This window comes from Corynebacterium sp. HMSC076G08 (genome assembly GCF_001811515.1).
Lineage (GTDB): Bacteria > Actinomycetota > Actinomycetes > Mycobacteriales > Mycobacteriaceae > Corynebacterium > Corynebacterium hiratae.
Genome location: NZ_KV805064.1, coordinates 1,393 through 109,182, shown reverse-complemented (window position 1 = coordinate 109,182; position 107,790 = coordinate 1,393). Strand labels below are relative to the sequence as shown.

The window sequence follows — 107,790 nt, the reverse complement described above, 5'->3', positions numbered from 1 at the left end:
ACCAACACCGGCAACGCCATCCGCACCGCCGCCGTCACGGGCGCGAGCCTGCACCTCATCGAGCCGCTCGGCTTCAACTTCGAGGACAAACACCTCAAGCGCGCGGGCTTGGACTACCACGACTTAGCGGACCTCACGATCCACAAGGATTTCGACGCCTGCATGGACAGCTTGCCCGGCGCGCGCGTTTTCGCTTTCACCACCCACACGGACAAGTGGTTCACCGACGTGGAATACCAGGAGGGCGATGTCCTGCTTTTCGGCACCGAACCCACGGGCCTGCCGGAGGAACACGCCTTTCACCCGCGGGTAACGGAGCGCGTACGCATCCCCATGATGCCGGCGCGACGCTCGATGAATTTATCTAACGCGGCGTCGACAGCCGTGTATGAGGCCTGGCGGCAGCTCGGCTTCCGTGGCGCGGTCTAACAAGTCGCGGCACAATGTGGGTGAACTTTCACACCGAAGGAGACACCTTGCCTAGCCTGCGCCCACTGCTTGATTCCCTCATCACCCGCGTCGAAGCTTCGTCTGCCGCCCACGCCACGCAGATCGCGCGCGTGGATCCCATCCACCGCCCCGGCGCGGTCAACCTCGTGCGCTACATGGAATTGCGCTCCCAGGACGCCGTCGAACTCCAGGAAGGCCTCACGGCGTTGGGCGCCACGAGCCTCAGCCACCCGGAGCCCGCGGTGCTGGAGCGCCTCCACGCCGCGCGCAACGTGCTCGACGCCTTCGATGGCCACGCGCCAACCTATCCTGTGCAGCCCATCGCCACGGCTTATGCTGACGCGGACGATATCCTCGACGCCAACACCGAAGCCCTCCTCGGCCCTACCCAGGAGGACACGCACGCGCGCATCATGGTGACTCTTCCTGCTGAGGCTGCGGAGGATTATGAACTGGTCCTCGGTTTCGCCCGCGCGGGCATGGAGTTAGCCCGCATCAACTGTGCGCATGATGACCAGGCGGCGTGGACAAAGATGGTGGAGCACGTCCACCGCGCCGCTGAAGAGGTGGGGCGCGAGATTCTGATTTCCTGCGATATTGCTGGCCCCAAGGTCCGCACCGGCAGCATCGAGCCGGGTCCGCAGGTCATTCGCGTGCGCGGCGAGCGCAGCGCTGCGGGCGAGCTGCTGAGCCCAGCAACGCTCGTGCTTCACGACGCCCCCTCCTCTACCCGCGCCCACGGGGTGGCGGGGGAGGCGTCGCCAAGCGCGGCCCGCCCGGCGGTAGCGCTGGAGGTGGATGACGAGTGGTTGGCGCGCCTGCACCCCGGCAGCGAAGTGCGCTTCACGGAAGCGCGCGGGCGCTCGCGTGTGTTCACCGTGGAGAGCGCGGAAGCAGGCGTGGCGGTGCTGCACGGTGATCGCAACTGCTACCTCGCCGAGGAAACGGTGTTGAGCCACGGCGGGGACACCACGCAGGTGCATGGGGTTCCGGCACTGGAGCAGAAGATTCGCCTGCACCGCGGCGAGGAGTTGGTGCTGAGCACTTCGCAGGAGCCGGCGCGCATCGTCGAGGGCGAGGTGACCACGATTGGGTGCACGCTGCCGGAGGTGGTTGGCGCGCTCAAAGTGGGGCACCGGGTGATTTTCGATGATGGCGCCATCGCCGGCCGCGTCCGCGAGGTGCGGGAGAATGGTGCGGCGCACGAGGCCGTCGTCACCGTGGAGCATGCGGGACCGACCGGCACCAACCTGGCCGCCTATAAGGGAATCAACCTGCCGGATACCGACGTCCCGCTGCCCAGCCTCACCGAGGAAGACATCGAAGCACTTCGTTTTGTGGCCACGCACTGCGATATCGCGGCGGTCTCCTTCATCCGCACGCCGGCTGATGTGGCTTTCCTCTATGACACGCTCGAGGCGATTGCCGCCGAGCAGGAGTCCGAGGAGATGGCGCAGCGCGTGCGTGACCTGGGCATCGTGCTCAAGATTGAAACGGTTCCCGCCTATGAACAGCTGGGAAGCGTGCTGCTGGAGGGCATGCGGCACGCCAAGTTCGGCATCATGATCGCGCGCGGTGACCTAGCCGTAGAGCTGGGTTTCGACCAGATGGTCCAAGTGCCGGGGCGCATCATGAAGGTCGCGGAGGCGGCCCACATCCCGGTCATCATGGCCACGCAGGTTCTGGAGACCCTGGCCAAGACCGGGCTTCCCTCCCGCGCGGAAATCACGGACGCTGGCTATGCGCTGCGCGCGGAGTGCGTGATGCTCAACAAGGGGCCGCACATCACGGAGGCCATCCAGATTCTGGACCGCATGTCCCGCAAGCTAGGCCAATCGCGGCTGAAGAATCGCCAGAGGCTGCGCCAGGTGAGCAGCTGGACCAATCCACTTGCTTAGTACGCGGCGTACCTGCGCCGCGTGGTGAGGATCACCTAAGAGATAGCCCTCAAAACCTAGACGGACCTATGTTTACTAAGGGTAACCTATAAAGGTAATGCTTATTCGGTAGTGCTTATTTAAGGAAGAGGGCTCACCGTGAAGTTATCTGAGCGCCCACGACAAACCGCCGACGCTATCCCCACGGGGTGCACCATCACCCTGAGAGACGAGTGCATCTCCTGCACCTGCGACGCCGCACTGGCGGTGCGCCTCGGCGAGCTGGGAATCCGCCCCGGCGCCACGCTAATCATGGGCCCGCGCGTGGCCGGTGGCGCGCGTGTTGTCTCGGTGGGCAGCTGCCGCTACGCCATCGATAAGGCGACACTGCAGGCCATCGAGGTCTAAGCCATGTCCACCACGAAACCCAGCTGTCACGGCGATCCGGGCGGCGCGGTAGCCCCTGCTGGCGCGCCCATCATCGCGCTCGTTGGCTCCCCCAACTCTGGCAAGTCCACTCTCTTTAACGCCCTGACCGGCGCGAAGGCGCAGACCGGCAACTGGCCGGGAACCACGGTTGAGGTCAGCCGCGGTGCGTGGAAGATCGGTGACGCAACCGCCGATCTCATCGATTTTCCCGGCACCTACTCACTCGACCCGCTCAGCCCCGATGAGGCGCTGACCCGCGCCATGCTCATCGATTGCCCAGATGATGAGCGCCCCGACGCCGTCGTCGTGGTCGTCGATGCCAGCGCCGTGGCGCGCGGCCTCAACGTCGCGCTCCAGTTAGCGGAGCAGCCCTACCGCCTCATCATCGCGCTGACGAAGACCGACGTGGCCCTCAACCAGGGCCAAACAGTGGATCCCGTTGCGCTCGCTGAATCCACCTCCATCCCGGTGGTGGTGGTTGATGGGCGTAAGCGGGAGGGCGTCGAGAAGCTGCGAGAGGTTGTTGTTGATTCTCTGGCGGCTGAGCCCGTGCAGCTGCGCGAGGACGCAGGTTTGGAGGCCCGCTTCGCGGAGTTGGATGCGGCGGCGAAGGCCTCGGTGAGCGAGGTCGAGCACGCCACGCCCCTCTCCCACCGCCTCGATGCGGTGGCCCTTCACCCGGTAGTGGGGCCGCTGCTGTTTCTGGCCGTGATGTGGGTGGTCTTCCAGATCACCACCACGGTGGCCGCTCCCCTCCAGGATGGCCTGGAGGCACTGGTCTCGGGCCCCTTGAGTGACTGGGCGCGGGCGGGGCTAGAAGCCATCGGCTTAGGCCACCCTCTCATCACGGGCCTGCTTGTCGACGGCCTCATCGGCGGCGTCGGCATGGTCCTCACCTTCGCCCCGCTCATGGCGCTGATGTTCTTGTGCTTGGCGGTGTTGGAGGATTCCGGCTACATGGCGCGTGCCGCGGTGGTCACGGATCGTCTTATGCGGGCCATTGGCCTGCCGGGCAAGGCTTTCATCCCCATCGTCGTGGGCTTTGGCTGCAACGTTCCGGCGATTTCCGCCACCCGCGTGCTGGGCAGCCCGCGGCATCGCATCATGACCGCGCTGCTCATTCCGTTTACCTCGTGCTCGGCGCGCTTGGTGGTCTTCGTCATGCTTTCGGCCACGTTTTTCCCGGGGCACGCCGGCAGCGTGGTGTTCATCATGTACGTCATTTCCATCGCGCTGCTCGTGCTGGTGGGTTTGGCGCTGCGAAAGACGCTGTGGCGCGCGGTGCCTGAGGAAGCGCTGGTTATTGACTTGCCGACGTACCAGCTGCCCACCGTGCGCCTGGCACTGAGCGTGATGTGGACGCGCTTGAAGGGCTTCTTGCAGACGGCCGGCGGCATCATCGTGAGCACCGTGGTCGTGGTGTGGCTGCTCATGGCCATCCCGGTTGGGGATGCGGCGCAGGATTCTTCGTGGGGTGAGCCGCCGGCGCCGGAGGATTCCGCCTATGGGGCGGTCGCGCACGCCATCGCTCCAGCCTTTGCCCCGGCTGGCTTCGACTCGTGGTCCCTGGCGGGTCCGCTGGTGACCGGCTTCGTGGCCAAGGAGGCGCTGATTTCGACGTGGGCGCAGACCTACGCCGTCGACGACGTCACCGACGCCTCCGCGGAGGAACAATCCCATAGCGCGCTCAGCGATCACGTGCGCGCGGACTTCGAGCAGGCTTCTGACGGTCATCCCCTCGCCGCGGTGTGGGCCTACATGCTCTTCCTGCTGGCCTACACGCCCTGCGTGGCCACGATTGCCGCGCAGCGGCGAGAGATTGGCTGGCGCTGGACGCTCTTCGGCTTCGGCGTCCAGCTGGCCACAGCGTGGGTGCTGGCTGTAGCGGCCTTCCAGATTCTGAAGGTGTTTATCTAATGCCCGCCTCCCCCATCCAGGCCGTGCAGGAAGCCATCGAATCCGGCGTGCGCTCGCGGGCGGCCATCGCGGCACAGACCGGGCTGGAGCCCGGCACAGTCGATGTGATTCTGGATCACCTCACTGCGAGCGGGGTGCTCGATATGGAGCCACTCGGCTCCTGCCCCGCGGGCGGATGCGGGTCCTGTTCGGCGGCCTCGGCGTGTGCCGGCCCCAGCAGCACGCGTGGGCCGGTTCTGCTTAAGCTTCGTCGCTGCCCCTAACCGCGCTGTCACGGGAGTCTTCACGTGGGTTCTGCCGCGGGTCAACCTGTGAGATGTTGACGGATGAGTCCATGGGACTTAGCGCTGACTCCAAGGCAGGCAGGCGGCGGGAGCGCAGGCGGGTGAGGAGCTCGGAGGCGTCGGCAGGCGTGAGATCCTGGCCAGCCATCTTCACGGGGCCAGCCACGAGGTCGAAGCGCACGGTCCGCACGCCCGCAAGGTGCCCCAACGGCCCCACTTTCAGCGTGAGCTCCTGGATGTGCGGGGTTCCAATCACCATGACGCGGCGGTTAATGCGGCCGCGGTGCACGATGGTCACGGGAAGCGGGGAATCCACGAACGTCACCGACTGCTGCTTGCGGTCGATGGGGCTGATCCACGTAGCCCGGCGCGGGGAGGTATAAGTGGGCTGGGTGTGCCCTTCGGGGCGCGCGAAATCCTCAATCTGCGCACGATCCAGATCGGAGATGAGCTCTAAAAGCTCCAGCGCCTGCTCGCGGGTACCCACCGGCAGGATGCGAGTGGAACCGGACTGCTTACCGCTGCCCTTCGCGCCATAACCAGCTACAGAGACGTGCACCTCGTACCAGCCGAAGCGCCGCCATAAGAAGGGCTGGCTTACCCGCATGCCGTGGATGCGGCTAATGCGGATGGTTTGGCGGCGGCGGTCGGCAAGACCGTAAGAGACGTTGAGGGCGTTGGTGGGGGCGTGGTGAAGCGCGGTGAATTTCCAGGAAGAGTCCACCAAGCCCCAGACGCTTCCAACAAAGCCCACGATGATGGGCAGCAGCGCGGTCCACATACCCGGGATGAAGAGCAAGCCCCCAATAACGAGGGCCGCGAGGAGCGTGGGCAGGCGCAGCGCCTCAGCGGCAATCGTGCGCAGTATGGGAATCTCCGGGATCAGCGCGGCGGCTTCCTCCGCTTCCGGCGCCGGCTCACTGGCAGGGTTCTTATTCGTGCGCCGCAGCAACTCCGCGCGCAGCTCTTCTGCTTTCGCTTTGGGCAGGTACTCAATCTTGATCACCGACGAGGTACCGCCGGCGGTCTCCACCCGAACCGTGGCCAAACCCAACAAGCGCGCGATGATGGATTCCACGACGTCCACCGCCTGGATGCGCTCATAGCGCGCGGAGCGGAAGGACGTGGAGATGACGCCGTGGCGCAGCGCGATTTCATCCTCGGTGAGCTTGTAGCCCAGCTTGCGCCACCAGATTCCGGAGACCAGCCAAATCACTGCGCACACCAGCACGAAGGCGCCGATACCCAGCAGGGTACCGCGGCCGACCTCGCCGAGGTTGCCGCTCTGCAGGTAAGACACCACGTCCGAAATCATGGCGGCGTTGATGTTCACCGCAAAAATGGCCACCAGCGCTAAAATCAGCGACCAAAAGCGCAGCAGCGGGGTGAGGCGGTGGACGCGAATGTAGCCGTCGGCGTCGATAAGCGCGTGGTCCTTCACAGCCCACTCATCCTCTCGCGAGCCTTGACGGCGAGGCGCTCGCGCAGGGCATCGGCGTCCGCGGCAGGCAGGCCGGGGATGGTGGCGTCGCTGCTGGGCGACGCCGTGTGCAACTTCACCTTCTTCAGCCCCATCGCGCGCTCGATGGGGCCGGCCGTAACGTCGACGAATTGGATGCGGCCATAGGGCACGACGGTGAAAGTGTGCCAGATTTTGCCGCGGGTGACGAGCAATTCGTCGGCGGTTTCCTGCCAACCTAGGTTTTTGACCTGCGCGGGGATGAGCCAGAGCTGATAGAGCGCCCACGCAACGAGCGCTCCGGCGACCCAATAGAGCCAATCCCACCAGAAATACGCCGCCGCGGCCGCCAGGGCGGCGAGGATGACGTCCCAGCTCAAGCGCGAAATGTAGCGGGCTTTAGTGAGTGACGGGGATACGGTATTCATGCCGCCACTTTAACACGAACCCTTGACAAGTCGTTGGGTTTATACAACACTGTGGTGCATGTCCCCAAAGAAAAAGCCAACCCGCCCACTATTTAACCGGGTCCGCGTGCTCCGCGTTGAACGGGACATGACGCGCGCACAGCTTGCCGACGCCATCGGGGTCAACCCCCAAACCATCGGCGCTCTCGAGCGCGGCGACCACTCCCCCAGCTTGGACCTCGCCTTCAACATCTGCGAAGTTTTCAATCTACCCGTGGAAGCCGTGTTCTCCCGGACCGAATTCACCCCCATGTCCTCCGAAATCTACCGAAAGGACTAAACCACACATGTCCGCCTCTATTCCCGATTCCGTTAAGACCCGCAAGCGCTACATCACCCTGACCGACCTGTCCACCGCCCTCATCATTGCATCCATCCCCCTGCAGTTCTGGAGCGCCTTTACCTCACTCATGGTGGCCGCCCTTGGAACTTTGCTGTGCGCGTTGATGACCGCTCGCCTCCGCACAACGATTGGTGCCGCAGACCTGCCCAGGACAGAACTGGATGAGTATCAGATGCAGCAGCACCTTGAAGCCCGCGACGACGGCCTCAAATTCTCCCTCGCAGCACTCGTCATCCTGCTTCCGGTGACTGGCCTTATCGCCTGGGGTGCCCGAACCATGCCCATCATGGACGGCGTATTCGTCTCCCAGCTCTACCTCAAAATCATCCTGCTACTCATGGTGTGGGTGCCCTTCTCCGTGGCACGTTCCCTGGCCGGAAAGATGAACCGCGACGAGCTCATCTCTAAGGAATAAGCCGCTTAGCGGAAATCCCGCGAGCCGCGCGAGAGCGCCTCACCGAAGGCCAGCGGCTCCAGCTGGTCCGCGGCAACGGTGACCGCGCCGGAGGCGTTCTGCACGATGCCGCGCACGATGAGCGCGGGCGCTGTTCGCGCGGTGACTTTATCCCGGGCCCACAGGCCTGGCGTGACCATCACGTTCATCAACCCGGTCTCATCCTCCAAACCAAAAAAGACCACCCCGCCCGCTGTCTGCGGGCGCTGGCGGTGCGTGACCACCCCGGCGATGCGCACGCGGGTGCCATCCTCCACTGCCGGCAAATCCGCCGCGGATAGGATGCCGCGGGCCTGCAATTCCCCGCGGACCTGCTCCATCGGCTGCTGGTTGTGAGTCACGCCGGTGCTCGCCACATCCGCCGCCATGAGCTCAAAGGCGCTCATCCCCGGCAAAGACGGCGCTTCAATCGCCGAAAGCCCTGGCAACATCCCCGCCCGTTCTGTTGCGGCCACGCCCGCCTGCCACAGCGCCTGGCGGCGATCCACCCCAAAGACGTCCAAGGCCCCCGCCACGGCGAGGGCCTCCACGTGATCGACGGTGAGGTCGGCGCGGCGGGAGAGATCGGGGACGTCGCCAAACGGCGCGGCCGCTTCAATGCGATCGGCGGCCTTATCACCCAACCCCTTGATGAGGTTAAGCCCCAAGCGGATACGCGCCTGACCGTCCGAGCCCACCACCACGCGCGCCTCGCGGCCCGACTCGTTGACGCTGACCGGCAGCACCTCCACCCCGTGGCGGCGGGCATCCTGAATAAGCGACTGCGGCGAGTAGAAACCCATCGGCTGCGCGCGCAGCAGGCCCACGCAAAACTGCGCCGGGTAATAGCGCTTAAACCACGCCGAAAAGTACACCAAGGAAGCAAAAGACTGCGAGTGGGACTCCGGGAAGCCATAAGCAGCGAAGGCCACAATCTTGGCCCACAACTTATCCGCCACCTCCCCGACAATCCCGTTGGTTTCCTCCAAACCCTCATAAAAGCGCTGCTTGAGCGCCGCCATCTTGGACGGCGAGCGCTTCGAGCCCATCGCGCGCCGCAGGTCATCCGCCTCAGCACCACTGAATCCGGCGGCATCGACCGCAATCTGCATGAGCTGCTCCTGAAAGAGCGGAATCCCCAGTGTCTTGCCCAAGGACTTTTCTAACACCGGGTGGTCATAGGACACCGGTTCCTTGCCATCGCGGCGGCGCAGGTAGGGGTGCACCGAGCCGCCCTGGATGGGGCCCGGCCGGATGAGCGCGACCTCCACCACGAGGTCGAAGAAGACCCGCGGCTTGAGCCTCGGCAGCGTGCTCAGCTGCGCGCGCGATTCCACCTGGAACACGCCCACCGCGTCCGCGCGGCAGAGCATGTCATAGACTTCCGGGTCAGCCAGGTCCAGCTCCCACAGGTTGACCACCCGGCCGGTGCTCTCCTCCACCAAGTCCATCATGTGATGCAGGGCTTCGAGCATGCCCAGGCCCAACAGGTCGAACTTCACCAGCCCGGCGGCCGCACAATCATCCTTATCCCATTGCAGCACCGAACGATTCTCCATGCGCGCCCACTCCACGGGCACGACATCCGCAATTGGCCGGTCACACAGCACCATGCCGCCGGAGTGGATACTCAGGTGGCGCGGCTGGCCTAGGAACTGCTCGGCCAAGGATTCAACGTCCGAAGGCGCAGACGCAATCCCCTTCGACCAGGCATCGGCCGAACCCTGCGGGTAGCCCAGCGCGCGGGCGGCATCCCGCAACGCGCCTTTGCGGCGGTACGTAATCACGTTGGCCACCTGCGCCGCCTTCTCGCGGCCGTGCTTGGCGTAGACGTACTGGATGACCTCCTCGCGCCGCCCGGATTCAATATCGATGTCGATATCCGGCGGGCCATCGCGGTCCGGGGAGAGGAAGCGCTCAAAAAGCAGTCCCGCGGAAATCGGCTCCGCATTCGTAATCCCTAGCGCGAAGCACACCGCCGAATTCGCCGCCGACCCGCGCCCCTGGCACAGGATGTTCTCCCGTTTACAAAAGTCCACGAGATCACACACGATAAGGAAGTAGCCGGGAAAGCCCAGCTGCTTGACCACACCCAGCTCATACCGCATCTGCTCCCACGCCCGCTCCCGAATCTCCTTAGGCCGCGTGGCATAGCGCGCTGCCGCGCGCTCGAAGGTGAGGTGCTCCAGCCAGGACATCTCGGTATAGCCTTCCGGCACGTCGAAATCAGGCAGGTTCGGGGCCAGTGCCTCCCAGGTGAAGCTGCAGTCCTCGAGGACGCGAACGGTTTCGGCGATGAGCTCGGGGCGCTCAGGCAGCAGGCGCGCCATCTGTTCCCCGGAGCGCAGCCAGGACGAGCCCATGGGGTGGGAGCTGGGGGAGGCGTCGGCAAGCGCGAGGCGTCTGGACAGGGCCTGTTTGGCGCCGGCCAACCGCGCGTGTTCCCGTGTGGCGGCAGCCGGGCGCGCAGTGGCAATGGCGCGCGAAACCGGCAAGGAATCCAACAGTAGGTGGTGGTCCGCGTCCTCCGGGAGCTGGGTACATGCATACTCCAGAACCATGCTGTCTATTTTTATTCCCTCGACCAAAAGATCGAAATGCCCTACCCATTCCCAGCCCACCAGGAAGAGGCACTCATCCTGCAACTGCGCACCAATCTCCGCCAAAGAAGGATAGGACACGACCCCCTTCTCCCCCGCCTCCATGTGAGCGCGGGAGATAAGCCGAGATAGACGCCGATAGCCCTCCGGGGTGCGCGCCAGGACGGTCAGCGGAGCTGGGTCGAGACTGAGCTCCGCCCCGAAGACCGCAGGCAGGCCAACTTTGGCGGCGGCCTCCGCAAACTTCATAAGACCATAGAATCCATCCCGATCTACCAGCGCAATCCCCCGCAGGCCCAGTTCGACGGCGCGCGCCACGAGCCCCTCCGGCTCGGAAGCGCCACACAGAAAGCTATAGGAGCTCACCGCATGCAGCTCGGCGAAAGGCACGGCGGAATGCCCCAACTTCGGCGCGTCCGTGGCCTGCGGTAGGTGGTCCACCGAGACCGGGACGGGCCCCGGGCGACCAGAGAGAATCCTCTCCACCCGGGACCACGGCAGCGCCTCACCCCCATTGAATCTCATAGCCCCACACACTATATTCGAACACAGGTTCCAGTCAAGGTTTTCGTTGAACAATTCTCCGAATAGACAAAGCGGTTCAATCGTTGCTAGTTTTTCGTGCAGCGCACAAATCCTGCGGTGACACGACTTGCCGCACAAACCAAGAAGGGACACTAGGAACCCACCATGAGCATCCGTCGCGTACTTGCTGCCACCTCGGCAGCCGTCATCGCCGCAACCGGCCTGGTTGCTTGCTCCTCGGACTCCGCTGAGTCCAAGGATTCCGGCGAGGCCATCACCAAGGACTCCACCATCACCATCGGCACCACTGACGCCAACATGGAAGAGTGGGCCGTCTTCCAGGACCTGGCCAAGGAAGCCGGCTACGACGTCAAGCTGGAGAACTTCGCCGACTACAACACTCCGAACCAGGCTCTGGACCAGGGCCAGCTGAGCACCAACAAGTTCCAGCACCTGAAGTTCCTGGCTGAGTACAACAAGGGCAACGGCACCGATCTGGTCCCGCTGGCCTCCACCGAGATCTACCCGCTGGCCATCTACTGGAAGGACCACAAGGATCTCGCTGGCATCGAGGGCCAGGAAGTCGCCATCCCGAACGACTCCACTAACCAGGGCCGCGCCATCGGCCTGCTGGTTCAGGAAGGCCTGGTCACTCTCAAGGAGAACAGCCCGCTGACCCCCACCCCGCTAGACATCGATGAGGACAAGTCCAAGGTTAAGGTCACCCCGGTAGATGCTGCCCAGACCCCGGCCGCCTACGGCGAGGGCAAGCCGGCTGTCATCAACAACTCCTTCCTCGAGCGCGCCGGCATTGACCCGAAGTCCGCCGTCGCTCAGGACGACCCAGACTCCGCCGAGGCTGAGCCCTACATCAACGTCTGGGCCGTGCGCGCCGACGACGCCGACAACGAGGCCCTTCACGAGCTGGCCAAGCTGTGGAAGGACCCGAAGGTCACCGAGGCCGTCCTGAAGTCCTCCGGCGACACCGCCGTGGCCGTCGACCGCTCCCAGGAAGAGCTCCAGGAAATCCTGGACCGCCTCGAAGAGCAGGTCTAAGCCCCGCGTAATCCACATGTCCCCCGCGCTCACGCTTGATTGCGTGACCCGGGGGATTTTGCCCGTTACTCCCTCCTCACTCACTACACGGACACGTACAAAGGAAACCCACGTGACTGAACAACAAGGCGCCCACCGGGGCACCCGGATTGAATTCCGCAACATCACCAAAGTCTTTAAAAACAAGAAAACCACCACCACCGCACTCGATAATGTCTCCCTGACCGTCGAGCCCGGCGAAATCATCGGCATCATCGGTTTCTCCGGCGCGGGTAAGTCCACGCTGGTGCGCATGATCAACGGTCTGGATAAGCCGACCTCGGGGCAGCTGCTTCTCGACGGCACCGATGTCGTCCCCCTCCCCGAATCCAAGCTGCGCGGCATCCGCCGCAACATCGGCATGATCTTCCAGCAGTTCAACCTCATGTCCTCGCGCACCGCGGCGGGCAATATTGAGTACCCGCTGAAGCTGCAGGGCGTCGACAAGCAGGAGCGTAAAAAGCGCGTCCAGGAACTGCTGGAATTCGTCGGCTTGGCGGACAAGGGCGATAACTACCCGGAGCAGCTCTCCGGCGGCCAGAAGCAGCGCGTCGGCATCGCCCGCGCCCTGGCCAACAACCCTTCCCTGCTGCTGGCGGATGAGGCCACCTCGGCGCTGGACCCCACCACTACCCACGAGGTGCTCGACCTGCTGCGCAAGGTCAACCGCGATCTCGGCATCACCATCGTGGTCATTACCCACGAGATGGACGTCGTGCGCTCCATCGCCGACAAGGTGGCCGTTATGGAAAACGGCCGCGTCATTGAGGCCGGCAGCGTCTACGAGGTCTTTTCCAATCCGCAGACCAAGGTGGCGGAGAAGTTCGTGGCCACCTCGCTGCGCAACACCCCGGACGTCGTGGAGGCCGATGACCTGCTGGCCCACGAAGGACGTTTGTTCACCATCAACCTGACGGAAAAGTCGGGCTTCTTCGGCGCCGCCGGCAAGCTCGCGGACGAGGGAGTGTCCATCGCCGTGGTCCACGGCGGCATCACCACCCTGCAGAAGCATTCCTTCGGCAAGATCACCGTGCGCCTCAACGGCCCGGATGCCGCCATCGAAGACTTCTACGCACATATGCAACGCACCACCGACATTGAGGAGATCCAACGATGAACGTCACCTACCTCGCGCAGGCCAATTGGGATCGACTGGGCGGCACGCTTGTCGACGCCATCAAGGACACCCTCATCATGGTCGCCACCACCCTGGTGATCGCCGGCATCATCGGCTTGGTTCTCGGCATCCTGCTCTACACCACCCGCCCGGGCGGCATCCTGCAGAACAAGCCCATCTACTTCATCATCAACATCCTGGTGAACTTTGTTCGCCCGATTCCCTTCATCATCTTGCTGGCCTTTGTCCAGCCGCTGACGGTGGCGGTGCTGGGCAGCTCTATCGGCCGTGAACCGGCCACGTTCGTCATGGTTATTGCGGCCACGTTCGCGGTGGCGCGCATCGTGGAGCAGAATCTCGTGGCGCTGGACCCGGGCGTGATTGAAGCAGCCCGCGCGATGGGCGCTTCGCCGTGGAAGATCATCACCACGGTCATCATTCCGGAGGCGCTGGGCCCGCTGGTGCTGGGCTACACCTTCCTGTTCATCGGCATCGTCGACATGTCCGCGATGGCCGGCTACGTCGGCGGCGGTGGCTTGGGTGACTTCGCCATCGTCTACGGCTACCGCGCCTTCGAGTGGGAGGTCACCGTGGTGGCTACGCTTATCATCATCGTGCTGGTGCAGGCAGCGCAGTTCTTCGGCAACTGGCTCTCAGCCAAGATTATGCGCCGCTAACCGCGCGCCGCGTCCTGCGACGCGGCGCGTAGGATACGGACGCGGCGCGCGGCATAGAAACGAGAGGTCTTCGGCTCGTCTCCACAAGAAGAGACGACGCCGGAGGCCTCTTTTTCTTCGAGTTCTACGTCCCATGCACGGCCATCACGGTGGCGCACAACGACGCCATTTCGCGCGGCGGGGTTTTCCGTTGCGGTGTTTTCCGCTGCGTCGACGGTGAGGTCGCCGTAGTGGAGGGGCTCGGAGGCGTCGAGAAGCTGGCGTGCCACCGCAAGCTCCGCCACTTGCCCTTGGGGCGTGGTGAGGCCGGAACCGCGGTTGGCGGGGTAGAAATACTCGCCGTGCAGCGCCTTGCCCACGAGCTCGCGGCCAGCTTCCACGTTGAGGCGGCCAAAGGAATAGCCCCACGGCATCAGCAGCACCGACGGCGCGAAGCGGTGCCCCTTGGTGTGGGAGGTTTCCCACACGGTCTCCTCAAATTCGCATGCCAGGGAGGCAGCAAGCGGGCGGCCCTTGATTGCGCAGCAGGCATCGCGCTTGGCGTGGGTGCACACGAGCACCAGCGGCAGGCACGTGCCGGTGGGGTGCTCCAGATCCAGATCGAGGATGTCCTCCGGGCCGTTCAGGACGTAATCCTGCACTAACCCCTCGCGCGCCCACACAACGAAACAACGGAAGTGCCCCGTCCCCCGCTCATGCCCGGCGCGCCCCGGGCGGCGAATGAGCTGCAGGCCCGCCACGCCTTTGAGCTTGGCCTTGAGCTTCGCAGTCAAGCCGGGGTCAAAGGTACGTCCGTCAAGCACGTCGCGAGACCACGCCGTGGGCCACTCAAAAAGGACGTACACAGATTCTTGTTTTGCGGTACCGGCCAGGGGCTCGACCTGGACGTCGGAGCAGAAGGTCATGGCGCCATCTTAACTGGCATCACTTTCTTCACAACAATGTGGTTACGATGCCTAGCTCGATGCATATAATTCCCCGTAGTGCCACTACGCTCGAAACCATGCCGAAACACAGTCTCTTGCGCACAGCCGCCCCAGTGGCCGCACTCGTTGTCTCGGGTGCGCTCGCGCTTCAGGGATGCGCTCCGTCTTCCTCCCCGGACGGCAGCCCCGACGGCCCCACGAAGACTCTCGACGCCACCCTGTCCGGCGCCTCCACCTCCACGGCTACCGTTACTCCCACTGCCCCCTCCCCCGCCGCACCGGCTGGGCTGACCCCGCTGGGCGACGCCAACCTGGAGATGAAAACCCTCCGCCCACCGGCCCCCTCGGAGCTGGTGGTGACCGATGTCCGCGTGGGTAAGCACGAGGGATTTGACCGCGTGGTCTTCGAGTTTGTCGGGGATGGTTCGCCGGGCTGGTTCATCGATTACACCGATTCCCCCGCCCAGCAAGGCTCCGGCAACCCGATTGCTTATGAAGGCTCCACTGCGCTCGACGTCAGCATCGACGGCACCGCCTACCCCTTCCAGCTCAACATGGAAGATCCGAATATCGGCACCGTAAACGGCGCCGGCGGCCTAGTTACCCAGGTAGTCAGCGGCGGTACCTTCGAGGCTCGCTCGCAGTTCGTTATCGGGCTTAATGAACGCCACCCGTACTCGGTCCAGGTGCTCAGGGGGCCGACGCGCCTGGTCATCGACATCTTGAATTAAGCCGTTCAGGCATAGGTTGCCTCCACAGACCAGCGCCCGCCTGCCCACACGAGGAGCCAGGCGCGCTGGCCTTTCTCGTTTTCTCCGACGACTTGCAGGCGCGCGCAGCGCTGCGCCGCACCCGCCTCCCACCACCCGGTGTCTACGGGCCACGGGCCGGCCCAACCGGTCACCCGGTAGCGGTGGCGCCCCCATCCCAGACCCGCCGGCTCCCCGGAAAGGAGGGCCTCGGCGGTGACGATGACCTCCTTCGAGGAGACGTCGATAAGCCGAATCCGCGCGGCCGGGTGCGCCAGGCTCGCCGGGAGCGGCGCCGGGATGCGCCCCGGCCAGGTGCCCTCCGGCTGCGGATCGCGCTGCTCGCCATAGGGGACGTACTCGATGCGCTCGGCCACCCCACGCCCGCCCGCCGGGCGAGGCTGCAGCACGCGGTCCACCCCCAGCTGGGATTGCACCCGCGCGATGACACGCTTGGCCTGCTCCGCGGATTCGCCTGCGCCCCACAGGAGTCCATCCCCCGGCGGGGCGACCTCCACCGGCTCCAACGCCAGCTTGACGACGCCTCCTCCCTCACCCGGCGCACTCCCCGCCCACGCAGCACTCAGCCAGCCATCGAGCTGCCAGCGCACGCGGTCCGCCGTGGCGGCCTCGCTGAGCGCTTCCTGGGTACGCCAGATCCGCTCCAAACGCTCGCCGCCCTCGAACTCCGCGGCAACGCGCAGCCGCAGACACACCACGCCGGCCTCATCGAGCACCACATGCAGGCGCGCCGCGAGCTGGCGCGCGGCAAAGGCCGCGGCGTCTACGCGCTCTAAGGGTTCTTCGAAGCCCTGCTCCACGCCCAGGTCCGGGCGTGCAAGCTCCGGCGCCACGCGCCGATCCGGTGCGGCCGCGGCCACCGCGTGGCACCGCCGTCCAGCCTCGCCGAAACGGGTGGTGACTTGGCGCAGCGGCAAACTCGCCAGCTCCCCTAACGTGCGCACGCCCAGCTGCTCCAAGGCATGCACCACGTCCGCCGCACACCCCAGCGCCACTTCCGCGGCCAATACTCCCACCGGCTGCTGAGCCAGAAAGTCGCGCGAGCCGCCTGCCGGGACTACCGCGCCCAGGTTGTGGTGGCGCGCGGCAATCAGCGCGGTGGCGATCTCATCGGCGACGCCGACGGTGGCGTCGAGGCGGGATCTGGAGGTGGCGTCGACAAGCATCTCTACCGCCTTCGCCTCACTGCCGTGGAAACGCCCGGCCGCGCCCGCATCCACAATGACCAAGCCCGGACGCAGCACCTCCACCGAGGAGGCCACCGCATCCAGCCCCGCGGCGATCTCCGCGAAGACCACGCCGTCTCGGTCCGGGTTGGCCTCCTCCACGCGCAGCTCCGGTAGGAGAGCTTGGGCTTGGCGCACCCGCATCCCGCGGCGCACCCCTGCCCGGCGCGCTGCTGCGTTGCAGACCGCCACGCGGTGCTGAGCAGCAATAACGCACGCTGCCCTGTCAGCGTCCTGCAGCGCCTGGATAGGCCAATCCGGGAACCACAGCGCCGCGACCCTCACACGACCTCCAGGCGTGGGCGCGCGTCCAGACGCTGCCCACACGTGAGCACTCCACGGCGCGGGCGCATGCTTGCCGACGCCACCCGCACCCCTATATCAACTCCCCAAATACGCCCGCTGCCCCGGCCCAAGCCATGCACCGCGACGACCTCCGCACCTATCTCCATCGCCGTTCCTGGCAGCCGGGTTCCCACGGTGAGCAGGGCCGCCTGCCCTGCCCGCACTTTCGCCAGCACGGGGCGCGCCCGCGTGGGGCTCAGCTCGCCTGTGCCTTTGTACACCACCAGGTCCAGCCCCTCACACAGCACGCTAGTTACCGCCCAGGGTTCCGCGCCCGGTTCGGGCACCGCGATGACCCGGGAGATATCTCCATCCTCAACCACCTGTGCGAGTGAGAGATCGGGCCAGCCCACCACCGCAACGTGTCCGCCCGCCGCGCTAACATGGGATATCAGCTCCACCACGAGAGCGGCACATTCCGCACAGACGGTTGCCCGCTTGCGGGGAAGGCCACCGCCCGGGAGCAGCTCAGATAGCCCTTCGGGGACGCCGAGAAGCTCCACCTCCGGCTGCACCTGCGCGGCAACATCCGGGGTTTCCAGGCGTTGAATCTGGGCGCGCAGGATCGCAATTTGCTCGGCCTGCGGCCCTCCCACCACACGAACACCTGTTTGATTCATGGCTCCTATTATGAACCTCTCTCCGGACGCGCGCAATTGCGCTGGTAGCGTTAGGCGCCATGAATCCCCTCCGCGCGCACACCACCCCAATCCCCACCCCGCTGTGGGTGCGACTCGGCGGATCTGCCTTGGCCGGCGCCGCCGTGGCGGTGGGTACCAGCCGCATCCACTTCGGCCTCGCCATGGGGCTTAGCCTGCTCTTCCTCCTCGCCGCCTGCGCGCTCGTACTCCTACACCCCTACCGCGCGGACCTGCGTGATTATGCCCAGCGCCACAACGTCACCATGCTGCCCAACGCGGCACAGCTCATCCCGCTTATGGCGCTGTGGTTGATGGTCATGTTCTCCCCACTCCTCGCGCTGCCTGCCTGGGGCAGCGCACTGGTGTGGGTACTCGTTTCAGGCGCGGCCTTCCTCCTCTTCCCCCACGTCGACGGCTCCCGCAAGCTCGCCTACGCACCCCCTGCCTAAACCCAACCCGCCTAGGCCAGGCTGTTTAAGCCAGGTCGCGCGAGGTGGCCCAGCGCGTGAGCTGATGGCGGTTGGACTGCTGGGTCTTGCGCAAAATATTGGAGGCGTGTGTTTCCACCGTCTTCACCGAAATGAACAGCTGCTTGCCAATCTCGCGGTATGTGTAGCCGCGCGCAAGCAACCGCAAGACCTCTAGCTCGCGCCGCGTGAGCGCATCCACCGCTGGGTCCTGCCCCTCCTCCGGCTCCGGCGCGGGCGAACCGGAGGCAAAAGCGTCGAGGACAAAACCCGCCAGGCGCGGCGAGAAATACGCATCCCCGCTATTGACCTGCACCACCGCCTCGGCCAGATCCGGGCCGGAAATATTCTTCGTCACATACCCGCGCGCGCCCGCCCGAATCAGCGCAATCACGTCCTCCGCCGCATCTGACACGCTCAGCGCCAAAAACACCGGCCGCGACGGCTGATTAGCCGTCGCGTTAATAACGGCGAGGCCACCGCCGTCGGGCATGTGGACGTCGAGAAGCACCACGTCCGGGGAGGTACGCGCAATGCCCTCCAGCGCCTCCGCAACGGTCCCGGCATCGCCCACGATCTCAATCTCCGAGGACGCCGCCAGCTCCGCGCGAACGCCCGCGCGAAAGACGGAGTGATCATCAACCAAAAAGACCTTCACCATGCTCATAACGCTACCGCGAGCTCCACCTCGGTGCCCTCCCCCGGGGTCGAGGAAATCCGCACGCGCCCACCAGATCCTTCTACGCGCGCGCGAATACTGTCACGAATCCCGTGCCTATCAGCGGGAATATCCTCCACGTCGAAACCCACCCCGCGGTCGCGCACAAAGATACTCAGCTCGCCCGCCAACAACTCCGCATAAACATCCACCACGTCCACACCCGCATGCTTGCCGGCATTCACCATGGCCTCACGCGCGGCCTGGATAAGCAGCTTCGCGGACTCCGTCAGCTCCGTGTCCTCACCCACCGTCACAGCAGATACCCGCATGTCGAAGAGATCTTCCACCTCCCCGCACGCCGATTCGAGGGCACCGAAACAGGTGGTGGGGGCGGCGGAGGGGGCATCGAAAAGCCAGGCGCGCAGCTCGCGTTCTTGGGCGCGCGCCAAACGCGTCACCTCGCGCGAATCCCCCGCCCGCTTCTGAATCAGCGCCAGCGTCTGCAGCACCGAATCGTGCAGGCGGGCGGCAATCTCGGCGCGCTCCTCCGAAACCGCCTTCGCCGCCTGTTCCTGAGATAGCGAGCGCCAGAGCTTCAGCACCAGCGGCACCACCAGCGCGCCAAAGCCCACCAGCGTCAGCGCCGTGGCCAGGATCGCCGAACCCGATCCGCTCTCCCACGTCACCGCCGCCACCACGACGCCACCGATGACCAGGACGGCACCGGCCGCCACAGCAACCAGGCCCACCGGCGTGTTCAGCCCGCGGTCATACGCCAACCACGCCAGCACCGCGCCGATGGCCACCACCGCCAACGGCACCGCCACGCTTAGCGACGCCCCCGAAACCCCCAACACACCCACCGCACTACCCGCCAGCGCCAGGAACACCAGCACGAGGGAGAGGGGGCTGCGGCGGGTGGAGGGGGCGTCGTCAAGCGCGGGCGTGAAAATCCACAGCCCGGCATAGGCCATCGCCCCCACCCCACCCAGCAGGGTCAACGCGGTCAAGGCGATGCGCACGGAGAGCGCCGAAACCCCCAGATTCTGCGCCAGCCCCGCCGCCACGCCGGCGACCACGCGGCCAGATTGGGGACGCGACATCACGGGATAGGGCGCCGCGTTTTCTGCGGGCACATAGGGCGAAGTCATACTAGCCATAGTCCCACGCGCCACCCCTCGGGCACATCAGGGACAACCCTGAGGTCAAAAAATCAGGGCGATTACCGATACCGCCGCGAGGCCCCACGCGGCACCATAAAAGCATGACGAAGAACAGCACACTCAACCAGATGTGGACGACCCGCCCCGTCCGCCTTCCCAAGAAACAGGGCGGTGACGCGCACATCGCTGGTGTCTGCGAAGGCATCGCGGTGCGCTACCAGCTTGACCCCACGATCGTGCGCGTGGCCTTCGTGGTCGCAGCACTCGCCTTCGGCGGTGGCATCGCAGCCTACCTCGCCGCGTGGGCGCTCATGCCGCGCTTCGGTTCGCCCTACTGCCCGCTCGATGCGGCCATGGGCAAGGATGGCGTCAAGGAGGAACAAGAGCTCGGCTGGGTGCTGATTATCGGCGTCCTTCTGACGTTTGGCTCCGGCCCGCTGTTCCTCAGCGGACAATTCCTCGCCGGCCTTCCGCCCGCTGCGCTGACCTTCGGCCTGTTGGCGCTGGCGTGGTACGCCCTTCACCAACGCGAACCGCTACCGCCCAGCGGGCTGTTGGCTGCCGAACAGCCGGTGCGCGAGGAACCGGTCAACCTCAACCCTTATACCCCAGCAGACGGCCACCCCTTCCCACCGGGGCGTACGACCCCGCCGTCCTGGGATCCACTCGGCGTGGTGCCCGATGCCTGGGACCTGCCGGAGCCGGGCCCGCGGGAAGAACCGAAAAAGAAGCGCGGTTCGCAGTGGGCTGAGGCCGCGATTGCTCTCGGCGCTGTGGGGGCTGCCCTGGCGATTGCCTTCTTTGGAGTCACCTTCGTCATCGAGGCCGACGAAGAATCCGGCTTCAGCGCCCGCTTCAATGTCGGTTCTCAGCACATCGCGCCCACCCATGAAGATGAGCTCCAGGAATACTATGACCTAGGTATTGGCACCTCAACGGTGGACTTGAGCCAAATCGAAGACCTCAAGGAAAAGCACGATGTCACCATCGACGTCGGCATCGGCAGCGTCGAGGTCATCCTCCCGAAGGACGTCCCTGTATCACTCACCTGTGACAGCGGCTTAGGAGAAAGCAACTGCACCAACCGCCATGACGATGATGCGCTGCTAGATATCCGCATCGACCAAGGCATCGGCGAGCTCACCGTCACCGGCTAAACTGGCCACCCATGATTCACTTCGGCAACGATTACCACCGCTCAGCCCACCCCCGCGTCCTTGATGCCATCGCGGGGGCGGGCGGGGCTTATGCCGGCTATGGCGCCGACGAGCTGTGTGCCACGGCCGCTGAGCGCATCCGCACTGCCTGCCAGGCGTCGAACGCTGAGGTGCATTTCATGGTCGGTGGCACGCAGGCCAACGCCACCATCATCGCCCACCGCCTGCGCCCCTGGGAAGGCGTTATCGCGGCGGATAGCGGGCACATCGCCACCCATGAGACGGGCGCCATCGAGCACACCGGGCACAAGGTCATCACGTTGCCGAACCAGCTGGGAAAAATCACCGCCGCGCAGGTTCGCGCCTGCATGGATGAGTACCGCGCCTCCGGGGTGGAAGAGCACATGCCGGAGCCCGCACTGGTCTACATCACGCAGCCCACCGAGTTCGGCACCGCCTATTCCCGCGACGAACTCGTGGCCCTGCGCGAGGTCTGCGACGAGTACGATCTGGGCCTGTTTGTCGACGGCGCCCGCCTCGGCTACGGCCTGTCCGCCTCGGATATCACCCTGCCGGACCTGGCCGCGCTTGTCGACGTCTTCACCATCGGCGGCACCAAATGCGGCGCCCTCTTCGGCGAGGCCATCGTCTTCCCCGCGGGCGCGCCGCGCTTTCGCAATGCCATGAAGCAAAACGGTGGCCTGCTGGCCAAGGGCTGGTTGCTCGGTGCGCAATTCGCCGCCCTCTTCAGCGCCCCTCCTACTGCCTCCGCCGACGCAGCAACGACCCTCTACGAGCAGATCTGCGCCCGCGCCAATGCCCAAGCCCAGCGCATAGCCGAGGCATTCCGCACCACAGGCATCGACATGCTCTTTGACTCCCCTACCAACCAGCAATTCGCGCTGTTGACACGCGAGCAGGAAGAGAAGCTCGCGCAGGACTTCGTGTGCCAGTTCTTCGAAGAACACGAGGGGCTACGCGTGGTGCGTTTTTGTACGGCGTGGTCGACGGAAGAGGGGGACGTCGATAAGCTCTGCGCTGCGATTTCTGCGCTCAAGTAGCGAGGTTGCCCAACCTGGTTTAGGCTGTGGGCTATGCAACTGGGGGGTTACATTCAAGCACTAGCGCGCGGGCTCGACGTGGTCGAGCAATGCGCCGGTGTCACGCGCGCTCAGCTGGTTGAGATGGGTGCGCGGCCGGATTTCGCGGAGAAGCTCCTAGGACTGCACGCGGTGTATTTCGGGGACACAATGTTCCGCTCCCGGCAGCGCAAGGCCCGCCGCACGGGCCACGACGTGTTCACGCTCCTCGATATCGAGCGCTACTGCTCCAAGCTCAAGGCCCGCAGGGCGTGGGAGCTGCGCCAGCTACTAGCTGCCACCCCGCGGGAGAAAATCCCCATGGTGGCGAAGGCAAAGCTCAAAGAATGGCGCCCGCCCAAGGACCCCGCCCCAGGCGTGCGAGTGACGCGGCGCGCGGGCCGCAACCACACGCTGAGCATTACGGATTCCTCGCTCAATATTTCCAAATTGCTGGCCGTGCTTAAGACCACCGACAAGGACTTGCTCACCGCGGCGCATACCGTGTTCCGCGGCGGGGGTGGCTCCGGCCAGAAGCTGCAGTCCAACGTCATCGTGCGATTGGATGAGCTCGACCGCATCGTCGATGGTGATGGCGAGGAGATTGAGTTGCAGCTGACTAATGGGGCCACGATGACGGGTGCGGAGTTCGTGCGCGAAAAGCTTGCCGACGTCGGCCTCATCACCCTCGTCCATCCCCACCACGGCCCCGTGAACCTGTACATGGCGAGCCGTTTCGCCAACACCAAGCAGCGCCTCGCGCTGTCTGCGGAGCACCCGACGTGCGCGTGGCCGGGTTGCAACGCGCCCGCGGAGGATTCGCAAATTCATCACCTCACCCGTTTCCAGGACGGCGGGCCGACAAACATGGCCAACTTGGTGCCACTGTGTGCGTATCACAACGCGGTCAATGACGATGATCCGGAAAAGCCCACCGACCGCGGGCACCTCGACCGCATCGATGGCCGCGTGCACTACCTTCCGCCGTGGGCGGGGCCGCCAATTCCCATCGAAAGCCCGGCCCACCCGCCGCGCTCCGCTCCGGGGCCAGCTCGCGCATCCACGGATCCGCCGGCATCCGGCCCGCCCGACCCACGCTCCACGCCGCGTGGGACACCAGCCCCTGTCTCCGGCGCGCCACCGCATAACTCCGGCGAACCTCCGGACCCGCCACCGAGTTCATGAGTGCTTTTAGTCCGTAGACTTCGCCCTGTTCTCACGGTGGAAGCGCCACCCCGCCGGCTCAATGGTTCAGCGGCTCGCGGGTCACCGCTCCGCCGAACCAACCGGTCGCAAGCTGCCGCTCCGCAGCCCCACCAGCCGGAGACGCCCTAAGGCACACAGCCGCTTTAACCAGCCGCTCGCTGAGAAAATTTGCTCGGCGTGCGGCTACTCGCGCGCGCGATATAGAGGTATGCGTCCTTGTGCCGTGCGTACTAACGCCGTCGATACTGGCAACGGGCACGCTAACGCCATCCAGACTGGCGCCTGTCGCGACCACCCCCTGGAGGGTACGCAGGAGCCTGGCACCGCGCCATCTGCCCCCATTCCGCGGAGCTGAGTGCCGGGGATCGAAAACGGGGAACGCGGCCGCGCCCTGTTAATTCAAGGCGCGGCCGCGCTACACAGCGTCTGGGAGTTTGCTTCGCTGCCCGCTTTCTACCACCGAGCTATCTCACTGAGATACTCCACTGCACTGCTACAGTGCGTGTCCCAGTGCCTTTCGGCTGCGCTTACTCCCACTCGATGGTTCCCGGCGGCTTCGACGTCACGTCGAGCACCACGCGGTTGACTTCCTTAACCTCGTTGGTGATGCGGGTGGAAATCTTCTCCAGCACGTCGTACGGCAGGCGCGTCCAGTCGGCGGTCATGGCGTCCTCGGAGGACACCGGGCGCAGGACGATCGGGTGGCCGTAGGTGCGGCCATCGCCTTGGACGCCGACGGAGCGGACGTCGGCAAGCAGCACCACCGGGCACTGCCAAATCTCGCCGTCCAGACCAGCGTTGGTCAGCTCGGTACGCGCGATGAGGTCCGCCTGGCGCAGCGTCTCGAGTCGCTCCTCGGTGACCTCGCCGATGATGCGGATACCCAGGCCCGGGCCCGGGAAGGGCTGGCGCGCCACGATCTCCTCCGGCAGGCCCAGTTCACGGCCAACCGCGCGCACCTCATCCTTGAAGAGCAGGCGGAGCGGCTCGACGAGCTCGAATTCGACGTCGTCAGGCAGGCCGCCCACGTTGTGGTGGGACTTAATGTTCGCGGTACCGTCACCGCCACCGGACTCCACCACGTCCGGGTACAGCGTGCCCTGCACCAGGAAGGCGGCATCCTGGCCGTCCAGGGCCTGGTCGACGGCGCGCTCGAAGGAGCGGATGAACTCCGCACCGATGGCCTTACGCTTGGCCTCCGGCTCGGTCACACCGGCCAGCTTGGAAAGGAAAGCCTCGCGCTCATCAGCGGTGATGAGCTTGGCGCCAGTCGACGCCACGAAGTCCTTCTCCACCTGTTCACGCTCACCTGCGCGAAGCAGACCGTGGTCGACGAAGACACAGGTCAAACGGTCACCGATTGCGCGCTGCACGAGGGCTGCGGCTACGGCGGAATCCACGCCGCCGGACAAGCCGCAGATTGCGCGGCCTTCCTCGCCGATCTGCTCGCGCACATCGTTGATGAGCTGCTCCGCGATGTTCTCCGTGGTCCAGTTCTGCTCCAAGCCTGCTACCTCAGTCAGGAAGCGCGTGAGCACCTCCTGGCCGTGCGGCGAGTGAAGAACTTCCGGGTGGTATTGCACGCCGGCCATCTGCTTGGACAGGCACTCGAAGGCTGCCACGGGAGCGCCTTCGGAGGAAGCGGTCACCTCAAAGCCCTCCGGGGCTTCCGTGACCGAATCGCCGTGAGACATCCACACCTTGTGGGTGTCCTCCAGACCCTTGTGCAGCACGCCGCCGGACACGGTCATGTCCGTGCGGCCGTACTCGCGGGCACCCGTGGAGGCCACGGTGCCGCCTAGGGCTTGGGTCATGGACTGGAAGCCGTAGCAGATACCAAAGACCGGGATGCCGAGCTCGAGCAGCTCCGGCTTCAGTGCAGGGGCGCCGTCCGCGTATACGGAAGACGGGCCACCGGAAAGGATCAGCGCGGCTGGGTTCTTGGCCTTGATGTCCTCCACGGAGGCGGAATTGGGGACAACCTCGGAGTAGATGTTGGCCTCACGCACGCGCCGGGCGATGAGCTGCGCGTACTGGGCGCCAAAGTCCACCACGAGGACAGGACGCGGGGTTGTATTTGGGTTAGTCACGGTCATCAGTTTAACGCAAGAACCCGCACCCTAGACCGCAGGGAGTGGCCCATAATCTTTCGCGGTGGCAGCTGCCTTGCTCAACGCCGCCCGAAACGCCCGCAGCGCAGGGTGTCCCTCGCGCCCAGCGCGAACCGCGGTGTAGAGCGTGCGGGTGGGATTACCAGGCAAGGCAACCACACGCACGCCTTCGATCTCTTCGAGAAAAAGGTCCGAGATCACCGCCACCGCGTGGCCCGTGCGCACGAGGTGAGCGTGCAGGAAGGGATCCGGGGTTTCATAGAGCACGCTGGGGCTAAAACCATGCCGGCGGCACAGACGGTGGACGAAGCGCCCCAATAAAAACTCCTCCGGGTCCATGGCAAAAGGGATTTCGCCATCGAACGCTGCAAAATCCTCTAAGCGCAGTGTGTTCCAGGGGCCGGTGAGTGGGGTGATGAGGCGTAGGGGGTCGTCGAGAAGCAGCTCCCGGTGGGTGTGCTCATCCGTGGCGGGCATGTCCGACTCATACTCTTCACCCAGGATGAGGTCCACCTCCCGGCGCGCCAGCAGCTCCATCGCGCCATCGGCTTCGCGCTGGATGATCTGCACGCGCAGGTCCGGGTACTCCCTGGCTAGCTCCGTCAGCGCCCGCGGCACCAGCGAGGACATGATCGTTTGAAACGTCGTGACCTTGATCGTGCCACGCACCGCGTTGGTTGATGCGATGACCTGTGACTCGGCCTCATCCGCCAAGGCGAGCATCCGCTCCGCGTAAGAGGCAAGGATTTCCCCCTGCTCCGTCAACCGCACTCGCCGGCCGACTTTCTCATAGAGCGCCACGCCGACGTCTTTTTCACACTGCGCCAACTGCTGCGAGATGGCCGAGTGCGTATAGCGCAGCGATTCCGCCACAGCGGTGACGGTGCCGAGGCGTTGCAGCTCGTAGAGAATGCGCAGACGGTGCAGATCCAACATGACAGAATCCCTAACAGGTACGTGTTAAAAACTGTAGATAGACTAACAGTTCTTCCCGCCCCACAATGGACTGCATGACCAATCCGTTTGCAGTTTTGTGCGTCATCGGCTCGTGCATTTCGCTCCAGTTGGGAGCGAGCCTCGCCATCCAGCTTTTCCCCATTGGCGGCCCGTGGGGCACTGCCTCGCTGCGTCTGCTTTTCGCCGCCGTGATTCTGCTCGCCATTGCGCGACCGCGCGTGCACACATGGAGCCGTGAGAAATGGATCTCCGCCACCATTTTCGGCCTCACGCTGGGCCTGATGAACGGCTTCTTCTACGCCGGCATCGAGCTCGTTGCGCTGGGCCCTGCGGTCACCATCGAGTTCCTCGGCCCGCTGCTGCTGGCGGCGTGCCTCTCCCGCTCGCTTCGCGACGCCACCTGCGTCGCCCTCGCCCTTCTCGGCATGGGCCTGATGGGGCTGGACTCCTTCAACGGAGACCCCCTCGACCTGCGTGGCGTGTTCTTCTTGCTGTGTGCCGGGGCGATGTGGGCTGCCTACATCCTGGCCAGCAAGAAGGCCGGCGCGCTCTTTAGCGACCAAGACGGTTTGGCCGTGGCCTTCCTCATCGGTGGCCTCGTGCTCCTGCCAGTGGGCGGGCGTGGGGCGGTAGCGTTGGCCAGCGATCCTTCGCTGCTGCTACTCGCTCTGGGCACGGGCATGCTGGCCTCGCTCATCCCCTATTCGTTGGAATTCATTGCGCTGCGCAGGCTCGCCCCCAACGTCTTTTCCATCCTGATCGCCCTGGAACCCGTCTTCGCCGCACTCTTTGGCTGGATCCTGCTCTCCCAGAACGTGTCTCAGCTCAAGCTGGCAGCTATCGGGCTGGTGGTGGTGGCCTCGGTGCTCCAAACCATGGCGCCGGCGCGCGGGCGCGTGGTTTTCCGCAAGGTGGCACTGCGCCCACGCCGCCTGAAGAAGCCCCGGCTACCGCGGTTTCACAAGCCACGCAATCGCAGCTCTGATCCAGCAGTGAGTCCAGTGCTCAGCACAAAGGACGCCGAGGCAGCGAAGTAAACTCCGTCCCGAGGCAGGCTGAGCGGCGCAGCGCCCCAACGGGGGAAGCTGCGCCTGCAGGACTAGCGAACGGCTAGCCCAACCTTCTGGAAAGACTTCAGATCCGTGTAGCCGCACTTTGCCATGGCGCGCTTCAGCCCGCCAACCAGGTTGAGCTCACCCAGCGGTTCGTTGGACGGGCCGTGGAGCACGACCTCCAACGAAGGCGCACCCGCTGAGGCATCCTCGGCGGTGCCAGAAGCTGCGTTGCCAGAAGCAGCGGCGTCAAAAGCATCGGCGCCAGAAGTGCCGGTGCCCAGGAGGGCATCGGCCACGCCAATCGGCTCGATGAGGCCGCGCGGGAAACGCGGGTGGCCGGCCGTGGACGGCCAGTACCAGCCCTTGCCGCCGGCCTCCGCCGCGCGGGCCAGGACTGGCCCTAGAACGACACCATCGGCGCCACAGGCAATGGCCTTGGCGATGTCGGCGGAGGTGAAGATGTCGCCGTCGGCAAGCACGTGCACGTAGCGGCCCCCAGTCTCATCCAGGTAGTCGCGGCGTGCGGCCGCAACATCCGCGATGGTCGTCGCCATGGGGATATCGATGCCGACGGTCTCCGGGTTGGTGTTCACGCCGGAGCCAACGATAATGCCCGCAGCACCCGCGCGCATCAGGTGCAGCGCCGTGGTGTAATCCGCCACGCCCCCGGCAATCACCGGGGTATCCAGCGAGCCGATGAACTCCTTCAAGTTGAGCGGCTCGCCACCAGTCTGCACGTGCTCGGCGGAAATCAAAGTGCCGTGGATGAACAGCAGCTCCGCGCCGGCCTTAATAACCACGGGCGCCAGCTCGCGGGCGTGCTGCGGGGAGACGCGCACGGCCACGGTCACGCCGGAATCGCGCACCTGCGCGATGCGCTCTGCCAGCAACTCCTCATTCAGGGGTGCTGCGTGCAGCTCCTGCAGCGTGGACAGGTCGCCGAAGTTCTCCGTCACGCGGGCAATCGCGCCTTCCAAATCCTCGTGACGGCCCCACAGGCCTTCGGCGTTAATAACACCCAAGCCGCCCTGCTTGCCCATCTCGATGACAAATTCGGGTGTGGCCAGCGCATCAGTCGGCGCCGAAACGAACGGAACGTCGAAGGTGTAGGCATCGATGTGCCATGAGGTGTCCACGTCCTTGGAGGAACGGGTGCGGCGAGTCGGCACCAGGGAAATCTGGTTCAAGTCATAGGTGCGGCGGGCCTCGCGGCCCACGCCGATTTCTACGTAATCGCGCATTCTTAGTCCTTAGCGGTAGTTCGGAGCTTCGACGATCTGCTGAAGGTGGTGCGGGTGAGACTCCTTGAGGCCCGCAGCGGTGATCTGGACAAACTGCTTGGTCTTGAGCTCAGCCAAGGTGGCGGAGCCGGTGTAGCCCATCGAGGCTCGCAGGCCGCCCACAATCTGGTGGACGATGGCATCGATATCACCGCGGAATGGCACGCGTCCCTCGACGCCCTCCGGCACTAGCTTGTCCTCGCTCTTGACGTCGGCCTGGAAGTAACGGTCCTTGGAGTAGGAGCGCTTCTCACCCGTCAGGCCGCGGCCCTGCATGGCACCCATAGAGCCCATTCCACGGTAACGCTTGTACTGCTTGCCTTGGACCACGACGATGTCACCCGGCGCCTCCGTGGTGCCGGCCAGCATGGAGCCCAGCATGACGGCATCGGCGCCGGCTGCCAAGGCCTTGGCGACGTCACCGGAGTACTGCATACCGCCATCGCCGATAACCGGCACACCTGCCGGGCCTGCCACGGCGGCGGCCTCCATGATGGCGGTGATCTGCGGGGCACCGACGCCCGCCACGACGCGCGTGGTGCAAATGGAGCCCGGTCCGATGCCGACCTTGATGGCGTCGGCGCCAGCCTCAATCATGTCGCGGGCTGCTTCACGGGTGGCCAGGTTGCCGCCGATGACGTCAATGCGGTCGCCGAAGTCCTTCTGCACGCGGGAGACCATCTCCAGCACGCGGTTGTTGTGGGCGTGGGCGGAGTCGACGACGAGGACGTCCACGCCGGCGTCGACAAGCTGGCCCGCGCGCTGGTAGGACTCCTCACCGGTACCGATGCCCGCCGCCACGAGCAGGCGCCCGGAAGAATCCTTGGAGGCGTTGGGGAACTGTTCAGTCTTGACAAAGTCCTTGACGGTGATGAGGCCGACGAGCTTGTTCTCATCGTTGACGATGGGCAGCTTCTCCACCTTGTTGGCGGACAGCAGCGCCAGCGCCTCCTCCTTGCTGACGCCTTCCTTGGCCACAACCAGCGGCATCGGGGTCATAATCTCGGAGACCTTGCGGGAGAAATCCGGCTCGAAGCGCATGTCACGGTTGGTGCAGATGCCCACGAGGGTGCCCTGCTTATCGACGACCGGCAGACCCGAAATCCGGAACCGCGCGCACAGCGTGTCCACCTCGTCGATAGTCATGTCCGGGGTGGCGGTGACCGGGTCGGTCACCATGCCGGACTCGGAGCGCTTCACAATTTCCACCTGCTGCGCCTGATCCTCAGCAGAGAGGTTGCGGTGCAGGACGCCAATGCCACCTTGACGGGCCATGCCGATGGCCATGCGGGCCTCGGTCACGGTGTCCATCGCGGCGGAAGCCAGCGGCACGCCGAGGCGAATGTTGCGGGTGAACTGCGCCGAGGTATCCACCTCGGAGGGAACGACGTTGGATTCTGCCGGCAACAGCAGGACATCATCAAAAGTAAGGCCGTAGAGTGCAATCTTGTCGGGGTTGTCTCCGCCGGTGTGGACGTGGCTCATGAGGGTGGGGCTCTCCTAAACTGACCAGATAGTTTTATGCGGTAGCCCTCACTGTAGTGCGTGGACGCCCCGTAGTGGTAGCCGTGGGTGGACGAATCGGTGTCGAGAGAGAATTGCTATGCGCGCACGGAGTCAATAGGCTCGCAGACGTGAACTTTTTCGCCAACATGCCCCGCGATCCTTTCGCGGACGATCCCAACGACCCAGCTTCCTTCCTCGAGGAGGAGGACCACGTCGAGCCGCTGTCCGAGGAGGACCGCCTCGCCGTCATCCACGATCTGGCCATGGTCCAAGAGTTCGCGCGCGTTCTCAGCCCGCGCGGCATCGACGGCATCTTCTTTTTCTGCGAGGACTGCGAGGAGAACCACTTCTACGAGTGGGACATCATGGCCTCCAACATGCAGGCCACACTGGCAGGGCAGCTCGCCCCCGTCCACGAGCCGGGCGCGGAGCCGGACCCCATGCGCTACGTCCCGTGGGATTATGCGGTGGGCTACCTTGACGGTATGGATTCGCGCTACTAACGCGCGGATTAAGTATCGCGCCTTACACAACGAAAGAACCTCTCCTCCCTGCTATGGGAAGGAGAGGTTCTGTGCGTTTTATTGCTGGAACTGCGGCGGCGGGAGTTGGCCGTTATCCCCAGTACCATCCCCGTCGGAGTTACCGCCCTGCGGAGGCGTTGGCTGCTCGCCACCACCCGGCTGGCTCGGCTCCGGGTAAGTAGGTGCTGGAGGGTTCAGCGGGTTACCGGCCGACACCGTCTGGGTGACCACAACGGTGGACACCGCAGTCTGCGTCTGCGTGACGGTTGCCGGCTCCTGCGGCGGCTGCTCCTCTTCCACCGGAACGGGCTTTTCCACGGTCTGCGTCTCCGTCACCGTGGCGCGGGTCTGCGGCTTCGTCGCACGTGGGGTGTCCGCCTCGCGTTCCCGCTTGGCCTGGTCCACCATCTTCCGGGCTTCTTCGAGCAACTGGCGGGTGCCGTCCATGTCTCCCTGTGCGGAACGCTTTTCCATTTCGTCGAGCGTTCCAGCCAGCTCCACTACGGACACATCCTCATTGTTCGTGCCGAAGAGCGACTGATTCACGCCATAAAGCGGCGATCCCGGGCCGGCGTTGACGACCACCGCTCCGCTACCTGCGATCAGGAGCGTAGCTGCGGCCGCGCCGATGAGGCCGTGAATGAATGGCTTGCCCCGACGACGGCGACGTGCCGCATCCAGGGAAATAACCTCCGGCTCTTCGTCCGCGCCTTCAATGAGCGGGGCCGGGGGCATCTGCTTTTCGACGTCCCCGCGCAACTCCAGCAGGAGCCCTGCCAGCTCATCACCGCCATCGGAGGGATCCGTTCCTTCGGAGAGAGTGGTGAGGAATGCATCATCATCAACCAAAGGCTGCAGCTGCTCAGCGACGCCCTGCTGAGGCTGGTCCTTCTTTGCCACGATGTCCTCCCTTCCTTGATAGAGAAATTCTTAACTTGTCGGTGCCAAGTGCCGATGGCTCACTGCTAGCTTGTGCTAGCCCCACTGCTGGTTCATAGCGTCTCGTGCGAGTCGAGGGATTTGCGCAATTGCGCCAGTGCACGATGCTGTGCCACGCGGACTGCGCCAGGGGTGGACTCCACAATTTCTGCGGTCTCCTCTGCCGACAGCCCCACGAACACACGCAAAATGATAATGTCCCGGGCCTTGTCACTTAACGTATCGAGCATGGCCCGCACTCTGTTACTACCGTCCATGACCAGAGCGGATTCTTCGGGGGTAGCGTCCTCAGCAGCGTCTTCCGGGACGTCGTCCGTGGGGTGGGTCTGATCGCGGCTGAGGGCGCGGTGGGCGTCGGTCACCTTGTGGGCAGCGATGCCATACACGTAGGCCATAAACGGGCGGCCCTTGTCCTTGTACGTGCCAATCGACGTCGCTACCGCCAAGCAGATTTCCTGCGCCACATCCTCTGCCGTGGGCTGGCGGTGGCCGCCGATGCGGGCGCGGCAATAGCGCAGGACCTGCGGGTGAATAATGCGCATGATGCGCTGAAGGGCGCGGCGGCTACCGTCGACAGCGAGCGGAACGAGGTCCGCTAGTTCCTTATCGCTGTCGCGCTTCGACGCCGCTGAGGAGCCGCTCGCGTCTGTAGCTTGAGTAGCCACTGTCATCCTTGCTTGTTCTGCTTGGTGTATTAGTTCATATTCTGCACGAATATCATGTCACAACCTTTGGTTGAAACCCGAAACGACGGGCCTATTCCCCACCCTTCGACGGCTATGAGAAAAGTTCATACACCGTTCATCTTAAGCGTAGGCGCAGGTCATTCAGGGTAAAAGTGAGAGGTTCCGACCTGCTACACCTACATGTCAGCATTGCGTAACGCGCCGTTTACCCAAGGGGGACACACTTCTATCTCGTCTCACCTCGCCCCGGTGCTCAGGGCATCACGCCCCGTGCGGAGGCTTGCCCACAGCACGATGCGCACCAGGGCGCTCTATCTTTGATTAAGGAGAATCGAACGTGTCTCAGTCCTTCCTGCTCCCCGGGCCGAATGCGGACTTTTGGGATTGGCAGCTCCACGGGGCATGCCGTGGAGAAAACTCTGACGTGTTCTACCACCCGGACGGCGAGCGCGGGCGCGCCCGCGCTCAGCGCGAAAGCCGCGCCAAGGCGATCTGCCACACCTGCCCAGTCATCGAAATGTGCCGCGAACATGCCTTGGCCTCCGGCGAGCCCTACGGCGTGTGGGGTGGCATGAGTGAATCTGAGCGCGTCGTAGCTCTGCGCTCGCGCGACGCTCACGCCACCGTCAGCGCCTAAGCCCCTCGCTTCACGCTTCGTAGCCGTAACGGGGCCAGACGCGTGGTTTCTTTAGGTAGCATCATTTCCCGCTCGTACCGACAGTCTTCGCGTCGAGGCAACCCCCGGATTCCGTGCCCACATCCCAGGGGATAGCACGGCTAGCTCCGTAGAACAGTTGCTCACCGGTGAGTCACCGGTGAATGCAGGACAAAGGCCCGCAGCCCCTTCCCCACGTACGGGGCTTGGGCGACGGGCCTTTTCTTGTAGCTCTTTGCTATTCCCGGAGAAACGTTGTTTCCCCGCGCTTTTAGTGGGCGTGCGCGTGGCCTGCCTGTGCCGGTTCCTCCTCGGCGGGCTTCTCCACCACGGAAGCCTCGGTGGTGAGCACCATGCGGGCCACGGAGGCGGCGTTGACCACGGCGGAGTGGGTGACCTTCACCGGGTCGATGATGCCCTGCTCGAGCAGGTTGCCGTACTCCAGGGTGGCGGCGTTGAAGCCCTCGCCGTTGGCCTTCTCGGCAACGTGGGCGACCACGACGGATCCGTCCAGGCCTGCGTTCTCGGCGATCCAGTAGGCCGGGCGGGTCAGCGCGCGGGCCACGGCCAGCACACCGATCTTGGCCTCGCCCTCGAAGCCCTCGGCGAAGGCCTCAAGCTCCTGGGAGATCTGGACCAGCGCGGAGCCGCCGCCAGCGATAACGCCCTCTTCAACGGCCGCGCGGGCGGCGTTGATGGCGTCCTCGACGCGCAGCTTGCGCTCGTTGACCTCGGTCTCGGTAGCGGCACCAACGCGGATGACGGCAACGCCACCGGAAAGCTTGGCCAAACGCTCCTCGAGCTTCTCCTTATCCCAGGTGGAGTCGGTGCGCTCGATCTCGCGACGCAGCTGCTCGCGGCGCTCCTCGACGGCCTCAGCAGTACCTGCACCATCCACGATCACGGTGTCCTCCTTGGACACGGTGACGCGACGTGCGGAGCCGAGAACCTCCGGGCCGACCTCCTTGAGGTTGATGCCAACCTCCGGGTCGACGACGGTAGCACCGGTGACAACAGCCAGGTCATCCATGAAGCCCTTGCGACGCTCGCCGAAGTACGGGGACTTCACGGCGGCGACCTTGAGGACCTTGCGGATGGAGTTCACCACGAGCGCCTGCAGCGGCTCGCCCTCGATGTCCTCAGCAATGATGAGCGTCGGGCGCGAGGACTCCGCGATCTTCTCCAACAGCGGCAGGAAGTCCGGCAGGGAGGAGATCTTGTTGCGGACGAGGAGAATGGCGGCGTCGTCAAGCACGGCGTTGTAGGTCTCCTCTTCCGTCGCGAAGTACGGGGAGAGGTAGCCCTTGTCGAAGGAAATGCCCTCGGTGACGTCCACGGTGGACTCAATGGTCTGGGACTCCTCGACGGTGACGACGCCGTCCTTGCCCACCTTGTCCATGGCGCCAGCAACCATCTCGCCGACCTCCGCATCGCGGGAGGACACGGTAGCAACCTGGGAGATCTCCGCAGAGGAGTTCACCGGGGTGGCGCGCTTCTTGAGCTCCTCGACGACCTTCTCGGCCGCCGCCTCGATGCCCTTGTTGAGCTCCACCGGGTTAGCGCCGGCAGCAACGTTGCGCAGCCCCTCGAAGACGAGTGCCTGGGCCAGCAAGGTGGCGGTGGTGGTGCCGTCACCAGCGATGTCGTTGGTCTTCACGGCCACGGACTTCACCAGCTGGGCGCCAAGGTTCTCAAAAGGATCGTCGAGGTCAATATCGCGGGCGATGGTGACGCCGTCGTTGGTGACGGTCGGGCCGCCGAAGGCCTTGGACAGTACGACGTTGCGGCCGCGGGGGCCGAGGGTGACCTTGACGGCGTCGGCCAGCGTGTCTACACCGCGCTGGATGCCCTCGCGGGCCTCCTGGTCAAATGCAATCAGCTTTGGCATAGGGTTAATCGCCTACTTCTCGATGACAGCGAGCAGGTCACGAGCGGACAGCAGGAGGTACTCCTGGCCGTCGTACTTCAGCTCGGTGCCGCCGTACTTAGAGAAGATGACGGTATCACCCTCGTTAACGCCAACCGGAACAACCTCGCCCTTGTCGTTGGTGCGGCCCGGGCCTACGGCTACGACGGTGGCCTCCTGCGGCTTCTCCTTTGCGGAGTCCGGGATGACCAGGCCGGATGCAGTGGTGGTCTCAGCTTCAACGATCTGGACGAGGACCTTGTCCTCCAGCGGCTTAATGTTTGCCATGATGATTTCCTCCAAAGTGTTCTCAATGCGCGCCCACATGAGCGCGCGTGTGCCGGTTGTGGGTAGCCCAGCACAGCCGTCGTCGCGGGTGAACAACTGTGGGTCAAAACAACCTGACTAGCACTCTACCCGCGCGACTGCTAGCCCTCAACAGCCCGGGCCGCCAACCCGTTCGCCCTCCGCGAACGCCGCCCTCGCGCGCGCGAGAGTTGTCATGATTCCCGCCGCAACCTCGGCCAATAGAACCGGAGAGCGTCTCGAAAACGGCCAAAGACGCTCGGACTCGATACGAGCCGTCGCGTCCTTGGGTTCCTGAGGGCTGCGCTAACGCACCCTAGGCCTACTTATGGGATTTACGAATTTAAACCTGCTTATCGGAGTTGATGACGGCCGCGCGCCACAGGTTGTATTCCTCCGGGTTATCCTCGCGGTAGTTCTTCACCGCGCGGATACCGTGCTCAACGGCCTCGACGACCTCGTCGATGTTCTTGTCGTCGCCGTCGGCAGTGACGAAGATGACTGGGCCGCAGATGGAGCGGATCGGGTCCTGCAGGAAAGCGGAGTTGCCGGTAGCGGCGGCGTTGCGGGCCAGGGAGGCCACCGGGTTCGGGTCGGCGTCGTCAGCCTTCGCGTTCGGGTTAAACAGCGCCGCGTAAGTCTGGCCATCATCCTGGAAGGCCACGGAAACGCGATCCTCGGTGGTACCACCGAGGAATTGGTTTGCCTGTTCGAGCTCAAACTCGATGATGCGACGGGACAGGTCAGGGTTAACGAGGAAACCAGTGGTCATAGCGGTGTGAGCTCCTTGTGTGTGAGCCGGACGATTATCGGTCATCACACTACCGGCACCCTGGAGGTTGCGCATCCGCTAGCGCGCAGCGGCCACGAGCGGAACCTCCACCTCAAGCTGCGTATCGGTCCCACACGCCAGACCGGAAGGTTCAGCGCCTTCGTGGATGAGCTGGGCAGCCACCGCGGCGATCATCACGCCATTGTCGGTGCACAGCTTGAAACGCGGCACGCGCAGCTCGATTCCTGCGGATTCGCAGCGCTTCGCCGCCAAGGCGCGCAGACGCGAATTCGCCGCCACGCCGCCGCCGAGCAGCAGTACCTTGGCGCCTGTGTCCTGGCAGGCGCGCACGGCCTTGGCGGTCAGCACATCTGCCACCGCCTCCTGGAAGGAGGCACACAGGTCCTCAACCTGGACCGTGGTGCCCTCGCGCTCGGCCTTTTCCACGTGGCGTGCTACCGCCGTCTTGAGTCCCGAGAAGGAGAAATTGTGGCGGTTGGGCCCGCGCAGGTCCTCGGCCTTGGACAAACCTCGCGGCAGGTCGATGGTGGGCTTTCCTTGGGCGGCCAGCTTATCGATGACCGGCCCTCCCGGATACCCCAACCCCAGGAGGCGGGAGACTTTGTCGTAGGCTTCGCCGGCGGCGTCGTCAAGCGTGGTTCCCAGCTCCTTCATGGGTTTGCCCACGGCCTCGACCTCAAGCAGCTGGGTGTGACCGCCGGAAACGAGCAGGGCCACCGAGTGCGGCAGCTCCTCGCCCTCCAGGTTGGCCACCGCGACGTGCCCGCCGAGGTGGTTGACGCCGTAGAAGGGCACGCCCCACGCGGAGGCGAAGGCCTTGGCTGCCGACGCCCCGACGAGGAGCGCGCCGGCCAGTCCCGGCCCCACGGTGGCGGCCACCGCATCGGGCTTCTCGACGCCCGCCTCCTCCAACGCCGCCTTCATCACCTGCGGCATGGCTTCGAGGTGAGCGCGGGAGGCAATCTCCGGCACCACGCCGCCGAAGCGGGCGTGCTGCTCCATGGAGGAGGCGACGACGTCGGCGCGGATCTCCATGTGGCCGTTATCAGACAGCTCGATGATGCCCACGCCGGTTTCGTCGCAGGAGGACTCGATGCCGAGGATTAACATCTCTCACTCTTTCGTGGTCGGTACATGGTGTGGGCGTCCGCGCCGGAGGGCTGGTAGTAATTGCGGCGCAGGCCGTTAATGACAAAATCATAAGCCTCATAGAGGCGAATGGCCGGATCGTTGCCCACGCGCACTTCGAGGAAGATGGGCGCATCGTGGGAATCTGCAAGCTCGACGATGGCGTCCATCATCAGCCGCGCGATGCCCTGCCGTTGGGCTGCGGGGTCGACGCCGATGGTGCGGATTTCGAACTCCGGCCAGGCAGCGGGTCCCATCCGCCCCACGCCGGCGTAACCGAGAACTTCCACGCGGTTGTCGTTATGGTCATCGCGGTTGTCGTTATGGTCATCGCGGTTGACATTCATGTCAACCGCCCAGTACGTGGTGTGCCCCGCCGCAATTTCCTGCTCGAAGGCTCGCGCCTGCCATGGGCTTTCGCCGGGGAAAAGGACCTTCTCTAACTCGGCACAGCGCGACGCGTCCGCAGACGTTAGTGGCCGCAGCCTCATGATGCCGGTGTCTCCTCGTTGCCGCCGACCAAGGCGGCCGAGCGCGGCTTGGCCTTCGGCTCCACGGCATCGGGGCGGCGTAGGTAGAGCGGGACGAGCGGCTCGGGTTCAGCGGACAAGTCAGCGCAGGCAACCAAACCCTCTGCGCGCGGGGTAGCCCACTCGCTGGGAAGGTCAGCGATGTCCTCCGGCAAACGTGGAGCAATAGATTCTGGGAAAACCAGAAGCGCACTCGCTGGGCTCGCGAGTCCGGCGGCGCTCAGATCAAGGGTTTCCGGCTTCGATACGTTGGGGCCGCTACGGCGCTCGCCGTCCACATAGGTGGCCCAGTAGACCTCTTTGCGGCGAGCGTCGATAGCCACCAGCCACTCCCCCGTGCGCCCGTGCGCGATGGCGTCCAAGGTGCACACACCATGTACCGGCAGGTGAAGGGCCACTCCCAGGGCGGAAGCGGTTGCCATGCCCACGCGCAGGCCGGTGAACGGTCCGGGCCCCGTGCCGACAACGATGGCGGAGAGGTCGGCATAGGTCAGAGAGGCGTCGGCAAGCAGCTCTTCGATGGTAGGGATGAGCTGCTCGTTGTGGGCGCGCGTACCGCTGATGACGCGGTCAATGCTCTCCCCGGTGTCGGTGTCAACGATGCCCGTGACCAGATCCGTGGTGGCGGTATCGAGTGCGAGGACCTTCATTAGCCCACGAACTGCCAGGCAGGAGCGTCCTCATTGTCAGCACCCTGCTGCAACATCTGGTCATCACCGCGCAGGAACTGCAGCGGCTCGCCAGGCTGAATGCCGCGCAGCGGCGGAGCGTCCTGGCCCTGGGCCTTGGCCATCTCTACCTGCTCGAGGACGCCGGAGCAGAGATCCACCTGGGAGCGGTTCAGCTTCTCCACCTGATACTCCTGATTGACGCTGACGGTGACAAAGTAGTTCTCATCCTCCGCCACCTTGCCGTCGACGAAGTCGATACCGGCGACATCCACGCCGCCTTCCCCAAGCTGCTGCTCCGTAGCACCCGGGCAGACGACGAGACCGGCAATCCAATCCTGGCCGTAGACGTCGGGGACCAAGAGCGCGGAGAAGCTCAGGTTCTTCGGATACGTGTCCAAGGCTTCACCCAACGTCGAGGAAGGCTCCTCCGGCGAACGGGTCATGGACAGCGCGATGAGCAAGCCAAGGACGATGGCAAAGCCGCCGATGACGACGGTCGTGATGAATTGGCCGATTTTATTCATGGGGATGTGCTCCTAATAATAGGGAGTTCCGTACGGGGATATCCTACGCGACCGCCCTACCGCGGCCCTGACTGGCCCTTCCGGCACCGAAAAGGGATCAAACGATCAGCAGTGCCAGGACCTGGCACATGAGGATCTTGCCGATCATCGCCGTGGGGTACACGGTGGCATAGCCGCGCTCTGCCAGCTGGGTTCCGGTCTGGGGGTTGAGGTAGGCCATGATCGCCGGGTTCGTGGTCATACCCGCGGCGATGCCCATCGACTCATCAAACTTCAGGCGCAGCACCAGCATCGATACCGCGACGATGCCGATGGCGGAAACCAGCGACAGCACAATGCCCACGCCCATGTACTTCAGGGAGGTCGGATCCGACAGCGCATCACGGAACTGGCCGCCTGCCGACGTACCCACGCCCGCCAAGAACAAGGTCAGGCCCAGCGTGGAGATTGTCTGCTTGGCGTGGAAAGGAAGCTGCCAGTTAATCGGGCCCGAGCGGCCCAGCGCACCCAGGATGAGGCCGACGACGATGGGGCCGCCGCCGAAGCCGAAGGAGAGCGTCGTGCCACCTGGCAGCGGAATCGGGATAGCGCCGAAGAGCAGACCAATGAAGAGGCCAAGAGCAAAGGGAAAGAGATCGACGTTGCCGAGTTTGGCTTCGGAGTCGCCGAGGAAACGGCGGACGTCGTCAAGCCTGCCCGGCGCGGTGATAACGCGCACGCGGTCCGAGTAATGCAGGACGGTTTCCTCGTTCGGCACGACATCCGAGTCACCGCGGCGCACGCGCGCGATGAGGAAGCCCTCCTTGACCGTGTCCAAGTCCTTGAGCTGGTAGCCCGCAACGCGTGGGCTGGACACGGTCAGGCGGCGGTAGACCAGGCCATCCTCCTCGTGGAGGTTGAGGTGGATCTCCTCACCGAGCTGGGAGATCGCGCTATCAAGCGCTGGTGCCGTGCCGTTGAGCAAGAGCTCCATGCCCGCGCGCAGCGGCAGCTCCGGATAGGCCAGGTTGTGGTTGTGCGGATTGTTGACGTGGCGGGTAGCGATGACGCGCTCGCCAGTCACCTCCTGCAGCTCCCCTACCGTTGCGTCGAAGTCGCGAGTCAGGCGCACTGCCCGCCACTCCAGCGGCTCCGCAATCATGCCCTCGGCGCGGGCGTCCTCAACGTGGTTCACGCGCAGCATCTTCGCGCCGATGGCGGCCACCAGAATGGTTCCGATGATGCAGCCAGGGTAAGCCAAGGAATAGCCCACCACCGGGGTGCTGTCGCCGCCCAGGGCTTCGACGACCGCTGCCATACCCGGCGTCGAGCTTAGCGATCCCGCGAGCGTGCCGACGCTAATCGCCGGGTCCAGGTCAAACATGCGCATCGCCAGGGTTGTCAGCCCCGCGAGAAGGAAGAAGAAGACGATGACCACCATGGACATCTTCCATCCTCGCCGGCGGAAATCTTCGAAGAAGCTGCGGCCGAAGTTCAGGCCGATGACGTAGACGAAGATGGCCAGGCCAAATTGATACACGAAGGCCGGGACCACGATGTCCGGGTTGGCAGCGGACAGTCCCAGGGCCACGAACATCGCGGCGGCGGCGCCGAGCGAGATGCCGAAGACATTGATCTTGCCCACGGCCAGTCCCACCGCCATGATCAGAAAGAGCGTCAGCAGGGGCTGTTCAGCAAGAAAAGCCAGCACGTTAATTCACCCATTTCCATGTAAATACGCGGACGTCATCATCCGAATCGCGGTTGATTCTCACAGCAAGATACGCGTCAGAAAGCCGCTCCATGAAGCCCCCGCCCCACTCGGCGACGACGACAGCATCCTCTATTTCGGTGTCCAAGTCTAGACTGTCCAGCTCCCCCAACGGATCCTCAGAATGATCAAGGAGGCGGTAGGCATCCACGTGCACCAACGTCGGCCCGCCTACGCGGGAAGGGTGCTCGCGGGCGATGACAAAGGTCGGCGACGTCACCCGCCCCTTCACCTGCATTCCCCGGGCAATGCCCTGCGTAAAGGTGGTTTTCCCGGCACCTAAAGGGCCGTCGAGGATAACCAGGTCCCCGGCCTCCAGAGCCGCACCTAACTCCTCGCCGAGGGCCTGGGCGTGCTCCGGTGTGGCTGCCTCGCGGCGTCCTTCGTGTGGAAAATCACTGCGCATCGCTAGCTCCTTCGCGGTATGTACGCTCGGTGCGCCCTGTGGGGCGGCACACCACTTCATAGTTGATGGTCCCGGTTGCCTCAGCCAATTCTGTGGCGCTCATACCGCCGCGCCCGAAGATAACGGCGGTGTCCCCGGCACGCACTCCGTGGGGGTTAGAGCCGAGGTCGACGACAATCTGGTCCATACAGACCCGTCCCACCTGCGGGTAGAGCTCACCACCAATGCCTACCTGGAGCGCCCCCTGAAAGGCACGCGGCAGGCCATCGGCATAACCCACGCTGACGGTGGCGAGCTCGCGCTCACTCTCCGCGGTCCAGGTCAGTCCGTAGCAGGTGGACTCCCCCGCCGAAATCGGCTTCACTGCGACGACGGACGCCTCCCACGTCATGGCAGGCTCCAGCCCATGGTCGAGCCCAGCGACTGGTTCAAGCCCATACAGGGCCAGTCCGACGCGCACCTGCTCAAAACGAGCCGAGGGGCGCGTCAACGCCGCGGGCGAGTTCGCCAGGTGGTTCAGCGGACACTCCAGCCCCACCTCACGGGCGAGTGCTAGGGCCTGGCGGAACTCCGATTCCTGATGATCATTGTGCGGGTGCTCCGGCTCGTCCGCACAAGCAAAGTGGGACATGAGGCCTAGGACGGTGATGTGGGGGGCGTCGGCAAGCAGGCGAAAGGTCTCCTCCCACGCATGCTTGTCGACGCCCGATCGGTGCATCCCCGTCTCCACCATCACGAAGACTTCGGTGGGGGTCTCGGCGGCGATGAGTGCTCGGGCGTGCGCCAGCGAAGGGATGCCGATCTGGATCTCAGCGGCAAGGGCTGGGGCGAGGTCCTCCGTCGGCTCCCACAGCCAGGCAGCGATGGGGAGAGTATCAATCACCTTCCGCAAGGCCACCGCCTCAGCCAAGGTGGCCACCCCGAAGGCATCCGCCCCAGCTTGCGCCATCACCGGGGCGCAGCGCTCGATGCCGTGGCCATAGGCATCCGCCTTGACCACGCACATGAGGCGGGCCGGGGCCACCGCCTCCTTCACGCGGGCAACATTGTGGGCAATAGCGTTGAGGTCAACGGTGGTTTTCAACATGCCCACTATTGTGCCACTTGGTGTTACCGCGCTATTCGACGGTCACCGACTTCGCCAGGTTGCGCGGCTGGTCCACGTCGTAGCCCTTGGCGGTGGCTACACCGCAGGCGAAAATCTGCAGCGGAACAGTAGCCAGCAGCGGCTGCATCAGGGTCGGCGCCTGCGGGATGCGGATGATGTGGTTGGCGTAGGCCTCGACGGCCTCGTCGCCCTCCTCCGCGATGACGATGGTGATGGCACCGCGGGCACGGATCTCCTGGATGTTGGAGACGACCTTGGCATGCAGGGAATCGCGGCCACGCGGGGAAGGCACGATGACGAAGACCGGCTGGCCTTCCTCAATCAGCGCGATGGGGCCGTGCTTGAGCTCACCGGCGGCGAAGCCCTCCGCGTGCAGGTAGGCAATCTCCTTGAGCTTGAGCGCGCCCTCCAGCGCAACCGGGAAGCCGACGTGGCGGCCCAGAAAGAGCACCGACTTGGCGTTCTCCATGGCAGTGGCCAGGTCATAGACCTGCTGCTCGTTGTCGATGACTGCCTGAACCTTATCGGGCATATCACGCAGATCCTCGAGGACGGAGTTGACCTCATCGGAGAACATGTTGCCGCGCAGACGTGCCAGGTAGAGGCCCAGCAGGTAGGTCGCGGTGATCTGCGCCAGGAAGGCCTTGGTGGAGGCCACAGCGATCTCCGGTCCGGCGTGGGTGTACAAGGCGGCGTCGGACTCGCGCGGGATGGAGGAACCCTGGGTGTTGCAGATGGCAATCACCTTGGCGCCCTGCTGGCGGGCGTGGCGCACTGCCATAAGCGTATCCATGGTCTCGCCCGACTGGGACAGGGCCACAACCAAGGTCTTTTCGTTAACGATCGGATCGCGGTAGCGGAATTCGTGGGCCAGCTCCACCTCACAGGGGATGCGGCACCAGTGCTCGATGGCGTAGCGTGCGACGTGTCCAGCGTAGGCGGCAGTGCCGCAGGCGATGACAATGATCTTATCGATGGACTTCAGCACCGACTCATCGATGCGGATCTCATCGAGGATCAGGTTGCCGGTCTCGTCGAGGCGGCCCAGCAGCGTATCGCGCACGGCTGCCGGCTGGTCGTGGATTTCCTTCTCCATGAAGGAGTTGAAGCCACCCTTTTCGGCAGCGGCGGCATCCCACTTGATCTCGAAAGGCTTGCCCTGGGCGGGGTTGCCCTCATAGTCGGTGATTTCGATGTCATCCGCGGTGATGGTCACGACCTGGTCGTTGTCCATCTCCACGGCGGACTTGGTGTAGTCGATGAAGCCGGAGACATCCGAGCCGAGGAAGTTCTCCCCCTCACCCAAGCCGATGACCAGCGGCGAATCGCGGCGCGCAGCCACGATGCGATCGGCCTGCTCGGCATGAATAGCCAAGAGGGTGAACGCGCCTTCCAGGCGCTTGCCGGTCAGCTGCATAGCCTTGGTGAGGTCGCCGCCGGCCTCATTGTGGAACACATCTGCCAGAAGGGTGGCGGCTACCTCGGTGTCGGTCTCGGACACGAAGTTATGGCCCTTGGCCTCCAGCTCGCTCTTAAGCTCGGCGAAGTTCTCGATGATGCCGTTGTGCACGACGGCGAGCTTGCCGCCGTCCACGACGTGCGGGTGGGCGTTCAGATCGGTTGGACCACCGTGGGTTGCCCAGCGGGTGTGCCCAATGCCCAAGACGGAATCCTTCAGCGGGCGCGCAGCGATTTCAGCTTCCAGCGCAGCGACCTTTCCAGCCTTTTTGCGCCAGGAGATCTCCCCATCGGCGTACATTGCGACGCCTGCTGAGTCATAGCCGCGATACTCCAATCGGCGCAGGCCCTCCAGCACAACGTCGAGGGCAAAGTACTCACGACCATCGGTGTTATGGCCAATGTATCCAACGATTCCACACATGGAACGGAATTTTACAGCATGATTTATCGTGCCGAACCGCAAGGATCGTGCTTAAAACCTTCCCCCACCTATCTGGTACATGTCCACCTCTTTGTCTACGCTTTCCTCTATTCTGTAAAGCGTGTCTGCGAATTTGAAGAAGCATCTCGGTACGTTGTCCAAGCGCGGCCCGCACCGCGTCCTCGTTGGGGACCTGTCTTATGCAGGGCTAGAAGGCAAGGTCTACACCCCTGCTGAAGGCAAGGGCCTGCCCGCCGTGGCGTTTGCTCACGACTGGACGAAGAACGTCAAGGACTACCACGCCACTCTGCGCCACCTAGCCAGCTGGGGCATCGTGGTGGTTGCTCCCGATACGGAGACTGGTGTGTTTGCCAAGCACCGTAACCTGGCTGCCGACCTCGAATCGGCTTTGCAGATTGCCGCCGGCGTTAGGCTGGGCGCTGGCAAGATTTCGGTGTCCGCTTCCAAGCTGGGCGTTTTCGGCCACGGCATGGGAGGCGGCGTAGCCACCTTGGCTGCCGTGGATAACCCGAAGGTCCGCGCCGTCGCAGCCCTCTACCCTGCTGATACCTCACCATCCGCCGTTCAAGCTGCCCGCTCCGTCAAGGCACGCGGCCTCGTTATCGGCGCGGGCCAGGATGACATCTTCCGCGCCGGCAACCCCGCAAAGCTGGCCAACGCGTGGGGCGGACCGGTGGCCTACCGGGAGATTGCCAAGGGCACGCAGTCCGGTTTCAGCGAGGATAAGTTCTTCAAGTTGGCGCTCGGTTCCGGCTTCTTCCAGGGCTCCGCAGTCGAGACCGCCCGCGGCCTTGTGACCGGCTTCTTCCTTTCCACCCTGGCTGGCGAATCCAAGTATGACGGCTTTGCGGATGCCGACGCCTCCGCGAAGGGCGTTGAGAGCTTCACCGGCGAGGACCTGGCTCAACGCGCCGGCTTTGAGTACAGCAAATAAAGCTCCAACGAAATAGCGCTTCACAGCGCGGCTTTTCCTAACTACAGCAGGACGATCAGTTGTCGTCCTGCTGTAGTTGTTTTAGCTTAGGGACTTCAAGAAAATACCAGGCAATAAGTGCAATGCCCGGCAGAAGCAACTGAGCGGCCGTCCACAGCTTTATGTGGGACATTTCTCTGTCGAATTTAATCTCAATGCCAAGCACAACAAAAGCCACCAAGAGGTACAGCATGGGAAGAACGCCCCACAGGACGTCATGAAGCCAAGGCACTGTTGTCATGCGGCATTCTCCTCACCCTGGTTGATACGTGCAGTAGGCAGTCACCTCACGGTATCACCTGTGGCTGCGAGGAACCAGACTTGTTTCTCGCTGCTGCTTCAGCTGCGCCTGAGCACCGACTGCACCTGACCGCGCGGACGGCCCCGGCCCTGCCCCTGCGCTTGACTATGCGGCACGCCCCTGGACTCTGGGTTTCGCCCCGGCGTATGTGTGTGCGGCGCATGTGTGTGCGCTTGGGCTTGGGCCGCGCGCTGAGCGGACTTCTCGAGCTCGTCCTGTGCCTTGGCCATCGCTTTCTCAAACTCCAGCAGCCGTGCGGCTGTGCGCTCACGGAATCCGCGTGCGAACTCATCGAAATCATTGTGCGGCATTACCACTGCCCTGCCTTTCGCGCCTGTACGGATGGGGAATCTGAGCTTTCTTCCGGTGCCGTTTCCGGTGTCATTTCTGGTGCGGCTCCCGCGCCGGGAGCCGGCCCAGACGCTGGCTCAGGGGGCGGTTCAGGGGCTGGTACCGGTGCAGGTTCCGGCACTGGTGCCGGTGCCGGCGCTTCCGCTGCCTGCATATGCGCCAGCTTCTCCGGTGGAGCTTCTGGCTCCGGAACGTTATTTAGCTCTGGCGGTGGTGGCGTGACTCCGTTGTCCGGGGCTGGTTCTGGTGCCGGCGGTGGACCTGGCTCCGGTTCCGGCTGCGGCTCTGGTTCTGGTTCGGGCTCAGGCGCAGGTTCCAGCTCAGGCTCCGGTAGGTTCTCAATGAAATCCACGGCGGCTTCAGCCAGCAGCCCAAGCCCCAGAATGGCAACTCCTACGCCTAGGATGCCCAGACTTCCGCAGCAGGATTCCTCCAGCTTACACTCACAGGATTCCGCGTTAGGACTCTCGCCGCTTTCTTCCTCACAGTCTTCAGCTTCTACAGGCTCGTCAGGCTCCTCGACCTCTTCGACTACCTGCACCGCCTCCTCCGGGCATTCAGTCACCTCCGCCTGCACGGGTGCGGTCGGCACGTCAACCTCGCTGGGCACCTCAATCCCGGCGTCGGCCGGCGTGGTGGTTCCCACGTCGCGCGGCTGCTCAGTGCAGGTACAAGACTGCTGCGACTCCTTCTCCGCGTGGCACCCGCACGGCTTGTGCTCTTCTTCTGTTGCGGTGGAATCGGGTGTGGGCTGCGCTTGCGCTGCGGGCTCAGTCGGCACGGTATGCGGCGTGTTCGGTTTCGCTGGCCGAGGCTTATCCTCAGCCGGCGGGCATTCTTCTTCCGAAACCCCTGCGGGCTGGGTTGGCGCAGGTTTTTCTGGCGGTGCCACCGGTTTGTCTGGTTCCGGCTCGACTGGTTGCTGCGGTGGAGCGGGCTGCGCTGTCGGCGCCGGTGGCGTTGGCTGGGCTTGCGCCGGTGCCGTTGGTTCTGCGGGGCTCACAGGTTTCGTCGGTTCACAGGGCTCAGGATCCGGTTGTGGGCACTCCTTCGGCTTCTCCTCGCAACCGCATTCAGGCTCAGGCGGGGTTTCCGGCAGCTCCCGCTCGCATACCTCGGTGCAGCGCTTTTCAAACTCGCCGTAGCAATTTTCAATGGCAGTGTCGCGGTCCCGACAGGTTTGCGAAATGGTGTCATTCGTCTGGTCGATTAGGTCACCGCCAATGCGCGAAATAACTGGGACGATGGCCTTGCCCAACGGGTGCCGCTGCAGCAACATGGTCAAGATATTCAGCAGCGGAATTACTGCAGAAATCAACTCCGCTACGGCAGATTCGGAAACACTGACCACGTCTTCGATGGCCTCGGAGCACTGCTGCGCGGACTCCACCAGATCATCGGCTTCGTCCCTTTCCTTCTCAAAGTCATCCTGCACGCCGCGCAGGTGATCCATGATCGCTCCCCCAGCCAGCGACAGCACCGTGCCAAGGAGGAAATCCCGCAGACCATTGCCGCCGCGCAGTGGACGTCGCGCGCCCATCGCCGACGCGGTATGCGTCACGAGCTCTCCTGGGTTGATCCCGTCGACGGAACCCACCATGTCCCCCAACAAATCAATCGGTGTGCTGGGACCGGAGTAGCCGCCAAGGCTCGCAGCCTGAAACTGGGAGACTACCTGTGAATAATCGCCCAAGAGCGACTTGATCATCGTGGACATCAGTTCGCCCCCGTTTCCTGGCTGCCGAATTGGCCAGCGAGGCCACGGTCGACGTCGCCAAACGCCCGCACCTGCTCACGCGCGGCGCCCGCGGTGGCCGATATGTTCTCCAAGCGCCACGCACCACGCTCGTGTAGCCGACTCAACAACGCCTGAATCTGCGCCCCATGCCCGCTAAAATCCCGCCCCGCAGAAGACGGGGCAAAGCTCGGTCTGTCCCCGCGGTGTGCGTCACTTTGGGCGCGGGCTTGGTCCATGACGTCGTCGAGAAGCCGCGTGGCTTCCTCCTCATCAAAAAATACGTCGGGCATGTGCGCCCTCCTTCTTGTCCACAACAAACAGTGATTCCTGCTCTTATTGGACTGAGAAAGCCACCCGCCGGTTCCCCCACCGCGCAGAAAAAGAAGAAACCCCAGGCCAAAGGCCCAGGGTTGCGATTATGCGGGTAGAACTAGACAGCGGCAACGACGGCAGCAAGCTTGCCCGCTACCTTGCGTGCCTGCTCCTTTTCAGCTGCTTCCACCATGACGCGGAAGAGCTCCTCTGTGCCTGAGGGGCGCAGCAGGACGCGGCCCGTATCACCAAGCTCTGCCTCGGCGGCGGCAATAGCTTCCTTGACTTCGGGGGCATTGAGGATGACCGCCTTATCGGACACCGGCACGTTGATGAGCACCTGCGGCAATACCGTCATCACGGAGGCCAGCTCCTTAAGGGTCTTGCCGGACTTAGCCATGCGCGCCATGATGGACAGTCCCGTCAGTGTGCCATCGCCAGTGGTGCAATCATCCGGCAGCACGACGTGACCGGACTGCTCGCCGCCCAGGGAGAAATCACCGCGGTTGAGCTCCTCCAGCACGTAGCGATCCCCCACGGCGGTTTCCTTGACCTCAATGCCCTGCTCCTGCATCGCCAGCTTCAGCCCCAGGTTCGACATCACGGTGGCCACCAGGGTGTTGAAGCGGAGGTCGTTCTCTTCCTTCATGCCCACCGCGAGGATCGCCATGATCTGGTCACCGTCAACGACGTTGCCCTCAGCATCGACGGCTAGGCAACGGTCAGCGTCACCGTCGTGGGCCAGGCCCAGATCAGCGCCGTGCTCGACGACGGCCTCCTGAGTCTTCTCAATGTGGGTCGAACCGCAGTCCTCGTTGATGTTGAAGGCATTGGGCTTGTTGTGGATAGCAATGACCTCAGCGCCCGCTGCCTCATAGGCCTGCGGAGCAACCTTGGAGGCAGCACCGTTTGCGGTGTCGACGACAACCTTGATACCGCTCAGATCCGTGGTGACGACCTCTGCTAGGTGCTTGAGGTAGCGCTCCCGGCCGTCGGGGGCCTCCGAAATAATGCGACCAATCTTGGTCCCCGTGGGCCCACCGTCGGTGAGGTTGTCCATGGCAGCCTGGATGCGGTCTTCCACCTCATCCGGCAGCTTCTTGCCGCCCGCGGAAAAGAACTTGATGCCATTGTCCGGCATCGGGTTGTGGGAGGCGGAAATCATCACGCCGAGGTCCGCCCCAAAATCATCGGTAAGGAATGCGATGGCCGGGGTCGGCAGCACGCCGATGCGCACGACGTCGACGCCGCGTGAGGCCAAGCCCGAGGCAATCGCCGCATCCAACATCTCGCCCGACACACGCGGGTCGCGCCCAATAATCGCCAGCGGGCGGCGCTCGTAGGACTCCCGGTCCGAGGTCAGCACCTCCGCCGCTGCCTGCCCTAGGCGCAAAGCCAGAATGGGAGTGAGCTTCTTGTTCGCGAGGCCGCGAACTCCATCGGTTCCAAAAAGTCGAGTCATAGTTGTTTATTATGCCCGCTCCCCCTTGCCTGGCGCAGGTCGGCTCGTTCTTGTTGTGTAGACTTCTTCCCACCTTCTGCCCTGTGAGCAGGGCCGGTGGGGAGTTTCCCCAGTTAACGCGCGCGCTGGGCCGTCCTCTGCTTGAATAATCACCATGTCCTATGCGAAAGGCTTGACTCGCGTGAGGGAGTCGAAGGGAGTGAAACTCTTCAAAGCCCTCACCGATGGTGTGCTCACCAAGTTCAACATGGCGGTACTCGTTGTCGCAGCGCTATTTCTGGTGCTCGGAAATACCGAGCCCGCGGAAACGGAAGAACCTGCAGTCATCGCTCCGGGCGAAACGGTGGAGTTGCAGCAGGCCCAGGTGGTCGTCGATAAGCCCCGCGTCGAGGCCGGCCAAGTCCACGTCACCGCCACGTTCCTCAACACCCAAGACACCGCCTTCACGGACTACCAACAGATGTTTAGCCTTACCCGCAATGGTGAGCCTATCCCCTTTGAGCAGTTCTCCATCGCGCCTTCACTGGAGAACGGGGCGGTGACCAGGCCCAACCCCGGGGTTCCCTTCGCCGTCGACATCACCGTCGACGATGCCCCCGGAACAGCGCTTGTTCTCAACGATCTGACGGTGCGCAAATCCAGCCTGGACATGTCCTACCGCTGGTTTGACCCCACCCCCGTAGCAGAGATGGAGTTGGCATGACCCACCGCAAATCTTCCTCCCTGCCCCTGCTCAACCGCAAGAAGGTCCCCATGATCGCCGTGGCCGCAGCGATCACCTCCCTGGGCATCTTCATTAGTGACCAGATGCCCGATCCGCGCGAGGTGGAATTCTCCCACTTTGAGTACACCGACGAAATACCCGGGCACACCCGCATTAGCCAGGTAGACGTCCACACTCGCCCGCTGGCGTCTGGAGACTACGCGGAATTCACCGGTACTCTGCCCGAGGGCGAGGAGCTCAGTGAGCTGTATGAAGTAGCCGTCGATTTCACGCTGGAGCGCACTCACTCCTACCCCCTGAGCCTGAAATTAGAAGACTCCGAGGGCCGTGTTTTCCGCACGACCACACCGCAATGCGACGCCGAGGTCGTCTCCCTCCCCATGACATGTACCAGTCTCTTTGTACTCCCAGAGGATTCGCTGGGCCCCGCCACGCTGGCGCTAGAGGTGGAGAATCTCCTCGGCGACTTCCACCAACAACCGGTCCCCATGGGCAAGGAACTTCACACAGCCGTGGAGGTTAAAGCATGACGTCCCAAGACACAGCATCGAAGAAGGCCTCGAAGGCGTGGTGGTGGGCAGCAACTCTTCCGGCGCTCGCGATCATGGTGGCGGCCTCCTCCTCCGTCATGGTGCACGGATACCGACCGCTGTCGGTCCATTCGACCGTCGAGGCCACCAAGCAAGAGCCCGCCGAGTTCAGCTTTGATTATCAGCTAGACCAGGACACCGCCCAGCGCTCGGCGACGGTCACCCTGGCCGCCATCGACAAGGCAGACCCCTCCGAATTCGGCTCCCTTTATGCCGACAAGAACCTCATGGATCCCCCTGCGCTCCCCGGGGACACCGCACTCTACAAGGCCACCGTGGACTGGCATGCGGATCCGGAAAGCCCACTGGAAGGATGCGAGGTCGGGCTCCGTGACGGCCAAGGGATCGAGCAACCTGTCCGCCTCGTGTTGTCCCCGCAGGACGTGCCGACCGATATGCCCGCCGCCTTCCCCAACCTCTGTGAACCCGAAGGGGCTGCGGGGCCGATGGCCATCAATCCTTTCGAACTAGATGCCAATATCCTCCCCGAGCCCAGCGCGCGGCCGGCTGAATGGGAGATGACGTACTACTTCGTCACCAACGCCGATTTCGAGCCTTCCGAATTATTCGTCACCTGGGGCGCCCCTTATGAGGTGCGCCTGCGCACAGGCGCTTAGAAGCCTTCTGCGCGGACAACCGCCTCAACGTCCTCCGCGCCCGGATCGGTCTTGTTCCACGGCCACGACACCATTACCTTCTCTTCTGGGTAGTAGACGAAAATGTCGCCACCGCCGAATCCATCCTTGCCCCATTCGTTGACGAGGACTTCCGGGGCGGAACCATTCGCCTCGCGAACAGTACGGGTCGACGTCTGGAAGGCATCATCGTGATAATCGGGCAAGGCTCTGTACATCTCTTCGGCCTCCTCCCCAATGACAATGTCCCGCGGACTATGGAATGTCATGAGCCCCTCAGCGTCCTGCTCCTTGGTAAGCCACGGCTTGCAGGAATAGCCGTGGGCTCCTTCTAGCAGAGCATTCTCGGATTGCAGCGGTGCTTCGGTACACAGGGCGATCTTCTCAATGAAGGCCTCCGGCAAGACGTCCGCGGTCTCAGGGCGCAGGTTCACGATGTGGTCCTCCCGCAGGTCCGGACGCGCCAGCTCCTCGCTGGACCCGCGCCTGTTGATCTGCTCAACCGTAATCCCGCCAGCAATCAACACCACCGCGACAACCAGGGTGAGAATGTTCAGCTTGCGCGCGCTGATGTGGGTATCAGGATCGGTCGTGGCTTCTGCGCGATCCACGTCACCGGCTTGAGTGTGCTCAGTAGTCTGTGTCACCGATTCCACCTACTTCTCTCCCGCCTGGCTCGCTGGGACGGCAGATTCAGCGTCCGGCTCTTCGCCTTGGTTTTCGTCGGTGCTCTCATCTGCGTCCTCCGCCTCGGCGTACTCAGCGTTGAGGAAGCGGTCCAGCGCGGCTACCACCAGCGGGAGCGCAACGAGGAAGTACACGGCTCGGGCAAGGACCAGCACATAAGGCTCAAGCCCAATGGTGATGGTCCCCAGCGCCAGCGGTTTGATGATGGCACGCAGGGCATAGATTACGCCCAGCTCAGCGCCCGAAGCCAAGACGAAGACGAGGCAGAAGGTCAGCATGGGGACCGCACCGGCGACTGCCAGCGTCTTGAAATTGCGCCACGCATTACGGAAGGGGCCGACGAGTGGCTGCGCGGCGTTGTCCAGCATGTCTCGCGTCGTTCGGAAGGCTGCTTCCGAATAGCGACGCCCATAATCGGCCCACATCTTCTGCTCGGCATGCGGGGAGAGCTTTCCTCGTTCGGCGGGACCTTCGATGGGGGCATCGGCTACCGTCTGCAGGGGCGGTACCGCGTCCTCCTCGCCTGACGTGTCCGGCTCAGAACTGTCCTTCTCTCTGGTCAGGCTCGTGTTGTAGACCACCGCGCCGAGGGTCAGCCATGCGAAGGGCACGACGATAAAGTTGCCGATTTGCGCCGCGTTATTCCACAGCCACCCAATCACCGCACCAATGACCCAGGTGTGGGCGACGATCCAATCCTTCGCCGTGACAATAGAGTCCCACACGGGGCCAATGCCTTGCCGGCTAAGAATCCACACACGGACCTTCTCAAAATTGCTGGTGATACTTAGCGACGCCGTGGCCATCCACAGCACCTCCAGGTACGCCGCCGCAGTGGCCACGCCAAAGGCGCGCTCCCCCAACTGCAGCGCACCAATGAGTTTGCGCAGCACCACGATAGAAATGAGAAACCCTGCAAATAGCCATCCGGAGTTTATGAACGAGCGCCCGAAATCATAATCGAGAAAGCTAGTGGCCACCTCGATGGTCACGGAGTCGTAGACAAAGGTCCGCGCGTCATCCCGCAACAGGCCGTGGGAGGAATACACGGTAAGGAACGGGATGAGGAGGCCACCGACGGTCAGCAGCGTGGTCTTATCCAGTTTGCTAAAGCGGGTCTCGCCGCCAAAGAACTCCATGGACGGCTGCATGATCCAAAAGCACACGATGACGCCGGTCATCACAGAAAGCGGCGCAAAGGGGAAGATGAGCGTGGCGGCCAACGGCGAATACTCAGAAATAACCACCGCCAACCACAGCACCGCCGCGCGCACGGCCAGCGACAGGCAAATCACCGTGATCAGCTGCGGCAGGTACCGCCACAGCAGCTTTGCTGCGTCCAAGGGGACTGATAGTGCGTCCCGCGCGCTCTCAAGAATGACTTTCACGCCGCTTAGTATAAGGAGAATCACACCAGTGCGCTGCCCGAACGGGGAAAGCCGCCACCTCCCCCGAAAGGGAAGCAGCGGCTTTCGAAAATGCAGTATGCGCGAAGATTAACGCTTGGAGTACTGCGGGGCACGACGTGCCTTGTGCAGACCAGCCTTCTTGCGCTCCACGGCACGAGCATCACGGGTGAGCAGGCCAGCCTTCTTCAGGGCCTGGCGGTCAGCCGGGTTGTAGATGTTCAGTGCGCGGGCGATAGCCAGACGCAGGGCGCCGGCCTGGCCGGTCGGGCCACCACCGGTGACGGTGACCTTGAGGTCAAACTGGCCCTCGCGCTCGAGGATGGTCAGCGGCTGCAGGATGTCCTGCTGGTGCAGCTTGTTCGGGAAGTACTCGTCAAAGGCACGGCCGTTGACAGAGATGTTGCCGGAACCAGCGACGAGGCGGACACGAGCGATGGCGCGCTTACGGCGGCCAACGGTCTGAATCGGGCCCTCGTGGATAGCCGGGGCAGCGGTCTCAACCTCAGCCTCGGTGTCGGTTGCCAGGGAATCACCGATGGTGTTGGTGAACTCCTCGGTAGCGGCGGTTGCTGCAGCGATGTCGGCAGCGTCGGCTACATTGTTGTCGATGTTCTGCTCGGTCATTACTGTGCCACCTGCTTAAACTCAAAGGTTTCCGGCTTCTGGCCGGCGTACGGGTGCTCCTCGCCCACGAAAACGTGCAGCTTCTTGATGGAGGCGTTGGAAAGCTTGTTGTGCGGCATCATGCCCTTCACAGCTTCCTCGATAACGCGAACCGGGTTGGCGTCCAGGGACTGACCAAGGGTCATGGACTTCAGGCCGCCCGGGTAGCCGGAGTGGCGGTAGCGCATCTCGCGCTCGCGCTTGTTGGAAGAAATGTGGATCTTGTCCGCATTCAGGATGATGATGTGGTCGCCGCAATCAACGTTCGGTGCGTACTGGGGCTTGTGCTTACCGCGCAGCATGTCAGCCACGGTGGAAGCAAGCTTGCCCAGAACCACGTCGGTAGCGTCGATGACGTACCACTTGCGGGTGATGTCACCGCTCTTCGGGTGGAAAGTAGACAAAATGACTCCTTGAAAGTCTGTCTCGGAACTGCCGGCCAACGCTATGTAAGCCCCTACGCGGTACATACAGCGGCCGGTGGAGACCTGCAGCACGCGCGCACCCACGTAGACGCGGGTGCGGACACATAGGTGTTTCACTTTAGTATGAGGCTGTTTGAAAACCCAAAACGCCGATATCGCCCCTCACCAACGCCTCCATCCCCAGATACTTCGGGGTGGGGGTAGAGACAGAAACGTTGATGAGAAGCGATACCGGCGCCTTTCACTAGGTGGGCAGAAAGTGCTGACTGTGAGGTGGTGCGTCCAGCCCTTCCATTGACTGCACCCCCTCTCCTAGCCCTTCACGCCTTCCTCCACGCCACCCACCGCTCATGGTTGTGAATGGTGATGGAAGACTGCGCCCATACTCCTAGCGAAAGACCCGCAGTCGAGACGGTTTAGCCCCAGCTAGCGGCGGCGCGGCGGTTGACGTCACTCATATTGTCATTGCCCTGGGACACCGTGGTGGAGATGGTCGCTAGCACCGTGTTGAGCTCGGCGGCAGCTTTATCCCACTTGGCCTGCGCCGCGTTATATGCGGCGGCGCTTTCTCCCTCCCATGTCGATACCATCGGCTGCAGGGTGGCCTTAAGGTCACCGAGGAGCCCGTTGATGCGGCCGGAGGTGGAGTTGATGTCGGCGGCGGCACCAGCGATGGCGCCAAACTGATACTTAATTCCAGACATTGCGTGTTCCTTATCTTCTGTGTGCTCGTGTGTGGTTCAGTGCGTACGGCTATAGGAGGCTGCGGCTCTGTTTAAAGGGCCAGGCCCGCGCCGCCGACGTTGTCGAAGGACTGGGCGTTATCTGCCTCAACCGAATCAAAGTTTCGGGCATTGTCCCTGATGTTGTCGCTGATGGCGGTCAGTGCCTCACGCAGCTGCTGTGCGGAGGAGTTGTAGCGCTGCATCAGGTTGTCAAAGGAAACCTGCGCGCGGCCTGCCCAGCTGGCGCGGACGGAGTCCACAACTCCCTGCAGACGGGTGAGCTCACCCTGTACCTCGTCATTGGTGGAGTCGACGCGGCCGGCGGTGGCCACCATTACGTCGGCTTCTGTGCGGAACGTTTGAGTCATTGTTCTCTCCCTTTCTTTGTTCCCTACCTGGGGCATGCCCTTTTACTACGGGGCCTGATGTGTGTTTCTTTCCCCCCGAGAAGCACCCTGTGTCCTTCTCACCCTTATTGGACTGAGTTAGTGGCGCATCGGTTCCCACCGGTTTCAAAGTTTTTAATTTTTCTGGCTTGCCGCTGCTTAGTCCTTCTTAACCAGCGATTCCGCCGCCATTCGGCACGCTGCCTTCTGCACCACGTTGGGCTCGAACTTGGTGTGGCAGCCCACGGACATCTGGTGGCCTTTGTCCTCCCACATCATCCAGGTCACCCGCGAGCCATCGCCGGGGTCTTCGGTATAGGTCAGCCGCCCGGACTCCTCTACCGGATCACGGAGGGCGGGATCGGATTCGATCTGCTCCTTGATCTCCGCAAAAAGGACGTCAACGGGCACGTTGAAAAGCGGATCTGCAGCGACAAGGATCCGCAGGTTGGGATCCTCACCGGCCGCGGTAACGAGCCCATCTTCCACGCTGGTACGAAAACCCTGTGGCAAGACCAAGGACATCCCTTCCACGTCGATGGCTTGTTGGCCCGGACGCAGCTGCGCACTGCCGGTATCCCCGGGCGAGCCTTGCGTCCCGCCCTCCTCAGTCGGCGCGTCCGAGCTCTGGGTCGGGGCCGTACCCGGCGAATGGGCAGCACTGGAAGTACTTACCGCCGTCTGGTGTGGTGTCGCGGCTGCTAAGGCTGCGTCTTTGCGTCCCACGGCCCACCAGGACACCCCGGCCACGACGAGCACCATGACCGCAATGGCGATATAGAAGGGGTCGATGCCTCCCACGAGCGCAGAAAGGCGGTGTGGTGTCGCGCGATGGGAGCGTCGCGCGCGCGTGGCTCGCGGCCGCTCAGCTGTCACGGTGTCTGCATGGCCCTCGTCGTGCCCGTCCACAACCGCCCTTGTAAGAGTCGGTGTTTGTTCCACCACGGGCGGCGATGGTTCTGTTTCCACTACCGTCGCGCCCGCGCCGGTCAGTTGGCGGCGCAGGATGCTCACTGCCTCGTCAGTGATGTCCGTACCGGATGGATCCGCTACCACCTCGGCGCTTACCTCCGGCCACTCCGCCCCGCAGACCTTTTCTGCCTGGTCAAGGACGGCGTCGAGCGCCCAGCCTTCGGCGATACCAGTGCCGGGTAAGTCGTAGCGGTAGATCGTCTCCGGCCCCTCATAGATCGTGGCGGCGTCGAGCACCGTGATAACGAGTGTGGTCTCTGGCGTAGTCGACGGTGTGCGCAGTGCATGAGTCGCGGTCATTGGTTATCTCCCTTGCTGGATGTGGTGTGTGGTGGTTCTTCTGGTGTGTCGGTGTCCGGCACATACACCTGTGCCAGGCCTTGGGGTGCCCCACGCACGACCCATTGGCCGCGGCCGGGCGGCAGCGCTACTGGTTTGATGCCGAAGATGGCGCCTTCGTCGCGGTCGGCGTCGAGAAGCAGCAGTGCTGGCTGCAGGTCGCGCACTGCCGAGAGGAACTGCCCAAACAGCGCGCGCCCGATTCCTCCTGATTTGCGCGCGAGCACTAGGTGCAGGCCCACATCGCGGGCGTGCGGGAGAATCTCCACAAGTGGTGCCAGGGCAATGTCGCTGACCAAGTCGAGATCATCGATGACAAGGTAAATATCCGGCCCCTCCCACCAGCTCCGCGCGGCCAACTGCGCGGGAGTGACCTCGGGGCCGGGGAGGCGCTGCTCTAAGGTGCGGACGGTATCGAGGATGGCCTGGGTGGCTGCGCTTGCCGACGCCCCGTAGACCGCCACCATCTCCTCATCCAGCGTCCCCAAATGTGCCCGGCGCTCATCGATAACCACGAGGCGGGCTTCCTCCCGGTTCAGTTGGCTGATACCGGCGAGAATCACGCTGAGGAACTGCGACTTACCGGAACCTTGAGAACCAATGCACACGAGGTGGGGCTGCGTGGTCGGATCCCACGTCAGAAGGTCCAGGTCCGGCCCGCCAATTCCCCAAGCCACCCCGGCCGGTGGGCTGCCGGCCGGTTGTGGAAGCTCGGTGAGCAGGGCGGGCAGCATCTTCAACGGCGGGACCGGCTGGGCGTCCGCATGCACTCCGCAGATATGAGCGATATCCTGCGGGGACGTCGCAGCGAAGAGCAGGTTCTCCCCCGCCAGCGTGATGCCCCGACCGGGCGCTGCCGGGAGTTTTTGTTGTGCTTTGCGGTCAATGAGGGAATCCATGGCTTCACCCAGACGCAGCTCGAGGCGCGCCGCGATAAGGTCCCGGATTGACGGCCGCAGGCTGGTCCACCGCGCCGCCGCGATCAGGACGTGAACGTGGGAAGACGCACCATCTGCGACCAGCTGGGTAATCGGCTCGGCGAGATCTTCAAAATCCGCCCCAGAGGTGCCAATGTGGTGCCAGCCATCCACAATCAGGAAGGTGTGGCGGGATTCCGGGCGACGCACGAGGCCAGCGACTTCGTCGACGATGCGCCGTACCTTCTCCGGTTCCTCGCGGCCGGCCACCCCGGCCACGTGGGGCAGCCGCTCCAGAACCTGCAGTTGTCCGCCACCCAAGTCGATGACATAAAAGCGCACCTGGTCCGGCGAGTGCCGCAGTGCCATTCCGGAGGCGATACTGCGCAGCGCCATTGACTTGCCCGACTGCGGCCCACCGCACAGGGCCAGGTGCCCGCCACCCGTCGTGAAGTCCACGGTGAGTAGGTCTTGGCGCTGGTGGTAGGGGCGGTCGATAAGCCCCACCTCGGCGCACAGCCCGCCGCCCGCGCCGGGCGATTCTACCTGCACAGCGGCGACACTGGACAGCTCCACCACGGCGGGCAAGGGCGGCAGCCAGATTCGCCGCGCTGATTGACCGCGCCCGGCGGCTTCGTCCCGGGCAGCCCCCACCACGGTGTCAAGGAGGGTGCTCGAGGAATCCACGAGTACCGCATAGTCCACGTCCTCTACCGCAGCGCGGTGCCCGGTGAAAAGCTCCAGGCGCGCCGTGTGCTGTGCGGAAGCATCATCTTCTAGGGCTACCCGGCGCGTCACTGGGCCGGATACATAGGAGGCCTGGAGCCGTGTGGGGGCATCGGCATCGGTTTTGAGGTAGCCGGCTCCCGGCTGGGCGGGGAGGTGGTAGGCGTCGGGCACACCGAGGACTTGGCGGGACTCCCCGGCGGAGAATGTCTTCAGGCCAATACGGTAGGACAGGTGCGAATCCAATCCCCGTAGGCGCCCTTCTTCTAGGCGCTGGGAGGCCAGCAGCAGGTGCACGTGCAGTGAGCGGCCGAGCCTTCCCACTGCGACAAAGAGCTCGGCGAAGTCCGGGTGCTGGCCCAACAGTTCCGAGAACTCGTCCACCACGATGACCAGCGCCGGCAGCGGTCCGTGCTCCGCCACCGCGGAAGCGGAGGCGTTGAACTCGCCCACATTGGCAAAGTTGCCGGCCTTGCGCAACAGCTCTTGGCGGCGGTTCATCTCCCCGGAGATGGCATCGTACATGCGCTCCACCAGGGTAGATTCCTCCTCCAGGTTGGTAATCACGGCGGAGGTGTGCGGCAGCTCCTCGCAGCCGAGAAAGGTCGCCCCACCTTTGAAGTCCACGAGCACGAGGTTGAGCTCCTCCGGGCTATGCGTGGCGGCTAAGGCCACGACGAGTGTCCTGAGCAGCTCCGATTTTCCGCTGCCCGTAGCACCGATGCACAGCCCATGCGGGCCCATGCCGCCCTGCGCCGACTCCTTCAGGTCGAGCACCACCGCCTGCCCGGACTCATCCACACCGATGGGCACGCGCAGGCGTTCGACCGGGCTGCGGCCATGCCACATGCCGGAGGCCTGCAGCGCATCCACGTCCCGGTAGCCCAGCAGCACAGGGAGGTCTGCATCGCGACCGTGCCGTGGCGTTGCCGGAGCATCGCCGCCGAAGGGGCGATGATAGGGCGCAAGCGTGCGGGCGTGGAGGAGGGCCGTGGAAACGTCGATAAGCGCGCAGCTGCCCAGCTCCTCCTCCCCCGCGGCGGTAACCACGGACAGCGCGCCTTCCGCCCGCAGGTAAATGCCTTCGTCCTCCGCACGGCGGCCCAGCAGCGAATGAGGTGTGACACCCACGGCGATGGTGGTCGTCGGGGCGTCCCCCGGCGCTCCCTCTTTGTCCAGTACACCGCGATGCCGGTGGTCCTCCTCCACGACGCGGATACGAAACTGAGCGCTCTCCGGATCCCTCGAGTGCGGCAGCCACTTCAGCCACTCCCAGCTCTCCCCGTGGTACTCAATGCCCACGGTTTCCGGGCCATGCAGTACCGCCAGGTGCAACAGCAGCGCGCGGGCCATACCGTGCGCATCCGCACCGGCCAGCCCCACGATAGGGAAGGCTTGGAGCTGGATGACCACCGGCATATCCGCCAGCGTTCCCACCGCGCGCACGGTCTGGCGCAGGCTCACCGCACACACTGGGTCGAGGTCTTCCGCGGCACCCGAATCTGGAACATTGATCGGCGTGCACAGTGCCATCGGCCCGGTGCCCACCCGCACCTCCAGCGCATCCGGGGCATCCGCATCCCGCTCCCAGAGGCGCGACGTCGGAATCAACGCGCCGAGCTGCCCAGGCGCCGGATTGCGGTGTTCCTCATGCGCGCGCTGCGCCGCCGCGCGCTCCAGCGCTTCCTCGCGCAGCGCCTTGAGGTGACGCAGGTACGTCCGGCGAGTTTCGTCCGGATCCTGCCCGCCTCCCTGCGGGTTGAACATCATGGCCATGCTGGCCAGCATCATGAGCGGGAACATGAGGCTCATGGGGCTCATCCGGCGCGCATCGCCCGCGCCGAGAACCATGAGCGCCACCATGCCCACCATGGCCGCGATCATCACCAGCGGCATAAGCAGGCGAACCAACGGAACGGGTTGGGCACGGGCCGCCTCCGGCACGGCCTCGGCATCAATGCTGCCCTGTGGCAGCGGTGGCGCTGGTTCCCGATATGACGACAGCCCGGTGTCAACGACGCGTGTAGGTACGCGCATGTCAAAGTCCTTCCCCCCGAAGTACTCCACCGCCTCCTTAAGCGGTGGACAGCGTGCCACCAGTAAGCCACAATGTGAGGCAATGGGCAAGGGGTTGCCTAGAAATTTTTCTCGGGGGAGGTACTTTCCATGACTCGCGCACTCGCGCATTCTGTCCGCGTCACTGTCCGTATACACGCAGGCCAGACCCGCAAAGAAGCGGATATCTCACTGCCGCTTTCGTCCAGCCTCGGGGAGGTGCTGGGGGAGCTGCTCGTGCTTGTCGACGTTCCCCCAGCCCCCATCCTGTGGCGCGCCACTACCGCGGCGGGCAAGACCATATCGATGACCACGCCGCTGGATCGCACCAGCGTGGAAGAAGGCTCCGTGCTGGTGCTTAGCCCGGATGCACCGGCGCCGGCACCCATCGTGCGCGACGCCGCGGAAGCATTAGCCGCCGATGTCTCCGCCACGCAGCTTTCTGGCCTGGCTGGGCTGTGGGGTGTGGCGGGCCTTATCGCCGGCGGTGGGCTCCTTGCCGCAACACTGTCCCCCACGGTCGGCTGCGCCGCCACTGCACTCCTCGCCCTCGTTCTTGCGGTATGGACGCGGCGAGGATCTCTGCTCGCCACCGCGCACGTCGCCGCGGGGCTGGCGGGCGGGTTAGCCACTGGCGCAGCATTTGTCGCTGGACCTGCAGGTACCGCGGTGCCGGCGGCACCCGTCGTGGGGGCCGCGACCGCCGTCGGTGCGACGGCGGTGCTCTCCCACCTGGTACGCATCGGCGGGCTGCGGGACCGGGCTACTGCCGCGACGTGGTGCCTGCTCGTGCTCGTCGGTCTCCTCGGCCCCGCCCCGCTCCTCGCAGCCACCGTGGGCCTGTTGGCGGGCGCTCCCCTGCTGACCACGCGGCTGGCGGGTTTGCGCGTGCCGCAGCTTCCCACCGCCGGGCAAGACTTAAGCATCTCGGACGAGGTACCCACCGATAACGCGCTCGCTGCCCGGCGCGCCGGGCAGGCCTACGAGGGCATCGCGGTGGGCTGCGCGGTGGCGGGCATCCCTGCCCTGCTCCTCATCGCATTAAACGCCAACGCGGCGGCAACCCAGGGGGCCTCCCAAGCGCTGTGTGTAAGTATCGCTGGCGGGGTCATCGTGCATGCAGCACGCCATGCCCGGCCCATTGCTGCGTGGGCACTGGGAATCTATGGCCTCGCCGCTGCGTGTTCCGCGGTGGCTGTGCCGCTGCGCGAGTGGCAGCGGCTTTCTGCGCCAACCACGGAAACATGGGTGCTCAGCGTCATCGCGGGGCTCATCGTTGTGGCCATGCTGTCAGTACCGGTGTGGGCAGGCAAACTACGGCAGATTGAGCCGACCACCATCGTGTGGTTCGAGCGCGCCGAAGCCCTCGCACTGGCTGCGTGTTTGCCGCTCGCCGCACACCTGGCTGGGCTCTTCGAGTTCATTAGGGGGCTGGGCTCATGATAGCTCTAATTAGAATCGGCGCCGCCAGCGCTGCTCTTGGCGCTGGTCTGGCGTGGGGGTCCTGTGTGTTGCCCGGGCCGGTAGCTGCTGCCCGCGAGCCAGACACCGCGTGCGCGGAGGCTACCCTCGCCGCGGCAGGGCCGCAGCCTTCCGCGCAATACTCGGACTATCGCGCGCGGCTGCATTCTTTTGCCACGGGTGCCGGGGTGAAGGTCGCGGTCATCGACACCGGAGTGGCCGCGCACCCCCAGCTGCGCGTGACACCGGGAGCGGACTTCGTAACCCCAGACGAGCCCGACCCGCTGCGAGACTGTGACCTGCACGGCACGGTGGTGGCCGGGGTCATCGCAGGAAGAGAGCTCGGCGTGGCCCCGGATGCGGAAATCTACGCCATCCGGCAAACCAGTTCGCATTTCAGGCAACCGGCGCCGGATAACTCGGCAGGGGCCGATGGTTCAGCGGAGGAAGACCACGGTTCCGGAACGCTGGCCAGCCTGGCTGCTGCCATCGAGGATGCCGTGAACGCGGGAGCTCAGGTCATCAACGTCTCCGTCGTGTCCTGCGTCCCGCCGGATGCCGCCTCACGGGTGGATCGATCGGGCTTGGACGCAGCGCTGCAGCGCGCGGAGGACGCTGGGGCGGTGGTGGTGGCGGCGTCGGGAAACGCGACATCCGGTGGCTGTGAACAAGGTGATGTGGTCTTCCCCGCCGTGGCGGATACTGTCCTCGCGGTTGGCGCCCTAGCCACCCCGTACGACCTTGCGGATTACTCCATCGCTGCACCTCTCAGCGCAGAGGGCAACGTACCACTCGCCTTGGAACCCGGCGGCGGCTGGGCCAGTGCCAAGGGGGATACCCTCTTTCAAGGCACGTCTTTCGCCGCGCCCCTGGTCAGCGGAACGCTCGCTCTGCTGGTGCAGCGCTACCCCGACGAGTCCCCGGCGCAGCTGCGCCAACGCGTCATCGATTCCGCCGAGCCCGGCCACGGGGTGGTCGATCCCCTCACCGCGGTGACCTTTCGTCCTGCGGCCGAAACCCGCGAGGAGCGTTCCTTTGCGGTGACACCACTGACAGCACCGGCCGCCCAAGGCTGGCCTATGGTGCGCCTACTCCTCGGGGCCCTGGGGTTCCTCGTCCTCGTGGCTGTTATCAGTGCTCATTCTTTAAGGCCTCCGCGCGGCTCAAGGCAGAACCTTCCGGCAGCAGACGCAGAATCTCCCACGGCACCTGCTCCGGTTCCCCCAGGCCCAGCGCGTTTAGCTCCCCGGCGCTAGCCAGCTCGTGGCGCCTGCCGGTGGCAGAGACCACGTGATAACCATGCCCGCTGTCCACGCCCACGCCCGCCTGTAGACCGGCGAAACGCTGCGCCGCCGAATCACCCGGCAAGTCCACGGTGGCTGACACCGGGCGAGTCGTACCGGCTCCATGCTGGTGCGTCGCGCACAACCAACCGTGCTCAGGAGACAGGAAGTCCATCCGGGTAGCCGGGAGGTTGAAGGTCGGTGGAACGTCGCCAAGCGCGGCAACCTCCTGCGACTGTGCCGGCAGACGCTGCGCGCCCATGCCGACGAGCATCTCCGCTTGCGTGGGGGTGATGGAGAAAACGCCCTGCTCGGTTCGCGCCCACAGCTGTTCGCCGGTATCCAGAATCTCAGGTGGCACGGCTGGGAAACTCAGCGGCTCCAGTTCGGCGAAGGCATTGAGGAGCTCTGCCGGCACGCTCCACACCGCCGTCTCCGCGGTCATCCCCAAGGCGCGGCGCAGTACCCTGCCTTGCGTGCTCGTGGCCTCGGGCAACACGACGCGCCCTTGGCCGGTGAGCAACCACTGCGTGCCCTCGGATTCCGCCACGGCGGCCTGCTCCTCGTCGAAGCCGGGAACGGCGTGGTGCGCCACCACGGTCACGGTGCCGACGTGGTTGCTGGACTGCCAATTCTCACCCTCCGTGGACTCTTCCAGGCACGCCGCCCAGCCCGGTTCTTCCCCCGTTCCGGCCGCCAGAAGGTTCGGGGCATCTACAATCCCCAGAGGTGTGCCCAAGCTGACCTGCTCCAGGAAGGACTCCCCGGCAGCAGCGGGTTCCACCGGTTCATTGGCGATGAGCCTGGCGGACGCAAGGTTGGCCACCGGGTGATAAGTGCCGTTAACCAGCGCCAAGAGTTGACCTTCGGAAGAGCGCACAACCGGTGCATCACCGGGCTGCGGATCCGGTTGCATCCAGGCAATGAGCCCCGAGCCCAGGCTCAAAAAGGCCACCGCAGCAATCCCTCCCGTCAGTGCGCGGCGACGCCTCTTCAACGGATCATGAATCATCCTTATATCTCCAAAGACAAGCCCGTGTTCTAACCGGCGTAGGAGAAACTTGTGTCCTGAGACCTGAGCTTTGGTAGTAGGCAACGCGCGTGCCATGAAGAATCCTCCCCCTCACGTGAATGCGCCACCCTCCCTGGCGCAGTGGATTCCAGACTAACCCACGTCGGTCTCCTCCGCAGCGCGACGACCACGGGTCATCGCCGCCCGCGCGGCCAACTGGTCCGCATCGGGGTAATCCACGCCCACCAGGCTCAAACCTTGAGCATCAGCAAGCGGGATCTCTGAGGACCGGCTTTCTTCCCGCAGCATATGGGCGGCGAAGTCAACTCCGCGCGAGCCCTCCCCCACCCGCAAACAGCAGCCCACCAACGAGCGCACCATGGACCAGCAAAAGGCATCCGCGGTTACGTGCGCCTCGTAGAGCTGCGGCTCCGCGGGCGTCGACACGTCCTTCCACTCAAAGGCAAGGAGCTCGCGAATGGTCGTGGCGTGCGGCTTCGCCTTGCAGAAAGCCACGAAGTCATTGAGCCCCACCAGCTGATCGGCCGCGGCCTGCATTAGCTCCAGGTCCACTGGCTTGAACCACGTCGCGGTATCGCGTGCGCGAGTCGGAAGTGCACCGCGCGGATGGGTGGTGATGCGGTAGACGTAGCGGCGGCGTAAGGCAGAAAAGCGCGCGTCGAAATCTGCGGGAACTTCGGTGCAGGCGTGGACGCGGACGTCGGCAGGCAGCAATTTGGCCAAGCGCTTCACCAGCTTGGTGGGATCGCCGTCAATGCTGCGCTGTCCCAGCGCCGCCCGTGTGGTATCTAAGTGCGCCACCTGACCGCTGGCATGCACTCCGGCATCGGTGCGCCCAGCCACGGTGAGCTCCACTGGGTGGCGCAGCACCATGCTCAGCTTCTCCTCAACGGTCTGCTGAACAGTGCGCAGGCCGCCCTTCTGCTTGGCCCACCCGTGGAAGTCGGTGCCGTCGTAGGCCAAGTCTAGGCGAAGGCGAACGTTAGTCATGGATGCTGATTCTACCTAGTCGTTGGCATTCCACTCGCGATTGAGTTCCCAATCCTGGGCCGCGTGCTGGCGCTTCGCGCTCTTGCTCACGCCCAGCTTGCTCAAAGCGGCATAGCCAGCCCGCTTGGGGTGCTTTAGATTCTTCTTGGCCTGGCCGGCTTTGCGCTTGGCCTTGCGGGCGCCATCCCGAACAATGCGGGCAGACAAGCGCAGGCGCGGGTCCATGGGTTGTTCGGCTCCCCGGTATTCAAACACCGGCAGCGACCATCCAAAGTAGATCGCAGCCACGCGCAGCGCCAGCGCTAGGCATACCGTCACGACGCCAGCGACCTCATCGCTGAGCCCCAGCTCCATCAATCCCGCATAAGAAAAGGCTGCAAGAACAGAAATGGAGGCGTACAGCTCGGCGGACAAGACCAGCGGGATACGGTCGGACAACAAGTCACGCAAAATACCGCCAAAGACACCGGTCAGCACCGCAGCCACGGCAGCGATAACCAACCCATGGCCATGTTCCAAGGCCTTCTGAGCACCAAGGACACTGAATACCGCAAGGCCCAGGGCGTCGAGAAGCAAGAATACATGCCGGAAATAGTGCATTAGGAAGGACATATAAACCGTGGCGACGGCGGCGGCCACCACGGCCAAGAGGAAGCGCGGTTCCGCCACCCACGTCAACGGGTAGGCGCCCAGCACCATGTCGCGGATCGTGCCGCCGCCCAATGCGGTGACTGCGCCCAACATGATGACGCCAAACAGATCCATCTTTTGCCGGCCAGCGGACAGCGCAGCGGTCATCGCCTCGGAGACGATGCCGATTACGTACAGCACAGTAAACAGCGGGGTCATAGAGTATACGTTCTGGTCGGGGTTATATAGCCCAGAAAGCATAACAAAAGGCCGCAGCCCCACCTAAGGTGGTACTGCGGCCTAGTTAAGGCGAGAGAAGTTTACTTCTCCTCGGACTCCTCAGCAGCGGTCTCCTCGACCTCTGCCTCGGTTGCCTCTGCCTTTGCTTCCTCAGCGGATTCAGCCTCAGCCTCTTCGGCCTTAGCTTCCTCAGCCTCAGCAGCCTTCTTCGAGGCAGCTGCGCGGGTAGCGCGGTTAGCCTCGGAGGTCACGGTCTCCTCGAGAACGAGGGAGATCTGGGACATCGGGGCGTTGTCGCCGGAGCGGTTGTCCAGCTTAATGATGCGGGTGTAACCACCCTCACGGTTCTCGAACTTCGGTGCCAGCTCGTCGAAGAGGTAGGCAACAACATCCTTGTGCGGGATGAGCTTGAGAACTGCGCGACGGTCAGCAACGGTGCCGGCCTTCGCCTTGGTGATGATCTTCTCAGCGTAAGGGCGAAGCAGCTTCGCCTTAGCGTCGGTGGTCTTGATTGCGCCGTGCTCGAACAGGCTCGCTGCCATGTTGCTCAGCAGGTGCTTCTGCTGGCTAGCGGAGCCGCCGAGACGCGGACCCTTCTTGGGGGTAGGCATTATGTACTCCTCGTGTGCGGATTAATTGAGCGCGCGACGGGGCGCGGTTGCCGCGCCGTCACGATTCAGTGGAATTCTTTACTCGGAATCGTCGGAAGCCGGGTCCTTGAAGTCGCCGGTCTCTGCGTCGTAGCCTTCGAGCTGGGTCGGGTCGAAGTCCTCAGGGGTGTCCTTGAGGGCCAAGCCCAGGTTAGCCAGCTTGATCTTTACCTCGTTGATCGACTTCTGACCGAAGTTGCGGATATCCAGCAGGTCCGATTCGGTGCACTCAGCGAGCTCACCGACGGTGTGGATCTCCTGGCGCTTCAGGCAGTTGTAGGAGCGGACGGAGAAGTTCAGATCCTCGATCGGCATGCTGTAGGCGGCGATGTACTCCGTCTCCTGCGGGGACGGGCCAATCTCAATGCCCTCAGCAGCGGTGTTCAGCTCGCGAGCCAGGCCGAAGAGCTCGACCAGGGTGCCGCCGGCGGAAGCCAGGGCGTCGCGTGCGGAAATCGAGTTCTTAGTCTCGACGTCGATGATCAGCTTGTCAAAGTCAGTGCGCTGCTCAACACGAGTAGCTTCGACCTTGTAAGAGACCTTCAGCACCGGGGAGTAAATCTGGTCGACCGGAATGCGGCCGATTTCTCCCGAGGTGGCGGCAGCCGGGACGTAGCCACGGCCGCGCTCGACGACGAGTTCCATCTCCAGCTTGGCGGACTCATTCAGCGATGCGATGTGCAGATCCGAGTTGTGGATCTCCACGCCGGCCGGCGGCTGGATATCGCCTGCAGTGACCTCACCCGGGCCTTCCTTGCTCAGGTACATGACCACCGGCTCGTCGGAGTCGGAAGACAGAACCAGACCCTTGACGTTAAGGATGATTTCGGAAACGTCTTCCTTCACACCATTGATGGTGGTGAACTCGTGGAGCACACCGTCAATCTTGATGGAGGTTACTGCCGCGCCCGGGATGGACGAAAGCAGCGTGCGACGAAGCGAGTTACCGAGGGTGTAACCGAAGCCCGGCTCGAGCGGCTCGATAACGAACTTAGAGCGAGACGAGTCGATGAATTCCTCGGTGAGCTGAGGACGCTGGGAAATAAGCATGGAGTTTCTCCTTGTCGGCGCCCGCTATTTGACGCCGGTAGAAGGGGTAAAGATGAAAGTGTCGAAGGATTACTTCGAGTAAAGCTCGACGATGAGCTGCTCCTGCAGCGGAACGTCGATCTGAGCGCGCTCGGGCAGCTGGTGCACGAGGATGCGCAGGGTGTCCGGAACGACCTGCAGCCACGCCGGAACGTTGGCGTCAACCAGGCGGTCCTGAGCCTCTTCGAACCATTCCATCTTCTGGGAACGCTCACGAACATCGATGATGTCGTACTGCGTAACGCGGAAGGAAGGAACGTTGATCTTCTTGCCGTTCACGGTGAAGTGACCGTGGGAGACAAGCTGGCGAGCCTGGCGGCGGGTGTTGGCCAGACCTGCGCGGTAGATCACGTTGTCGAGACGGGACTCGAGCAGAACGACGAGGTTGTCACCGGTCTTGCCCGGAAGGCGGTTAGCCTCGGCGTAGTAGCGGCGGAACTGACGCTCCAGCACACCGTAGGTGTACTTGGCCTTCTGCTTCTCCTGGAGCTGCAGCAGGTACTCAGATTCCTTGATGCGGTTGCGGCCAGCCTGTCCCGGAGGGTACGGGCGACGCTCAAATGCCATGTCGCCGCCGACCAGGTCGACGCGCAGACGGCGGGATACGCGGGTAGCGGGGCCAGTATAACGAGCCATTTTCTTACCTCTTCCTTTCCCTTAAACCTTGCGGCGCTTGGTCGGACGGCAGCCGTTGTGCGGCTGTGGGGTGGCATCCGTGATCGAGGAAACCTCGAGGCCTGCAGCCTGCAGGGAACGGATGGCGGTCTCGCGGCCGGAGCCCGGACCCTTGACGAAAACGTCAACCTTCTTCATACCGTGGTCCATGGCCTTGCGGGCCGCGTTCTCAGCAGCCATCTGCGCTGCGAACGGGGTGGACTTACGGGAACCCTTGAAGCCGACGTGGCCGGAGGATGCCCAGGAGATGACAGCACCGTGCGGGTCCGTGATGGACACGATGGTGTTGTTGAAGGTGGACTTGATGTATGCGTGGCCAGCGGCCACGTTCTTCTTTACGACGCGACGACCACCACGGCGCGCGCCGGAACGAGTCTTGGGTGGCATGTTTTACTTCTTCTTTCCTGCGATCGTCTTCTTCGGACCCTTGCGCGTACGAGCGTTGGTCTTGGTGCGCTGACCACGAACGGGCAGACCACGGCGGTGGCGGATGCCCTGGTAGCAACCGATTTCAATCTTGCGACGAATGTCAGCCTGAACCTGGCGGCGGAGGTCACCCTCGACCTTCCAGGTAGCTTCAATGACGTCACGCAGCGCCGACAGCTGATCGTCGTCGAGGTTGTCGGTGCGCAGGTCGGGAGAAATGCCGGTCTTTTCCAGCAGTTCCTTGGCACGGGAAGGCCCGATGCCGTAGATGTAGGTGAGAGCAACCTCCATGCGCTTGTTGCGCGGGAGGTCAACACCAGCTAGACGTGCCATATGGCTAGTCCTTTCGGGTTGTTACGATGGTTTTCTCCTCATCCGTCCCCCGCCACGCATACGCTTCGACCCGGGCCGTGCCGGGGAAACTGTGGGCATGCTTAGCAGCGTGGGCTCAGGCCATCGCAGCCTGAGGTAAAAAAGGACGCACGAAGGGCGCGTCCCGTGGGTGAGGAGGCTTACAGTCTTTACTTGTAGCGGTAGACGATGCGTCCGCGGGTCAGGTCATAAGGAGACAGCTCCACAACAACGCGATCCTCTGGGAGGATGCGGATGTAGTGCTGACGCATCTTGCCCGAGATGTGGGCAAGAACCTTGTGCCCGTTGTCGAGCTCGACGCGGAACATTGCGTTGGGCAGGGGTTCGACGATGCGACCCTCAACCTCGATTGCGCCTTCCTTAGCCATAACCTCTACTTTTCTGATGGAGTTCTTTTCGCCACGCTTGGCGACGCCTCCACCTGCATGTTTGGTGTCTACTGCCTGGTGTCCTCAGCAGCCAATCCGGCTGCGTACAGACACCAGCACTAAAGCATACGCTGCGAGAACGGGTTTTCCAAATACAGAAACCTCCCGTCGCACTAAAGCGCGGGAGGCAAATGGTGTCTAGCGGTGGCTTGCCCACCGCTACGTCCTAGTAGATGAAGACCTTGGAGCCCATCGGCACATCATTCCAGTAGCGCACGGCATCCTGGTGGGTCAGGCGCACGCAGCCATTGGACTGGTAGGCCGGGGAGCCCTCGTGGAAGGCGTGGCCGTTGTTCGTGAAGTACATTGCGTAAGGCATCGGTGCGTTACCGAATTCCCACGAGATCTCGTCCTTCACCTTACGGTTGATGTAGTACGTGCCGGCCGGGGTTTCCTCACCCGGCTTACCGGTGGACATGCCCTGCGCAACGTAGGTGACGTTGCCGTTGCCGTCCTGCAGCCAGGTACGGCGGCCATCGCGGTCCACGCAGATACGCGCATCTGCCGGGCACGGGCCAACATCGAAGCGCTGCGCCTGACGCTCAGCCTCAGCCTTGCGCGCGGCTTCCTCAGCGGCGGCCTTCTCGCGAGCAATCTGCTCAGCGTGGGCGCGCTCCTCAGCTTCACGAGCAGCGCGAATCTCCGCGTTCTTCTGCTCGATGAGGCCCGGGAAGACGAGCTCAATAGCGCCATCGATTACTGGGCGAAGAGCATCGACTGCCTGCGGGTTAACATTCTGCAGCGCTTCCAGCATTTGGTTGCGGCTAGCCCACGCGTTCTCACGGGTCTGGCCAGCGAACTCATCAAGCTGGGACTGGACGTTGGAGGACAGGGAATCAATAGAGGGGACCGTCTGTGCATGTGCGGCCGGGGCGACCGAGAGAGTAGCGGTCAGAAGGCCGATTGCGGTGGCTCGGCGTAGGGAGCGAGCACCAGCGCGGGAGCGAATTTTAGACATGGCAAGAAGTATAAACCTTCCGACCATGATTTCCTACCCGAAAGACGTGTTTTAGTAGCGCGGGGTCAGGATTCGGGGACCATTCTCCGTCGCCGCGACGGTGTGCTCCCAGTGCGCCGACCACGAGCCATCGAGGGTTACCACGGTCCAGTCATCCTCTAAGACCTCGCTGTCCTCAGTACCCAGGGTCAGCATCGGCTCGATGGCCAACACGGAACCTTCCTGGATGAGGGGACCGCGCCCTGCCTTGCCTTCGTTGGCCAGGTAGGGCTCCTCGTGCATCTCTCGGCCGATGCCGTGGCCGCCGTAGCCATCGACGATAAAGAGCTCGACGCCGAATTTATCCTCGGCGCGGTAAGTCGCCTGCTCGAGGGCAGCGGAGACGTCGGTCAGCCGGTTGCCCGGAACCATCGCCTTGAGGCCCTCGTGGAGGACCCATTCGGTGGCGTCGCTCAGCGCCTGCGCTTCGGCGCTGGGCTTACCGACGCCAAACGTCCACGCACTATCCCCCACCCAGCCGTCGAGAGTGGCACCGCAGTCGATGGAAACAAGGTCCCCCTCAGCCAGCAGCATTTCCTTGCTGGGGATGCCGTGGACGATGACGTCGTTGACGGAAGCGCAGATGGAACCCGGGAACCCGCCGTAGCCTTTGAAGGTGGGCACGGCACCGGCATCGCGGATGGTCTGCTCGGCCACCTCATCGAGTTCCAGAGTGCTCACGCCCACCGCTGCGGCAGCGCGTACCGCCTGCAGGGCGCGGCCGACGATCTCGCCGGCCGCCTGCATGGCATCGAGCTCGCCTGGGGTGCGGGCGGGGATGGTTTTAGTGCGTCGTCGAAAAGCCATGGCTTAAAAGGCAGATTACTTGCCCATGGCCTTCAGGGTGCGCTCGTTGATCTCCTCAACGGAACCCTCAGCCTTCACGGAGATGATGGCATCGCCGTAGTGCTCAATAAGCGGGAAGGTCTCCTCGCGGTACACGCCCAGGCGGGTGCGGATGGTCTCCTCGGTGTCGTCTGCACGACCGCGGGCGAGCATGCGCTCGACGACGACGTCCTCGGACACCTCAAAGTTCAACACGCCATCCAGCTTGAGGCCCTTGTCGTCAAGGAGCTTCGCCAGGATGTCGGCCTGCTCCACGGTGCGCGGGAAGCCGTCAAGGAGGAAACCTTCCTTGGCGTCATCCTGGTTAAGGCGGTCCTCTACCATGCGGGCGGTGACGTCAGTCGGCACCAGCTTGCCGGCATCGATGTAGGACTTGGCTTCTACACCAAGCGGGGTGCCCTCACCAATGTTGGCGCGGAAGAGGTCACCGGTGGAGATGTGCGGAACGCCGAGCTTCTCGCTGAGGAGGGCGGCTTGGGTGCCCTTGCCGGCACCGGGAGGGCCAAGGAGTACGTAACGCATTACTTAAGCAGTCCTTCGTAGTTGGATTGTAGAAGCTGGGACTCGATTTGCTTGACCGTAGTCAAGGCAACCGAGACCATAATGAGGATGGCGGTACCACCGAAGGCGGAGGTGCCGCTGGCACCTGCAGTGCCCACGCCGAGGTCCAAGAGGATATTCGGCAGAACAGCGATGAGCGCCAGGTAGATCGAACCGACGAACAGCAGGCGGTTCATCACGAAGCCTAGGTACTCGGCGGTCGGTCGGCCCGGGCGGATACCCGGGATGAATCCACCATACTTCTTCATGTTGTCGGCTTGTTCCGCAGGGTCGTACTGAACCGATACGTAGAAGTAGGAGAAGAAGATGGTGAGCACAAAGTAGAGGACGATGTACTGCCAGGAGCTCGGTGCTTGCAGGTGAGCAATGACGTTGCGCTGCCACCAGTTATCGGAGACACCCGGGGAGCCGGAGTTGACGATCTGGGTGATGAGCACCGGCATGTAGATCAGCGAGGAGGCGAAGATGACCGGGATAACGCCGGCCTGGTTGACCTTGAGCGGCAGGTAGGTGGAAGAGCCACCGTACTGGCGGCGGCCCACCATGCGCTTTGCGTACTGCACCGGGATACGGCGCTGACCCTGCTCGATGAAGGTAATGCCCGCGACGAGAACGATGAGGCCCGTGAGAACCATGGCGAAGACCAGACCACCATTGTTCTGGAAGATGTTGACGCCGTCGGTAGGAAGGCGGGTAGCAATACCGGCGAAAATCAGCAGCGACATGCCGTTGCCGATTCCCTTCTCCGTAATCAGCTCACCCATCCACATCACCAGGATTGCACCAGAAGTCATGGTGATAACGAGCACGACGAGGGTGAAGAAGTTGCGGTCCTCCGCCAAGACGCGCACGCCCTGGCCCAGGAGCTGCTCGCGGTCCGCCAAGGCCACGATGCCCGCGGACTGCAGCAGGGCCAGCGCAAGGGTGAGGTAACGCGTGTATTGCGTCATCTTCGCCTGACCGGACTGACCCTCCTTCTTCAACTGCTCGAAGTGCGGAATAACCACGGTGAGCAGCTGCACGATAATGGACGCCGTAATGTACGGCATGATGCCGATGGCGAAGATCGACAGCTGCAGCAGCGCACCACCGGAGAACAGGTTGATCACCGAGTACAGGTTTCCGGACTCCTCCGTAAGGTCACGAAGGCGACCGGCGATGGTGGCGTAATCAACGCCCGGCGACGGGATCTGCGCGCCAACGCGGTAGAGAATAATCATCACGAGCGTGAAGATGATTTTCTTCCGCAGGTCGGCATCTTTGAAAGCCTGCAAAATGGCGGACACTACTCAATCCTCCTGGCCTACCGCGCTTGCTGTGCGGTTCGAATTCGCCGCGCACGGGGGTGGATCTCATCTGTTCCCAAAAGTTAAGAACCTTCTTAAGGTCCTTCATAGGAACGCTTGGACAGTTTTGACCCCATTACCCTACCAGCCCCGCCCCCTTTCGCCACATTGGCCCCGCGAAAACCAGGCTTATCCTTCTCGGATTAGTTTCCCCCTTAGCGCCATCGACGCATGAGGCCTACCATGGACCGCGTTGCCCTAAGGCAATGTCCTTACAACATTTCTACGTCTTTTCGACCTCTCAAGCGGCGCCCCGGGGCGCCACAGAGTATGGCCGTCTTCTATCTGCCTAACCTTAATCCGAAAGTAGTATGTAGTTTTATGAGTAAGCGATTCTCCCCAATGACCGTGGCTGAGATCATCGATACCTTCGTTCCCAGCCCCAACCCCTTCCGCTGGCAAGCTTTCGACGGTTCCGCAACCGGCCCAGCCGACGCGCAGTTCACCGTCAAAATTAATAACCTGCAGGGTCTGGCCTACATCGCCACACACCCGGGCGATGTAGGCTTCGCCCGCGCCTACGTCACCGACGGAATCACCGTCGAGGGGGAACACCCGGCACACCCCTACGGCATCTTCGACGCCTTGCACGCAATGTATGACAAGTTCTCCCGCCCGGACGCGAAAACCCTTGCCCGCGTCGCGCGTTCCTTGGCTTCGATGGGCGCTTTTCAAATCCAGCCGGTCCCGGATGTCGAGCGTGCCTCGTGGCTGCGCCGCAAGCTCCATGAGGGGCTGTCCAAACACTCCAAGGAGCGCGACGCAGAAGTCATCTCCGATCACTATGACGTGGGCAACGACTTCTACGAGCTCTTCCTCGGCGACTCGATGACGTACACCTGCGCCTACTACCCCTCCCCTGACGCCACGCTCGACGAGGCCCAGGAAAACAAGTACCGCCTCATCTTCGACAAGCTGCGGCTCAAGGAAGGCGACCGCCACTTGGACGTCGGCTGCGGCTGGGGCGGCATGGTGCGCTACGCGGCCAAGCGCGGCGTGAAGTCCTTGGGAGTCACCCTCTCCAAGGAACAGGCAGAGTGGGGCCAGGCCAAGATCAAGGAGGAGGGCCTAGAAGATCTCGCGGAGATCCGCTTCCTGGATTACCGCGACGTCACCGAGGAAGGCTTCGACGCCATCTCCGCCATCGGGTTGCTCGAGCACATCGGAGTCAAGAACTACCCGGACTTCTTCAGCTTCCTCCACGGCAAGCTCAAGCCGGGCGGCCTCATGCTCAACCACTGCATCACCTACCCGGATAACCACAAGACGCCGAAGGGCGGGTTCATCGACCGCTACATCTTCCCCGATGGCGAGCTCTCCGGCTCCGGCACCATTACCAAGTGCATGCAGGATGCCGGTTTCGAAGTCGTCCACACGGAATCCCTCCGCTTCGACTACATGCGCACGCTGCATGATTGGTGCGAAAACCTCAAGGAGAACTGGGAGGAGGCCTGCTCGCTAGTGGGCCTTCCCACTGCCCGCCTGTGGGCCATCTACATGGCCGGCTCCGAGTGGGGCTTCGAGCACAACATCATCAACCTGTACCACTTCTTGGGCGTCAAACTGGGCGATGCTGGCTCCCGCGCCGGCGTGCCCGAGCGCCGCTGGTGGGAAGATTCGCGCTTCTAAATCTTGAAGGAGTTCTATGTTGATCGATCTCATCCGCAATCATCGCAGCGTCGACGCAATCGAAGTCCCGCCGGTGGGCTGGAAGGCGCATGAGGAGGGCGTCGACAAGCTCCTGCGTAGCTTCCACGCGGTGCCGAAGGATAAGCGCGTACGTTTGGCGAAGAAGACCTCGAACCTCTTCCGCGGGCGCAGCGAGCAGCAGGCGGGCCTCGATGTGTCCGGCCTGGGTGGGGTCATTGAGGTCGATCCGATTGTGCAGACCGCCGAGGTCCAGGGCATGTGCACCTACGAGGACCTTGTCGACGCCACCTTGCCGCACGGGCTCATGCCCTTCGTGGTGCCGCAGCTCAAGACCATTACGCTCGGCGGTGCGGTGACGGGCATGGGAGTCGAGTCCACGAGCTTCCGCGACGGCCTTCCCCACGAATCCGTCCTGGAGATGGATATCCTGACCGGCACCGGGGATATTGTGACGTGCTCGCGCGAGGAGAACGTCGATCTCTTCCGCCTCTTCCCCAACTCCTACGGCTCTCTAGGCTATGCGGTGCGCCTCAAGATTGAGCTGCGCGCGGTCAAGCCCTACGTGGAGCTGCGTCAGGTGCGCTTCAACGACTTCAACTCACTCACGCACGCGCTTGACGACGTCTCCCTCACCCGCACCTACGACGACGTCGAGGTCCACGGTCTCGATGGCGTGGTCTTCTCACCGGAGGAGTCATACCTCGTCATGACCCGTTTTACGGATGAGGAAGGGCCAACCTCGGATTACACGCGGGAGAAAATCTTTTATCGCAGCCTCCAGCACCAGAGCGGGATCCGCCGCGACCGCCTCACGGTGCGCGACTATATCTGGCGCTGGGATACGGATTGGTTCTGGTGCTCCCGCGCGTTCGGCGCGCAGAATCCGCGCGTGCGCGAGGTGTGGCCGCGACAGCTGCGCCGCAGTTCCTTCTACTGGAAGCTCGTGCGCTTAGACCGCAAGTACGAGCTGGAGTACAACTTCATCAAGAAGCCGAAGGGTCTGCCCCGCGGCGAGCGCGTGGTCCAGGACATCGAAGTCACACCGGACAATCTGCCGAAATTCTTGGATTGGTTCTTCCAAGCCTCCGACATCCAACCGGTGTGGCTCTGTCCGATTCGGCTGCGCGAGGGCGTCGAGGACCTCATCGGCACCGGCTCGCTTGCCGCTGATTCCCCGGCCCCGTGGCCGCTCTACCCCCTGCGCCCAGGACAGACCTGGATCAACGTCGGTTTTTGGTCCGGCGTGGAGGGCAATCACGTCGATCCCTCGGCCCCTGGCAATGGCGCCTTCAACCGCGTCATCGAGGCCAAGGTCAGCGAACTCGGCGGACATAAATCCCTGTACTCAGAGGCCTTCTACTCCCCTGAGCAGTTCGCGGAGCTCTATGGCGGCGACCTGCCAGAGCGCATCAAGGCCGTGACCGACCCTGATGATCGCTTCCCGGGCCTCTACGAGAAGACGGTCAACGACGCCTAACGGCCCCGCATAAATTTCTCACCATAAGGTTCCTCTCAAAAGGCATTAATACCTTTTGAGAGATGCCTTTTGCGGGCCTCCCGCAGCCAAAGCCCTGGTCATCGCATAACATCTGGACCATAAGGTTCCCCTCAAAAGGTACTAATGCCTTTTGCGGGGCTCGCTGGGTAAATCCCCAGGTCATCGCATAACACTGAAGCCATAAGGTGCCTTTCAAATGGTACTAATACCCTTTGTGTCCTAGGCCAGGACCAAAAACGCCAGAAGCCCTCCCGAAGGCCACCGAAAGGTGGCGCCCGGGAGGGCAGTGGCTCTCACAGAGCCTGTAAGAGAATTACTTGGTTGCGGTGGCGGTGCCGCCAGCAGCCTCGATCTTCTCGACAGCAGACTTGGAGAACTTGTCAGCGGTGACGTTCAACTTAACGTTGATGTCGCCGTTGCCCAGAACCTTGACCGGCTGGTTCTTGCGAACCAGGCCAGCAGCGACGATGTCCGCAACGGTGACGTCGCCACCGTTAGCGAAAGCCTCTGCGAGGTCTGCAACGTTGACTACCTGGTACTCAACGTGGTTCGGGTTCTTGAAGCCCTTGAGCTTCGGCAGACGCATGTGGATCGGCATCTGGCCACCCTCGAAAGCAGCTGGTACCTGCTTACGAGCTCCGGTGCCCTTGGTACCGCGACCAGCGGTCTTACCCTTGGATGCCTCACCGCGGCCGACGCGGGTCTTGGGCTTGTTGGATCCTGCGGCCGGGCGCAGGTCGTGGAGCTTGATGATATCAGCCATGGTTTACTCCCCTGCCACTTCTTCGACGGTGACCAGGTGACGCACCTTGTGAACCATACCGCGGATAATCGGGGTGTCCTGCTTAACTACAGAGTGACCGATGCGCTTGAGACCAAGCGACTCCATGTTTGCGCGGTGGTTCGGCTTGGTGCCCACAAGGCCCTTTACCTGAGTAATCTTCAGAGCCATTGCTTATGCCTCCTGACCTGCGCGCTTGCGCAGCATCTGGGCCGGTGCGACCTCCTCGAGGGACTTGCCACGACGTGCGGCAACTTCCTCCGGACGAACCAGCTGCTTGAGGCCGTCCACGGTAGCGCGGACGACGTTGAGAGCGTTGTCGGAGCCCAGGGACTTCGACAGAATGTCCTGCACGCCAGCGCACTCAAGCACCGGACGAGCAGCACCGCCGGCGATGACACCGGTACCCGGAGCGGCCGGCTTCATCATGACGATGCCAGCTGCGTCGCGACCCTCAACCGGGTGGGTAATGGTGCCAGCAATCATCGGGACGCGGAAGAAGTTCTTGCGAGCCTCTTCTGCACCCTTCTGGATTGCGGCCGGGACTTCCTTGGCCTTGCCGTAGCCGACGCCCACCATGCCCTGGCCGTCGCCAACGACGACGAGAGCGGTGAAGGACATGTTGCGGCCACCCTTAACGGTCTTAGCGACGCGGTTGATGGTCACAACGCGCTCGATGTACTTATCGCGCTCGTTGTCCTGCTGGTTGCGGCGGTCGTTACGACGGCCGTTGTTGCGACCCTTGCGGTCGTTGTTGTTCTCGGCGGAGCGTCCGCCGTCACGCTGTTCACGGTCCGACATTAGGCGTTCCTTCCGTTGATGTTTCCGTATGCCTTAATCATTAGAACTGCAGACCACCTTCGCGAGCGGCGTCGGCCAGCGCAGCAACGCGGCCGTGGTACTTGTAGCCTGCACGGTCGAAGACGACCTGCTCGATGCCAGCAGCCTTGGCGCGCTCAGCGATGAGCTGGCCTACCTTGGCAGCCTTGGCCTTCTTATCGCCCTCGAGTGCACGCACGTCGGCTTCCATGGAGGAAGCGGCAGCCAGGGTGTGGCCGGCCAGGTCGTCGATGACCTGGACGTGCATGTGGCGGGAGGAGCGGTGAACGACCAGACGCGGTGCCTCAGGGGTGCCGCGAAGGGTCTTACGGATGCGGAAGTGGCGGCGCGCGCGTGCTTCACGACGACGCGAGGAAATGTCCTTGCCAACCGGGGTGCGCTTTGCGTTTTCAGTGTTAGCCATTGCTTACTTACCCGTCTTTCCGACCTTGCGGCGGACCTGCTCGCCGTCGTAGCGAATACCCTTGCCCTTGTAAGGATCGTCCTTACGCAGGCGGCGGATGTACGCGGCGACCTGTCCAACCAGTTGCTTGTCAATACCAGATACGGAGAGCTTGGTTGCGCCATCCACAGCGAAGGTGATGCCCTCCGGAGCCTCGATGAGGATCGGGTGGGAGTAGCCCAGAGAAAACTCCAGGTCCTTGCCCTTCTGCTGGACACGGTAACCGACACCGAAGATTTCCATCTTCTTGGTGTAGCCCTCGGTCACGCCAACAACGGCGTTGTTGACCAGGGAGCGGGATAGACCGTGCAGGGCGCGGTTCTTGCGGTCGTCATCCGGACGGGAGACCTTGATCTCATCGTCCTCGACGGCTGCGGTGATCGGCTCCGGCAGCTCAACCTCGAGGGTGCCCTTGGAACCCTTAACGTTGACAACCTGGCCGTTGATGGTGATCTCGACGCCCTTCGGGACGGCGATAGGTGCTAGACCGATACGAGACATGTGTCAATCCTCCCTTACCAGACGTAGGCGAGAACTTCTCCGCCTACACCCTTCTCCTGAGCCTGACGGTCGGTAAGCAGACCCTGAGACGTGGAAATGATGGCCACGCCCAGGCCGCCCAGAACCTGCGGCAGTTCGGTGGACTTTGCGTACACACGCAGACCCGGCTTAGACACGCGACGCAGACCCGAGAGGGAACGCTCACGGTTGTTGTACTTAAGCTCGAGGGTCAGCTCGTGGCCCTCGACGGAGTAGTCAGCGATGTAGCCTTCCTGCTTCAAGATCTCAGCGATGTTGGCCTTGATCTTGGAGGTCGGCATCGACACGACGTCGTGGTGCGCATTAGATGCATTGCGCACGCGCGACAGCATGTCGGCAATAGGATCAGTCATAGTCATATGAGTGACCTGTAACCTTTCTCGTTGCGGTTCCCGTAAAAGCTCACCAAAGCGTTTTCCGTGTGATTTCGGGCTACTCACGCTCCCCGCGGTCAATACCGCGAGGCGCTCGCCACCCTTTGATACAGACAACGGTCCGCTATCTACGGCGAGGGGCCTACAACAAAGTAGATATGTTCAATTCTTCCGGCTTGGCACGTTTCCGCACCTCCTGCGCTGTTTTCGCGGCGCAGGAGTGGGAAAATGCAAGTCCGTCGGCTTACTCTACCCGCTGACATGCTGTTTTCCAAAACGCGTTAGCATGAGAAGTCATGAGTGAAACACCAGACCCCATCCGCACCGCCCACCAGTGGCTCCAGGAGGCCGCCGAGCTTCTCGACGTCCCCCCGACCGACGCCACCGCCCTCGTCACGGAGTTGCTGGATCTGACCAAGGATGTTGCCCACACCCAGTCCCGGCCGGCCGCTCCCCTAACGGCCTACCTGGTGGGCCTAGCGTCTAAGGACACAGAGGAGGCCCGCGCTCACATCGCCACATTGAAGGAGGCCCTTAACCGATGAGCGGGCGCATCAACGCCACCTTTGCCGTAACCAAGGTGCGCCTCGATGAGAACGGGCAGGTCACCCAGGTAGATACCCGCGGCGATACCGTCGCCGGCGAAGAGCCGCTGGAGATCCGCGTGGGCGGACAGACGCTGACGACGACGATGCGCACGCCGGGACACGACGTCGAGCTGGCGCATGGTTTCCTTCATTCCGAAGGACACATCGAGAAGGTCAGTGATGTCCGGGAGGCGCGCTACTGCGCTGGCGCCTCGGTGGATGGGCGCAACCCCTATAATCTGCTCGATGTGGAGCTGGCTAACCCCCACGCGATCTCGCTTGCCGATCTGCGGTTGACGACTACTACGTCTGCCTGCGGCGTGTGCGGCACCTCGTCCATCGAGGCGCTCATGAAGCAAAGCCGCTACGAGATTCCCCGGGTGCCGGTGGATCCGAGGGTCGTCGCCACGCTGCCCGAGGCCCTCAAGCGGGAGCAGAAACAGTTCCGCAAGACCGGCGGCATTCACGCCGCAGGTGCCTTCACACTTGACGGCAAGCCCGTCGTGGTGCGCGAGGACGTCGGAAGGCACAACGCGGCGGATAAGGTCATTGGCCACCTACTCATGGAAGGCTTGCTGCCGGCCAGCGACCTCATTCTCGTCATGAGCTCGCGCGCGAGCTTCGAGCTGGTCAACAAGGCCGCAATGGCCGGCTTTGGCATGCTCGTCGCGGTCTCCGCCGCCTCCTCCCTAGCCGTGGAAACCGCCCGGGAGACCGGAATGGCGCTCGTGGGCTTTGCCCGCGGGGACCGCTTTAACCTTTATTCCGGAAGCTTGACCGCACGATAGCTTCGCTTACTGCGGGGATCGTCGCGACGATGGAACTGGGCTGCGATGAAAAGAGAAAGAGCTCCTATTGAGGAACCAATTTCCATTGTGACCAGGTACTTGTGTCGCCACGGCTCAGATAGTTGTACGCAAAAGGGTTTCCGTAACTGTATCGATCATCCCATTGGAAATTGATTTCTCGACCATCAACATCAACAAATCTGTGCTTGTTGGTTCGGCGCCAGAGTGCACGATCAGAGTTACAGTCCGCCGACCATGCAATCCGATCGTCGACGTTAGGCGTGGAATAGACGCACTGTAACGACTTCGGGTCTCTAATTCGCATGTAGCTATCGCCTACAGTTTCAATCTGCAAGCGGTTACTATACGGCTCGTCTTTGTAGTCACATTTCACTGTCCACAGTGAGTTGTTCGGGCTCGTCCATAAACACACTTTCCCGCCCCACGCTGCTGCTTGCCGTCCATCCCACCCTTCAATCCGAACTATGGCACGGTCGGGGACCGCTCTATCCTTGACTTTGTAGTACAAGCTAGAATTCATGTCTTTAGGCGGCGCGACCGGGGCAGGTCGGCTCACTAGATTCAAGTACCCCTGTTCGAATGCATAAAGGTCGATCGAATCGGTATCGTCAGCCGTCAAGAAGTTTGCTCCAACCGCACGCAGAAAGTCAAGATTTTCGCGCCAGTCGTGTTTTTCCTCCGCAATCGGCGTGGCTTGACGTCGATCTGTGAGGCGATAACAGCAGCTCGAGTCGTTATTGAAGAATGCATCCGTTGCCGGTATAGGCTTCTTATCCCCAAATGTATTCGGCACCGTATACCCAGCCGCCGGCCCTGGAGTAAACATCACAAAATCCGGTACCGGAACGAAAGCCCCTAACTTCTTCCCAAAGAAGTGGACCACAGCTACATATTCTCCAACCGTGCCTTTCTTGACGTTATCCAAAGCCACGTTCACGGGACGCTCAAAGGCTCCGAAACGACTTCCAACCTCACGTTCCGTGCGAAGAAACTCGCTTGCATCCTTGAGATTAACCTCGACAATAGGCACCTGTGTCCGAGAAGCGGCCGACCACCAGCCGACTGCTCGTGATGCATTGCTGCCGAGCTCTAGCTGCGGTGGATCATCCAATTGCTCCCCGCTATTCAAGGCCATCGCAATGCCAGGATTGATCTTTGGCATCAACGTGAAGCGGTTTTCAATGCCTGATTGGCGAAGCAAGTTTTCAAAATGCTGTGGAGTGGGAGCCTCATTCATGGAAAATTTCACCATGAAGCGCTCGAGAACTCCCCGCCCCGCATACTCTCGTTCTTTTTCGTCTAGAACTTTCAACGTCGCCAAGAAGGCCGACTTCTCCTTAATTTCTAGCTGAATAACTGACTACCCCTCATGTTGAAGAGTGAAATCAACTAGCTCCTCTACCGAAGGAACCTCGAATGACGTTTCAGTACGATCGGGCCTCACCAATCGAAGACTCTTCAGTTCTCCAAACTTCAAGGAATTTAGTCTTTCGTTTGGCCCCTCATTAGATTCTGGGTCATAATCCTTGCGCAGCATTTTTCCGATGTTCGTATCATGAAAAATCACGGGGACGCCATCCGCCGTCATTCGGACATCTGTTTCGATGACCGGACGACACTGATCAAATGCTTGAAGGAACGCCCCCAAACTGTTTTCTGGGAGTTGCTTGTCAAACGCTCCACGATGTCGCGCGGTGATGACCTTTGAATTAGTCTTTTCCGACCGAATTTGCTCTACCTGCGTCTGCCAATTCGGGCATCGGGATTTTACCAGCGCTCCATTCACAGTTGTTTGAGCGTTAGCCTGAGGTGAGAATGACGCCAAAAGCATGGTCAGGATGGCTATCAGAAATTGTAACCGTCTCATCAATACTCCTTTACGGTTGGGCACCAACATTGATTGTGTGGAACCCCAATGAGGTATTTCCCCATTACAAATGAAGGTAAATTTCTGATTTCACCGTTCCTATGACTCAAATCTCTCTTGCAGTTTTCTTAAAGTTCGGAAGTGCGCTAATCCACCACACGCAGCTCAAACGTGCACCTAAATGGCCCTTCGGATAGTCAGTGATCCTTCCACAATCAGGCCAGGTTTCCACACAATTCAAGAGGCACAGAATCACAGGCTTGACACTCATCGCAATACCGACGAGGCTCAGATTTCTTAGATGACACTATGTACATTGAAAAGAGGCTGGATACCGATGTTGTCTCGACCAATAAACTGCTATGCAAAGCACAGCGCTACCGTCAAAGTCATCGCAGCAATAGCAAATCCAGTTCGATGGACAATTCTCCACACTCTTTTCATTGCTGGTCCACAACAGCAAAAGCGCCTTGCCTGTTACCTGCAGGTCACGGAATCAGTACTCAGCCGTCACGTAAAGATTCTTAGAGAAGCGCACCTTGTCCAGATCTCAATCGCTCCAGCTGGCCGGGCGGTCTCAGTTTCTCCGAACGCTGGAAGCATCATCCTCGCAGCGCTGCCATTAATTCCTTCAGCAAATACTCGGCTTGAAACTCAACCACGACCGCGCGAGCCCTGGACCTAATTTTCGTTTGGTGGCGCAAGAGTACGCCCAGGGACAAAATTCCCTTGATACTTTCTTTGGATCCACGGGGTCTGTTTCTCGACATCTCCATATGAATCGATCAATTCAAGAATCGAAGAAATCGCTGCCTCGGCCAGTTTTCGCACAGGCCAGGAATAAGTCGTCAAACCCATAATGTCGAAGCCTGGCAACGCCCCATCACAGCCAGTGACACTCACTTGGCTGGGAACGGATATTCCCTCATCCTGGCAAACACGCAAGTAATGGAGCTGGCGCAAATCTGTTGGGCACATGACAGCCGTGATGGCTCCACTCTTAATGAGAGGTACCACATACGCTTCCCCGCTATCGAACTTCACGTCAACAATAAAGGGCTCCAACCCTTGTTTACGTATTTCTGCGATTGTTGCCTGAGCTCGGGTGTACTCCGGAAACGAAACTTCAGGACACGTACGCACCACTGCAATCTTCGTGTGGCCGGCTTTAACAACAGCTTCAGCAAGAACCTTGCCTGCGTGTTCTGCATCGAAAGAGACAGCGGGAATTAACGCATCGGGCTCCGGTCGACCTGCCCGAATGATTGGTACGCGTTCTGCGAAAGGCAGCAAGAGCTCACTCGCTAAATCTCCAGTGGAGACAATTAGTCCCGCTACTCCCAACCCAAGGAGATGAGACAAGCTGTCTAGCTGACGGTCATCACACTTACCTGGCGCAACCGACATGGTAACTAAATCATATCCGTGGCGATGAGCGGCAACCTGCAGCTCCTGGAGAAGCAAACCGTAAGCAGGATTAGCAGGGTCCCGAACCAATGCACCAAGTGTTCGCCCGTTAAGAGCCGATAGTTTCCGAGCAATCACGTTCGGAACGTAGCCAAGTTCATGCGCAGCCTCGAGAATCCTCCGTCTGTTTTCATCAGACACTTTCTTCTGTCCCCGAAAAACGCGTGAGACTGAGCTGCGAGAGACGCCGGCTCGCGCCGCGATGTCTCCGAGCGTCGGCTGTCGACCCTCTGCCCCATTAGAAATACAGTCACCCATGGAGAGCCCTTCCTTCGCAGCATAAGACAGACCTAGAAGAGTGCCGCGTTTTGTCTCCCTTCTTGCACAGTACCCACCACTGCCCTTTACCGCTCTACTTTTCACCAATTGCGCAGCCATTCATTGGGACTGGGCATCTGCCGCATCAACAAGCCCCCTCTTACTCAGGCACCCCCGCATGAGGGTCATTTGAAGAAACTCCAACCCCAATAACTCCAAAGTGAGAAAAGCCATTTTGCCCAAGTGGGGAAACTTCCCCCCTCCTCCAAGGGAAACGTAGCCTCATCGCAGAGTGTTGGGTAAACAAAATCCCGATCGTTCACCTCAACGCAACCTTGTCCACTTGGCCTTCAACCAACAAAAAGAGCAAAAGTCAAGCTCAGGGGGTTGCCACAAATTGAAACAGCGAGACGACGCGCTTCTACCTGCACACATGCAGACCAGAGAAGACGTGGCGCGCTTCGTTTGTTGTTTACGCACCCGAGTGACCCCGTTTACTTACAGCTGGGACAGTGTTTTCGCTTCCCAAGGGCGGCGACGCACCGCATTCTGTCACGGATGCCGCGCTTGGCAGGTCAAAGCATCAACTCTCGTTCACTTTTAGTTCAGAAAGTTATCTCGATGTCCGACATAGTTTTTGACGCGGCTACGCTGCTCTATCCCGGCAATGAAACACCCACCATCAATAACCTCGATCTCACAGTCAATGACGGCGAGTTTCTAGCGGTCGTTGGACCATCCGGCTCCGGTAAGTCCACGACCCTTCGAATGGTTGCAGGTCTCGAAGCTGTCACAGGTGGTGAAATTTTCATTGGTAATCAGCGTGCCTCTCAGCTCCCACCTTCTAAGCGCGATGTCGCTATGGTCTTCCAGTCTTACGCCCTGTATCCGCATATGACGGTCGGTGAGAATATGGAGTTTGCGCTCAAGATGCAGAAGGTTGACAAGGCGAGCCGCGCTGAACGTGTAGCTGAGGCAGCGAAGCTACTTGAACTCGAGCCTTACCTCGACCGACTACCTAAAGCATTGTCTGGTGGCCAACGCCAGCGCGTTGCCATGGGACGTGCCATTGTTCGCAATCCGCAGGTATTCCTGATGGACGAGCCGCTGTCCAACCTCGATGCCAAATTGCGCGTAAGTACTCGCTCGCAAATCAGCCGTCTACAGCGAAAGCTCGGGACGACGATGCTCTACGTCACTCACGACCAGACTGAAGCCATGACCATGGCTGATCGAATCGCAGTTCTGGAAGGGGGAAACATGCAGCAAGTCGGAACTCCGGAGGATTTGTACTTGCGCCCCGCGAACGTTTTTGTGGCTACATTCATCGGGTCTCCATCGATGAACCTAGTTTCTGCAGTCAAAGACGGTTCAGAGCTGAAAGCCAATGGGTTCGATCTTCCTGTACCCGAACTCAAAGTTCAACCAAACGACCGAGAGGTCATCATTGGCATTCGTCCAGAGGACTTCGAGTTATGCGAATCAGCAGACGCCGACATTTTGGGCACTGTTGAATACGTGGAGAACTTTGGTTCCGACAAATATGTACATGCTGTTCCGCAAGGTTCACCAGTCGCGGCTTCTTCAAAAGCCTCTGAAACCAGCGACGAGGAATCCACCGCAACTCTTCTCGTTCGCGTTGCAAACACTGAGATGCTGGACGAAGGCGCACCCATTTCGGTACGCATCAAGCGCGACAAGCTCCACCTTTTTTGCGGCCATACTAAGGAGCGGATCAACTAATGAGTATCACCGCAAACTCTGCTTCCTCAGCTCGTCGTACCGCTGAAACCGTCAAAGAGGACAAACAGCAGCACCGCGGAGCAGGGATTGACTGGCTTTCCTGGGCAATGTTGTTTCCAACCCTTGTCCTTTTCCTAATCTTTGAGTTTTACCCTTTCTTCCGAGCGCTGTATTTGTCGTTCGTTTCGACCGACCTTTTTGGGCGCCCTAAAGGGTTCGCTGGTCTCGAGAACTACGTTGACATGTTCACCGACCCAGCCTTCGGTGCCACTTTGGTGCGAACCTTGGTGTTCACGGTAACCACCGTAGTTCTCAAGCTCGCTATCGGTTTGGCCATTGCGCTTCCCCTGAGCTACCGGCTAAAGGGAACTTTTTGGATGCGTTCTTTAGTGCTAGTGCCTATGGCTGTATCAACGGCGATTGGCACTCTCGTTTTCCGAAATATGTTCGCGCCCGTCATCGGCTTCTTTGATCAGTTAGCGACGATGCTCGGGTTTGGGACCGTAGGCTGGCTAACCAGTCCTCGAGTAGCCCTAATTTCCACAATCACAGTTGACTTGTGGATCGGCATTTCCTTTGTCATCTTGCTGCTAATGGTCGCTATCGACGGTATCTCGGATGACGTCGTAGAAGCCGCGAATCTCGACGGCGCCACCGGTATCAGGTACGTGCGTTACATCATCATTCCAGGAATCGCCCCAATGCTCCTATTCCTGGCTGTGACTCAGTCCATGGCGGCGATGAAGGAGTTCACAATCTTCAACGTTCTCACTGACGGCGGCCCAGCATCATCCACTAGGACCCTCGTTCTTGACATCTATGACTTGGCATTCGGCGGCGGTACAGCAGACTTTGCTGCAGCTTCCGCCCGCGGCATGGTGCTTTTCGTCATCATCCTCATCCTCACGCTCGTCCAGTTTCGCCTAAACCGGAAACAGTCTTAAGAATTTTTTGAAAGGAGGAGCACGCGATGTCTCACGCCTCAGATACCCCGCACAAAAAAGTGAAGCAGGTCCGCCGACAAAAGCGCTCCCAATCTTCCCAATCGACTCCTAGCCCCAGTTCTCAACTGCGCTCACCGTTGATGACTGCGCTCATTTGGGTCTGGTTACTTATTGCCTGCATCTTTATCATATTTCCTGTCGTCTACGCGTTCGTCGGCTCTATACGTTCCACAGCAGATATTCAAGCCGGCATCCAAACACTGTTCTTTGGTGATTTCGTCGGTTCAAACTATCCACGAGCATGGGAGCAGTCCCAAGTTGGTCAACAGCTTGTGAACTCACTGATTGTCACGGTTTGCCAAACCGGAGGCCAATTTATTACATCGGTTCTTGCGGCCTTTGCCTTGGCTTTCGGCCGTATTCCCATGCCTGGGAAGATCCTCGGTTTCTTTCTTATCCCCATGATGATTCCATCCGAGGTCTCGGTGATTGGTAACTATCTCACCGTGAGTGAGATGGGCCTATACGACACAGTCATCGCAATTTTCCTTCCCTATGTCGCGTCATCCTTCACAATCTTCTTGTTCTATCAAGCTTTCAAGCAGTTTCCCAAGGAAATCTATGAAGCAACGAGGCTCGAAGGTGTTGGAAGGATTCGGTTCCTCTTTACTTTCCTTCTCCCTTTGAATCGTTCGGTATGCATGACTGCGCTAGTCACCGGCGCAATTGCCGCCTGGAATGGCTATATGTGGCCATTGCTTATCACCCAATCCCCGTCCGTACGCACCATTCAGCCGGGTATCAAAGCCTTGGCGGATGAAACTGCCGTTGACACTGGCCTTGTGCTCGCTGGACTTCTCATTGCAGCCTTGCCCACAATCATCCTCGTGGTATTTGGCCAAAAGTACCTGAGTCGCGGCCTCACCGAAGGAGCTGTCAAGTAATGCCATTTTCTTCCCGCACAAAGGTGTTGTCTGTTGTCGCTGCCGTGGGTATCCCAGCTTTTGGAATTGCCGCCTGCGGCTCATCTTCTGACTCAGTGCCAAGAAATGAAGCCGGCGAAATTGTGGTGAACTTCTGGCATTCTTCTTCAGGCGCCTCTGGCGAGACGCTCCAAGCAATTGTTGACCAATTCAATTCGGAGCACGAAGGCGAGTACGAAATTCATGCTTCTTACCAGGGAGCATATGAAGACTCGATTTCCAAGTTCATAGCCTCGGTCCAAACTGGCCACTTACCAGCACTCATGCAAGCTAGCGACATTCAAAGTCGCTTCATGATGGACTCAGAACTCGCTATCCCGGCTGAAGACTTGGCACAGGAAAATGGCGACTATGACTTCAATGATCTTGTTCCCGTCGTCGCCAACTACTACAAGATGGGAGACAAGATTTACTCGATGCCAGCAATGGTGTCTCAACCAGTCTTGTACGTCAATGACGAAGCCCTCGCAGAAGCTGGTATCAAACCATCCTCATTGAGCACCACTGAGGGGCTCATGGAAGCTGTGGAAAAGCTGCACGGCAAGACTGGCCGATCTGGCTTAACTTTCCATCACTCAGGCTGGTATGTCGAAGAGATGGCAGCCATGTTGGGCAACGAGTTTTGTACACCAGAGAATGGCACTACCTCGGAAAAGGCTTCAACGTTCAAAATTGACGACCCGCAACTTGTCGATATGTGGACGACGATCAGTGAGCTCTACAAAGAGGGCGCCATCCATGATGCGGGCAGTGATGGTTCTGCAGCCACGGGCGCATTCCTTAGTAAAAATGCTGCCATCCAGATGAACTCCTCTGGTGGTTACGGAAATGTCGCCGAGGCAAACCTCGATTGGGATTGGTCCATTCACGCCTTGCCACGAGATACAGACGCCGCTGGCGCAGTTCCTGGAGGAAACTCTCTGTGGGTGATCCAAGAAGGTACTTCCAAAGAAGAACAAACCGCAGCTTGGGAATTCATGAAGTTCGTCGGCTCGGATGAGATTCAAAAGAAGATTTTTGACGAAACCGGCTACCTACCGACTACAACTTCAGCCATGGATTCTCTGACCGATCTAAGCCCCCAGCAAAAGTCGCTGCTAGAGCAGTATGCTTCTACGCCAGTCAACACTGTTACCGCTGGGTGCCATACCGGCGCCTTGAATGACGCTCGTAAGTCCTATAGCCAAGCCATGTCTGCCATCGCCAATGGCAAGGACCCAAGGGCAGAATTCGAAACTGCTCAAGAAACGGCTGATTCTGCCATTGCCTCCTACAACAAACGCGCAAGTAAGTAGGTACTAGTTCAATGACTAAGATTGCCAATCCCCATACTTGGGAAAAGTTCACCGAACGCGGCGATGTTCGTCGCCATCCTGGTTCTACCTTTGTTGCACATGTTCCTGAAGGCTCTGAGTTCCAACAACTTGAAATTAGAATTCAGGACGATATTAAGTCTAGAGGTTGGGAAGACGATTACGGCTTCACCATTCCATCCAGCTTCCACATGACCCTCCTCAATGGTCTCAAGCATCAAGCTTTACTCGATCAGAAAGAAGCTTGGCCAGCTTGGCTCAGCGATGCCGATGATTTTCCTGATTCGGTTGTCCGGATGCGTCAACGCCTCGTTGAAGCCAACATTGAAGGGCCCAAGGCTCTTGCGGTGCACGCTGTAGAGATGTACCCACTCGCCAAACACCTGACCATCAAATTGAAGCCAGCTGATGAGTCGGTTCGTCAAGAGATCGAACGATTTCGTTGTGATGTTGGAGAGGTGCTCGAGATTCCCGTGACAAGCCTTGAGCACTACCAGCTACACTCCACTTTGGGTTACCGCCTTACCCAGGCAGAAGGAAACCTGGAGGAACTCTCTGAGGCCGAGGAACTTTATAATTCCTGGTTACAGGAGATGGGCGTTATCAACCTCGAACCTGCTTTTTTCTCCTTGTTTAACGATATGCAGAGCTTCCCGCCTTTGCTCTACTTCAATCCGAGAGAGGGGTAGACAATAGAGAATGCCCTGGCTTCACATTCTGGTGAGGCCAGGGCATTCCTTTCGGTGGGGTAACTCTAGGTCAATACATTAGCTAGAACAGTGCGTGCAGGCACCACTCCTCCCCACAGCTGTCCTTGCCAGCCAAACGCCTGGGCACCTTCAATGTTTACGGGGCGATCATCAAAGAACACAACATCTTCACGCTTGTGGGGGCCAAAGGATTTCTCAATTTCCTTTTCGGCTATACGAAAAATCTCTTGACTCGGTTTGGCAACCCCGACCTCGGACGAGAACACCTGTGCCACAATCTCCTGCGCCCACGGAGAAGTCCTTACCGCCTTAGCCATCGAATGCGGTGCATTGCTCAAAAGTGCAACTGGCACCTCAGCGGCATGAAGTTCCGCAAGGAAGTCCGAAGTCTCGGAGGTAGTCGCAGAGTTACGCTCCCCGTCGAGGGCTCCCAATGCTGCAGAATCAACGTGCTCAATCTCAGCGGAGGAAAGCCCCGCATCGAGAAGGACCTTCGGCCAATACTCCTCGTCTGACATCCCCAAGTCATAAGCATCGCGATGGGCCCAATACGCGTTCATTAACGACTCCGTATCCACTGACAATCCGCACTCGGTAATGAAGTTAACCAGGCGCGGAACCCTATCTCCCTCCGGCACCAACACCTTGCCAATATCAAACACAACGATCGTCATAGCCTCTCCTCAAACCAAAAGAATTTTCTCACTGACTCCGCACACTTCAGTACGTACGAATCACAGTGTAGCGCCCGAATTTTCCGGCTGACCTGGCGTAATAGAAATTTTGGCCGCAACAGAAAAGATTCATCTATAGGCCATCTTGGCTGTTTACTTGTCGTTAATCTGCGCTAGATGGGCTTAGCGTTGCGCTTAAGAAGGGAGAGATCTTGCCCGTATTTCCACACCACGAATAGCGGCACTGTCAGTCTTCTTAGCCCCGAGACTCGGCACCTTTCCCGTGTCATCGTCTACTGAGGGACTCTCGAAGAAGCACGGAAGATTGACTGGATGAACCGTCGACTAACCAGACCGTTGCGCGAACCACGAGCTGCGTGGCCCTAAGAGCCCTCTACGATTCAGAAATTCCTCCCCGGGCAGTTCGCCCGAGGCAGTGAGAAGACTAGTCGCGGTACGCTTCCGGGCCGGAGTTAAGCCAGGCGTACACGCCACCAATAAGGAAGCCGCCGCCGATAAGGTTGCCGACCCACACGATGGACCAGTTGAGCAGCACCGCGCCGAGGGTAAAGCCCTCCGGCAGCGGGCTGGCGCAGAAGAAGGCCAGCAGCATGAGGCAGAAGTTTGCAATCACGTGCTCCAGGCCCAGTCCCACGAAGCAGGCAATGATCGGCACGATGACGAAGAACTTGGACACAATGTCCTTCGCAAAGACCGCGCCCACAATCGCCATGTTGACCACGAAGTTAGCCAGGATGGCCTCCACGAACATACCGCCCGGGCTCTTGGTCAGCTTGCCCATCGACAGCGTGGCAATGAGGTGATTCGGGTCAATACCACCCAGCTTCGCTGACACCCCCATGGCAGCGGCAAAGAGCACGACGCCCACCAAGTTAAACAGGGTGGTGACGACCAAGAGCCACATTCCCTTGCCCCAGCTCACATGCTTGTTCACGGCGCCATAGATCATGAACATCATGTTGCCCGTCGCCAAGTCTGCACCCAAGATAACGATGGCAAAAAGGCCTAGGCCGAAGAGGCTGGCAAAGACCAACGAGCCTAGTCCTTCCGCATGCTTCTCGACGCCCATCCCCATCACCGCAGCAAAAGCCGTACCGATGGCAAGATAGACGCCCGCCAGGGTGGAGCGCACGGCGAAGCGGGCGAAGGACTCATCGAGCAACGTGACCTTCTTCGTCACGGCCGCCGCAGCAGCATCATTCAGGGACATCACTTACCTCACTGGGGAACACAGACTTTTCAGACGCTCGTAGTCTACTCCCCACGTCAGACATACCCATTGCTCAGGGGAGACGACACCCCAAAAAGGGCGCAGACGCAAAAATTCCCCCGGAGCTCCTTCACGGAGTCCCGAGGGAATTATTCAAGCGCTATTTACTTGAACGGGAAGCCGAGCTCGCGCAGGAGCTTGCGGCCCTCCTCGTCGTTGGTAGCGGAGGTCACGACGGTGATGTCCATACCACGCGGGCGGTCCACCTTGTCGATGTCGATCTCGTAGAACATGGTCTGCTCGGTGAGGCCGAAGGTGTAGTTGCCGTGGCCGTCGAACTGCTGGTCGGAGAGACCGCGGAAGTCGCGAATACGCGGCAGCGCGATGGTCAGCAGGCGGTCCAGGAACTCCCACATACGGTCGCCGCGCAGGGTAACGCGTGCACCGATGGGCATGCCCTCACGGAGCTTGAAGTTAGCGATGGACTTCTTAGCGCGGCGTACCTGCGGCTTCTGGCCGGTGATAGCGGTAAGGTCCTCGAGAGCACCGTTGATCATCTTGGAGTCGCGGGCAGCGTCGCCCACACCCATGTTGACAACGACCTTGGTGACGCCCGGAATCTGCATCACATTGTCGTACTTGAACTCTTCGTTCAGAGCCTTCTTGATTTCCTCGCGGTAGCGGGTCTTCAGACGCGGAGTGTAGTTCTCGCTCATGTTAGATGTCCTTCCCGTTGCTACGTGCGATGCGGACCTTCTTGCCGTTTTCGTCGAAACGGTAGCCCACGCGGGTCGGGTTGCCCTCGGAGTCAACGATCGCAACGTTGGACACGTGGATCGGAGCTTCCTGGGTAACGATTCCGCCGGACTCGGCGCCACGCTCGGTAGCGGAGTTAGCAACGTGCTTCTTGACGCGGTTGACGCCCTCAACGAGGACCTTGTCGCGCTTCGGGTATGCCTCGATGACCTTGCCCTTCGCGCCCTTGTCCGGGCCCGAAATAACGATCACCATATCGCCCTTATGAATCTTCATAAGATTAGATCACCTCCGGTGCGAGAGAAACGATCTTCATGAAGCGCTTGTCACGAAGTTCGCGAGCAACCGGGCCGAAGATGCGGGTACCGCGCGGCTCGTTGTCACCCTTGAGAATAACTGCGGCGTTTTCATCGAATGCGATGTAGGAGCCGTCCGGACGACGGGTCTCCTTCTTGGCACGGACGATGACGGCCTTGACGACATCGCCTTCCTTTACGTTGCCACCCGGGATGGCTTCCTTGACAGTGGCGACGACAATGTCACCAATGCCAGCGAAACGTCGAACGGAGCCGCCGAGAACGCGGATGACGAGGATCTCTCGTGCACCGGAGTTGTCGGCGACGCGCAGACGCGATTCTTGCTGAATCACTATGGGTCTCCTGACCTGGATTAACGTGCGTCAAGATTTCCGTCCTTGACACACCTGGTCTACTTGCTTACGTGGCACAGGCTGTGCGACGAACTCGCTGTTCACAGCGGTCGAAGGGTCTCGGTGCGGCGATTCGGAAACGCATCGCGCTGCACCGACCGGCCATATGCAACCCATACATTCAAGCATGCTCGCCGCCGTTTCCCCAAATCGCGCGCTGCACCACTTCCCTGCTCCATGGCACACCCCGGCTGCCCGACGAGGCCCCCATCGGCATGTCCCCCTCGCGCATGCGCCCCCCTAAGACGCAAATGTACAGACCTGGAAGTGCAGACCTGCTGGTCGTCGCTAAGCACTGCTTGGCGCTTGACGACGCCCTCCTGCACATCTGCACTTCCAGGTCTGCACTTTTAGGAGCGGCGGGCGAGGGCTTTAGGCCTTCGCCGTGGCCGGAGCTCCTAGGCCTTCTCCGCTGAGGCGGCGGCAGTTTCAGCTGCAGGCTCTGGTTTCGGGTCCACCGTCAGAAGCTCATCGCCGAAGGAGATCTCCTCGCCCGCGGCATAGGCCGGGAGGACCGGACCCGTCTTCTTCGAGTTGGAGACGACGACCGGCGTGGTTACCGGGTAGTCGGCGGCCTTGATTGCCTCGATATCGAACTCGCACAGCAGGTCGCCAGCCTTCACCTCATCGCCTTTGGAGACGTGCGAGGTGAAGTGTTCGCCCTTCAGGTTCACGGTATCGAACCCGATGTGCATGAGGATGTCCACGTTGTTGCCGTCGGCGTCCTTGCCGCGCACGGCATACGCGTGTTTGGAGGGGAAGGTGACGGTGACCTTACCGTCGATCGGGGAGACCAGACGCCCCTCGGAGGGTTCGACGGCCGCGCCGGCGCCTAGCTTGCCCGCCGCGAACATCGGATCCGAGACCGACTCCAAAGCGATAGCAGTACCAGCCAGCGGGGAAGCCACGCGATAGGCGTTCGGGTCCGCGGTGGCAGCAGACACAGCGCCGCCGGCACCAGTGGCAGCACCGGTCTCATCCGGGTCGATGGAACCGTTCTTGGCAATCAGGTAACGGCCATAGGCAAAGGCCACGCCGAAGGAAAGGAGCAAAGAGGTAAAAGCGCAGATGAAGAACTGCGTGTAGTCCTCGGGACGCATGGACACGAAGCCGATGAAGCCGGCGGCGCCGAGGGCGGTGGCTTTGACGTCGAAAAGCGCAATGAGCGTCGCAGCAATCGCGGACGCGCCCATACCGATGTAGAACGGCCAGCGCAGTCGCAGGTTCACACCGAAGATGGCGGGCTCGGTGATGCCGAAGAGCGCCGACACACCCGAAGCACCAGACAGGCCCTTGAGCTTCTCAGAGCGGGCCAGGAAGTAGACCGCCAGGGCCACACCACCCTGGGCAATGTTAGCCACGGAAGCCACCGCAAAGATGAAGGAGCCGCCCTCGTTCCACAGCATCGTCTCAATCGGCGGGAAGGATTGGTGCAGACCCGTGATGACGATCGGCGAATAGAAGAGACCAAAGATGAAGCCGCCCACCGGGCCGGCGAACGTGTAGAGGTCATTCAGGCCAGCACCCAGCATGTCGCCAGCGGTGCGCAGCACCGGACCCACCGCAATAAAGGTGATAAAGCCCGTCACCAGCAACGTCAGCAGCGGGGTAAGCAGGAAGTCCACCGTGCCCTTGAGGTGCTTGTGCAGGAACTTCTCAATCGTGGCAAGAATCCAGGCGATGACGAGGATGGGCAGGATGGAGCCTTGGTAGCCGGCTTGGGCCACGTCGAGGCCGAAGATGTTCCAGTAGGTCATCTCCCCCGCTTCGATGGTCGCGGCTACCTGGTAACCGTTGACCAAGTCCGGCATCACCATCGCCATAGCCATGCCGGCGCCGAGGAACTCGTTGCCGCCAAAACGCTTGGTGGCGGTAAAGCCCACCAAAATAGGCAAGAACGCAAACGGCGCGGAGGCCAAGAGGTTAATAAGCCCGGCAACATCGGCCATAGCCGGGAACATCTCAATGACTGACTGCTCGCCAAAAAGGCCGTTGACGGTAAGCACGTTATTGAGCGCCATGAGCAGACCGCCACCGACCAGAATCGGGATGAGCGGCACGAAGATATCCGCGAGGACCTTCACCGCGCGGGAGAACCAGTTGCCGGAATCGGCGGCGATGTCCTTGAGCTTGTCCGTGGAGACCGCGATGTCCTTGGTGGTTATCTTGTTGAGCTGGTCGAAGACGATGTTGACATCGCCCGGGCCAACGATGACCTGGAACATACCGCCGGCCTCAAAGATGCCCTTGAGGTCCGGATCGTTTTCCAGCGCAGCCTTGTCGACCTTCTTGCTGTCTTTGAGCACCATGCGCAGGCGGGTGGCGCAGTGCGCGAGCGCCACGATGTTGTCTTCGCCGCCGATGGCTTTCAGGATTCGCTCCGCGACTTGTGAGTGATCCATGCCGCCGTGCCTCCTAGAGTGAGATGAATTATGTAGTGTCACCTTCCATTAGACACGCCACCCCACAGAAAGCCAAGCATTCGGGCACAAATATAGGAAGATTCACACCCTATCGGGCTTCCCAGCCCTTCCAGCGAGCGCCGCTGGCACCAAAAACCGCCGACGCCCCCGCAATCCGCCCATCGCCCGCAAAGACCTCCACCGCGCAGCCATCCGCGATGAGTTCCAGGGAACCAGCCGGACACGGCACGACGCGCCCATCACCGCCGCAAGCCAAGCGGAGTTCTCCCCCGCCGTAGGTGACGCGGAAGGCTTCGGCCCCGGAGTCGTCGACAAGCGCGTACGTGCCTTCGCCTGCCTGAAGCATTGCAACCGAGTCGTTCTCCGGCAGCTCCCAGACTGGAGCTTGGCGCAGCCATCCATCCTCCAACCACACGCGCCGCGGCAGAGTGAGCGTGTGGACCCACCCTTCTTCCACGGTCGGGGTGTCATCCTGCGCCGGCAACCCCATCCACCCCAGCATGATGGCCTCGCCGTCCTTCTCCACCAGCTGTGGTGCATAGAACTGGTGGCCATAGTCCAGCTCACTAAAACCACGCTCCACGTGGAAAACCGTGCCATCGAGTCGACCCACGAGGTAGCCGCACTGGTCGGAGGAGGCGTAGTGGGTGGAGCCGTCGGCAAGCACCGGCTCGAGACCTTGCGGGCAGATGACCAGGACGTCCTTGTCCTCGCCCGTAGCGCGGTCACGCAGCGTCACAAGGTTGGGGCATTCCCACATGTAGCCGCCCGGCACGAGGTCAGGGCTGAGACCAGACTCAGCGCCAGAGGTGTCGAAGGTGATAGCCCCCTGGAAGGACCAGTGCGCCAAGTCCGTGGAGCGGTAGAGCACCACGTGCCCCGTTTCATCCTCCGCTTGCGCGCCGAGCACCATGCGCCAGCCCGCATCATCACGGGTGATCTGGGGATCCCGGTAGTGCCCCGTGAACCCCTCCGCGGCCCCATTGATGAGCGGGTTCGCCGGGTCATGTTCGTAGAAACCACCTGCCGGGCCGGAGGGGTCCACCACGCGCACGCGGTTCTGCGAGGGAATCCGTACGCCATCGCGCTTGAGGTTGCCGGTATAGAACAGCCAGACGTCCTCGCCGTCGACCACTGCGCCGCCCGAGTAGCAGCCGTGGGCGTCATGCTCACGGATGGGATACAGCGCGTCCGGGTAGTGTCGCCACGGTTGCGCGGCGACCAGCGATGCTACGGCGTGCCCCCACCCCGTTTGTTTCTTAGCGTGTGGGAAGCACGGGTCGTGCTGGTAGTAGACGTGCAGAGTATCGCCATCAAGGAAGATTCCGTTCGGGTCATTCAAGCGGCCGGAGGGCGGGGAGAGATGAAAAAGCGGACGGTAGTTCATGCCCTCGATAGTATGGGCTCTATGGACACTATGGTGTGTGGCGAAGGCCTCGTTGATCTTGTGCCGCGTGGCCGCGGGCAGCTGGCTGACCTCCAACCGGCGTTGGGTGGCGGCCCCTTCAACGTGGCGGTGGCAGCCGGGCGATTGGGCGCTGACGTGGGCTTTCAGTCCCGTCTATCGAAGGACGCATTCGGCTGTGCGCTGGAGGAGCGTCTCACCGAGGAGGGCGTGGACACCTCCCTTGTGCAGCGCGGCGAGGAACCCACCACGCTGGCGGTGTGCAACATCGCCGACGATGGCTCGGCCACCTATTCCTTTTACACAGAAGGTACTGCCGACCGCTTCGTGGAGCCCGCGCTTGCCGACGTCCCCTGGGCCTGCTTCGGCACCGTCTCCCTAGCGCTGGAGCCGGGCGCCTCGCGTTATGCCGCGCTTCTCCAGGACTTGGCTGCGCGCGGGACGAAGGTGGCGCTGGACCCGAACATCCGGCCCTTCTTCGCCACTGCGGAGCACCGCGAGTTCCTGCTGAGTCTGCTTCCTCACGTCACGCTGCTGAAGCTCAGTGAAGAAGAGGTTGATTTCCTTGGGGCTGGGGCACTGGAGCAGGTACCGGTGGTGGTCACCACGCGCGGGGCGGACGGGCTGAGCGTGCGCACGGCGTCGGTGTCGTTGGAGGTCCCGCCGGTGAACGTCGAGGTGGCGGACACCATCGGCGCGGGCGACACGGTTATGGCTGCACTCCTGACTCTTCTGGCGGAACGAGACGGGAATGCAGCCGAGCTCAGCGCCGAAGACTGGCGCGAGATCCTGCAGTTTGCGGCGGCTGCCGCGGCCATCACAGTCTCACGCACCGGCGCCCAGCCGCCCACACGCACCGAAGTAGAGGCACGGCTATGAACTATCCCCTGCGCACAGCCGTCTTAAACGCGGTCCTCCTCGTTCTCGTCGCGATATGTTTCCTCCTGCCGGTATTCTTCGGCACCTCGGCCCTGCTCCCGGTGCCCGTCGCGGCCTGGACATCGATCATCCTTGCCGTGCTAGCGCTTATCGACGCCTCCTACCACGCCTTCTCCCCCGCCCAACGCCCCACCCGTGGCCTCCGCGCGCTCACCGCCCTCGGGGCGGGCACGCTCATCGCAGGCTGGTTGGTCTGGGTTCAGATCTTTAACACCATCGACGTGACCAGCACTACGCCCTACCGCATCGGCACGTTCCTTCTCGCGGTCGGCACGGTGCTCAATGCGTTTTGCCTTGCCATTGCGCTCACATACCGCGGCACGCGCTAGAGGAGCTGGTCTCGTAGAAGAGCGCCTTGCAGGATCAAAAATAGCCCCCACGGTTATCGTGGGGGCTATTCACGTAGAAGAGGGCTAGATATTACTTAGCCTTCTCCACGATCTCGACGAGACGGAAGTGCTTGTCCTTGGACAGCGGGCGAGTCTCGGCGATGAGAACGCGGTCGCCGATGCCGGCGGTCTCGTTCTCGTCGTGCGCCTTAACCTTCTTGTTAGTGCGCATGATCTTGCCGTAGAGGGCGTGCTGCTTGCGGTCCTCGAGCTCGACAACGATGGTCTTATTCATCTTGTCGGAGACAACGATGCCGGTGCGGGTCTTGCGAGCGCCCTTTTCCTTCTTAGTGTTCACGTTTGCCTCACTCATGATTAAGCCTCAGCTCCCGGAGCAACGGACAGGCCCAGCTCGCGCTCGCGCAGAACGGTGTAGATGCGGGCAATGTCGCGCTTAACCGTGCCGATGCGGCGGTTGTTGGTCAGCTGGCCGGTGGCCTTCTGGAAACGAAGGTTGAAGAGCTCTTCCTTCGCGTCCTTCAGGCGGTTCTCCAGCTCAGCATTGTCGAGCTCGCGGAACTCGTGGGCGGGGGTACCGTTAGCCATTAGAACTGGTCCTCCTTCTTGATGATGCGGACCTTGCACGGAAGCTTCTGACCAGCGCGGCGCAGGGCCTCGATGGCGGTAGCCTCGTTCGGGTAGGTCATCTCGAAGAGGATGCGGCCCGGCTTAACGTTGGCAACCCACTTCTCGACGGGACCCTTACCGGAACCCATACGCACGCCGAGCGGCTTCTGGGTCAACGGACGGTCCGGGAAGATGTTGATCCACACCTTGCCACCACGCTTGACGTGGCGGTTGATGGCAATACGTGCGGCCTCAATCTGGCGGTTGGTGATGTACGCCGGCTCGAGAGCCTGGATGGCGTAGTCACCGAAGTTGATGCGGTTACCGCCCTTGGACACACCCGAGCGGGTCGGGCGGTGCTGACGACGGTACTTGACGCGCTTAGGAATCAGCATGGATTAGCCCTCCTGCTTCTGCTGTGCGCGCTGGCGACGCTGGCCACCACGACGCGGACGACCGTTGCGGTCACCGCGGCCACGGCCCTGCGCCGGAGCGTTCAGTTCGGACTCGCGGACGCCACCGACAACGTCACCCTTGTAGATCCACACCTTGATGCCAATGCGGCCGAAGGTGGTGTGGGCCTCTGCGGTGCCGTAGTCGATCTCGGCGCGAAGGGTGTGCAGCGGAACGCGACCCTCGTGGTAGCGCTCGGTGCGGGACATCTCAGCGCCGCCCAGACGACCAGCCAGGAGGATCTTAATACCCTTAACCTGCGGCTGGCGCATAGCGGACTGGATGGCCTTGCGCATTGCGCGGCGGAAGGCCACGCGGTTAACCAGCTGCTCAGCGATGGACTGTGCAACCAGGTTTGCGTTGGCGTCGACCTGCTTGACCTCGAGGATGTTGAGGGCGACCATCTTGCCGGTGAGCTTCTCCAGCTCGCGGCGGATGCGGTCAGCCTCAGCACCGCGGCGGCCAATCACGATGCCCGGGCGGGCGGTGTGAATGTCCACGCGGACGCGGTCGCGGGTGCGCTCGATGACGACGTCGGCGATGCCGGCGCGGTCGAGGCCCTTCTCCAGGTACTCGCGGATCTTGATGTCTTCGGCTACGTAATTTGCGTAGTCCTTATCGGCGTACCAGTGGGTCTTCCAGTCGGAAGTGATGCCCAAACGTAGGCCGTGAGGATGGATCTTCTGGCCCATTACTTGGCCCCTTCCTTCTGGCTCTCGACAACCACGGTGATGTGGCTGGTGCGCTTACGAATCATGAATGCGCGGCCCTGTGCGCGCGGCTGGAAACGACGCATGGTCGGACCCTCGTTGGCGTATGCCTCGGAGATGACCAGGGTGCGCGGATCGAGACCGAAGTTGTTCTCAGCGTTGGCAGCTGCGGATGCAACAACCTTGGCAACCGGCTCAGCGGCGCCCTGCGGAGCGTACTTCAGGATTGCAAGTGCCTCGGCTACGGACTTACCGCGGACCAGGTCGATGACGCGGCGTGCCTTCATCGGGGTAACGCGGACGTAGCGAGCCGTTGCGGATGCGGAGGTGATGGTGTCACTCATCGCTTATCGACGTCCCTTCTTGTCGTCCTTAACGTGACCCTTAAAGGTCTTGGTGGGTGCGAACTCACCGAGCTTGTGACCAACCATGGAGTCCTCGACGAACACCGGGACATGCTTACGACCGTCGTGGACGGCGAAGGTGTGACCGATGAAGTCGGGCAGGATGGTGGAGCGGCGAGACCAGGTCTTGATGACCTGCTTGGTGCCGGCCTCGTTCTGAGCATCAACCTTGTTGAGGAGGTGCTCATCGACGAACGGGCCCTTCTTAAGGCTGCGTGGCATTGTTTACCTCCTCTTAGCGCTTCTTGTTCGGGCGACGACGGCGCACGATCATGTTGTTCGAGTAACGGTTCGGGTTGCGGGTGCGGCCTTCCTTGTGGCCCCACGGCGACACCGGGTGGCGACCACCCGAGGTCTTACCCTCACCACCACCGTGCGGGTGGTCGACCGGGTTCATAACGACACCGCGGACGGTCGGGCGGACGCCCTTCCAACGCATACGGCCGGCCTTGCCCCAACGGATGTTCATCTGGTCAGCGTTGCCAACCTCACCGACGGTGGCGCGGCAACGGATGTCGACGCGACGAATCTCGGAGGACGGCATACGCAGGATGGCGTACTTGCCTTCCTTACCCAGCAGCTGGATGGAGGCACCAGCGGAGCGAGCCAGCTTAGCGCCAGCGCCCGGCTTGAGCTCCACAGCGTGGATGGTGGTACCGGTCGGGATGTTGCGCAGCGGCAGGTTGTTGCCAACCTTGATATCTGCGTTCGGACCAGCCTCAACGATGGTGCCCTGCTTCAAGCCCTTCGGGGCGATGATGTAGCGCTTCTCGCCGTCTGCGTAGTGCAGGAGGGCGATGTTAGCGGTACGGTTCGGGTCGTACTCGATGTGAGCGACCTTTGCAGGGATGCCGTCCTTGTCGGTACGACGGAAGTCGATGAGACGGTAACGGCGCTTGTGGCCACCGCCGATGTGGCGGGTGGTGATGCGGCCGTAGTTGTTACGACCACCAGTCTTGCTCAGCGGGCGCAGCAGGGACTTCTCCGGGGTCGAGCGAGTGATTTCCTCGAACTCGGACACGGAGGATGCGCGGCGACCCGGAGTTGTCGGCTTGTACTTACGAATAGCCATAATTCTTCCTTTTCCTTATCGGCTCTTTAAGCCGTTCTGCTAGCTAGCAGAACCGCCGAAGACGTCGATGGAGTCGCTGCCTTCACGGAGCGTCACGTAGGCGCGCTTGGTGGACTTACGCTGACCGAAGCCGGTGCGGGTGCGCTTGCGCTTACCTGCACGGTTCACGGTGTTCACGGAAGCAACCTTCACGCCGAAGATCTGCTCGACGGCATCTTTAATCTGGGTCTTGTTGGAGTCCGTGGAGACGTAGAACGTGTAGACGTTCTGCTCCATCAGGCCGTAGGACTTCTCGGACACAACCGGTGCGATGATGACGTCGCGCGGGTTAGCGAGCTTAGCCATTACTTCTCCTCCTTAGCTTCCTCGGCGGCGCCGGTAGCGCGCTCGACGAAGGTGTGCAGAGCCTCAACGGAGAACACAACGTCGTCCGAGTAGAGAACGTCGTAGGTGTTCAGCTGGCCGGCGTCCAGGATCTGGACGTTCGGCAGGTTGTTGGCGCTGCGGCGAGCATTGATGTCCTCGCGGCCGATGACCAGAAGAACATTCTTGCGGTCGGTGAGGCGCTCGATGAAAGCCTTGGCCTGCTTGGTGGACGGGGTCTGGCCCGGGACGAGCTCCTCGATGACGTGGATGCGCTCGTTGCGTGCACGGTCAGACAGTGCGCCGTAGAGAGCAGCCTTGATCATGCGCTTCGGGGTGCGCTGGGAGTAGTCACGCGGGACCGGGCCGTGCACGGTGCCACCGCCGGTGTAGTGCGGAGCACGGATGGAGCCCTGGCGGGCGCGGCCGGTGCCCTTCTGGCGGAACGGCTTGCGACCACCGCCGCGGACCTCGCCGCGAGTCTTGGTCTTGTGGGTACCCTGACGAGCGGCAGCGAGCTGTGCGTTGACAACCTGGTGCATCAGAGCAATGGATGCCTCGGTGTCAAAGAGCTCGGCCGGCAACTCAACGGTGCCGTTGGTCTTACCGTCAGCGGTCTGGACGTCTAGCTTGAGGTTGCTCATGCGTGTGCACCGCCCTTCACTGCGGTCTTAACGGTGACGAGGCCACCGCGCGCACCCGGGATAGCACCCTTGATGAGCAGCAGGTTGGACTCGGCATCAATCTTCTGAATCTTCAGGTTCTGGGTGGTCACGCGGTCCTGGCCCATGCGGCCAGCCATGCGCTTACCCTTGAAGACGCGGCCCGGGAACGAAGCGCCACCAATGCCACCAACGCGGCGGTGAGCAGCCTGGTTACCGTGGGCAGCGCCCTGGCCTGCGAAGCCGTGGCGCTTCATGGCGCCAGCGTAGCCGTGACCCTTGGTGGTGCCGGTGACGTCGACGAAGGTCACGCCCTCGAAGATATCCACCTTGACCTCCTGGCCGACCTCGTATGCGGAGGTATCGTCCATGCGGATCTCAGCGACGTAACGGCGCGGGGTCACGCCAGCCTTCTTGAAGTGACCGGTTGCAGGCTTGTTGACCTTGCGCGGGTCCTTCTCGCCGAAGGCAATCTGGATGGCGTTGTAGCCATCGGTTTCTACAGTACGGATCTGGGTAACCACGCACGGGCCAGCCTCGACGACAGTCACCGGCACAACGCGGTTCTCCTCGTCGAAGACCTGGGTCATGCCGAGCTTGGTGCCCAGAATTCCCTTGATCTCGTTTTCACTCATTGTTTGTTCTCCACCAAATACGTTGTGTCGATCGCTTACTGGATATTCACGTCGACGCTTGCCGGAAGGTCGATGCGCATAAGGGCGTCAACGGTCTTCGGGGTCGGGTCGAGAATGTCGATGAGGCGCTTGTGAGTGCGCATCTCGAAGTGCTCGCGAGAGTCCTTGTACTTGTGCGGAGAACGAATAACGGCGTATACGTTCTTCTCGGTTGGGAGCGGCACCGGGCCGACAACACGAGCACCCGTACGGGTAACGGTCTCGACGATCTTCTTAGCAGAAGCGTCGATGGCCTCGTGGTCGTAGGCCTTCAGCCGAATGCGGATTTTTTGTCCCGCCACGCTTATCCTCTTCCTCGCTTCCCCACTTTCACATTCCCGGCCTATCCGGGGCGTGAAGCGGTGGGAAATTGCTTCTCGATTTCTCTATAACGTTGTCCGGGCTGGAAGCCATGGCTCAACGCCAGTTGTCTGACTGTCATGACGACCACGAGAGTGACTTAAGGCAAAAGCCCAGAGTGCAGTGCTCGTGACGGGGTACAAGACCCGTAGTCAAAGTAAATAGGAAGAAGACTGGGGCGTTAGATCTCAATGATCCGCAACCAAAGTCTTATTCATATACTGCCGCTGTTTATTTGCCATGCCCCTTCTCCGGTCCATCTTCTCGGGATTGTCTCTGCTCAAGCGCGGACCTAGCCCGATCGGATGACCTTCGCGTGTAGTTCCAGAAGAACTCCACAACAAAGGTGTCATGTTCGCCTTACCAGCAACGACGCCCTACAGGCTGAAGCCTGCGGCTACGCCGCTGTGTTAAAGCAACCCCTGTATTTAAGCACGTAACCTCGCGTTTTCCAAACTCCTGCAGAAACAGTGGGTAACATCACGTTTTGGCCAAGGATTGACTCTCCGCCGCCCCGCGGACCGCGTTCGAGGTTAAGCTCGTGGCGTAGATACAGACCTACATCAACTACACAGTGAGAGGGATCCACCATGGCTGAGAACACCACCCCCAAGGACGTCGCCGAGCAGACCGCCCCGGCTAACGACGCCACCCCGGCCCCTGCCCCGGAGCGCAACAAGAACCTGGAGACCGATTTCGGCACCACCCGCATCGATGATGTCGTTGTGTCCAAGATCGCCGGCATCGCTGCCCGCGAGGTTTCCGGCGTCGCCGCCCTCGGCGGCGGTGGCGCCCGCATGATGGGCTCCATCCGCGAATCCTTCGGCGCTTCCGAGGACGTCCGCCAGGGCGTGAGCGTCGAGGTGAACAACGGCACCGCTTCCATTGATATCGCCATCATCGCCGAGTACGGCGTGGCCATCCACGAGCTCGCCGAGGCTATCCGCCGCAACATCATGAACGCGGTCGAGCGCATGACCGGCCTGTCCGTGGACCGTGTCGATGTCGTCGTCCACGACGTCAAGCTGCCGCGCGAAGAAGACGAGTCTGCCGAAACGGCCCCGGCAGTTACCCAGGGCCAGGCATAACGTGACCTCTGCCGAGCTCACCCTCCCCATTGCCACGTCCATAGCGGAGGCGGTGACGGATCTGAGGGGCGTCGCCAAGCTTTCGCCCGGCCGGTTCGGGGAGGTCGCGCTGCTCTTCCCCGGTGAGCGCGTGCATGGCATCCGCCGCCCCAGCCCGCAGGATGACACGCACCTAGAGCTGCACCTCGTCGTTGATGTCAGCGCTGGCGTCCCCCTCGCCGAGCTTGGCGACGCCACCCGCACCACCGTCCGAGCCACCTGGCCCGCGGTGCGCCGCGTGGACGTTGTCTTCGACGACGCGGTCTAAAAGGAACCGACCCACAGAACTAAAGGAAAACCATGAAGAATTACACCTCCCTCGGCGTGATCGCCGGCTTGGTTCTGGCCTTTTTCATCTACCTCGGCGTGTGGTACGTCGCGCTCGCGGTGCTGCTCGCCGCAGTCGGTGGCGTGATTGGCGCGCATTTCGACGGCCGCATCGACCTCACTGCGGTATGGAAGGGCGTGGTCGGCCAGGATAGAGGCCGAGGCTAGTGAGCACCGCCAAACACGGCCGCACCCGCTTTTCTCTGCGCGCGATGGAGAAGGTGATTAGCTCCGCCATCGCGAGTGTGCCGGGAACCGCGGCTGTCGACGCCAAACTTGCCGGCCTGGCCGGCCGCGCCTTTCCGCGCGTGATGGCGCAGATGGATCCGGATACGCAGATGGTCGCTGTCGACGTCGATATCGCCGTCTACTGGCCCTCCCCCGTCACCGACGTTGCAGCGGCCGTTCGCACGGCGATACGAGAGGCCGTGCGTGATTTCACCGGTTTCCGGACCACCCGCGTCAACGTCACCGTGGGTGGCGCCGTGGCAGGCGAACGCACGACTGCCTTGGCGGTCGAGACACGGGCGCCGCTGCCGGCGCAGATCCCGGCGATTGTTCCGGAGCGTGTCCTCAAGCCCATCACCACCGCGCACGGCGCGCCCGTGCGCCACATCGAGGTCCCACGCGAGGCTACGGTACGTGCCGTGGCGGCACCGGAGGGACCGCGGGTGCGGGGTGTTGCCGCGCCATCCGAGGTTGCGGTTCGCACGGAAGGTTTCGGCCCTTCAGAGCAGCGCTACGACGAGCTTCGGCCAATTCGCACGCCAGCGCCGCGGCCGCTGCGTGCTATTGCTGACCCCGCACCCGTCAACGTTCGTTCGGTGGCGTCGCCCCAGGAATTCGCGTTGCGCCGCATCACTACTCCCCGCCCGGTCCAGCCGCGGCACGTGGAAGTTCCGCAGGCACCAGCGCTGCGCTCCCCGCACGCCGAGCCGCTCCAGCTGCGCCCGATTGAGATTCGGCCCTCGGCCCAGTTCACACGCCGGGTAGACGTCCCGCGCCCGGCGCCGCTGCGCGCCATCACGATCAACGATAGGAGGCCATTATGAGTGAGAGCTCCCTGCCCGTTGGCTTTGGTCAACGCCCGAAGGCCTCCCCGCCGGCGCGCGGCTGGACCATCATCCTGGGCGTCGTCCTGCTCGTCGCCGCCGTGGTCGTGGGGCGTGAGGCCTGGGTCGTGGGTGCCGATGAGGGCGCTGCGTCGTGGTTGCAGCCGTTCATCGATGTGATGTCCTCCCCGGAGATCCACGGGTGGATGCTGGTGGCCGGCGGTGCGGCCATCCTCATCGGACTGTTTTTGTTGTGGGCGGCGTGTGCGCCGCGGAAGACGACGCACGTGCGGATTGACTCCGAGGATGCGTCGATGTGGTTGCGCGCGGTGGACATTGCGCGGGTGGCGTCGGCAACGGCGCGTCGGGTGCCAGGAACCACGGCGGCGCGTAGTAGGGCGCGGATCTCTAAGGACCAAGCGCGCATAACGGTGACTGCGACGGGCGATGCCGACGACGCGCAGCTTAAAGAGCGCGTGACTGAGGCGGTAACCGCAGCACTCGCGGCTATTACCCCGGCTCCGGACATCACCGTGGTGATTGAGGACGAACAGGAGGAGATCGCTAATGTCTAAGGCGCTTGCCGGCGTGGACCGTACGATCCTTGCCATTGTGGGAGCCCTTCTCATTGCTCTGGGCGCGTGGCCGATTCTCATTCACTTCGACGTGTCCTTTGCCACCTACCTGGCAACGTGGGTTGACCACGACACATGGGCGGGCTTACCGGAGCAGGGCTGGTGGCCCTATGCGCTGGGCTTGGCGACGATTGTCTGCGCCCTAGCCGGTCTGTGGCTTGTGATCAGCAACCTGCGGCACCATCGGTTTAGCTCGGTCTCTTCGGAACAATCGAATGAGGAGGGCGCGATTAAAACTGAGATGTCCGCTATTGCAGGCGCGGTGGCGGATACCCTCGCTGAGGTTGAGGGCGTGGAGAAGGTCTCGCGGCTCGTCGCCTACGACCGCTCGCGGCCGACTCTGCAGTACGAGGTCCTGGCGGATCCCGATACCCCGATCCTGCGAATTAAGGACGCCATCGAGGTCAACGACCGGGACTTCCGTGCCGCGTTCCCTGACGTGGATGTGGATACGCGATACAAGGTCCACTTCACGAAGGTGCGCAACGCGGTCCTCTAGATACCACCTACCCTGCTCACAAAACTACTCGTGAGCAGGGTTTTTCTTCTTCCGGTTGCGGGGTTGCGGGTGCTGGTTTAATCT

At 62.2% G+C, this 107,790-nt stretch carries 119 protein-coding genes and 1 pseudogene (1 of these 120 only partly in view); 42 read left to right on the top strand and 78 right to left on the bottom strand.

All coding sequences use genetic code 11. The features are described 5' to 3' along the window. The 5 genes from HMPREF2806_RS09335 to HMPREF2806_RS14060 all read left to right on the top strand — a co-directional run. Positions 1-429, top strand: the 3' portion of a protein-coding gene (locus HMPREF2806_RS09335) for a tRNA (cytidine(34)-2'-O)-methyltransferase (protein WP_049157085.1). Its footprint begins 42 nt before the window's first position; only the last 429 of its 471 coding nucleotides appear in the window; its start codon lies off the left edge, out of view; its stop codon occupies positions 427-429. Between the two features lie 14 nt (positions 430-443). Further along, positions 444-2,348 carry a pyruvate kinase gene (locus HMPREF2806_RS09330; RefSeq protein WP_070517474.1) on the top strand — a complete coding sequence of 635 codons (1,905 nt, stop codon included), beginning with the start codon at positions 444-446 and terminating at the stop codon, positions 2,346-2,348. A gap of 138 nt (positions 2,349-2,486) precedes the next feature. Further along, positions 2,487-2,735, top strand: a complete 249-nt coding sequence (locus tag HMPREF2806_RS09325) for a FeoA family protein (RefSeq protein ID WP_046648388.1) — start codon at positions 2,487-2,489, stop codon at positions 2,733-2,735. Positions 2,736-2,738: 3 nt separating this feature from the next. Next, positions 2,739-4,673, top strand: coding sequence for a ferrous iron transport protein B (gene feoB, locus HMPREF2806_RS09320; RefSeq protein ID WP_070517472.1), 1,935 nt, complete (start codon positions 2,739-2,741; stop codon positions 4,671-4,673). Then, complete coding sequence (locus tag HMPREF2806_RS14060; protein ID WP_070517471.1) at positions 4,673-4,936, top strand: FeoC-like transcriptional regulator; 264 nt, start codon at positions 4,673-4,675, stop codon at positions 4,934-4,936. The genes feoB and HMPREF2806_RS14060 overlap by 1 nt, the downstream gene beginning before the upstream one ends. Here HMPREF2806_RS14060 and HMPREF2806_RS09310 read toward each other — a convergent pair. Continuing rightward, positions 4,914-6,398 (bottom strand): PH domain-containing protein, encoded by a 1,485-nt coding sequence (locus tag HMPREF2806_RS09310; RefSeq protein WP_232745391.1) that lies wholly within the window; start codon positions 6,396-6,398, stop codon positions 4,914-4,916. The genes HMPREF2806_RS14060 and HMPREF2806_RS09310 overlap by 23 nt on opposite strands. Further along, positions 6,395-6,844: a PH domain-containing protein gene (locus tag HMPREF2806_RS09305; protein ID WP_070517470.1), complete on the bottom strand. Its 450-nt coding sequence runs from the start codon at positions 6,842-6,844 to the stop codon at positions 6,395-6,397. The genes HMPREF2806_RS09310 and HMPREF2806_RS09305 overlap by 4 nt, the downstream gene beginning before the upstream one ends. A 58-nt stretch (positions 6,845-6,902) precedes the next feature. Between HMPREF2806_RS09305 and HMPREF2806_RS09300 the strand changes: the two genes are divergently transcribed. Together HMPREF2806_RS09300 and HMPREF2806_RS09295 are read left to right on the top strand one after the other, a co-directional pair. Continuing rightward, on the top strand, positions 6,903-7,163 hold the full coding sequence (locus HMPREF2806_RS09300; protein ID WP_039673876.1) for a helix-turn-helix transcriptional regulator: 261 nt from the start codon (positions 6,903-6,905) through the stop codon (positions 7,161-7,163). Between the two features lie 7 nt (positions 7,164-7,170). Beyond that, entirely contained in the window at positions 7,171-7,641 is a 471-nt protein-coding gene (locus HMPREF2806_RS09295) for a hypothetical protein (RefSeq protein ID WP_049157075.1), read from the top strand. A gap of 5 nt (positions 7,642-7,646) precedes the next feature. On the opposite strand, the gene HMPREF2806_RS09290 is transcribed toward HMPREF2806_RS09295, so the two are convergent. Further along, a complete protein-coding gene (locus HMPREF2806_RS09290; RefSeq protein ID WP_070517468.1) occupies positions 7,647-10,784 on the bottom strand; it encodes an error-prone DNA polymerase in 3,138 nt (1,045 codons plus the stop codon). 165 nt (positions 10,785-10,949) lie between these two features. On the opposite strand from HMPREF2806_RS09290, the gene HMPREF2806_RS09285 reads away from it, so the two are divergent. The 3 genes from HMPREF2806_RS09285 to HMPREF2806_RS09275 are packed head-to-tail and all read left to right on the top strand — an operon-like array spanning position 10,950 to position 13,673. After that, complete coding sequence (locus tag HMPREF2806_RS09285; protein WP_049157071.1) at positions 10,950-11,840, top strand: MetQ/NlpA family ABC transporter substrate-binding protein; 891 nt, start codon at positions 10,950-10,952, stop codon at positions 11,838-11,840. Between the two features lie 16 nt (positions 11,841-11,856). Further along, entirely contained in the window at positions 11,857-12,996 is a 1,140-nt protein-coding gene (locus HMPREF2806_RS09280) for a methionine ABC transporter ATP-binding protein (RefSeq protein WP_369799719.1), read from the top strand. Beyond that, the gene (locus HMPREF2806_RS09275; RefSeq protein ID WP_070517464.1) at positions 12,993-13,673 is read left to right on the top strand and encodes a methionine ABC transporter permease; all 681 of its coding nucleotides are present in this window, start codon (positions 12,993-12,995) and stop codon (positions 13,671-13,673) included. Before HMPREF2806_RS09280 ends, HMPREF2806_RS09275 begins: the two co-directional genes overlap by 4 nt. Here HMPREF2806_RS09275 and HMPREF2806_RS09270 read toward each other — a convergent pair. Continuing rightward, on the bottom strand, positions 13,670-14,578 hold the full coding sequence (locus HMPREF2806_RS09270) for a sucrase ferredoxin (RefSeq protein ID WP_049157068.1): 909 nt from the start codon (positions 14,576-14,578) through the stop codon (positions 13,670-13,672). The two genes, HMPREF2806_RS09275 and HMPREF2806_RS09270, sit on opposite strands and share 4 nt — an antisense overlap. Positions 14,579-14,676: 98 nt before the next feature. Between HMPREF2806_RS09270 and HMPREF2806_RS09265 the strand changes: the two genes are divergently transcribed. Further along, on the top strand, positions 14,677-15,330 hold the full coding sequence (locus HMPREF2806_RS09265; RefSeq protein WP_049157067.1) for an AMIN-like domain-containing (lipo)protein: 654 nt from the start codon (positions 14,677-14,679) through the stop codon (positions 15,328-15,330). Between the two features lie 5 nt (positions 15,331-15,335). Here the strand turns inward: HMPREF2806_RS09265 and HMPREF2806_RS09260 are convergent, their stop codons facing one another. Next, positions 15,336-16,880, bottom strand: coding sequence for a DNA polymerase Y family protein (locus HMPREF2806_RS09260; protein ID WP_070511385.1), 1,545 nt, complete (start codon positions 16,878-16,880; stop codon positions 15,336-15,338). Next, entirely contained in the window at positions 16,877-17,560 is a 684-nt protein-coding gene (locus HMPREF2806_RS09255; RefSeq protein WP_232745389.1) for a hypothetical protein, read from the bottom strand. Before HMPREF2806_RS09255 ends, HMPREF2806_RS09260 begins: the two co-directional genes overlap by 4 nt. A 59-nt stretch (positions 17,561-17,619) precedes the next feature. On the opposite strand from HMPREF2806_RS09255, the gene HMPREF2806_RS09250 reads away from it, so the two are divergent. Next, positions 17,620-18,030, top strand: a complete 411-nt coding sequence (locus HMPREF2806_RS09250) for a hypothetical protein (protein WP_070517461.1) — start codon at positions 17,620-17,622, stop codon at positions 18,028-18,030. Between the two features lie 25 nt (positions 18,031-18,055). Here HMPREF2806_RS09250 and HMPREF2806_RS09245 read toward each other — a convergent pair whose 3' ends face one another. Both HMPREF2806_RS09245 and HMPREF2806_RS09240 read right to left on the bottom strand, forming a co-directional pair. Continuing rightward, positions 18,056-18,709 carry a response regulator gene (locus HMPREF2806_RS09245; protein WP_070511379.1) on the bottom strand — a complete coding sequence of 218 codons (654 nt, stop codon included), beginning with the start codon at positions 18,707-18,709 and terminating at the stop codon, positions 18,056-18,058. 2 nt (positions 18,710-18,711) lie between these two features. Next, positions 18,712-19,860 carry an ATP-binding protein gene (locus tag HMPREF2806_RS09240; RefSeq protein WP_198531335.1) on the bottom strand — a complete coding sequence of 383 codons (1,149 nt, stop codon included), beginning with the start codon at positions 19,858-19,860 and terminating at the stop codon, positions 18,712-18,714. Between the two features lie 113 nt (positions 19,861-19,973). Between HMPREF2806_RS09240 and HMPREF2806_RS09235 the strand changes: the two genes are divergently transcribed. Genes HMPREF2806_RS09235 through HMPREF2806_RS09225 form a run of 3 tightly spaced genes read left to right on the top strand, consistent with a single transcriptional unit; the run spans position 19,974 to position 23,293 of the window. Next, positions 19,974-21,029 (top strand): PspC domain-containing protein, encoded by a 1,056-nt coding sequence (locus HMPREF2806_RS09235; protein ID WP_070517459.1) that lies wholly within the window; start codon positions 19,974-19,976, stop codon positions 21,027-21,029. 11 nt (positions 21,030-21,040) lie between these two features. Beyond that, on the top strand, positions 21,041-22,090 hold the full coding sequence (locus HMPREF2806_RS09230; RefSeq protein WP_070517457.1) for a threonine aldolase family protein: 1,050 nt from the start codon (positions 21,041-21,043) through the stop codon (positions 22,088-22,090). A gap of 33 nt (positions 22,091-22,123) precedes the next feature. Beyond that, the gene (locus HMPREF2806_RS09225; RefSeq protein ID WP_070517455.1) at positions 22,124-23,293 is read left to right on the top strand and encodes an HNH endonuclease signature motif containing protein; all 1,170 of its coding nucleotides are present in this window, start codon (positions 22,124-22,126) and stop codon (positions 23,291-23,293) included. A 548-nt stretch (positions 23,294-23,841) separates the two neighbouring features. On the opposite strand, the gene guaA is transcribed toward HMPREF2806_RS09225, so the two are convergent. Next, complete coding sequence (guaA, locus tag HMPREF2806_RS09220) at positions 23,842-25,410, bottom strand: glutamine-hydrolyzing GMP synthase (protein ID WP_070517454.1); 1,569 nt, start codon at positions 25,408-25,410, stop codon at positions 23,842-23,844. Between the two features lie 24 nt (positions 25,411-25,434). Beyond that, a complete protein-coding gene (locus HMPREF2806_RS09215) occupies positions 25,435-26,361 on the bottom strand; it encodes a LysR family transcriptional regulator (protein WP_070517453.1) in 927 nt (308 codons plus the stop codon). A 74-nt stretch (positions 26,362-26,435) separates the two neighbouring features. Between HMPREF2806_RS09215 and HMPREF2806_RS09210 the strand changes: the two genes are divergently transcribed. Next, the gene (locus tag HMPREF2806_RS09210) at positions 26,436-27,419 is read left to right on the top strand and encodes an EamA family transporter (RefSeq protein WP_198531334.1); all 984 of its coding nucleotides are present in this window, start codon (positions 26,436-26,438) and stop codon (positions 27,417-27,419) included. Between the two features lie 62 nt (positions 27,420-27,481). Here the strand turns inward: HMPREF2806_RS09210 and HMPREF2806_RS09205 are convergent, their stop codons facing one another. After that, positions 27,482-28,678, bottom strand: coding sequence for a GuaB3 family IMP dehydrogenase-related protein (locus HMPREF2806_RS09205; RefSeq protein ID WP_046648412.1), 1,197 nt, complete (start codon positions 28,676-28,678; stop codon positions 27,482-27,484). A 9-nt stretch (positions 28,679-28,687) separates the two neighbouring features. After that, positions 28,688-30,202, bottom strand: coding sequence for an IMP dehydrogenase (gene guaB / locus HMPREF2806_RS09200; RefSeq protein ID WP_070517450.1), 1,515 nt, complete (start codon positions 30,200-30,202; stop codon positions 28,688-28,690). 149 nt (positions 30,203-30,351) lie between these two features. Here guaB and HMPREF2806_RS09195 point away from each other — a divergent pair, with 149 nt between their 5' ends. Further along, on the top strand, positions 30,352-30,726 hold the full coding sequence (locus tag HMPREF2806_RS09195) for a DUF5319 domain-containing protein (RefSeq protein WP_046648414.1): 375 nt from the start codon (positions 30,352-30,354) through the stop codon (positions 30,724-30,726). A 78-nt stretch (positions 30,727-30,804) separates the two neighbouring features. Here the strand turns inward: HMPREF2806_RS09195 and HMPREF2806_RS09190 are convergent, their stop codons facing one another. Continuing rightward, positions 30,805-31,647 carry a hypothetical protein gene (locus tag HMPREF2806_RS09190; RefSeq protein ID WP_070517448.1) on the bottom strand — a complete coding sequence of 281 codons (843 nt, stop codon included), beginning with the start codon at positions 31,645-31,647 and terminating at the stop codon, positions 30,805-30,807. Positions 31,648-31,739: 92 nt separating this feature from the next. Next, positions 31,740-32,357, bottom strand: coding sequence for a sigma-70 family RNA polymerase sigma factor (locus tag HMPREF2806_RS09185; RefSeq protein ID WP_070517446.1), 618 nt, complete (start codon positions 32,355-32,357; stop codon positions 31,740-31,742). Between the two features lie 352 nt (positions 32,358-32,709). Here HMPREF2806_RS09185 and HMPREF2806_RS09180 point away from each other — a divergent pair, with 352 nt between their 5' ends. Then, positions 32,710-33,009, top strand: a complete 300-nt coding sequence (locus HMPREF2806_RS09180; protein WP_046648418.1) for a WhiB family transcriptional regulator — start codon at positions 32,710-32,712, stop codon at positions 33,007-33,009. Positions 33,010-33,298: 289 nt separating this feature from the next. Here HMPREF2806_RS09180 and groL read toward each other — a convergent pair whose 3' ends face one another. The 11 genes from groL to glmS form a co-directional block, all read right to left on the bottom strand. Beyond that, complete coding sequence (groL, locus tag HMPREF2806_RS09175) at positions 33,299-34,915, bottom strand: chaperonin GroEL (protein ID WP_070517444.1); 1,617 nt, start codon at positions 34,913-34,915, stop codon at positions 33,299-33,301. Between the two features lie 12 nt (positions 34,916-34,927). Then, positions 34,928-35,227 (bottom strand): co-chaperone GroES, encoded by a 300-nt coding sequence (gene groES, locus HMPREF2806_RS09170; RefSeq protein WP_167595557.1) that lies wholly within the window; start codon positions 35,225-35,227, stop codon positions 34,928-34,930. A 355-nt stretch (positions 35,228-35,582) separates the two neighbouring features. Beyond that, positions 35,583-36,011 carry a hypothetical protein gene (locus tag HMPREF2806_RS09165; protein WP_049157036.1) on the bottom strand — a complete coding sequence of 143 codons (429 nt, stop codon included), beginning with the start codon at positions 36,009-36,011 and terminating at the stop codon, positions 35,583-35,585. Between the two features lie 78 nt (positions 36,012-36,089). Then, the gene (tsaD, locus tag HMPREF2806_RS09160) at positions 36,090-37,142 is read right to left on the bottom strand and encodes a tRNA (adenosine(37)-N6)-threonylcarbamoyltransferase complex transferase subunit TsaD (RefSeq protein WP_070517441.1); all 1,053 of its coding nucleotides are present in this window, start codon (positions 37,140-37,142) and stop codon (positions 36,090-36,092) included. After that, positions 37,136-37,651, bottom strand: coding sequence for a GNAT family N-acetyltransferase (locus tag HMPREF2806_RS09155; protein WP_070517440.1), 516 nt, complete (start codon positions 37,649-37,651; stop codon positions 37,136-37,138). Before HMPREF2806_RS09155 ends, tsaD begins: the two co-directional genes overlap by 7 nt. Beyond that, complete coding sequence (gene tsaB, locus HMPREF2806_RS09150) at positions 37,648-38,340, bottom strand: tRNA (adenosine(37)-N6)-threonylcarbamoyltransferase complex dimerization subunit type 1 TsaB (protein WP_070517439.1); 693 nt, start codon at positions 38,338-38,340, stop codon at positions 37,648-37,650. Before tsaB ends, HMPREF2806_RS09155 begins: the two co-directional genes overlap by 4 nt. After that, positions 38,340-38,885, bottom strand: coding sequence for a hypothetical protein (locus HMPREF2806_RS09145; RefSeq protein WP_070517436.1), 546 nt, complete (start codon positions 38,883-38,885; stop codon positions 38,340-38,342). The genes tsaB and HMPREF2806_RS09145 overlap by 1 nt, the downstream gene beginning before the upstream one ends. 97 nt (positions 38,886-38,982) lie before the next feature. Further along, complete coding sequence (locus HMPREF2806_RS09140) at positions 38,983-40,575, bottom strand: aspartate:alanine exchanger family transporter (protein WP_070517434.1); 1,593 nt, start codon at positions 40,573-40,575, stop codon at positions 38,983-38,985. Between the two features lies 1 nt (position 40,576). After that, the gene (gene tsaE / locus HMPREF2806_RS09135) at positions 40,577-41,041 is read right to left on the bottom strand and encodes a tRNA (adenosine(37)-N6)-threonylcarbamoyltransferase complex ATPase subunit type 1 TsaE (RefSeq protein ID WP_070517432.1); all 465 of its coding nucleotides are present in this window, start codon (positions 41,039-41,041) and stop codon (positions 40,577-40,579) included. After that, the gene (alr, locus tag HMPREF2806_RS09130; protein ID WP_198531333.1) at positions 41,031-42,128 is read right to left on the bottom strand and encodes an alanine racemase; all 1,098 of its coding nucleotides are present in this window, start codon (positions 42,126-42,128) and stop codon (positions 41,031-41,033) included. Before alr ends, tsaE begins: the two co-directional genes overlap by 11 nt. A 31-nt stretch (positions 42,129-42,159) precedes the next feature. Beyond that, positions 42,160-44,031, bottom strand: coding sequence for a glutamine--fructose-6-phosphate transaminase (isomerizing) (gene glmS, locus HMPREF2806_RS09125; RefSeq protein ID WP_070517429.1), 1,872 nt, complete (start codon positions 44,029-44,031; stop codon positions 42,160-42,162). A 121-nt stretch (positions 44,032-44,152) separates the two neighbouring features. Between glmS and HMPREF2806_RS09120 the strand changes: the two genes are divergently transcribed. Next, positions 44,153-44,986 carry a dienelactone hydrolase family protein gene (locus tag HMPREF2806_RS09120; RefSeq protein ID WP_070511351.1) on the top strand — a complete coding sequence of 278 codons (834 nt, stop codon included), beginning with the start codon at positions 44,153-44,155 and terminating at the stop codon, positions 44,984-44,986. A gap of 55 nt (positions 44,987-45,041) precedes the next feature. On the opposite strand, the gene HMPREF2806_RS09115 is transcribed toward HMPREF2806_RS09120, so the two are convergent. The 5 genes from HMPREF2806_RS09115 to glmM all read right to left on the bottom strand — a co-directional run bounded on the left by HMPREF2806_RS09115 (position 45,042) and on the right by glmM (position 49,189). After that, entirely contained in the window at positions 45,042-45,266 is a 225-nt protein-coding gene (locus HMPREF2806_RS09115; protein WP_046648429.1) for a hypothetical protein, read from the bottom strand. 98 nt (positions 45,267-45,364) lie between these two features. Next, positions 45,365-45,637, bottom strand: a complete 273-nt coding sequence (locus tag HMPREF2806_RS09110) for a hypothetical protein (RefSeq protein ID WP_046648430.1) — start codon at positions 45,635-45,637, stop codon at positions 45,365-45,367. Beyond that, complete coding sequence (locus tag HMPREF2806_RS09105) at positions 45,637-47,394, bottom strand: zinc metalloprotease (RefSeq protein WP_070517427.1); 1,758 nt, start codon at positions 47,392-47,394, stop codon at positions 45,637-45,639. Before HMPREF2806_RS09105 ends, HMPREF2806_RS09110 begins: the two co-directional genes overlap by 1 nt. Next, on the bottom strand, positions 47,394-47,705 hold the full coding sequence (locus tag HMPREF2806_RS09100) for a hypothetical protein (protein ID WP_053089098.1): 312 nt from the start codon (positions 47,703-47,705) through the stop codon (positions 47,394-47,396). The genes HMPREF2806_RS09105 and HMPREF2806_RS09100 overlap by 1 nt, the downstream gene beginning before the upstream one ends. A 140-nt stretch (positions 47,706-47,845) precedes the next feature. Beyond that, positions 47,846-49,189, bottom strand: coding sequence for a phosphoglucosamine mutase (gene glmM, locus HMPREF2806_RS09095; RefSeq protein ID WP_046648432.1), 1,344 nt, complete (start codon positions 49,187-49,189; stop codon positions 47,846-47,848). A 154-nt stretch (positions 49,190-49,343) separates the two neighbouring features. On the opposite strand from glmM, the gene HMPREF2806_RS09090 reads away from it, so the two are divergent. From HMPREF2806_RS09090 to HMPREF2806_RS09080, 3 genes are read left to right on the top strand one after another with little or no spacing between them, the layout of a single operon-like run. Continuing rightward, complete coding sequence (locus tag HMPREF2806_RS09090; protein ID WP_128081853.1) at positions 49,344-49,892, top strand: hypothetical protein; 549 nt, start codon at positions 49,344-49,346, stop codon at positions 49,890-49,892. After that, complete coding sequence (locus tag HMPREF2806_RS09085) at positions 49,889-50,443, top strand: hypothetical protein (protein ID WP_046648434.1); 555 nt, start codon at positions 49,889-49,891, stop codon at positions 50,441-50,443. The genes HMPREF2806_RS09090 and HMPREF2806_RS09085 overlap by 4 nt, the downstream gene beginning before the upstream one ends. Next, positions 50,440-51,120 (top strand): hypothetical protein, encoded by a 681-nt coding sequence (locus tag HMPREF2806_RS09080; protein ID WP_046648435.1) that lies wholly within the window; start codon positions 50,440-50,442, stop codon positions 51,118-51,120. The genes HMPREF2806_RS09085 and HMPREF2806_RS09080 overlap by 4 nt, the downstream gene beginning before the upstream one ends. Here the strand turns inward: HMPREF2806_RS09080 and HMPREF2806_RS09075 are convergent. The 8 genes from HMPREF2806_RS09075 to eccCa all read right to left on the bottom strand — a co-directional run bounded on the left by HMPREF2806_RS09075 (position 51,117) and on the right by eccCa (position 60,424). Next, a complete protein-coding gene (locus HMPREF2806_RS09075; protein ID WP_141745913.1) occupies positions 51,117-51,785 on the bottom strand; it encodes a hypothetical protein in 669 nt (222 codons plus the stop codon). The two genes, HMPREF2806_RS09080 and HMPREF2806_RS09075, sit on opposite strands and share 4 nt — an antisense overlap. Positions 51,786-51,794: 9 nt before the next feature. Beyond that, entirely contained in the window at positions 51,795-53,213 is a 1,419-nt protein-coding gene (locus HMPREF2806_RS09070; RefSeq protein ID WP_070545921.1) for a hypothetical protein, read from the bottom strand. A gap of 108 nt (positions 53,214-53,321) precedes the next feature. After that, positions 53,322-53,858 carry a 30S ribosomal protein S9 gene (rpsI, locus tag HMPREF2806_RS09065; protein WP_046648438.1) on the bottom strand — a complete coding sequence of 179 codons (537 nt, stop codon included), beginning with the start codon at positions 53,856-53,858 and terminating at the stop codon, positions 53,322-53,324. Then, positions 53,858-54,301, bottom strand: coding sequence for a 50S ribosomal protein L13 (gene rplM / locus HMPREF2806_RS09060; protein ID WP_010189505.1), 444 nt, complete (start codon positions 54,299-54,301; stop codon positions 53,858-53,860). The genes rpsI and rplM overlap by 1 nt, the downstream gene beginning before the upstream one ends. A gap of 437 nt (positions 54,302-54,738) precedes the next feature. Then, positions 54,739-55,026 (bottom strand): WXG100 family type VII secretion target, encoded by a 288-nt coding sequence (locus HMPREF2806_RS09055; RefSeq protein ID WP_046648439.1) that lies wholly within the window; start codon positions 55,024-55,026, stop codon positions 54,739-54,741. A gap of 71 nt (positions 55,027-55,097) precedes the next feature. Then, entirely contained in the window at positions 55,098-55,415 is a 318-nt protein-coding gene (locus HMPREF2806_RS09050; protein WP_046648440.1) for a WXG100 family type VII secretion target, read from the bottom strand. Between the two features lie 177 nt (positions 55,416-55,592). Further along, positions 55,593-56,705: a type VII secretion-associated protein gene (locus HMPREF2806_RS09045; protein WP_046648441.1), complete on the bottom strand. Its 1,113-nt coding sequence runs from the start codon at positions 56,703-56,705 to the stop codon at positions 55,593-55,595. Further along, complete coding sequence (gene eccCa / locus HMPREF2806_RS09040) at positions 56,702-60,424, bottom strand: type VII secretion protein EccCa (RefSeq protein ID WP_198531332.1); 3,723 nt, start codon at positions 60,422-60,424, stop codon at positions 56,702-56,704. The genes HMPREF2806_RS09045 and eccCa overlap by 4 nt, the downstream gene beginning before the upstream one ends. Positions 60,425-60,553: 129 nt before the next feature. On the opposite strand from eccCa, the gene eccD reads away from it, so the two are divergent. Both eccD and HMPREF2806_RS13165 read left to right on the top strand, forming a co-directional pair. Next, on the top strand, positions 60,554-61,885 hold the full coding sequence (eccD, locus tag HMPREF2806_RS09035; RefSeq protein WP_046648454.1) for a type VII secretion integral membrane protein EccD: 1,332 nt from the start codon (positions 60,554-60,556) through the stop codon (positions 61,883-61,885). Continuing rightward, a pseudogene (locus HMPREF2806_RS13165) lies at positions 61,882-62,850 on the top strand (S8 family serine peptidase); the annotation flags it as partial. The gene eccD and the pseudogene HMPREF2806_RS13165, both read left to right, overlap by 4 nt. A gap of 184 nt (positions 62,851-63,034) precedes the next feature. On the opposite strand, the gene eccB reads toward HMPREF2806_RS13165, so the two are convergent. From eccB to secY, 13 genes are all read right to left on the bottom strand, one after another. Beyond that, positions 63,035-64,294, bottom strand: coding sequence for a type VII secretion protein EccB (gene eccB / locus HMPREF2806_RS09025; RefSeq protein ID WP_070517421.1), 1,260 nt, complete (start codon positions 64,292-64,294; stop codon positions 63,035-63,037). Between the two features lie 57 nt (positions 64,295-64,351). Beyond that, complete coding sequence (gene truA, locus HMPREF2806_RS09020; protein ID WP_070517419.1) at positions 64,352-65,209, bottom strand: tRNA pseudouridine(38-40) synthase TruA; 858 nt, start codon at positions 65,207-65,209, stop codon at positions 64,352-64,354. A gap of 15 nt (positions 65,210-65,224) precedes the next feature. Continuing rightward, positions 65,225-66,058 carry a trimeric intracellular cation channel family protein gene (locus HMPREF2806_RS09015; RefSeq protein ID WP_039674330.1) on the bottom strand — a complete coding sequence of 278 codons (834 nt, stop codon included), beginning with the start codon at positions 66,056-66,058 and terminating at the stop codon, positions 65,225-65,227. Between the two features lie 101 nt (positions 66,059-66,159). Further along, positions 66,160-66,690 carry a 50S ribosomal protein L17 gene (gene rplQ / locus HMPREF2806_RS09010; protein ID WP_070517417.1) on the bottom strand — a complete coding sequence of 177 codons (531 nt, stop codon included), beginning with the start codon at positions 66,688-66,690 and terminating at the stop codon, positions 66,160-66,162. A 78-nt stretch (positions 66,691-66,768) separates the two neighbouring features. Next, the gene (locus HMPREF2806_RS09005; protein WP_010189530.1) at positions 66,769-67,779 is read right to left on the bottom strand and encodes a DNA-directed RNA polymerase subunit alpha; all 1,011 of its coding nucleotides are present in this window, start codon (positions 67,777-67,779) and stop codon (positions 66,769-66,771) included. A 69-nt stretch (positions 67,780-67,848) separates the two neighbouring features. After that, positions 67,849-68,454 (bottom strand): 30S ribosomal protein S4, encoded by a 606-nt coding sequence (rpsD, locus tag HMPREF2806_RS09000; RefSeq protein WP_010189536.1) that lies wholly within the window; start codon positions 68,452-68,454, stop codon positions 67,849-67,851. Positions 68,455-68,475: 21 nt separating this feature from the next. Further along, complete coding sequence (gene rpsK, locus HMPREF2806_RS08995; RefSeq protein WP_010189540.1) at positions 68,476-68,880, bottom strand: 30S ribosomal protein S11; 405 nt, start codon at positions 68,878-68,880, stop codon at positions 68,476-68,478. A gap of 3 nt (positions 68,881-68,883) precedes the next feature. Further along, positions 68,884-69,252 carry a 30S ribosomal protein S13 gene (gene rpsM / locus HMPREF2806_RS08990; protein WP_039673764.1) on the bottom strand — a complete coding sequence of 123 codons (369 nt, stop codon included), beginning with the start codon at positions 69,250-69,252 and terminating at the stop codon, positions 68,884-68,886. A gap of 188 nt (positions 69,253-69,440) precedes the next feature. Continuing rightward, positions 69,441-69,659 (bottom strand): translation initiation factor IF-1, encoded by a 219-nt coding sequence (gene infA, locus HMPREF2806_RS08985; RefSeq protein ID WP_003854422.1) that lies wholly within the window; start codon positions 69,657-69,659, stop codon positions 69,441-69,443. A gap of 226 nt (positions 69,660-69,885) precedes the next feature. After that, positions 69,886-70,677, bottom strand: coding sequence for a L,D-transpeptidase (locus HMPREF2806_RS08980; RefSeq protein WP_070511331.1), 792 nt, complete (start codon positions 70,675-70,677; stop codon positions 69,886-69,888). A gap of 51 nt (positions 70,678-70,728) precedes the next feature. Beyond that, positions 70,729-71,523 (bottom strand): type I methionyl aminopeptidase, encoded by a 795-nt coding sequence (map, locus tag HMPREF2806_RS08975; RefSeq protein WP_049156995.1) that lies wholly within the window; start codon positions 71,521-71,523, stop codon positions 70,729-70,731. Between the two features lie 15 nt (positions 71,524-71,538). Beyond that, entirely contained in the window at positions 71,539-72,084 is a 546-nt protein-coding gene (locus tag HMPREF2806_RS08970; protein ID WP_046648459.1) for an adenylate kinase, read from the bottom strand. Continuing rightward, the gene (gene secY / locus HMPREF2806_RS08965) at positions 72,084-73,409 is read right to left on the bottom strand and encodes a preprotein translocase subunit SecY (protein ID WP_046648460.1); all 1,326 of its coding nucleotides are present in this window, start codon (positions 73,407-73,409) and stop codon (positions 72,084-72,086) included. Before secY ends, HMPREF2806_RS08970 begins: the two co-directional genes overlap by 1 nt. A 381-nt stretch (positions 73,410-73,790) precedes the next feature. On the opposite strand from secY, the gene HMPREF2806_RS08960 reads away from it, so the two are divergent. Both HMPREF2806_RS08960 and HMPREF2806_RS08955 read left to right on the top strand, forming a co-directional pair. Beyond that, entirely contained in the window at positions 73,791-75,098 is a 1,308-nt protein-coding gene (locus tag HMPREF2806_RS08960; protein ID WP_070517416.1) for a class I SAM-dependent methyltransferase, read from the top strand. Positions 75,099-75,114: 16 nt separating this feature from the next. Then, positions 75,115-76,596 (top strand): FAD-binding oxidoreductase, encoded by a 1,482-nt coding sequence (locus HMPREF2806_RS08955; protein WP_046648462.1) that lies wholly within the window; start codon positions 75,115-75,117, stop codon positions 76,594-76,596. 334 nt (positions 76,597-76,930) lie between these two features. On the opposite strand, the gene rplO is transcribed toward HMPREF2806_RS08955, so the two are convergent. The 6 genes from rplO to rpsH are packed head-to-tail and all read right to left on the bottom strand — an operon-like array spanning position 76,931 to position 79,579. Beyond that, positions 76,931-77,380: a 50S ribosomal protein L15 gene (rplO, locus tag HMPREF2806_RS08950; RefSeq protein ID WP_049157326.1), complete on the bottom strand. Its 450-nt coding sequence runs from the start codon at positions 77,378-77,380 to the stop codon at positions 76,931-76,933. A 3-nt stretch (positions 77,381-77,383) separates the two neighbouring features. Further along, entirely contained in the window at positions 77,384-77,569 is a 186-nt protein-coding gene (gene rpmD / locus HMPREF2806_RS08945) for a 50S ribosomal protein L30 (RefSeq protein WP_010189565.1), read from the bottom strand. 3 nt (positions 77,570-77,572) lie between these two features. Next, positions 77,573-78,199: a 30S ribosomal protein S5 gene (gene rpsE, locus HMPREF2806_RS08940; protein ID WP_070517413.1), complete on the bottom strand. Its 627-nt coding sequence runs from the start codon at positions 78,197-78,199 to the stop codon at positions 77,573-77,575. 40 nt (positions 78,200-78,239) lie between these two features. After that, positions 78,240-78,641, bottom strand: coding sequence for a 50S ribosomal protein L18 (gene rplR, locus HMPREF2806_RS08935; protein WP_046648465.1), 402 nt, complete (start codon positions 78,639-78,641; stop codon positions 78,240-78,242). Between the two features lie 3 nt (positions 78,642-78,644). Then, positions 78,645-79,181 carry a 50S ribosomal protein L6 gene (gene rplF, locus HMPREF2806_RS08930; RefSeq protein ID WP_049157327.1) on the bottom strand — a complete coding sequence of 179 codons (537 nt, stop codon included), beginning with the start codon at positions 79,179-79,181 and terminating at the stop codon, positions 78,645-78,647. Positions 79,182-79,195: 14 nt separating this feature from the next. After that, positions 79,196-79,579, bottom strand: coding sequence for a 30S ribosomal protein S8 (rpsH, locus tag HMPREF2806_RS08925; RefSeq protein WP_049157329.1), 384 nt, complete (start codon positions 79,577-79,579; stop codon positions 79,196-79,198). Between the two features lie 311 nt (positions 79,580-79,890). Between rpsH and HMPREF2806_RS08920 the strand changes: the two genes are divergently transcribed. Together HMPREF2806_RS08920 and fdhD are read left to right on the top strand one after the other, a co-directional pair. After that, positions 79,891-80,139, top strand: coding sequence for a DUF6457 domain-containing protein (locus HMPREF2806_RS08920; RefSeq protein WP_070517412.1), 249 nt, complete (start codon positions 79,891-79,893; stop codon positions 80,137-80,139). Continuing rightward, positions 80,136-80,969: a formate dehydrogenase accessory sulfurtransferase FdhD gene (gene fdhD / locus HMPREF2806_RS08915; protein ID WP_070517411.1), complete on the top strand. Its 834-nt coding sequence runs from the start codon at positions 80,136-80,138 to the stop codon at positions 80,967-80,969. The genes HMPREF2806_RS08920 and fdhD overlap by 4 nt, the downstream gene beginning before the upstream one ends. Before the next feature lie 64 nt (positions 80,970-81,033). Here fdhD and HMPREF2806_RS08910 read toward each other — a convergent pair whose 3' ends face one another. After that, the gene (locus HMPREF2806_RS08910) at positions 81,034-82,311 is read right to left on the bottom strand and encodes a hypothetical protein (RefSeq protein ID WP_070517410.1); all 1,278 of its coding nucleotides are present in this window, start codon (positions 82,309-82,311) and stop codon (positions 81,034-81,036) included. A 39-nt stretch (positions 82,312-82,350) separates the two neighbouring features. Next, positions 82,351-82,857, bottom strand: a complete 507-nt coding sequence (locus tag HMPREF2806_RS08905) for a glycerophosphodiester phosphodiesterase family protein (RefSeq protein WP_070517409.1) — start codon at positions 82,855-82,857, stop codon at positions 82,351-82,353. 301 nt (positions 82,858-83,158) lie between these two features. On the opposite strand from HMPREF2806_RS08905, the gene HMPREF2806_RS14055 reads away from it, so the two are divergent. Continuing rightward, complete coding sequence (locus HMPREF2806_RS14055; protein ID WP_083306536.1) at positions 83,159-83,542, top strand: ArsR family transcriptional regulator; 384 nt, start codon at positions 83,159-83,161, stop codon at positions 83,540-83,542. Here the strand turns inward: HMPREF2806_RS14055 and HMPREF2806_RS08900 are convergent. Continuing rightward, positions 83,539-84,582: a LacI family DNA-binding transcriptional regulator gene (locus HMPREF2806_RS08900; RefSeq protein ID WP_049157337.1), complete on the bottom strand. Its 1,044-nt coding sequence runs from the start codon at positions 84,580-84,582 to the stop codon at positions 83,539-83,541. The two genes, HMPREF2806_RS14055 and HMPREF2806_RS08900, sit on opposite strands and share 4 nt — an antisense overlap. Before the next feature lie 621 nt (positions 84,583-85,203). Here HMPREF2806_RS08900 and HMPREF2806_RS08895 point away from each other — a divergent pair. The 5 genes from HMPREF2806_RS08895 to HMPREF2806_RS08875 are packed head-to-tail and all read left to right on the top strand — an operon-like array spanning position 85,204 to position 90,254. Further along, positions 85,204-86,325: an ABC transporter ATP-binding protein gene (locus tag HMPREF2806_RS08895; RefSeq protein ID WP_049157338.1), complete on the top strand. Its 1,122-nt coding sequence runs from the start codon at positions 85,204-85,206 to the stop codon at positions 86,323-86,325. Continuing rightward, the gene (locus HMPREF2806_RS08890; protein ID WP_065422051.1) at positions 86,325-87,269 is read left to right on the top strand and encodes a carbohydrate ABC transporter permease; all 945 of its coding nucleotides are present in this window, start codon (positions 86,325-86,327) and stop codon (positions 87,267-87,269) included. The genes HMPREF2806_RS08895 and HMPREF2806_RS08890 overlap by 1 nt, the downstream gene beginning before the upstream one ends. Positions 87,270-87,295: 26 nt before the next feature. Then, the gene (locus tag HMPREF2806_RS08885; RefSeq protein ID WP_080975136.1) at positions 87,296-88,213 is read left to right on the top strand and encodes a carbohydrate ABC transporter permease; all 918 of its coding nucleotides are present in this window, start codon (positions 87,296-87,298) and stop codon (positions 88,211-88,213) included. Continuing rightward, positions 88,213-89,547, top strand: coding sequence for an extracellular solute-binding protein (locus tag HMPREF2806_RS08880; protein ID WP_070517407.1), 1,335 nt, complete (start codon positions 88,213-88,215; stop codon positions 89,545-89,547). The genes HMPREF2806_RS08885 and HMPREF2806_RS08880 overlap by 1 nt, the downstream gene beginning before the upstream one ends. Positions 89,548-89,558: 11 nt before the next feature. Then, on the top strand, positions 89,559-90,254 hold the full coding sequence (locus HMPREF2806_RS08875) for a DUF1868 domain-containing protein (RefSeq protein WP_049157342.1): 696 nt from the start codon (positions 89,559-89,561) through the stop codon (positions 90,252-90,254). Between the two features lie 65 nt (positions 90,255-90,319). On the opposite strand, the gene HMPREF2806_RS08870 is transcribed toward HMPREF2806_RS08875, so the two are convergent. The 7 genes from HMPREF2806_RS08870 to HMPREF2806_RS08840 form a co-directional block, all read right to left on the bottom strand. Further along, the gene (locus HMPREF2806_RS08870; protein ID WP_049157344.1) at positions 90,320-90,949 is read right to left on the bottom strand and encodes an HAD family hydrolase; all 630 of its coding nucleotides are present in this window, start codon (positions 90,947-90,949) and stop codon (positions 90,320-90,322) included. A gap of 445 nt (positions 90,950-91,394) precedes the next feature. Continuing rightward, a complete protein-coding gene (locus tag HMPREF2806_RS08865; RefSeq protein WP_070517404.1) occupies positions 91,395-92,180 on the bottom strand; it encodes a formate/nitrite transporter family protein in 786 nt (261 codons plus the stop codon). A gap of 164 nt (positions 92,181-92,344) precedes the next feature. Beyond that, positions 92,345-92,896: a 50S ribosomal protein L5 gene (gene rplE / locus HMPREF2806_RS08860; RefSeq protein ID WP_046648471.1), complete on the bottom strand. Its 552-nt coding sequence runs from the start codon at positions 92,894-92,896 to the stop codon at positions 92,345-92,347. Position 92,897: 1 nt separating this feature from the next. Beyond that, positions 92,898-93,212: a 50S ribosomal protein L24 gene (gene rplX, locus HMPREF2806_RS08855; RefSeq protein WP_005527724.1), complete on the bottom strand. Its 315-nt coding sequence runs from the start codon at positions 93,210-93,212 to the stop codon at positions 92,898-92,900. Between the two features lie 4 nt (positions 93,213-93,216). Then, a complete protein-coding gene (gene rplN, locus HMPREF2806_RS08850) occupies positions 93,217-93,585 on the bottom strand; it encodes a 50S ribosomal protein L14 (RefSeq protein ID WP_046648472.1) in 369 nt (122 codons plus the stop codon). 458 nt (positions 93,586-94,043) lie between these two features. After that, a complete protein-coding gene (locus HMPREF2806_RS08845) occupies positions 94,044-96,047 on the bottom strand; it encodes a sucrose-specific PTS transporter subunit IIBC (RefSeq protein WP_070517403.1) in 2,004 nt (667 codons plus the stop codon). 109 nt (positions 96,048-96,156) lie between these two features. Further along, positions 96,157-97,455, bottom strand: coding sequence for a glycoside hydrolase family 32 protein (locus HMPREF2806_RS08840; RefSeq protein WP_070517402.1), 1,299 nt, complete (start codon positions 97,453-97,455; stop codon positions 96,157-96,159). 21 nt (positions 97,456-97,476) lie between these two features. On the opposite strand from HMPREF2806_RS08840, the gene HMPREF2806_RS08835 reads away from it, so the two are divergent. Then, positions 97,477-98,352, top strand: coding sequence for a carbohydrate kinase family protein (locus HMPREF2806_RS08835; RefSeq protein ID WP_070517487.1), 876 nt, complete (start codon positions 97,477-97,479; stop codon positions 98,350-98,352). Next, positions 98,349-98,741, top strand: coding sequence for a hypothetical protein (locus HMPREF2806_RS08830; RefSeq protein WP_046648475.1), 393 nt, complete (start codon positions 98,349-98,351; stop codon positions 98,739-98,741). The genes HMPREF2806_RS08835 and HMPREF2806_RS08830 overlap by 4 nt, the downstream gene beginning before the upstream one ends. 91 nt (positions 98,742-98,832) lie before the next feature. Here the strand turns inward: HMPREF2806_RS08830 and rpsQ are convergent, their stop codons facing one another. Genes rpsQ through rpsJ form a run of 11 tightly spaced genes read right to left on the bottom strand, consistent with a single transcriptional unit; the run spans position 98,833 to position 104,008 of the window. Then, on the bottom strand, positions 98,833-99,114 hold the full coding sequence (gene rpsQ / locus HMPREF2806_RS08825; protein WP_010189641.1) for a 30S ribosomal protein S17: 282 nt from the start codon (positions 99,112-99,114) through the stop codon (positions 98,833-98,835). 2 nt (positions 99,115-99,116) lie between these two features. Beyond that, positions 99,117-99,347, bottom strand: a complete 231-nt coding sequence (rpmC, locus tag HMPREF2806_RS08820; RefSeq protein WP_046648476.1) for a 50S ribosomal protein L29 — start codon at positions 99,345-99,347, stop codon at positions 99,117-99,119. Beyond that, complete coding sequence (rplP, locus tag HMPREF2806_RS08815; RefSeq protein WP_010189643.1) at positions 99,347-99,763, bottom strand: 50S ribosomal protein L16; 417 nt, start codon at positions 99,761-99,763, stop codon at positions 99,347-99,349. The genes rpmC and rplP overlap by 1 nt, the downstream gene beginning before the upstream one ends. Before the next feature lie 3 nt (positions 99,764-99,766). After that, a complete protein-coding gene (rpsC, locus tag HMPREF2806_RS08810; RefSeq protein ID WP_049157353.1) occupies positions 99,767-100,513 on the bottom strand; it encodes a 30S ribosomal protein S3 in 747 nt (248 codons plus the stop codon). Next, positions 100,513-100,875, bottom strand: coding sequence for a 50S ribosomal protein L22 (gene rplV / locus HMPREF2806_RS08805; RefSeq protein ID WP_010189645.1), 363 nt, complete (start codon positions 100,873-100,875; stop codon positions 100,513-100,515). The genes rpsC and rplV overlap by 1 nt, the downstream gene beginning before the upstream one ends. 3 nt (positions 100,876-100,878) lie before the next feature. Beyond that, a complete protein-coding gene (gene rpsS / locus HMPREF2806_RS08800; RefSeq protein ID WP_010189646.1) occupies positions 100,879-101,157 on the bottom strand; it encodes a 30S ribosomal protein S19 in 279 nt (92 codons plus the stop codon). 13 nt (positions 101,158-101,170) lie between these two features. Continuing rightward, positions 101,171-102,007, bottom strand: a complete 837-nt coding sequence (rplB, locus tag HMPREF2806_RS08795; RefSeq protein ID WP_010189648.1) for a 50S ribosomal protein L2 — start codon at positions 102,005-102,007, stop codon at positions 101,171-101,173. A gap of 39 nt (positions 102,008-102,046) precedes the next feature. Continuing rightward, positions 102,047-102,352, bottom strand: a complete 306-nt coding sequence (gene rplW / locus HMPREF2806_RS08790; protein ID WP_042529293.1) for a 50S ribosomal protein L23 — start codon at positions 102,350-102,352, stop codon at positions 102,047-102,049. Beyond that, a complete protein-coding gene (gene rplD, locus HMPREF2806_RS08785; protein ID WP_010189650.1) occupies positions 102,352-103,014 on the bottom strand; it encodes a 50S ribosomal protein L4 in 663 nt (220 codons plus the stop codon). Before rplD ends, rplW begins: the two co-directional genes overlap by 1 nt. Next, positions 103,011-103,667: a 50S ribosomal protein L3 gene (gene rplC / locus HMPREF2806_RS08780; RefSeq protein WP_046648479.1), complete on the bottom strand. Its 657-nt coding sequence runs from the start codon at positions 103,665-103,667 to the stop codon at positions 103,011-103,013. The genes rplD and rplC overlap by 4 nt, the downstream gene beginning before the upstream one ends. A gap of 35 nt (positions 103,668-103,702) precedes the next feature. Beyond that, entirely contained in the window at positions 103,703-104,008 is a 306-nt protein-coding gene (gene rpsJ / locus HMPREF2806_RS08775; RefSeq protein ID WP_003848085.1) for a 30S ribosomal protein S10, read from the bottom strand. A gap of 648 nt (positions 104,009-104,656) precedes the next feature. Here rpsJ and HMPREF2806_RS08770 point away from each other — a divergent pair. The 6 genes from HMPREF2806_RS08770 to HMPREF2806_RS08745 are packed head-to-tail and all read left to right on the top strand — an operon-like array spanning position 104,657 to position 107,706. Beyond that, positions 104,657-105,154: an Asp23/Gls24 family envelope stress response protein gene (locus tag HMPREF2806_RS08770; RefSeq protein WP_046648480.1), complete on the top strand. Its 498-nt coding sequence runs from the start codon at positions 104,657-104,659 to the stop codon at positions 105,152-105,154. Position 105,155: 1 nt separating this feature from the next. After that, positions 105,156-105,461, top strand: a complete 306-nt coding sequence (locus HMPREF2806_RS08765) for a hypothetical protein (protein WP_070517401.1) — start codon at positions 105,156-105,158, stop codon at positions 105,459-105,461. A 32-nt stretch (positions 105,462-105,493) separates the two neighbouring features. Continuing rightward, a complete protein-coding gene (locus HMPREF2806_RS08760; protein ID WP_010189668.1) occupies positions 105,494-105,688 on the top strand; it encodes a hypothetical protein in 195 nt (64 codons plus the stop codon). After that, a complete protein-coding gene (locus tag HMPREF2806_RS08755; protein WP_232745387.1) occupies positions 105,688-106,572 on the top strand; it encodes an Asp23/Gls24 family envelope stress response protein in 885 nt (294 codons plus the stop codon). Before HMPREF2806_RS08760 ends, HMPREF2806_RS08755 begins: the two co-directional genes overlap by 1 nt. Further along, positions 106,569-107,147: a DUF6286 domain-containing protein gene (locus tag HMPREF2806_RS08750; RefSeq protein WP_070517400.1), complete on the top strand. Its 579-nt coding sequence runs from the start codon at positions 106,569-106,571 to the stop codon at positions 107,145-107,147. Before HMPREF2806_RS08755 ends, HMPREF2806_RS08750 begins: the two co-directional genes overlap by 4 nt. Next, positions 107,140-107,706, top strand: a complete 567-nt coding sequence (locus tag HMPREF2806_RS08745; protein ID WP_070517399.1) for an Asp23/Gls24 family envelope stress response protein — start codon at positions 107,140-107,142, stop codon at positions 107,704-107,706. Before HMPREF2806_RS08750 ends, HMPREF2806_RS08745 begins: the two co-directional genes overlap by 8 nt. Positions 107,707-107,790: the final 84 nt, after the last annotated feature.

What these genes read in the sequence shown, in the direction of transcription:
- HMPREF2806_RS08880 (WP_070517407.1), top strand. Translation starts at nt 88,213, where the DNA reads ATGCCATTTTCTTCCCGCACAAAGGTGTTGTCTGTTGTCGCTGCCGTG.
- rpsM (WP_039673764.1), bottom strand. Translation starts at nt 69,252, where the DNA reads ATGGCACGTCTAGCTGGTGTTGACCTCCCGCGCAACAAGCGCATGGAG.
- HMPREF2806_RS08905 (WP_070517409.1), bottom strand. Translation starts at nt 82,857, where the DNA reads ATGAGACGGTTACAATTTCTGATAGCCATCCTGACCATGCTTTTGGCG.
- HMPREF2806_RS09305 (WP_070517470.1), bottom strand. Translation starts at nt 6,844, where the DNA reads ATGAATACCGTATCCCCGTCACTCACTAAAGCCCGCTACATTTCGCGC.
- rpmD (WP_010189565.1), bottom strand. Translation starts at nt 77,569, where the DNA reads ATGGCTCTGAAGATTACTCAGGTAAAGGGCCTTGTGGGCACCAAGCCG.
- HMPREF2806_RS08885 (WP_080975136.1), top strand. Translation starts at nt 87,296, where the DNA reads ATGTCTCACGCCTCAGATACCCCGCACAAAAAAGTGAAGCAGGTCCGC.
- rplF (WP_049157327.1), bottom strand. Translation starts at nt 79,181, where the DNA reads ATGTCTCGTATCGGTCTAGCACCTATCGCCGTCCCGAAGGGCGTCGAG.
- HMPREF2806_RS09105 (WP_070517427.1), bottom strand. Translation starts at nt 47,394, where the DNA reads ATGTCCACGATGATCAAGTCGCTCTTGGGCGATTATTCACAGGTAGTC.
- eccD (WP_046648454.1), top strand. Translation starts at nt 60,554, where the DNA reads ATGACTCGCGCACTCGCGCATTCTGTCCGCGTCACTGTCCGTATACAC.
- HMPREF2806_RS09005 (WP_010189530.1), bottom strand. Translation starts at nt 67,779, where the DNA reads ATGCTTATTTCCCAGCGTCCTCAGCTCACCGAGGAATTCATCGACTCG.
- HMPREF2806_RS08980 (WP_070511331.1), bottom strand. Translation starts at nt 70,677, where the DNA reads ATGTCTAAAATTCGCTCCCGCGCTGGTGCTCGCTCCCTACGCCGAGCC.
- rplP (WP_010189643.1), bottom strand. Translation starts at nt 99,763, where the DNA reads ATGCTGATTCCTAAGCGCGTCAAGTACCGTCGTCAGCACCGCCCGACC.
- HMPREF2806_RS08845 (WP_070517403.1), bottom strand. Translation starts at nt 96,047, where the DNA reads ATGGATCACTCACAAGTCGCGGAGCGAATCCTGAAAGCCATCGGCGGC.
- tsaE (WP_070517432.1), bottom strand. Translation starts at nt 41,041, where the DNA reads ATGCGCAGTGATTTTCCACACGAAGGACGCCGCGAGGCAGCCACACCG.
- HMPREF2806_RS09050 (WP_046648440.1), bottom strand. Translation starts at nt 55,415, where the DNA reads ATGACTCAAACGTTCCGCACAGAAGCCGACGTAATGGTGGCCACCGCC.
- HMPREF2806_RS08840 (WP_070517402.1), bottom strand. Translation starts at nt 97,455, where the DNA reads ATGAACTACCGTCCGCTTTTTCATCTCTCCCCGCCCTCCGGCCGCTTG.
- HMPREF2806_RS09330 (WP_070517474.1), top strand. Translation starts at nt 444, where the DNA reads ATGTGGGTGAACTTTCACACCGAAGGAGACACCTTGCCTAGCCTGCGC.
- HMPREF2806_RS09275 (WP_070517464.1), top strand. Translation starts at nt 12,993, where the DNA reads ATGAACGTCACCTACCTCGCGCAGGCCAATTGGGATCGACTGGGCGGC.
- HMPREF2806_RS09185 (WP_070517446.1), bottom strand. Translation starts at nt 32,357, where the DNA reads ATGACAGTGGCTACTCAAGCTACAGACGCGAGCGGCTCCTCAGCGGCG.
- HMPREF2806_RS09165 (WP_049157036.1), bottom strand. Translation starts at nt 36,011, where the DNA reads ATGACCACTGGTTTCCTCGTTAACCCTGACCTGTCCCGTCGCATCATC.
- tsaD (WP_070517441.1), bottom strand. Translation starts at nt 37,142, where the DNA reads ATGTTAATCCTCGGCATCGAGTCCTCCTGCGACGAAACCGGCGTGGGC.
- HMPREF2806_RS09240 (WP_198531335.1), bottom strand. Translation starts at nt 19,860, where the DNA reads ATGACTTCGCCCTATGTGCCCGCAGAAAACGCGGCGCCCTATCCCGTG.
- HMPREF2806_RS09015 (WP_039674330.1), bottom strand. Translation starts at nt 66,058, where the DNA reads ATGACCCCGCTGTTTACTGTGCTGTACGTAATCGGCATCGTCTCCGAG.
- rplV (WP_010189645.1), bottom strand. Translation starts at nt 100,875, where the DNA reads ATGAGTGACACCATCACCTCCGCATCCGCAACGGCTCGCTACGTCCGC.
- truA (WP_070517419.1), bottom strand. Translation starts at nt 65,209, where the DNA reads ATGACTAACGTTCGCCTTCGCCTAGACTTGGCCTACGACGGCACCGAC.
- infA (WP_003854422.1), bottom strand. Translation starts at nt 69,659, where the DNA reads ATGGCTAAGGAAGGCGCAATCGAGGTTGAGGGTCGCATCGTCGAACCC.
- HMPREF2806_RS08835 (WP_070517487.1), top strand. Translation starts at nt 97,477, where the DNA reads ATGGACACTATGGTGTGTGGCGAAGGCCTCGTTGATCTTGTGCCGCGT.
- HMPREF2806_RS09100 (WP_053089098.1), bottom strand. Translation starts at nt 47,705, where the DNA reads ATGCCCGACGTATTTTTTGATGAGGAGGAAGCCACGCGGCTTCTCGAC.
- HMPREF2806_RS08875 (WP_049157342.1), top strand. Translation starts at nt 89,559, where the DNA reads ATGACTAAGATTGCCAATCCCCATACTTGGGAAAAGTTCACCGAACGC.
- fdhD (WP_070517411.1), top strand. Translation starts at nt 80,136, where the DNA reads ATGAGCGGGCGCATCAACGCCACCTTTGCCGTAACCAAGGTGCGCCTC.
- rpsE (WP_070517413.1), bottom strand. Translation starts at nt 78,199, where the DNA reads ATGTCGGACCGTGAACAGCGTGACGGCGGACGCTCCGCCGAGAACAAC.
- guaB (WP_070517450.1), bottom strand. Translation starts at nt 30,202, where the DNA reads ATGAGCCACGTCCACACCGGCGGAGACAACCCCGACAAGATTGCACTC.
- HMPREF2806_RS09290 (WP_070517468.1), bottom strand. Translation starts at nt 10,784, where the DNA reads ATGAGATTCAATGGGGGTGAGGCGCTGCCGTGGTCCCGGGTGGAGAGG.
- HMPREF2806_RS14060 (WP_070517471.1), top strand. Translation starts at nt 4,673, where the DNA reads ATGCCCGCCTCCCCCATCCAGGCCGTGCAGGAAGCCATCGAATCCGGC.
- HMPREF2806_RS08955 (WP_046648462.1), top strand. Translation starts at nt 75,115, where the DNA reads ATGTTGATCGATCTCATCCGCAATCATCGCAGCGTCGACGCAATCGAA.
- HMPREF2806_RS08900 (WP_049157337.1), bottom strand. Translation starts at nt 84,582, where the DNA reads ATGGGTGACTGTATTTCTAATGGGGCAGAGGGTCGACAGCCGACGCTC.
- alr (WP_198531333.1), bottom strand. Translation starts at nt 42,128, where the DNA reads ATGTTGAAAACCACCGTTGACCTCAACGCTATTGCCCACAATGTTGCC.
- HMPREF2806_RS09210 (WP_198531334.1), top strand. Translation starts at nt 26,436, where the DNA reads ATGACCAATCCGTTTGCAGTTTTGTGCGTCATCGGCTCGTGCATTTCG.
- HMPREF2806_RS09110 (WP_046648430.1), bottom strand. Translation starts at nt 45,637, where the DNA reads ATGCCGCACAATGATTTCGATGAGTTCGCACGCGGATTCCGTGAGCGC.
- rplR (WP_046648465.1), bottom strand. Translation starts at nt 78,641, where the DNA reads ATGGCTAACACTGAAAACGCAAAGCGCACCCCGGTTGGCAAGGACATT.
- rplW (WP_042529293.1), bottom strand. Translation starts at nt 102,352, where the DNA reads ATGGCTAAGCTCGCTAACCCGCGCGACGTCATCATCGCACCGGTTGTG.
- HMPREF2806_RS09145 (WP_070517436.1), bottom strand. Translation starts at nt 38,885, where the DNA reads ATGAATAAAATCGGCCAATTCATCACGACCGTCGTCATCGGCGGCTTT.
- rpsC (WP_049157353.1), bottom strand. Translation starts at nt 100,513, where the DNA reads ATGGGCCAGAAGATCCATCCTCACGGCCTACGTTTGGGCATCACTTCC.
- HMPREF2806_RS08870 (WP_049157344.1), bottom strand. Translation starts at nt 90,949, where the DNA reads ATGACGATCGTTGTGTTTGATATTGGCAAGGTGTTGGTGCCGGAGGGA.
- HMPREF2806_RS09270 (WP_049157068.1), bottom strand. Translation starts at nt 14,578, where the DNA reads ATGACCTTCTGCTCCGACGTCCAGGTCGAGCCCCTGGCCGGTACCGCA.
- map (WP_049156995.1), bottom strand. Translation starts at nt 71,523, where the DNA reads ATGGCTTTTCGACGACGCACTAAAACCATCCCCGCCCGCACCCCAGGC.
- HMPREF2806_RS09295 (WP_049157075.1), top strand. Translation starts at nt 7,171, where the DNA reads ATGTCCGCCTCTATTCCCGATTCCGTTAAGACCCGCAAGCGCTACATC.
- HMPREF2806_RS08770 (WP_046648480.1), top strand. Translation starts at nt 104,657, where the DNA reads ATGGCTGAGAACACCACCCCCAAGGACGTCGCCGAGCAGACCGCCCCG.
- guaA (WP_070517454.1), bottom strand. Translation starts at nt 25,410, where the DNA reads ATGACCGTGACTAACCCAAATACAACCCCGCGTCCTGTCCTCGTGGTG.
- rpsI (WP_046648438.1), bottom strand. Translation starts at nt 53,858, where the DNA reads ATGACCGAGCAGAACATCGACAACAATGTAGCCGACGCTGCCGACATC.
- HMPREF2806_RS09205 (WP_046648412.1), bottom strand. Translation starts at nt 28,678, where the DNA reads ATGCGCGATTACGTAGAAATCGGCGTGGGCCGCGAGGCCCGCCGCACC.
- eccB (WP_070517421.1), bottom strand. Translation starts at nt 64,294, where the DNA reads ATGGCACGCGCGTTGCCTACTACCAAAGCTCAGGTCTCAGGACACAAG.
- HMPREF2806_RS09235 (WP_070517459.1), top strand. Translation starts at nt 19,974, where the DNA reads ATGACGAAGAACAGCACACTCAACCAGATGTGGACGACCCGCCCCGTC.
- HMPREF2806_RS09265 (WP_049157067.1), top strand. Translation starts at nt 14,677, where the DNA reads ATGCCGAAACACAGTCTCTTGCGCACAGCCGCCCCAGTGGCCGCACTC.
- HMPREF2806_RS08760 (WP_010189668.1), top strand. Translation starts at nt 105,494, where the DNA reads ATGAAGAATTACACCTCCCTCGGCGTGATCGCCGGCTTGGTTCTGGCC.
- HMPREF2806_RS08830 (WP_046648475.1), top strand. Translation starts at nt 98,349, where the DNA reads ATGAACTATCCCCTGCGCACAGCCGTCTTAAACGCGGTCCTCCTCGTT.
- HMPREF2806_RS09225 (WP_070517455.1), top strand. Translation starts at nt 22,124, where the DNA reads ATGCAACTGGGGGGTTACATTCAAGCACTAGCGCGCGGGCTCGACGTG.
- HMPREF2806_RS09230 (WP_070517457.1), top strand. Translation starts at nt 21,041, where the DNA reads ATGATTCACTTCGGCAACGATTACCACCGCTCAGCCCACCCCCGCGTC.
- HMPREF2806_RS08920 (WP_070517412.1), top strand. Translation starts at nt 79,891, where the DNA reads ATGAGTGAAACACCAGACCCCATCCGCACCGCCCACCAGTGGCTCCAG.
- feoB (WP_070517472.1), top strand. Translation starts at nt 2,739, where the DNA reads ATGTCCACCACGAAACCCAGCTGTCACGGCGATCCGGGCGGCGCGGTA.
- HMPREF2806_RS09300 (WP_039673876.1), top strand. Translation starts at nt 6,903, where the DNA reads ATGTCCCCAAAGAAAAAGCCAACCCGCCCACTATTTAACCGGGTCCGC.
- HMPREF2806_RS09155 (WP_070517440.1), bottom strand. Translation starts at nt 37,651, where the DNA reads ATGAGGCTGCGGCCACTAACGTCTGCGGACGCGTCGCGCTGTGCCGAG.
- rplC (WP_046648479.1), bottom strand. Translation starts at nt 103,667, where the DNA reads ATGAGTGAAAACGAGATCAAGGGAATTCTGGGCACCAAGCTCGGCATG.
- HMPREF2806_RS09215 (WP_070517453.1), bottom strand. Translation starts at nt 26,361, where the DNA reads ATGTTGGATCTGCACCGTCTGCGCATTCTCTACGAGCTGCAACGCCTC.
- rpmC (WP_046648476.1), bottom strand. Translation starts at nt 99,347, where the DNA reads ATGGCTAACGGTACCCCCGCCCACGAGTTCCGCGAGCTCGACAATGCT.
- HMPREF2806_RS09055 (WP_046648439.1), bottom strand. Translation starts at nt 55,026, where the DNA reads ATGTCTGGAATTAAGTATCAGTTTGGCGCCATCGCTGGTGCCGCCGCC.
- HMPREF2806_RS08745 (WP_070517399.1), top strand. Translation starts at nt 107,140, where the DNA reads ATGTCTAAGGCGCTTGCCGGCGTGGACCGTACGATCCTTGCCATTGTG.
- rpsQ (WP_010189641.1), bottom strand. Translation starts at nt 99,114, where the DNA reads ATGAGTGAGGCAAACGTGAACACTAAGAAGGAAAAGGGCGCTCGCAAG.
- tsaB (WP_070517439.1), bottom strand. Translation starts at nt 38,340, where the DNA reads ATGAAGGTCCTCGCACTCGATACCGCCACCACGGATCTGGTCACGGGC.
- HMPREF2806_RS14055 (WP_083306536.1), top strand. Translation starts at nt 83,159, where the DNA reads ATGACACTATGTACATTGAAAAGAGGCTGGATACCGATGTTGTCTCGA.
- HMPREF2806_RS09280 (WP_369799719.1), top strand. Translation starts at nt 11,857, where the DNA reads ATGTCCCCCGCGCTCACGCTTGATTGCGTGACCCGGGGGATTTTGCCC.
- rplE (WP_046648471.1), bottom strand. Translation starts at nt 92,896, where the DNA reads ATGAGCGAGAACTACACTCCGCGTCTGAAGACCCGCTACCGCGAGGAA.
- HMPREF2806_RS09245 (WP_070511379.1), bottom strand. Translation starts at nt 18,709, where the DNA reads ATGGTGAAGGTCTTTTTGGTTGATGATCACTCCGTCTTTCGCGCGGGC.
- rpsS (WP_010189646.1), bottom strand. Translation starts at nt 101,157, where the DNA reads ATGCCACGCAGCCTTAAGAAGGGCCCGTTCGTCGATGAGCACCTCCTC.
- HMPREF2806_RS08895 (WP_049157338.1), top strand. Translation starts at nt 85,204, where the DNA reads ATGTCCGACATAGTTTTTGACGCGGCTACGCTGCTCTATCCCGGCAAT.
- HMPREF2806_RS09115 (WP_046648429.1), bottom strand. Translation starts at nt 45,266, where the DNA reads ATGACAACAGTGCCTTGGCTTCATGACGTCCTGTGGGGCGTTCTTCCC.
- HMPREF2806_RS09085 (WP_046648434.1), top strand. Translation starts at nt 49,889, where the DNA reads ATGACCCACCGCAAATCTTCCTCCCTGCCCCTGCTCAACCGCAAGAAG.
- HMPREF2806_RS09255 (WP_232745389.1), bottom strand. Translation starts at nt 17,560, where the DNA reads ATGAATCAAACAGGTGTTCGTGTGGTGGGAGGGCCGCAGGCCGAGCAA.
- rplX (WP_005527724.1), bottom strand. Translation starts at nt 93,212, where the DNA reads ATGAAGATTCATAAGGGCGATATGGTGATCGTTATTTCGGGCCCGGAC.
- HMPREF2806_RS08970 (WP_046648459.1), bottom strand. Translation starts at nt 72,084, where the DNA reads ATGCGTTACGTACTCCTTGGCCCTCCCGGTGCCGGCAAGGGCACCCAA.
- rpsK (WP_010189540.1), bottom strand. Translation starts at nt 68,880, where the DNA reads ATGCCACCCAAGACTCGTTCCGGCGCGCGCCGTGGTGGTCGTCGCGTC.
- HMPREF2806_RS09285 (WP_049157071.1), top strand. Translation starts at nt 10,950, where the DNA reads ATGAGCATCCGTCGCGTACTTGCTGCCACCTCGGCAGCCGTCATCGCC.
- rpsD (WP_010189536.1), bottom strand. Translation starts at nt 68,454, where the DNA reads ATGGCTCGTTATACTGGCCCCGCTACCCGCGTATCCCGCCGTCTGCGC.
- rplQ (WP_070517417.1), bottom strand. Translation starts at nt 66,690, where the DNA reads ATGCCTACCCCCAAGAAGGGTCCGCGTCTCGGCGGCTCCGCTAGCCAG.
- HMPREF2806_RS09080 (WP_046648435.1), top strand. Translation starts at nt 50,440, where the DNA reads ATGACGTCCCAAGACACAGCATCGAAGAAGGCCTCGAAGGCGTGGTGG.
- HMPREF2806_RS09250 (WP_070517461.1), top strand. Translation starts at nt 17,620, where the DNA reads ATGAATCCCCTCCGCGCGCACACCACCCCAATCCCCACCCCGCTGTGG.
- HMPREF2806_RS08960 (WP_070517416.1), top strand. Translation starts at nt 73,791, where the DNA reads ATGAGTAAGCGATTCTCCCCAATGACCGTGGCTGAGATCATCGATACC.
- rplB (WP_010189648.1), bottom strand. Translation starts at nt 102,007, where the DNA reads ATGGCTATTCGTAAGTACAAGCCGACAACTCCGGGTCGCCGCGCATCC.
- HMPREF2806_RS08865 (WP_070517404.1), bottom strand. Translation starts at nt 92,180, where the DNA reads ATGTCCCTGAATGATGCTGCTGCGGCGGCCGTGACGAAGAAGGTCACG.
- HMPREF2806_RS09045 (WP_046648441.1), bottom strand. Translation starts at nt 56,705, where the DNA reads ATGACCGCGACTCATGCACTGCGCACACCGTCGACTACGCCAGAGACC.
- rplO (WP_049157326.1), bottom strand. Translation starts at nt 77,380, where the DNA reads ATGGCTGATATCATCAAGCTCCACGACCTGCGCCCGGCCGCAGGATCC.
- HMPREF2806_RS08890 (WP_065422051.1), top strand. Translation starts at nt 86,325, where the DNA reads ATGAGTATCACCGCAAACTCTGCTTCCTCAGCTCGTCGTACCGCTGAA.
- eccCa (WP_198531332.1), bottom strand. Translation starts at nt 60,424, where the DNA reads ATGCGCGTACCTACACGCGTCGTTGACACCGGGCTGTCGTCATATCGG.
- glmM (WP_046648432.1), bottom strand. Translation starts at nt 49,189, where the DNA reads ATGACTCGACTTTTTGGAACCGATGGAGTTCGCGGCCTCGCGAACAAG.
- HMPREF2806_RS09090 (WP_128081853.1), top strand. Translation starts at nt 49,344, where the DNA reads ATGTCCTATGCGAAAGGCTTGACTCGCGTGAGGGAGTCGAAGGGAGTG.
- rpsH (WP_049157329.1), bottom strand. Translation starts at nt 79,579, where the DNA reads ATGACTATGACTGATCCTATTGCCGACATGCTGTCGCGCGTGCGCAAT.
- rplD (WP_010189650.1), bottom strand. Translation starts at nt 103,014, where the DNA reads ATGAGCAACCTCAAGCTAGACGTCCAGACCGCTGACGGTAAGACCAAC.
- glmS (WP_070517429.1), bottom strand. Translation starts at nt 44,031, where the DNA reads ATGTGTGGAATCGTTGGATACATTGGCCATAACACCGATGGTCGTGAG.
- groL (WP_070517444.1), bottom strand. Translation starts at nt 34,915, where the DNA reads ATGCCAAAGCTGATTGCATTTGACCAGGAGGCCCGCGAGGGCATCCAG.
- HMPREF2806_RS08750 (WP_070517400.1), top strand. Translation starts at nt 106,569, where the DNA reads ATGAGTGAGAGCTCCCTGCCCGTTGGCTTTGGTCAACGCCCGAAGGCC.